We start from the raw sequence: 111,764 nt of genomic DNA, 5'->3' as shown, positions 1-111,764 counted from the left end.
CGTTTTCCAATCGCCAAAATGCGCCGTGCACCAGGACTGCATTTCGGCGAGGCGCTCTTCGCGCCATTGGAAGAGGCCGTCCGAGCCATGATCCTTCGGGCCTGTCGTCACTGGCTGGCACAGGTTCTCCTGCGTCGAATTGCCCGTCCCCGCGGATGCTGAGACGAGCGGAAGCCCTGGAAGGCCAAGATCCGGATATCCCGCGATGAGATAACCCGTCAGTTCTCTCTGTCGATCAAGCAGGGTCATATCTCACTCCGCGACGTTGGCGTCTTCGTTGCGCTGGCGGAAATACAGATCGACATCATGTCGAAGCGCCGGCTTGTTGCCGGCGAGCTCGAGCACTCCGTAAGTGTTGCGCTTGAGATCTGTTTCAGGATCAAAATGATTGTTGATGAGGACGCCCCAGCGATCGACATAGGCGCGCTTGGCCTTCGGGCCGTGGAAGCCATGTTCGATCGTGCCGGCGATATAAGAGATGCTCCGGGCGATATGCGGCATGGCGCGCGCCTGCCAAAGCCGCAGCGGCTTCTTGTAGGCGTCGCCAATGTTGCCGGGGATGCTGTCGTCGACGCGGCCGATCAGCGCCATCGCCATATGATGATCGCCGGCGCCGAGACCGGCGGTTTCGACAAGGCCGCCAACCCATTCGAGCGCCTGGCGCGTCCACGCCCAGGCATAGCCCGGATGGCCAAATTTATAAGGTCCGTTAACAGCATTCGGCCCCTGGACGATCGGCTTCTTCTCGTGAACAAGCCGGCAGAAGGACCGATGCGCCTCGATGTGCTCCCCGTTGGGCCCAAGATCATAGCAATCAGACCACGGCTGCACGACGGGATAGTGCTGCAGCGCATGCACCGTCTCCGCGGCCCAGTCCTTGCGGCGGAACGTGATGTCGGCATCGAACGTACCGATATATTTTGCCTCGGGCGGCAGGCGGGAGACGCCAATGTTGAGTAGGTTTTCCTTGTTCCACACCAAGGCGGCGGGGTTGGCGCGCACCTTTACGTGGTTGACATGCGGGTTGCTGAGTTCGAATGGCCGTTCACCATAGGCGCATTCAACGGTCGTCAGCTTCACGCCGCTGTCGAGCATATGCCGCTCGAATTCATGATAGAGGCTGATCCGGCTTTTCCAGCGAACCGGATTGGCCACAGCCGTAACCACATGCAGAAGATCCGCGCGCATGAGAGAGCCTTATCGAAAGAGAAATCAGTGAAGGTGATCGAGTCGAACGATCGCCACGCCGGCGATGCCGAGCGCCCGTGCGGCGCCCAGGGAAAGATCGATGCAGCGGCCGCGCACGAAGGGCCCGCGATCATTGATGCGAAGGATGACGCTGCGGCCATTCGCCGAGACGCGCAGGCGCGTCCCGAATGGCAATGTGCGATGAGCGGCCGAAAGGCCCATCGGGCGGAAGCGTTCGCCATTGGCGGTCTGATGACCGCTCTCCGGGCCATAGAACGACGCCCGGCACGTTTCCGCGCGGGCGATCTGAGCGGCAGCGGCCAGCCATGCGAGCACGGCCAGCGCGCCGAGAGTGGATCTAATCAAACCCGGCCAGCATCACGGCAAAGCGTTGATGATCGCCCGGTAGGCCGCAACAATGGCCTTGGCCCACACCATATAGCCGCAATCGTTCGGATGCGGGCCGCTGCTGGACAGGTCGATGTAGTTGTTGCCGGCGGTCGATCCCGTCGCATTGGCGCCGTTGCACGTGCCGTCCAGCGTCGTCTGATGACCCGTGCCGGTGAGGACTGGGCCGGGCGGCGTGGGAACGCCATAATTGGGAATAAAGCCGATGTATTGGTCCCCTGAGGCTGCTTGCGCGGTGAACGCCGCCTGAACCGCCGCCTCGCACTGGATCGCCGTGCCGCATGTGCCGAGCGAGCCGCCGCCCTGACCTACATTCTGCGAGGCGACGCCAACGATGAGCGTCCCTTTTGGGCCGCCCGGATATGCCGCCCGTAGGGTTTTGATCAGGGTCGTCGCGGCGGTTGTAATTTGCGCCGCAGTCGATCCGTAGGAGACATCATTGATGTCCGCCTCGACGAAGATCACTTTCGGCGCACCTCGGAAGGCCGCATATCTTGAAAGATCGGCCATGAAGTGGCTGATGTAGGGGGTCGACGTTCCCGGATTAAGAAGTCCAGTGCCACCGATAGCGAAATTCGCCGCGTCAGGAAGCCCGACCAATTGCCGGAAGACATTGGACCAGCTCGAATAAGTCCCCGTCGCGCCCGTTCCAGCTGTCAGGCTGGACCCAACGAAGGCGACCCCGAAATTATCGGATTGGTTCGGATATGTAATATAATCATAAGGGCCTACAGATACTTGGCGCAGCAGATTGTATGCCGTCATTTCAAGTTTAATCGTGTGCGCCGCCCTGCCGCCAATGTTCGTGAAGTCTAGTGTAATTCTGGCGTTTCCGCCACTATACACAGATACTAGCGTCGCGCCGCCAACTGTATTCGGACCCGCCCCGGATTTGATGTATTGACCATCAACCTGTATCGCGTATGTGCCCGTATTTATGGTGTTAATTTCGACTATGGCGGCTTCAGCCACGAACTCCACAGATTCATAATTGCATTGGATCTGCAAGCCGCTATATGCGGTCTGAGCGTTGCAGTTTCCCGTCACCGGAGAGATATCCGGGCCGGCCGGGAATACGCCAAACCCGGAGCTCTGGACGACCGGCCACCCGCCCTCCCAACGGAAAACGGAGCCATTGGCGGTGTTTGGCCCGTCCGGCACGAGCGAGTTATTGGAGAGGCCGCCGACCGGGTTATAGACATTCGTCAACGCCGCATTGTGCGTGTTGATCTGCGTCAGCACCGGAGAGGTTTGCAGCCCGATCATCGCCCATGTGATGGTTCCGTCAGACAGGCTTCCAGGAGTCGGCCCTGAGCCAGTCGTTGCCGGGACCCCCGGCGTCACCACCTGGAACAGATAGCCGCCGTTGGAAACGATGTCTCCCGCCGCCAGCCCATAATAGAGCCATGTTATACTTCCATCGGGATATGCCAGCGTGCGGTTTGTTCCCGTTGGAGCAGTGCTTGTACCTGTCGTCCCGCCAACAGCGGCGTAATAGATATGGCCCGCATTGGAATATAGGGTTCCCGCCGCCACCACTGCGGCGTTGCCGGGATATGCGCCGGTGAGTTGAATCCAGGGCTGCGCACCGAGCAATTGCGGCTGGTTGTAGGGATTTTTGTGAGCTGCGGCCGACGCCAATCTGCGCAGCGTGGCGCCGAGGGTTTCGGCCTGCGGCACATAGGAGGAGGTTGCGCCTGCGATGGCGAGCTGCGAGCCCAGCACAATCGCCGTGGCGAGGGCGAGGATCCTTTTGATGAGCAGCATTCCGATCAGCCCTCCCAAGCCGTGAATTGTTGAAATGCGACCTGCCCTATCGCCGTCAATGCGTTGCTCGGCACGCGATTGCCGGACCAATCGTAGCCGTTGAAGTTCGACAGCAGCGTCGACGTTCCGACTGCCCCAAAGGCTGCCGCACCTGAAAGAGAGAAGCCGATATTCTGCGCAGTGCTCTCATTGCGGATCGCGAGATATTGCCGTGATGCATTCAGCGCCGCGACCTGCGTGGAAAGCGGCGTGAAACTCGTCAGATTGACTGTCGCGCCGACGCCGGAGCCGGACGTCGCTGCGGGCGCAAGCGGATTGGTCACCGGCGCCGTATAGACGCCCGGGGTCGTAACGCCGAGAGCCAGGATCGCCATCTTGATGTTGACGGTCGCCCCTGTGAGGCCGCCGCCGGTCACCGGCTCGGCCGCCAGATTCGTCGGGTTGACGGTGTAATTGCCGGCAACACTGATGGAGCCGATCGCCGTGAGCACGCCGCCGGAGATTGTGCCGGCCAGGGTGAACTTGGTTCCGGTTCCGGTCGTGCCTGTCAGTGTGACCGCGCCGTTCGTGCCGCCCGATCCGGCGGCGGCGATGGTCGGAACAGCGGCAAGCTGCGTGCTCTGCACATTGAGCACGGCCGGCGCGCCGACGCCTGCGCCGCTCGGCATCGTCAGCGTGTCGCCGGGAGCCCAGCCCTGCGTTCCAATCGACTGGACGGCGGCGGCGGACACCGCGCCGTTGATATATCCGGAGCGATTGGTAATGGCGATCGCCGTGTCGGTCGCCTGGATCGCGGCGAGAATGGCCGCAAGGCTGGTGATCTGCGTCGCCTGATTGGCCGCCGTCGAAACCTTTGAGAAGATGCCCGACAACCATCCCCGAATGCCGATGCCGCCGGCAAGCTGGACGACGCCCGTTGCGTCGGTTCCATCGGCGGCGGCGCCAGTCGGCAGCGGCAGCACCGTGTCGGTCGCCAGCGCAACGGAGATACTGTCCGCGATCACCGCGGGCGCGTTGGGCAGCGTGTTGATCGTCGCTCCCGAGCCGGGAGTGACGTTGAGGATTGGCAAAGCCATGGGTTGATTCTCCGGAGTTTAGGCGGCGATCGCGGCGAGGAGGCCGCTGTTTGCGGATTGGCTGAAGTCCATGGCGCTGGCGCCGGATGAGACAACGAATGGCGCGAGCGGCGCCCACACCAGTTTTGCGCCAAGCGCGTCGGGCGTCGTCACATAGACGTTCGTGTTGGTCCACACGTCCTGGATGCTATCGGGCACGAAGCCCAACGCGCCGACCGGCGGCGGCGCGGAGGCGATCGCGTACCAGATCTGGCTTTGCAGCGCCTGCAGGCACAAAGGCCCCGCGCCCAAGGACGTCCAGGCGCCCGGCGTGACATCCACTTCCGTCGTCGCTGCCATGTCAGGCCGCGCCCATGGCCGTTACGTCGATCGGGATGAAGCCTGGCAGCGGATTGCCGGCGGCGAACGTAAAATCGGCGTTCAACCGCGGATCGACGTCGAAAATAGAATGTGCGTCGCGGCCGGACGCAAGCCATTGCGTTTTCGTCATGTCGGCGCTCATCCGCGAGATCGTCGCGCCGCGCATGAAAAAGAGATTATTATCAGACGGCATGTTGTAGCTGGCAAGATTCGCATAGAAGAGCATCGTCGAATCTCCGGGCGTAAAGTCGAAGATGCTTTCACTTATGCTGATCGACACCGGACCGCTCGTCGATGGCGACGCCACATATGGAAGCATCGGATAGTGCTGAACGTTTTGAATCAGCCCGGTGTAATCGCCAACGGCGATATTGTTCGTCCACTCGTGGAGCGTCCCTTTGATCTGAAACGTATTGCCGACGCCGGAAAACACCGAGTTCCGAACGATGACGCCGCGCCCGACCTGATCAACATAAACTTTGAAATTATTGTTCCCGCGCGCGATGTAGTTCGTTCCGTCATAGGTCGGCCAGGATGATGCATAGATATCCCTGACCCAGCAGTATTCGATGACGGTCTTGGTCGATTCGACGCTCGATCCTTGCTGACCGGACAAATAGAATATGCCGAAATCCTGTGCGCCGGTCGTCCCGCCCATGCCGAAATTGTAGCCAAGAATATATCCGAAATAATTGTTCGTCTGTTTGGTATCGTTTGTCAGGTAGGGCGCTCTGTCAATACCAAACGCGATGCCAAATGAGGCGGCGTTGTACATCGTTACTTTTTTGATTGAGTTGAAGCCCCCGCGCCCGAAGGCAATCGATGCCGAGTTAGTGACGTTTATACCGGTATCGTGAATAACAACATTATTGACGACGTTGTATCCGGGCAAAAAGCTGCTGATGTTTCCGTCGCTGTCATTCCAGGCTGTCGGCGTGCTTGGCGCGCTGGATCCGCCAAACCATGGGTTCATCCCTAATTCATCGGCGACTGTCGGGCCATTGGCGCCCAGATCGAAATATTGCGCGCCGCCGATGAAAGAGATCGCTTTCGAGCCGGGCCCGAACGCCGTCGCGCTTTCGCCGGTGTGACGGATCGAGCCGCCGGAGAATACGACATTGTCGGCGCCGATGCCGGCGATGGCTCCGACAGCGCCCATGAACTTGCCCTGGTCGCTCTCAAGCCTTCCGAGGCGGAGCGTGTAGGAATTCGTGTGCGCGAAATTGATGTCGCTGAAGATCCAGTTGCCGACAAGGTTTCCCGAGCCGTCGCCATCCGAGGCGGCGTTCGAGAAGCGGATGATCTCGTCGACGACAGGCGCGATGAACGTGGTGACGCCGAGAGCATCGCCCGGGCGCGGCACATAGGTCAGAACGCCGCTGATCGCGTCGAGATACATCTCCCCGGGAACCGATAGCGACAGTGCTTCCCTGGCGTTGCAGACGCGATAGGGCTGGTTGACCTGCGCATCGTCTGTGAACAGCAAATGACTGCTCAGCGTTGCGATATTATTGACCCCATCGACCGCCGCGAGGGGCACGACCGATAATTGCCGCCTCTCGAACCTGATGCGGATGCTGGCGAGATTATGCGCGGCGGGGTCGATTTCTCCGGAATTGAACCCAAACCGGTTCGTTCCCTTGTTGCCCTGGCCGTAATCGCCGAAATTCGATGCATAAAGGGTTTCGCCCCGATAGGAAGGCGGCGAACCCGTCAGCGTCCCCGTGGCCGTCTGCGCCGACGCGATATGATAATATTCGCTGGTCATGACCGGGCGGATCGTCCATTGCGACCGCGCCGTGCTCGATCCGTTCGTCACCCACATTTCGTTGAAGATGGGCTGCGTTCCAGCGGCGATGGCGGGAAGCGACGCGGTCCAAAACCCTGTCGAAGAATCGACCGCCCAGCCCGTGACCGGCAAGCCGCCGCTGATCGTCACCGCCTCTCCGGGATAGGGCGCGACGGTTACGCTGCCCGGAGCCGCCGGCGTGTCGGCGTAGGTCATCGTCAGCCCGGTCGTGACGCCATAGTAGGACTGGGTCTTGCCGATGGTCTGGAAATAGACGCCGCCGCGAAAAAGGATCAAACAGGCCGCGTTGCGGTTGGCCGCGATCCTCGCGCGCAAAAGCGTTTGAGCCTTGGCGAAGGTGGCGACAGGCGCCGCGAGCGTCCCGGCCGCCGTGTCGCTCCCGGAAAGCGAGACGACTATATCTGGCGCGGCCGAGATCGCCGGCGTCGGAAAGGCCGTCGACGAGGCCCCGGAGCCGCTGGCGTTGCCCGGCGTCGTGCGCCGTGTAATCGATGCGCCGAGATCGGCTGACGTCAGCACATAGGTCGCGGCATTAGCGCCGGCGATCGGCGTGAGATTGCGCAGCCATTGATAGGCGAAAGACGCCGGCGCGTTCGTCCATGCGCCCGCGCTGCACGACAGCGTCTGGCCGACGCAGTAGAAGCCGAGGATCGCCGGGGGCGTAATGACCGCCGGAACGGGGAGCGCCGGAGGCGTTGAGATCGTCCCCGCCCCATAGAGAAGCCGGTGTTTCAGCGCTGACGGCTGATAGAGCACGGTCGCGCCAAGCGGGCTTTGGGTCAGCGCCCAGACCTGTCCCGTCGCCTGGATCGATTTTGGCTTTCCGGCGGCGAGCGTGAATCCGCGCTCAGTGGGAGCTGGCGGGGAATCGGAAATCGCATAGCAGACTGTCCCGCGCGCGGCGCGGATCTCGAGCGGTCCCGATCCCAACGATGTCCATACATTCGGGAGGAGCGGCAGCGAGATCATTTCGCCGATGTCAGCCGTTGAGGGCTTCGAACATGCGCCCGACGATCAGGGGCGATGCGAAAGTCTCGGTCGCGCATGTTTTGATCAAAGCCGCCTCTTCCGGCGTGATCTCGACCTCGCTGGCGTCATTGAGCCGAAGCGCCAGTTGAAAACGCTTCACATTTTGTTCTCCGCTCAACGGCGTCTTCGGCGACAACAGCGAATTGATCGAAAGCACGCTGAGGCGCAATTCCTGCTTTGTTTCGTCGAGGAGCGGAGCGCCGTCGATGCCGAGAATGCTCTTGGAAAAGTCTATTTTCATTGTTTCCATATGTCCTATAATGGATACGTGCGTTGTGCTGTTTTAGAACGTCGATAACAGCGCGCGCACCCAAGTATTAGACGACACGCATACATAAATATGCGTCGCGTCCCAGGTTATTTGGCCTTGCGCGCCGATGGATGAAGATGTCGCAGGAGGAAGCGTCGCAACAATCAAGCTGCCCGGAATTTGTAGGCCTGCCGGTGTTACTTTCACCGGTTCTGAAGCTCCAAAATTAAAAATAGTTACGTCATTATCGAAGATGATCCCGCCGCCGTTCGCGGCCGTAACGCTGACTATTGAACCGCCCTGAAATCCCGTTCCCCACCAAATACCGCCGTTATTAGCTGGCAAAACAATCGCAGATTGAACCCACGGCGAAGACACACCGCTCAAATCTATGCCCGCGCGCAGCGCGACGCTAGCCGTAACGCCCCCATATAGAATTGTTCCGCCAGGAGATACTCCATATGTCGGCGCTGTTCCGGCGGCAGTTGATACTTGGAAAGCATTCATCCAACCAATCGCGCCTTGATCGCAACGCGCGTTGAACGCAGCGTCCTCAAGCGAGCCGTGAACCGCATCCCCTACTGCGGATACAACATCCCAGCCCCATTTATAAAGGCTGCTTGAGCCGGCCCGCATGATGATATCAACTTCAGAGCCCGTCACGTCTAAGAGATGAGTTGCTCCGGCATCAGCTATAGCTACAAAATTGGACGCAAATAGAGCGCCCTTCTCAGACCCAAGAGACCCGCCATCACCACTCGCCGCCTCTATGCTGGCGGAAAGGCTTACGTAGTTGCGATTAGTATTCGCGGCGTCTGTTGGCGCGACAAGAAACGCGGCAGATAGTATAGTTTGCCTGCCGCCTTTCGTTCCGGCGCCCCCAAAATGTTGTTCAACCAGTAGACCTTGGACGAAACCGCCTCCAACATCCAGTGTATCAGACGATAGCTTCAACCAATTGGCGTTGAAGGCAGGGTTCCCGGCTAGTATCCCGCTTAAAGATTGGATTGATGCAAACGCCTGAGATAGAGAATTAGCCGGCGGAGCCACAGACACGCCGATGCTGGAGATGCCCGTCGCCGCTAAGCTGCCAACTTTAGACCCGTTGACATAGAAATTATGCGCATGGCCGCCCGCGACCATATAATCCAGCGCGCTGGCCGACACGCCGAAGCCATCTCCCGCGCTGCCAAACATCGATAGTTTAGGGTTTGCTCCCGGCACGGTCGAATAGCTCGTGTCAAAATTCAACCTCGTCGGCGTGGCGCCGCCCGTCGATCCATTTCCGATCGTCAGAACCGCGCCGCCGCTCCTGTTGATCGAGACGGGCGTGAGGAAGACCGGATTGATCTTCGCTCCAGAGATCGCCGCTGTGGCGCTGATTTGCGCGTCGGTTAATCCAGCGATCTGCGCTAAAGGCACAAACCGCGAGCCATCGAGGCCTGCGATCCCGTTCGCAACGCCGACAAGGGCTACCAGCGCCGCGGACGCCGCCGCTGCGGCCGTCGCCCCGGCGGAGGCGCTGGTCGCGGCGGATGCGGCGGACGCCAGCGCCGATTCGCCGGCGGAGAGCGAATAGGCCAGCGCGGCGGCGATAGCGTCCGTCAGCGTCGGCTGAAGCACCGCGGGCGTGGCGTCTGGCGTCGTAACGACGACTGTGTCTGTCATGCTACCTCGTCACGCCGGATGAGAATGAGAGCGCGCCGCCGGTGAAGATTTTTACCATCGCGGGATTTGGGACCGGCAATTGCGCCTGCAGGTCATAGACATTGGTCGCGGCGGCGATCTGGGCCATGTCCGCATAGGGGGCGGTCGAGGTCAGAAGCTTCGAGCTCGGCTCATACGAGAGAAGCCCGCGCGCCATGTCGGCGGGGTTCGATGACCAGCGATAGATCACCAGCGTATCGCCGGCCGCCGCCCGCATCTGCATGCGGAACGTCGCCTGCGTCAGGTCATAGAGCAGCGCCCATTGGCTGAGGCTGACCGTCCAGATCCAGGACTGATTGTTGGCGAAGGCGAGATCCATCAGCTATTCGCAGGCCACGCCGCCGCGTCGATCCTGGCGAAGGTCGTGATGGTTCCGGCCGCGATCGCCGCCTGCGCGGCGCCCTCCGCCGTGAACGCCGCCTGCACGAAAATGCCGACAGCCGCGCCAAGCGCCTGCAATTGCGAAGGCGTGATCGGCGTCACGCCGTTCCAGAGGATAGGGGTCGATGGATCGGTCTGCGCAAGCTGCACGGCGCGCGAGACATATCCCTGCCACTGTTCCGCCGTCGAAGACTGAAAGCCGCCAACCGTCACCGTTCCATTGGCGATGACGGCCGCCCATTTGGCGGCGGCATAAGCCTGAAGCTCGGCCCGCGTTGGCGGCGGCGCGGGAGGAGGCGCCAGGAAGGATCCATTCGCGAATACCCAGCCGACGGCGATATCAGGAAAGGCCGAGACGTCAACCAATTCGACGTCTGGATGCAAAACCGGACGCTCCGCAAAAAGCTCGACGACCACTCCGCTTTGGATCAATGCAAACATTAGTTAACCCACCTCGGATACGAGCACGAAACCGGGTTGCCCGGCGCGGCCATTCGGATTGCCGGACGGACCACCGTCGCCACCCTGCCCGCCGCCGCCGAAGAGGCCGGCGAGATAAGGCACGCCGCCGGAGCCGATGACGACGATCGCCCCCGTCACATTGCCGTTCGAAAAGCCGGGACTTCCGGCGCCGCCCGAGAAGCCGTACCCGCCGGAGCCGCCGGCGCCGCCCGCCGTCCCGATCGCGCCAAGCGCCGTCATTAGCGACCCGAAAGACGACGCGCCCCCATTGCCGTTCGATCCGGCCGCGGCTCCCGCGCCTACGGTTACGGCAATGCCAACACCAGGCGTCACCTGGAAATAACCGTAGCGGTATTCGCCAGCGCCGCCGCCCTGCCCCGCCGTGTAGCTGCTCCCTCCGACATTGCGGCCGGCCGCGCCGCCCGCCCATTCCTGCACCATGACGAGAGAGCCGACCGGCGTAAACGTCCCACTCGACGTAAAAGGCGCGCGGCGCGAAACGCCCTTCGGCAGCGGGTTCAAAAGCCGCAAACTCACGCCATCATAAAGGAACAGCGCAGTATAGCCGCCAATGTTGCTCATTTCGCCGCCGGAAAGCGCGGCGCCGCTGTTGTTGAGGACGATATTTTTGAGGCCGAGGCCGTTGAAATTGGCCTGCGACGAGCCGGTGTTGAGATTGGCGACCGGAACCGAAAAAAGCATCCCGGGCTTATAAGAAGAGATCGCCGGCGTCACATTTGCGATGATCGTGTTGGCGGCGGCGCTTGTGTCCGCGCCGAAATGCACCAGCGCCGCTTCCGGCACGGAATCCCCGAGCTGCCATTTCCCCAACGTCACGTTCCAGCGGAAAGCCGAAAACAGCGACGGATTGAGCTCGCCGCCGCCGAGAGGCGCGCCGGTTGCCGTGGCGACCTGGTTGGTCACGCCAGCGGCGGTAAATGTCGTCGGCCCCGTGTTGGCTATCGCGGGACGCATGACGATGAGCATGCCGTCGACGAGTTCCGGCGGCACGGGCGAGAGCTGCGCGACAAGCGCGTTGACGCCGCCCGCATCCGTCGCGACATGCATCTTGCCGCGCTGGATCAGATGCAGCGCGGCGTTGAGCAGCATCAAATCGGAATTATCTTCCGGAACGACCGGCCCGCCAGAGATCTGCGGTCCATTGCCGCGCGCGAGAACGCGCAGATTAGCCAGCACGCCGTTCAGGAATTCCGCCGAAATCTCCGTGCCGTCCTGCGCCGTCGAGGAGGTGCAATCCTGCAGCCATGTGTCGATCGACGCCATGATGCGACTATCGGCCGGGCGCGTCGTCGTGACGTTGGTGGCGTTCGATCCGGGGCCGAGGATGTCTGTCATCGTTTTTCCTTAAGCCGCGATCGCCGCCAGAAGGCTGCTATTGTCGCCGCTACGAAAATCCATCGAGGAGGCGGGCACAGTGGTCGTGGAATAAACGATCAGCACATGCGCGTGGACGATGCGCTCGAGCAGGCATTCGAGCGCCGAGAGATCTGGCGGACAGGCGAGCGGCTGGCCGGCGCGCAGCCGTCCGGCGAGAGGCGGCGTCCGATAGCCGCCCGTATAGGCATGGCTCTCCGCAAGATTGACGAGCACGTGCAATTCGCCCATGCGGCGCCCTCGCCCGGCCTGCGCGCAGCCCGCCAGCGCGCGACCGGCAATCGCGCCGCAGCCCGTCTCAAGACAGGCGATCGACCATCCCGCACGGGCCGCGATCGCCTGGAAATAATCGCATTGCGTGCCGCCGAAAGCGGCGACCTTGCCGCAGAGATCGGGATAGGGATCGCAGGCGTCCGGCAATCCATATTGCCTGAGCCAGACGTCATTCGTCTCTGTCTCGCTCTGGCAGAAGAATTCAAGCCGGAGGGCGCAGAGCCGCTCTTCGATATAGGCCCAGCTCGCCGCCAGCGCGTTGAGGAACCCTCGCCGCACCGGCGCGTCCTCGTCGGTGCGCCAGGCGCGTCCTCGAGGCAGCAGTTTGATCAGCTGGTCGAGCGCCTGCGGTTGCGTCAGGCAGATATCTTCCGATACGACGCCGGGGCTGCAGGAAGAGCTGCTCATGGCTGCAGATCAACCGAGCCGAGCACCGGGATGGCGCCGGGGGCGATCGGAATGTCAGCCGAGGGCAGCGCCAGCACATGACGTTGCTCGCCGCTGGCATTGGCGATCGCCTGCCAGATCCATGACCGCGAGAAGACCTGCGGCGAGGCGAGAAACGGCATCGACGGCGTCGCCGTGTCCGAGCCCGCGACCGCGCCAAGCCGCCGCATCATGTCGAGCAGCTCGTCAACGATCGCCTGCTTGACCGATGTCGTGTAAGGCGCGACGCCAGTCGCGACGATATCGATCGGCTGCGGAGTCGGAGCCGAAACGGTCACAAACGCCGTCGCGGGCTCTTGCGCGGCGATAGCCGCGCCGACCGCCTCGATGTAAGGATCGGTCGCGACGCCGCCAGTCGTGGCGAAAAGATCGTCGAAGATCGGGAAAACCCGCACCGTGCCGGGGCCGCGATAAAGCCGCTCGACGAAAACGCGCGTGACACCGGCGACCGCCCTGCCCCAAATCACATAGTCCGACGCGGCGCCGCCATGCGGCGGATAGCGCAGCCGGAACAGGATGCGGTCGCGCCACGCTTCCAGATCCTCGATGTCGAGTCCGCCGATGACGCCGCCGGCAGCGACCGAGGCCGTCGCGGTTGCCGCGCCATTTCCGGTCGGTCCCGAGCCGATCGTCAGAATCGTGCCGGCGTCGGTATTACCGATAGCGCCCGTCGCCTGCGCGACCACGGAAACCAGCAGTGTTCCGGCCGCGGCGAGAGAGAAGTCGGCGGCGGCGGCGTATTGCACGCCATCGGCGCGCGTGAGCAGCGTACCGGCGGGGACCAGAATGTCAGCCGGCGAGACAACCCCGACGCGGCCTGTCGCCAGCGCCGCGGGCTTACGAGGCATATTATATTGCTCTGCATGCCGCGGCAGCCATATCTCATCGGCATAGAGCACGAAGGCCTGCTGGCCGACATAATCCATACGGCCGAAGATTTCGAAATCGCGGCCGGCGATAACCTTCGCGGTCGGCTGGACGTTATTGAGCGGCAGCGAGGCGTCGAGATTGGCGTAGGCGCGGAACGCGCCAATCGTGCGTTGATAGAGGTCGCCAAGCGCGGGGAGTGCGAACATCAGCCGCGCGGAGATCCAATGGCGGCCGGAGCGGCCTGGCGCCAGCTCATCTCAAACCTGCGATCATAGATTTTCGATCCGTCCTGGCCGTAAAGCGCGATGTCGAGAAAAATCCCATTGCCTTGCGGCAGAATGCTCGCTGATGCGGCGATATCAGCGGCGGCGCTGGCGTCGAGCAGCGGCTGCAGCGCCGCGAGCGCAAAGACTTCGGCGTAGCGCCGCGTCGTCTCGGTCGCGACGGAGCGTTCGAGCAGCCAGAGCAGCGAGCCCATGGCGACTTCGCCGTCTTCCAGAAGGCCGTCGCCCCACCAGCCGCGCGGGTCGCCATCGGCGTATTGTTCCAAAGGATGCCCGGGCGGGCACGCCTGATCGGTAAAGAGAGCGATCACAACGAACGTCGAGAGCGCCGCGATGTTTTGGAGACCCCCGAGATTGGATGGCGCATCCTGCGGCCCGGAGAGAGACCAATCGGCGCAACCAGTCGTCTCGTTATAGACCGAGTCCCAGCCGAACAGCCCATTATCGCTGCAGGCCGGATCGGGCCGGATGACGATATCGCTCACTTCACGAAGACTTTTTGCGCGAGATTGCTGATATCGGCGTCGCCGGCGGTGTCGATTGTGCCCTTCATCGACGCCGGCAGCGATGCGTCGGCGCCGCCGAGATAGACCATCCCGTCGAGGACGATTTTCGGCGCCGTAAGCGTGATTGTGTCTGTTCCCACAATGCGCAGGTTCTTCTTGATCAGAGAGATGGCTTGCCCGTTCGCATCATAAAGGACCGTGCCGCCCTGCTCCGTGTTTTTTGGCCGATACTGCGGATGTTCAAGTCCGAGAACATGCGCGCGATCGGAACGGCCGCCTTGCATCAGGATCACGCCCTCGCCACCCATCGGCGGCACGGTCGAAAGCCCGAAGTGCTGTGATCGCACAACGTTTTTGAACTGCTCGCCGGAGAGACCATTCAAGGTCGCGCGCTGTTGCGTGCCGGTATCGTCGATGCTTACGACCGAGACGCGGCGCAGGCTGCCCTTGATCGCCGTGTCGTGTTCGTCGGTCATTGCAATGTCGCGTCGCTGGAGTCGAAAGACCACTGCGAGCCGGAGCCAGAGGATTTACCGGCTTGGCCGCCATGCGCTTGCGGATCGACAAGCGACAGAAGAGACCACGTCCTCGACTCGGCCTGCTGGTAGCTCACATTCTCGATCAGCATATCCTGCGCGAGGCCGGCAAACGGGCTCTCCGTCCAGACCTTATTGCCGGGAGCCCAGAGAGTGCCGGTCTCGTCGCGCCAGCCGGCGGTTTGGACCGTGGCGCGGACGCCGTCGCCGGCGGCTTTGTCCCGGCGGTTTTCAGCGCGCTTTTGCAGGCGCGTCTTGTCGGTGTTGGCGTCCTGCACGTGCACCAGAGGGCGCAGCCTCGGGATCGTGCTATCTAACGCGATCGCCTCCATTTGCAGCGCATCCTTGCCGTGGCCATCATAGCTTTGGCCGCGCGCATAGATCTTGGAGTGGCGATTCGTGGCGTTGAAATCGCCGTCGATCACTTCAATGTTGACGCCCTCGATCAGCGCGCCCGACTGCCTCTGCGCCGTCTGCCCGGCTTTCGTCAGCTTGATCGATCCGTCCGCCTGCCCCGCCAGCGTCACGCCCTGGTCGCGGCAGGCGCGTTCGATCGCGCGGAATAGCGTCTCCCCCGGCTGCAACTGAAACTCGGGGATCTTGTCGAACTGCGCGTCAGACGAAAAACCGATATTGAACTGGTCGAGCGTCTTGGCGATGTCGAGCGGCGTCATGTTCTCGAAATGGCCAGTCGGATGGATGCAGGAGCAATCGACGGCGTCCTGACCCTTCGCGCGGCCTTCGATGCTGATATAGCCCTGGCGCGGGTCGAGATGCGGGCGGCGGCGATCGATGAAGCCGTTAAACACCAGCTCGCCCGTCGCATATATTTTCAGCGGCGTGAACAATTGGAAACGCGCCGCCGTAGCGTCCGCGCCAAGCTTCGCTGCGGCGAGCAGAAAGAAGTCGCGGCACGCCTCCTTGATCGAGCCTCGCACTTTGACGTTCTGCCAGGACGAGTAAAGCGCTCCGCCAGCAGCGACCGTGACGAGCTCTGTCTGCGGCATCAGCTTGCCAAAGCGGATGGCGCCAGCGCCGATATGCGCATCGGCATCCAGGCGGGGTGGCGCACGCTGTTGCGGGCGACGAGCCCCAGCGCCTGCGAGGGATCCTGATAAAGCCGCCACGCCCACCAGAGCGAAGGCATCGGCGCATTGGAGCTCGCCGTCACGAGCGGCCTCAGATCGGCGATGACGGAGGAAAGATAGGACAGCGCGGCGGCGCGCAAATTCTGCAGCGCGACGTAAAGGTCGATATTCGCAGCGCCGGCGCAATCGGCGAATTCGACGTCAAACCGCGCGACAAGCAACTGCCGCGCGGCGACGCCGTCCGGACGCGCCGCATAGGACGCCCCCGCCACGGCGGAAACATAGGCGGTCATCAAAGTCAGACGCGCCAGGCGCTGCGCTAAAGCCGCGTTGGCGGCGAGAGTCTGCGCCGACGGCGTTGCGCCCGTCGACGCCGGCAGCACCGCCAGATCATCCACAGCGGCGCCAAAAGCGGTCGCCGCCGCCGCGGGGTCCATCGCCGTTTGAAGCGCTGCCGCTGCAGCGAGGCTGTCGGTCACGACGCTCGTATCGACGCCAGTCAGCGAAGAGACGGCGCCCGGAACGGCGTTATAGATGCCGGACAGAGTGGATTGCAGGCCTGCCGAAACCGTCGGGTCGATGACAGCCGAAGCGCGCACGGTTTCGAGGACAGCGGGAATATCCTGCAGGCCTGCTATCGCGGATGAGACAACCCAGCCGGGCTGCCCGAACGCTTGCATCTGCGCCGCCGACGCGGCAATCGAAGCCCCGAGCGAATCAACCGCGTCATAGACGAGCTGCGCCAGCATCAGGACCGACGTCAGCGGGCTCATCGCGCCGGCGCGAACGAAATCCAGCGTGAAGGCGACGAGGCCCATGCGATCTTTAGCATAGGCGCGATCATAGGCGCGCAAATGCGCGCTGAGCGGCCCCTCGATCGGCAGGACAAGCACGCCAGGTCCCGGCGTATCGAGCGCCGCGCGAAAAACCGTCGCGTCGGCGTCGACGGTGTCGCTGGCGAGATAGGCGGTGACCTGAAACGTCGGCGCGGTCTTGCCGAGGTCCTCGATGAAAGGCGTCTCGGAGCCAGGGAATTCATGGATGGCGATGCGCCGGCCGCCGGGGCCGCGATCCGATTCAACCTGGAACGGAATGCCGCGGAAACTCGCCGGCCAGAGGGTCGATGGCCAGTTGCGCATCCATCCTCCCGACGCCAAGACAACAAAAAACCCGGCGCGGGAAGCGTCGGGTTTCTAGCCTTTTAAAGCCTGCACAGGATGCGCCAAACAACTGCCGCAAGTCAAGGGCTATTATCGATCTCGGCGATCTGGTCGAGGAGATAGCCGGTCGACCGGACCTTGCCGACGATTCGTGTCGCGCGCTCATCAATAAGGATGGCGATCTCGTCGCCGGTAAGACTTTCGGTGATCCGCGCCGATAAATCGAACGATAGCCAATGCATGATCATCAGATTGAAGCGGTCGATCGGGGTCTTGATATATCGCACCATTATTCCGGCTTCTTCAAACTCTCGCGCGCCTTCGCCATCTCGGATGCGCGCGGCAATTCAGCGTCCCCCGCGCGGCGGATCATGTTGCGTCCGCCGGGCTTCTCCCATGATGTTTTGACGCGGTTGCCGTAGTTGCCGGAGATCATCTCGACGCGGCCGTCCTTGACGCGACCTGTCAACAATCCGACATGGCCTCCGGTCCGGCCGGGACCGAGCCCGCGCGTCTCGACCAGCACGTCGCCGGCGGAGACGCCTTTGGCGGGATCAACCGGCACGCCCCATCTCTCATAAGACGTCGCGACATTGCCGCCCCGGCTCGCCGGGACGTCTTTGACGCCAGCCTTGCGGAGCGATGCTCCGACGAAGGACGCGCACCAGGCCGTATCGGCCGGGTTCATGCCGTGGCCGCCGGTCGCGAGATATTTGCGGATCAGCGCATTGTCGCTCCGCTCATGCGCGCCGGAGATTGATTTTGCGGCCTCGACTGCCGACGATGGCGTCGAACCGCCCGGCGATGCGGTCACCGGCGTCATCGCGCCATTGTCGCGAAGCGGGGAGTGCCGCAGATAGCGATGATGCGCGGGTGTGCCGCCACGATCGATCGGGCGAGGCGTCACGGCGCTCAGCGACGCGGGAGGCGTCGCGCCGAGCGGCGGCAAGGTCTGTCCGGGGGAAAGAGGCGCAGCCCCGGACGATTGCGACGTCCCGAGCAGCGAATCGGGCGACGGTTGCGAAAAAGAGATGCGCGTCTGCATAATCAGCATAGGATCGGCTTTCCGGGAGGAAGCACGGCATGCTGCGCCTGATAATCGCGGGGATGATCATATGCGCCGGCGGCGCCGCAGATGGGCAAAGCTGCGATGAGTGCGGCTGCAAAGGAGGCCCGGGCTACAGAGGCCCAGATAGACAATGCCTCAGTTGGAAGCGCCTCAATAGCGTCTGCGGTATCCCGCCGACGACCCATTGCACGCCGGAGCACGTGAACACTAAAGACAAGGACGAAAAGGCCAGCCCGAAATAACTAATTTCCTGATACGCCCGTGGGCGCGGCTTCCGGCATCGACGTTCCCGTATTCGCCCGCAACGCGCCATTGGCGCTGATGCTGCGCGCCGTCTCGATGGCGCTGAAAAGCTCCGGCGAGGCGTCGATTTTCACCGTCAGGGAAATATCCGCCGCACCCTTTAACTCAGCGATCGCCGGGCCTTCCTTGCCGAGCGGCGTCGGCGCGACATGGCTGCTATCCCATTTCGACATATAGCCAAGATTGGACGGCGGCTGCAGCCTTCCGCTGCTCGAAAAGCCACCCCCAGAGCCGAGCGTAAAATCATGCTCATAACCGCTTGGCGCAGAATGAAAACGGCCATCGGACCATGAGCCGTTGAAGCCTGGCCCCGACAGCGGATGATTCCACGCGTCGGAGGCGCGATCGAAAATGCTCCTGTTCATTTCCGCCTTCGGGTCATATCCAGCAGGGTACTGCGGATGCGGGAGCTTATCGAACGCCCAATCAATCCCAGCCTTTCCGCCCTCATAGATGGCGCCGGCGACAAGCCCCTTCCCAAGTAGGCTGCCGGCGCCGCCGACGACGCCAGGGACGCCTTTTCCGGTCAAAAGGCCGTATAGAGACGTAGCCACCACGCCAGCCGCGGCGGCGGTTCCTACGCCAACGCCAGCCGCTGCTCCTTTGGCAAGGTCAGGATGCTCTTTCTGCCACTTGTCGAGCGCCTGGCTCCATTCGCTGATCGACGTAGCCATTGATGAAAGGATGGACGCGGAATCCTTCATGCCTGGGCTCGTCAAGACGGCGCCGAAGTTTTGCAGCGACGTACCGAGCGCGCCCAAGGCGGCGGTCGGATCAGATTTAAGCAGATCGCCCGTCCCCTCGATGCCCTTCGATTCTTCGTACTGCGTGGCGCGGTTCTCGAATGCCTTGCGCTGATTGCGTAGATGCGCCGCGTAGTTCGATGCGCGTGAACCAGGAAACAACCGCGCGAAAATTGCATCCTGCTTGAACGGATCGGTGACGCCAGCCTTGTCGAGGGCCGGAATGACATTTTCATAAAGGAATTTATCAGGGTCTGTGACGCCCTTTTCCCATCCTTTAATATAATGGCCCGGTTTAAGGCCTTTAATGTCTCCCTGTTTATTCATCAGGACATCATCATCGGTCAGAAATCCAAGGTCCATCCATTCCTTGATCGCGGCGTGATTATGCGCCAGCGCCGAGCCGTTGATTGTATTCTCATACTGATAGACTGCGCTACCAGCCTGCATGCCGCCAAGCTCCGCCGGCAAGGACATTCCGGTTGTCATCAGGTATCGCGGGCTCAAATGCATTCCGGCTGTCTTCGACATCTTTGCGCTTTCGAGCAAATCCTCCGGGTTCAACAGTTTTCCGTTGACCTGCACTGCGCGAACATATGCGTCGAAGAACCTCTGCAGATCCTTTGGATTGTTCGCTTGTCCAAGCAACTCGCCAGCTTTAATCATGTCGCCGAACTGGCGATCATCAAGGCCGAGAGCTTTTAGCGCGGAGCGGGCTTTTACAGCGCCTTCCAGGTTCGGCAACACCTCGTCGGGATGAGAAAGCGATGCGCGCAACTCGCGAAACGTTTCTGTCGAATCAGCCAGGGTGACATTCGGATTTTTCGCCATAATACGCTTGGTCTCGGCGTCAACCGCCGCCGCTTCGGAAGCCGGAAGGCCGAGGGCCCCGAGTTTAGCCTGCTGACTTGCAAGATCTCCACCCGCTTCAAGCGCCTTCACGCCCGCGCCTGCGACGCCTGCCGCGACCAGCGGCGCCACTGATTTAGCGACTTCGCCGACACTATGGAGCGCACGCGACAGCCTGCCGACCTGCGTCGACGTTCTGGCGACGTCGCCCGCCACGCCGCCAAAGGCTGTTCCAACCGAAGAGACCGATTGGGCGAGGCGCTGCATATTGGCGGCGTTCATGCCGAATTTGGAAACGCTTCTCGACATGCGATCGAAATCAGGGGCGACCCGGGCAATGCTTCCAGAAACGCGGCCGATCTGGTCGGAAACGCCGCTGATTGCCGTGAGCTTTCGCTCGATCTCCGCGAAAATCGGCGCGGTCCGATCCTCGCCGCTGATGACAAGTTTCGCCTCCATCATCGAACCCGCCACCGGCCTACCCTTTCGCTTTCTTTTTGCGCAGAATCGCGCGGTCAAACCAGTAGACGATGCGCGTCAACGACATGGCTTCGACATCCCGCATCTGAAGGTCGAAAACGAGCGCGTCGATTATGATTCTGAGGTCTCCTGGGCGCCGACCGTAAAAAAACTCAGAAGTTCCTTTTTCACCTTTCGCGCATCGGCGAGCGAAAGCAGCCGCAAAACGTGCGAGCCACTTTCGTGCTGCACGCAGGCGTCAAGATAATTGGCTACGACAGACTTATCCTCGACCGCAAAAAACCCGCCGCTCGACTGGGTGTAAATATGAGGCTCCCCAAAATCGAGATATTGGCCGCCGGTTGGCTCTTTGATCGCGATCTCCGTGATCATCTTGCCGTGCAGCTCGACAGGCTGCGCCAATGCGATTGTTTTGATTTTCATCTTAACTGCTCGTCTTGGCGTAGGCCGTGGCGCGACCCTTGATGCCGGTGACTTCACCGGTCATGTGATCGACGCGGGGCTTGCCTTCGAATTGCGCGCCGGTCCAGGTGTGCAGCCGGCCGGTCTGCTCTTCGACGAGCGAGATATTGTACGGGCCGCCAAGCATGATCGCGGCCCAGTCGAGCGCCGTCGCCGTGCCTGTCGGCGTATCCTCGAAGGTCGGCTCGAAGATGTAGCCCATCGGCTTCATCGTGCGATAGATCGAGCCGTTCTGATTCGCGCCCCCGTCCATCTCGAGCGCGGACGGTTCGCTTTCAAATTTAGCGCGCAAGGTCAGCGGACTGCCGTTGACCGTGAAGCGCATAAAGCCGCCGAAGTCTGCCATGAAAGGCTCCTAATTTTGGGGATTTATATAGATAACTCCCTATTTTCCTTCAGGACGTTTATCCATCCCCCCTTCGGCAAGAACTGCCGCCACGTCGTCGATGTGTAGACAATCACACATGCAGGCGTAGTCGTTGGGCGGTTGGATGACGGCAATATTACCGTTGCAGTAGTCATAGCCTGGCACTGCGCTGTGCAGAACGCCGAAGGCAACTATCTTTCCGCCTTCGAGCCTCACAATCTTGTCGCCGTTCCTTGCTTCACGTCCGTTCCTGTAATGCATCTGATTTCTCCTATGAGTTCCCTTAATTGAGGTCGTTAAATATGTAAGTCCCTAATTTTACCGGTCAGAACCCGGTCGGATACTGTTGATAGAAAGTCGCGTTGACGGCCAGAATATCGAGCGGATTGACGCGCTCGATCGGCGCCAGAACGTCGCATCGCGCGGGGTTGCTCGCATTGGCCTGCACGATCAGATTGCGGGTGAACGTGTCGGCATCCTGGAAGACGCCCCGGTCAACCAGATCCGTATAGGCGTGAACGAAAGTGCCTTTGATATCGGATGGCGTCGAGATCGCCGCCAGATTGCCAGGGTTGCTCGCCGCGAAGGATTTCTGGCCCTGCTCGACGGCCAGCATGGCGCGGATGTATTGAATGCCGCCGGCGGCCTGATAGATCGCCTGAATATCGCGAAACACCGTATCCGGCTGGCCCGACGTGCCGACGCGGTAGCAGGTCACGGTCTTGTCGATCATGACATTGCCGCTGGTGTCGATCGTCGTGGTCGAAATGCCGGAATTCAAAAGCGTGTTGCGCGCCGAATAGTTCCACAGGCCTGAACGGCTGCGCGGACCGCGCACGCCCTGCACCACACGGCCAGTCTGGTTGCGCGAGACGTTGCCGGTGGTGACGTCGGAGAGCCATGTCGATTCAAGGGCGGTGCGGCCGGCGACCCATTCCCAGGACGGCGTAACCGAGCCCGGAAAGCGGCCAATGATGAGCTCATGGCGGTCATTGAGGCTGAGACCGAGCGTCGTCAGCGCCGAGAAAGCGCTGGTCGAAACGGTCCAGTAATGACCATAGCTCTGGCGGCTCCAGGACCAGCGGCCTGAAGTGTCATTGAAAGCTATGCTCGCCGCCGCGAGATTGATTGCGTCGGAGAAGGGCGAGGCGACGAAATCGGCTGGATCATCGCCGAGGGCGGCGAGCGCGGAAGACAGGGTCGGCGTTCCCGTGCCCAGCACCGGCTGCGCGACGGTCAAAACCCCCGTGGCGCCCAGAACATTGGAAGGCGCCGTCGAATTGTAGATATCGACGTCGTTCATGATGGCGCCGGCGTGACGCGCCAGGAGCGTCACGACATTGGTCGCGACCGTCGCGGTCAGCGGCAGCATGGCGTTGGTCAGCGTGTCGTAGAAGGCGTTGATGGCCGCACCGAGCGAGGCCGCGACGGTCGCGGTTGTATCCGTGGTCGAGACGGCGATCGGGATCTGGCGGCCGCAGATCTCGATGACGCCCTGTCCGGGCGCCGGAAGCGTCGCGACGGTCAGCGTCCATTGCGCGGGGGGCGTGCCGGGATCGGCGACAGCCTCAATCCAGATCGGCTGGGCCGGCGCATTCGCCGCGGCGAGGCGGAACATCTCACGCAGCATCGAGCCGGGGCCAGCGAAGGCGTCGGCGTCATTTTGCGAGGCGACGGGCGTCGGCGTATCGAGCGCCAGCGATCCGGCCGCGGTGGCGTGACCTTGCAGCACGATGCGGGTCGTCGGCTGATATTGGCCGCCGGAGTTGACTTCGAAGAACTGGCCGGGCGCGGCCAGCCCCGTGCCTGGAATGTACTGAAAGATGACGCCATTGGTCACGGGCGAGGCTCCCCAAGATGATGCGAAGAAAGAATGGGCTCAGAATCCACGTGTGAAATCAGGCGATCGGCTCGTCGTGAGCCGCTGGCGCATCAGAAAGGCGCGGGCCGAGCGCGAGCGAACCATCGTGCAGCAGCATCAGCCAGAATGAATCGAACAGATCGATGGTCTCGCCGGCGTCATCAGCGGAGAAGAACCGCTGCGTGCCGGGAATAGGCAGCTTGTGCGACGGATGGACGAGATGCGCCTGGACATGGCGTTGGGACATGATCAATCCTCAAAAGTTGACGTCTAACCAGCGAGCGCGGCGATGAGGCCGCTGTTGCCGCCGCTGCTGAAATCCATCGCGGCGGCGACGGCGTGCACGCCATCCGGATCGGTCGCGGATGCTGTGCCGTCGAGATGAGTGTAAATGTCGATGCCCTGGAGCGGCGGCGGCAGCGCAGGTGCGCCAGGAATGAGCGGAAGAAGAGATGCGCAGAGCAGCGCGCCGGATGAGCCGGGCGCCAGGCCAGCCGCGACGCTCGCGAGAGGCTCCGGCAACGCCGCGACGGGCGCCGGCCAGACTTCCGCTTTAACCTTGACGTGAAACTTGATGGTGCGTGAAGCGAGCCGCAGCGTGCGGTCGGCGGCGCGCTGCGGGTCCGAATGGATCATCCGCGTTTCCATGGCCACCTTGTTATAGAGGACGGCCGTCGGCGCGCGGTTTTTGATGGTGAGAATATAGCGGACCTGCGCCTCGAGGAGATCGAGCATCGCCTCATGCTGGCGATCTGTCACCGGCGCTTCGAGCGTTCCGATCGACTGGATGGTTCCATCAGGCAGCTCGATCTGCATGACGCCGGAACCCGCGATCATGGCCTCGATGACGAGGGTGACGACCTCCTCCGCCGCTGGATATCTGACGTCCCCATACGGCGATGTCTGCTGTTCTTCCGTGTAGACGACCAGCAGCGGGTTGTTCTCCAGCGCTGCGAGAGCCGCGGCGATGGCCTCTGGGCTTTCCGCAGCGGCGATGAGATCGACGCGGCTGTCGTCGACGCGCGCGCCGGCGACGGTCGGATAAGGCCCCGTCGCGACAGTCGCGGACGGGCAAAGCGCCTCGATCGCGGCAAGGCGCAGGGCGAGACGCGCGAGCGACATGGGTTAGCCGACGAGATTGACGAAACAGCGCAGGATCGCGGCCTTCGTCGGCGTCACATGCGTGACGCGCCAGGTCTTGCCCGAGCTTTGAGACACGATCAGATCCGGCGCCTGCACCGTAAATCCAGGCACAAGCTGGTCGGGCATGATGTCGATACGCGGCTCGCTTGCATTCGTGCCCGGGCGCTGATCCGTGCGCGCATCATAGGCGCGCATGATCGCCGGCTTCATCGGCGGATCGAGAAACACGCCGTTGAAGGTTGCCTGGGCGCGGGCCGGGTCAGGAATATCCGGCGCGTTCCTGTCCGCGCCTTTGATGCGCGGCAGCAAGGTGAAAGGCTCCGACATAACCTCGCCGACAGACGCGGCCATGTCGAGGACTTCCGCCATAAAGAGCGACGCCACGAAGCTTACGCTCCGGCGCGGGCGCTGGCGAGGGCCTGCGGCTGGACGCAGACAGGCAGCGGATAGGAATAATATTCTAGGGCCGCCCACATGTTGCGGTCACGATCCATCACAACCCAGCTGTACATGTCGCGGCCAGGCGTATTGACGAATTCGAAGGTTTCCGCAGGGGCCATCGCCCATTGGAAAATGCCCGCGCCGGTCGGGAAGATTTTCGCCTTGTCGGTCGAGATGCCGATGGCGCCGTCGTCCGTCCCGCGATAGTTGACGAAATTAATGTCGCCGTAACGGAACGCCGACCACGCGCGGCCGAGGTCATTGCGGAGATCCGCTGCCGCGGCCCAATTCTTGTAGGTGTTGAGCACCTCGGCATTGCTCGTCAGCTGATCGTAGAATTGATCCCCACAGAGCGCCACGATGTCAAAACCCATGCCGCCGAGGCCCTGCAGGTTTTTCGTCATCGTGCGGCGGATCGCGGCGCATTTCAGGCGGATGGAGCCCTCGGGAAGCGTCGCGTTCGCCAGATCGAAACCAACTTCGGCCGGGATGGTCTGGCCGAATTCGGTCGCCCAATTATAGATTGTCGAACCGTCCGCGTCGGTGACAAGGCCCTGCACCATGCCGAGCAGCCAGTTCTCCTTGGTCAGCGCGAAGTCCTGCTTGATCTTCATCGTGCGGCGGCCGATTTCGATTTGCAGCGTCTTCAGCTCCGTCTGCGAGGCGAAGGCGCGGATGCCCTGCAGTTCGGAGGCCGTGATGAGCGAGGCGCGCGCGAGGCGGCGCGTCTTGAACGGGCGCGCGTCGCGGATATCGCCGCTCTTCTGCGACGGCGCAGAACCGCGCGGAGAGGTCTGGATCAGCGCGGGCGCGTTCGCGCGCGCTTCGATGAAGATATGCTCCGTCGAAACCGGGACCGGCGTTACAAGGCCAGGAATGCTCTGGAGCGTGGTGGGAACATAACCGGCGCGATCAACAGCCATGGTCATTTCGATGGCCGAGAATGCATTTTGCGTAAAGACGTCCATCGTCAGCATGGCTGCGAAGTCCTTTCGACTGGATTTGGATCAGATTGACGGGATGGCCTGATTGCGGGTTGAGTTCCTCGCGCATTAGCGCGATGGGCCGGACCGATCAGGCCTTTCTGTTGCGTGCGTAAGACGCCCGCCATCACCTCACGGAACACCCGGCCCCGATCTGGAATTTAGCGAACGATGATGCCGAGGCGGCGCAGCTGGTTGACGCCCTCGGCGATCTGCGCCGCGGTCGCGCCGGCTGGCCAGGTGAGATCGGCCAGGCGAACCTGCGCCGTGCGGACGATCGCGGTGGCGGCCTGCGAGCCGGCGCCAAGATCCACATCGCCGAACAGGATGCCAGCGACGATCTGCAAACCGTTCACCGCGGTGAAGTTGAGAGCATCCCAGGTATCGCCTGTCCCGACCGGGCGGCTGATGGTGACAAACCAGCGATCGCCGATCGTCATCGTGCCGGCGCTCGACAGCAGGAACTTGATCTGGTTGTTGAATGTGGTTCCGACCAGACCCGCGTCGACCAAGATGCCGTTCGGATCGATCACATCGAAGGACGCGGTCGCGCCCGTGGCGCGCAGGATGACCTCGTAAACGCCATCGATGGCCGTGGCGGCGATCGGCGCAGTGGCGTCCATGACGAGAGCGCCCGTACCGACATTGCCCGTATCGGCCGCGACGGTCGCGGTCTCGGCGGCGGGAACGCCGCTTTTGCCCAGCACCGTGCCGGGGGTCTTCGCGGTCAGATTCGAAATCGTGATCTGATCGCGCGAATAAAGTCCCTCTTCCTCGCTGACGATAAATGCGCCGGCGTGGAGGTGTTCTGTCAGGACGGTCGTCATAAAAGCTCTCCGTTACGTTTTTAGCCTGGAATCACGAACGCCCGGTTCGATGCGGCGGCTTGCCGATTGAGGTCCGCGTAGATTTTGTCCCAACCCGCCGCCGCTTCGGCGCCGGCGGCGGCATCCGCATCCGGATTGACATCAGGGACGGGCACGGTCAGGCGCGGCCTGGCCGCGGTCTGTTCGGAAGCAGCGGCGGCGGACGCGACGACGGGAGCCTTGGCGAGAAGCGCGGACGCCGCTTCGGGCGCCATATCCGTCTCGAAGGCGAGATAGTTCGCCAGATCGGCGCGGCCTTGCGCTTCCGGCGCATTGAGGATCGCCTGCGCGCGCGCGCGTTCGGCCGTGCGGGCCTGCGAGGCCGCGGAAGAGGTCGCCGCGGCCAGTTCAGCGGCGGTGTTGGCAGTCGTTGATTCAGTCATGTTGGCTCCGCTCAGAATGACGTTTTTGGGAGATGAATCGTCGAAATAGGCCATGGCGGCGTCGAAATCGCCGACCCTGTCCGCAAGGCCCACGTCGACCGCGCGCTGACCCATGAACATTCCAGCCTCGGTCGCGCGCACGGCCTTTTCCGGAAGCTTGCGGCTGGAGGCGACATGCGAGACGAACAGGTCATAAAGATCATCGACGCCAGCCTGGATGCGCGCGCGGGCCTCAGGTTCGAGCGGCGTGAAGCTCGAATGATCACCCTTGTAGGCTCCGGCCGTGATCAGCGTCGGCTTGAGGCCTGCGCGGGCGATTGCTTCAGAGCGATCGACGTGCAGCCGGACGACGCCAATCGATCCGAGATTGGCGGATGGCGCCGTGACGATATGGTTCGCGCCGGCGGAGATCGCATATCCGGCGGATGCGGCGAGCCCGCTGACGTAAGCGACGACAGGCTTTTGCGCCGCCGTCTGACGCACGATCGCGCCCGTCTCCATCGCTCCAGCCGCTTCGCCTCCGGGCGAATCGACGTCGAGCAGAATGCCGCGCACGTTGGGATCGGCGGATGCCTTGCGCAGCTGCTCGGCGAGGCCTTCATAGCTCGTAAGGCCACTCGAAGCGCCGATCCATGACCCTCGATTGACGAGCTCGCCCATCACCGGGATGATGGCGACGCCATCCTGCATGCGATAGAGATTGGCCTTCGAGCCATCGTCGAGCGTTCCGGTAACGGGACGCCCTCGAAAGGCGCTGGCCTCAGCCGGCGGCTGCATCGGATCCACGCCGAAGCGATCGGCGAGGTTGGAGGCGATGGCGATGGCGGTCTCGGGCATCAGCAGCAGCGGACGGTTGAAGAGCAGTCCGGCGACGCGGGCGAGTTCTGTCACTTGTTTGGCTCCGCTGTTCCGCCAGGCCCGGCGGGACCTTCAGCCTCTTCCGAATCCGGCTTCGGGCCATTCGTGCTCTGCACAGCGGCGACGAGCGACATGCGCGTCAGGCCGCGCTCCTTGAGGTCGTCTTCCTCATTGGCGATCTGGTCGAGCGTGTCCTCGTAATCATCGCCCTGCTCGGCGCACTCTTTCTCGAGCGTCGAAAACATGCCTTCCATGCGGAGCGTTGCGCCTTCGGCTTCCTTCACCGGATCGACATAGCCGCGCCCGGGCCCGATCCATCTGGCCCGCGTGAAGGCGCCTGGCATGGCGAGGAAGGCATCGAGATCATCGAGCGGTGGTCCACCGTTGTGACCAACAAGCTTCGCGCCCTTCGGCAGCTTGAGATAGCCCTTGTCGAACGCCTCCTCGAGGAAGGCGTAATAGATCGGCGTCACCACCTGCTCGACGAAGACCGACGACATGCGCTTGACCGCCCGCCAGACCTCATTCAGCGCCGCGCGGGCGGAGGAATAATTGGTCTTGGACCAATCCATGCTGAGCTGCTCGTAAGAAATGCCGAGCGCGGCGGCGATGGACCGCAAAAAGGCTGTCTGGAAACCATCAAAGCTCGCCGTCTGACGCGGCGTCGAGTTCATCGTGACCTTTGTCCCTGGCAGCATCACCGGGATGCGCTGGCCGCCGACGATGGCCGGGTTCTGCGAGTAGTAGCAGACCATCTTGTCGGCATAATCCGAGACCGACGGCGCCATGCGCTGCTGCACCTCGCTCGTCGGCAGATCTGTCTCGACGAAGGCCGTGAACAGCGCGTTGACGGCGGCGCTGGCGAGTTCCGAGTCGGCGTGCTTGCCGATCATCCGCAACCGCTGGATCAGCGAGGCAAACGGCGAGATCGCGCGTGTCTGGCCCTCGCGATCCGGCTCGAAGCCATGAATGAAGACCGGACGGCCCCAAGACGTCTCGCGCGGGACGCGCGTCCATGTCCATGCGAGCTCCGAGGCCCACCAATCGCCGATATGGGCGTTGCGGACGTGATAGGCGATCGGAGCGCCGAAAAGGTCCATCTCGACGCCGCCGCGCAAGGTCAGCTGCTCATAGACGCCGTTTGGGTTCGACAGCCGGTCCGGATCGACCGGCAGCACGCAAGTCGAATAGCGCTGTCCCGGCGCGTCGCGCCAGCTCATCACGGCCGTCGTCTCGCCGGCGACGATCCATGTGCGCGCCAGAAGCCGGAACAGGCCATTCATCGAGACACGCCGCTGCGCATCGCAGAGATAACGCGGATCTTCCGCGAAGAGACGCCATTCGGACTGGATCGAGCGCGCGAAATCGCGCAGCACCTTCGGATCCTTGATGCCAAGCGCCAGGCCGTCCGGCTTCGCTGAAAGACGCAGGCCGGGCCCCACAACAAGATCGACGAGACGGTCGACCGCGGCGCTGGCGATCGGATCGTTGCGGATGACGTCGCGGACACGGGCGAGCGTCAGATCCCTGGCGGGCAGGATCGTGCCGTCAGCCGAGGACCGCGTTGGCCACCAGTTGGCGGTGTCCTGAGAATCGATGCCGCCGGCGTGATAGGCTTGGTTGATGTAGCCGGAGCCACCCATTGGCACGACGCCAATAGAGCCGTTTCCGCCAATCGCCTGGGCGCGGATCACGTCAATCTCGGCCGAGGAAATCGGGCGGCCGTTCTTGTCGAGGAGGCCCGGAGCTTCGCTCAACGCGACCAGATCGTGTTGATGGCGCCGATCATCGGCGCACCGGCGATCTGGGCCTGAAGGTTCGAGATATAGGCCATCAGCTGCGGGATCTGCGCGCGGTTGTATTTGACCACATAGCCGTCCGCGATGATCTCGACAGCCAGGCGCCCGGTTTGCAGGAGATGGAGCTTTTGCTGCGCATCGGCGAGCATTTCCTGCAGGGTCATGCGAAAAAACCGCCCCAGATGAGAAAAATAGCGATCGTGAGCGATGGCCCGAGGCGATAGAAGCAACCAACGGCGATCCACGCCGCGACGATGAATTGCAGCAGATGAAAGTGCATCATCGATTCCTCAGTTCCGCGCGTTCAACGAGGCGAATTTCGCGAAAATATCGTCTTTTGGAGCCTCAGCGACGGGCGCTGGCTGCGGCAGAGGCCTTTCCGGGGGCGCGGATAGCTGCGTAAACAGATTCGGCCGCCACGCATCGTCTGGGAGGCCGCGAATGCGCGCGATTTGCGCCCATTCATCGTCCGTCAGCGACGAAAGGCCGAGATATTCGGCCGTGGCGAGGTTGTAGATGCGGCAATCTAGCAAGTGATTGTCGCGCTCGGAGGCTTTGAGCTTCCAGAACTTGCGAATTTTTCCGCGAATGACGTCGTCAGCGAGATATTCCGCCGTGATCTGCCGGAAATAGGTCTCATCCAGCCAGCTTCCGAAGTGGCAATAGCCTCCCGGATCGCTTGTGCCGCCGGACCGCAGCCCTTCCTTGCGCAAATCGGCGTAAAACGCGCCTTTCAGCGGCCATGTGCCGACCGGCCAGAGCTGGCAGCCTTTTTTGACCTTGTGGCCCGCTAAATCGATGTCGACGAGGCTCGGCGTGCCGATCGGCGGCTTGCCCCAACCGTCGCGGCCGTCGACGGCGAGAACGGTATCGCGGCCGGTGATGTCGTGCAGACGCTGGTTCTTGCGCACCCAGGCATAGACGACATGGCTTCGATAGCCCGAATCGATCGCGAAAGCGTCGAGACGCCGTTTGCGGCCAAATGCGTCGGGAAACTCCCGGTCGATAGTCTGCGCCGCCAGTCTCTCGAATGCGCCGGCGTCAAAGCTCTCCGTCCCGCCGTCGATATAGAACGCGTCGACAACCCAACTTTCACGGTTCGGCGCGAAAGCCGTGATCTCGACCCAAATGCCGCGCATCTGGACGTCAGCCGCGCCGACCAGCATGAGGCCGCGCGACGGCACGTGGCCACGGGTTATGCCTTCCTCACGACGCTCCAGGAGACGTTTATGGTCCGGCGCATCGCCTTTGATCTCGTAAGGCAGCCCGAGCCAGAGATTCCAGAACGTCTTGAGCTTCTGTGGGTCGTCTCCGGCCGAGATATGCGCCTTGGCGATCTCATCCCAGGGCACAAATGGGCTCGAAAACGTGTCGAAGTGGTAGGATGGGAACGCGCCGGGTCGCGGATTGGTGGCGACCCAGCGGCCCCTCCGCACGAGCGCATTCTTTTCGTGCGCCTCGATGATGGAGCCACAGCACGGCGAAACGTAGTGCGCCCGGTGAGGGAAGGTCTGCTCGAAGCGGAAGTTCGCGCCGAACTCTAACACGAACTCCTCATCGCAATGCGAACATGGCACGTGCCAACGGCGCTGGTCGCCGGCAGCGTAGCGCGCCTCGATCTTTGAAGCGCCCTTGATCGTCGGCGTCGAGATGTCGACCTTCTTCCAGTCGCCGGACGAAAGGAACGACATCAGGCGGCCGTCCGAGATCTCGATCGGATCGCCCTGCCCGTCGAGATCGTCCGGATACTGGTCGATCTCGTCGCGCAGCAATTTCTTGATCGTCTTCGAGCGAAGGTCCGCCGCCGAAGTGGCGATGGCCAGCGTCAGCGAGCCGCCGGGATATTTCTTCGAATAGGTCGTCGAGCCTTCCGATGAGCGGGAGGTCTGCGGCGCGACCTTGCGCTTCAAAGCCTTGGTCGATTCGATGGCCGGCTGCAGCTTGTCGCGGTTGAAGTCGGACAGAGCGGCGTCGGTCGGCTGCACGATCATCATGCGGCATGGATCGCGATCGATCGAATGGCCGATGGCGGCGATGAGCAGCGTGGTGAAGCCGGTCTGTGCGGACTTCATTGCGGCGAGCTGGTTGACGCCGGAATCAGGCCCGAGCAGGTCGAGAGGCTCTTTGATGTAGGGAGTCAACGCCAGATCCCATGCCGCCCCTGCCTGCGGGCCGTCTGGAACAACGAGGTTTTCTGTCGCCCATTGCGAGGGCGGCATGGGAACGGGCGGCAACAGGACATCGGCGAATGCGTTGGCCACGACCTCGAGGGCTGAACGCTTGAATTGGAGCGTCACGCCGCGTCGGCCTCTTCGTCTGGCGCCGGCGCATTGACGCCGGTCTCCGCGAGCTTGCGCAGTTCGCGCTCGATAGCGGAGCGGAGATCGCGGGCGACAATCTTGAGGACCGCGCGGGCGCCCGGGGCTCCATCTTTGCCGACAGCCGATGCGAGCTCATCGGCGCGGCTCGGGAGCTGATCGAGGACACGCACGATGCGCTCGGCGCAAATTCCGATCGCGGCGGCGATGTCGTCGACGGGCAGCAGCTTTTTCAGACGCTCATCGAGGTCGAGCTTGGCGATGTCCGCCTGGTAGGCTGTGCGTCGCGCTTGCTCGCGGGCGAGAATCGGGTCTGAACCATTGCTGGATGGCGGAGGTTGCTGCGTCGCGCCGGCGCCGTTCATCGTGCGGATAGCGTCGCCGGTTTCGCCAACGGCGCGATCATAGGCCGCGATGTTGACGAGTTTAGTCCCGCGGGCGCCGGTGCGTGTTTCAAGAGAGCCAAGTGATTCGAGGCGCGAGATGCGGCGCGAAACTGCGGCCTTGTCGACGCCCTTTTGGCGAGCGAGATCCGACACAGAGATCCACAGGCCATCGCCAGCGTCGGCGTTGACGGCTGTTGATGTCAATGTTGACCCCGTTGACCCTAAAAAATCAAAGTCTTGCTAGAGAAATTCCGGACTGCGGCGGCGGCGCGTGCCATTCGGGAGGGGGGAAGGACCCGTGAACCACAGATCCACGCCGTATCTCACCCTACCGACTTCAGCAGATGTTTGAGCACCGCGGCAGGCACAACCCCCTGCGCCGATGCGATAAACACCTCAGCCGCTTTGTCTTTCACCAGCTCTTTCGGCAGCGATGGCCCATACAGCTTGCGGATAGGCAATCGCTTATCCGTCAGCCTTGCGCGAAACCCGTCGACGCCGCGCCCAGGCATCCCAAACGAGCGCTTGAACAGATGATCGACGCCCCATGTGCGCGCATCTATCCCATGGCCGGTGTCTTTCACCGGGAATTCCTTGATCGGAATGCCCTTGCCCTTCGCGATGATCTGATAGGCAAGCTTACCAGGCGCGGCGCGCGCATAGCCGCGTCCCGAATCCTGCATCCTCGACGTGATCGAGGCGTATTTCGTCACGCCCGTCTGCGTCTTCAGCGCGCGCTGCACCTGCGTGCGCACCTTGTCGCCGCCCTCGTTCAGCCCTCGCGCAATCGCCAGCGGGATTTTCTTCGCGAAGCCGCCGGTCTTGATCCCGACGACCTTCACGCGCAGCGCGATCATCGACGCAGGCTCATCCGCGCCGCGGCCAGACGCGCGCCGCTCACAAGCGCCCGCGCATCCTCGACCATGGTGTTGGTCACGAATCGCGCGGCCTCGGCGATGCGCGCTTTTTCCACTTCGCCATTCGCCAGAGACGACACAACACGGCCGATCGCCGCGCGTCTCTCAGCGCATCGGCACATGTCCGCCTCCCGAAGCCGAGACAACAAAAAACCCGGCGCGGGAAGCGTCGGGTTTGTGTAACCTTTTAAAGCCTGCATAAGGTGCGCCAAACAACTGCCGCAAGTCAAGCGGTTTTTTGCGGCCTCCCGCGTCCGCGCCTCTGTACGACCTTCGCGACATGGCAAGACCAGGTCAAATCCGGCAGCACGCGCGGCAAGCGCTCATCCTGTTCCCATGGCCGAATCGCCCGCGGCGACGCCAAAACCTCATGCTCGCTCAGCATCCCGCGCAAATCGTCAGTCAGCACATCCATCGCGAATCGCCAGATTTCATATTCGCCCCGAGCCACGCCGGCATCGACAGGGCACGGATCGAGATAGCGTTTCTGATACGCGCCCGCGACCGGCCTTTTCGCTGTCTGCGAATATCCGTCCGCCTCGACCTCGTAAGGCGTATCGCTGACCGAGGTCGTGATCATCTTGCGCACAAACCATTTCGGCTTGCCATGCGCCGAGACAATCCGCACCTCCGGCTTGTCGGCTTTCCACACCGGACACCCGCCCATGATCGCAAACTTGAAAATCAACCGGCTTGGCGGCGTCCGCAACCGCCGCGCGCCATCGGCGTCACGCACCGTCAGCCGGTCCACGGTCGCGGCAACCGCCGCTTCGCCAAGCACGCCCATATCGCCCAAATCCGAAAACGGGCTCCAATCCTCCGGCAAGCCCAATTCGAGACCATCCAGCGCCGCGACAGCCGCCGCGATCGCGAGCGCATCCGGATGCGGCTCGCTTTCCGCGCCTGCGATCGGCACGACGCCCCATCGGTTCAGCCCGGCCTCATCGATCACCGTCAGATAGTCGCCGAACTTCGACACGCCGCCCCATCCGGCGCGAAATCCCGGCACGATCGCGCCGCCTGGCGCCTGCTCTTTCGGCAACTCATCGCGATACGCCCAGCGCAGCAGCGCCTCAACCTCAACCCGCTTTTTCGCCATGTCGCATCCCGTTCCCGCAATGTGGAGGGTTTGGAGGGTTCAGGGAGGGTTTCAAAAAACCATCCCTAATGTTTTGTTCAATCATTTCAATGTGTTAAAATACCACTAGGGAGGGTTGGAGGGTTTATCTCGCGTATACATAAGGAATTTTTCTGTTTTTCCTTTTCCCCCGTAACCCCTTTTTTCTATATATACGCGCGCGTAAACCCTCCAACCCTCCCTAAGCACTCGATAAGATACTGTTTCAGTTGTTGTTTTTAGTGTGGAGGGTTTGCATAAACCCTCACCAAACCCTCCAAACCCTCCCTAGAAAATCGCTCGTTTCCGCCAAATTTAGAGCAAGCGCCATCGCTCGCGATCCACACGTTCCAAAAAATAGACCCCTCGACTGACTTTTGGCCGAAAGGAGGGTGAAGCGTCACGTTGGACGCGGAGGTCCTGTTGCGCGCAAGGTCTTTGCGAGAGGAAAAGGTGAGCTCATAGCGCGCCGCCAAATTCACGAAGGCGCTTGATGGCCATCATGCCAGAGACGGCAGGCTCAACATTCCAGGCGTCCCGGTTTTGGAGGAAGCCGGCATAGCGCGGGTGTTCCTCCATCTCATCCAATACCCAATCCTTTGCATTGGACCACCATCCATTTTCCGATTCGATCAACCCTCCTGGATGCAGAACGGTTGAGCTCCTCCGCGTACCAAAGGACGTCAGCGGGAAGGCATTTTCGCCTTCAATCAGCCAACCGATGATCGGGCTCATCAAGATTGACATGTCTTCGTCAATACCCATGAGCGTTAAGACAAAGAATCCAGGTTGCGCGGCAATCACCTGCGCTCTCGGCGCGACGGTTTCCAAATCGTTCATGAGGGTTTTTCCTATCCTTTATTCCCAATCGGGGTTGCGGGGCTCGGCATCGGGCCGGTATGGCACGTCATGCAGCTGGCAATTCAAATATCGTCGCACGCCTGTCTTCGTGCGCTCGAACTTCGTCTTCATCACGCGGCCGAATTTGGTCTCAAAGATCGGTTTCTTCGCATTGGCCATGGACCATGAGACATAAGCCTCATACATGGTTCGCGCGGTCAGATACTGCCCCGGCGCTTCGCTCACGCAATCCGCGATAAAATCCGAGATCGGGTCCATTTCGCTGCGATACTCGGCCGTCGCGGCCCGCACCGAATCCGGCATGTGCAGCCCGCTCTCGATAAAGCGCGTCGCGCCCTCGATCAGCCAATTCAGGATGCCCGGATATTCCGGCGCGAAATCGGCCAGCACATCTTCGAACTCGCGGCGCTTTTCTTCCGGGATCGTCACCGGCCAATGCACCACGGCCATGCGCCGCCAGATGCCATTGTCGGTTCCGTCGATGCGCGGATAGCCGTTGCCGCTCATGTGGCAGGAGAAGATCGGCGTAAACTCGAAATAGCCCTTGAACAGCGTGCGCACGGGGATCTTTTCGCCGCCGGTGAGTTTCTTCACCAAATCCTCATGCAGCGGCTTGTCGGCGGGCAGCTCCAAAACCCTCAAGGCTCTGGCGCCATAGAGCCGCGCCAGATCGGGCGAGGCGCCGCCAGCGCTGCGATCGCCCTGCCCGGTGATGCTTTCCGCCGGCAGGCCCACCGCCAGCGGCCCCAGCACGCGCATCAGCGTTTCCAGAAACACGCTCTTGCCATTGGCGCCCGAGCCATAATGAAAGACCAGCAGCTGCACGGTGCGGCCGATCAGGCCAAGGCCGGAAAAGGTCTGCACGAATTCGCGCACGGAGGCGTCTGGCAAAAACTCATCGAGGAAGGCGAGCCACCTCGGACATTCGGCCTTCGGCTTATAGGCCAGCGGCACAAATCGCGTCAGCATGTCTTCGCGCCGGTGTCCATCCCGCACGTCAAGGCGGACCTTCATGCGCTCGACGTCAGGGTCGGGACATTCCAGATCCTTTTCGCGCACAAACTCCAATGTGTGCTTGCGCGTCGAAAACAGGAATGGATTCTTGTTGAAATCATCGGGCTCGACAGCGCAAAACGGCGCGGCGCAGATCATCATCGCCTCGATTCGCGATTTATTCTTGCTTGAGACGGCGAATTTCCGCCGCGCGATTTTCCGCTTTTTCAGAGCGTCGCGCGCCGCGTCCCCTTCGTCGACCAGCCGCTTCAAAACCCGGGCGCGCGCAACATCCTCATCGCTCCACTCCGCCTTGCGCTTTTCCAGCGCGGCGAGATCATCATCGGCCTGGTCGGCCTCGGCGATGATCTTTTCCTCAAAAGGCGTCTGCGCCATCACATCGGCCTCGAGGCCGATGCGGCCGCCGAGCTTTTGCGCCACGGCATGCGCATAGAGGTTGCCGCAATCAATATCCCAATGCGTGCCGACCCAGGCGGCATAGCTCGGCGTCTTGGCGTCGCCCTGCTTCAAGACGCGCAATTCCGAGCCGAAATGCGCCAGCAGCCTTTTGCCATTATCCGTGTCGGAATGGTCGAGCTCGCAGCAGCGTATGAGCGCGCCGGCGTCAACCTGCCGCGCGTCGGAATCGGAAGGCCCCAATTCCGTGCCATCGTCGATCTCGTCGCTATGGTCGAGAGGCGGCGCCGGCGCGGCAAGGGGTTCGCGGGGCGGCGCGCCTTCAACCATGGAGGCAATAAGCGCGGCTTGTTCAGGCGTCATTCGTCACCAGACGGCGGAGCCGCAACGTATATCCGAGCGATTCCAGCCGCCAGGCAGGCCGCGCGGCAGTTTTCGCAGGCGTAGCTATGCCCTTCGAGATAAATGGCCCCGCCCCGCGCCGCGGCGCCGGCCGCCTTCAACGCCGCAATCTCGGCGTGGCTGCTCTGCCCGCACACGTCGTGGCAGAGCTCATAACCGACGCCGGTCGGCAGGTCTTTGCGAGGGCAGACGGGCTGCGGGTTGGCGCAATCATTCTCGCCAACAAACCGCGAGCCATCCACCGCCACAATCGTCGCGCGCACGATCTGTTTCGCGCAAGGTCCACGGCTCATGAATTTCTCTTATCAAGCCCGCAGGAACGCAGCGCGCGGAACAGCAGGTCATAGACGCCGCGCCGCGTGCGGTGATGGCCGGTTGCGAGAGCTGTGATCAGCTCGTCATCCTCGCCAGCCATCACCGCGTTCAACGCCGTATCATCAGAGCTGACCTTTCCCTTTTTCCATGCCGCGCGCAGCGCGCCCGCGAAAGGCGGCGTTTTTTTCAGCGCTACGGCATAGTCGGCCGTTCCATCGCCATGAATTCCAATGTTCGCAATTTCCATAATGCCGATGGTTCGGGCGCGATCAGCGTCGCCGCCCGGAAGCAGATCAAAGGTCACCCGAATCATTTTGCTTTTCCCCCAACCCGCTCCCGATCTCATCGGCGAGCGCGCGCCAGTCCCGCGCGTTGCGCTCTTCCAGCGCCGATTCAGCCGTCGAAATAACAAGGGCGCCGCCCGTCTTCAGCCCGATCTTCGTCCGGCAGTCTTCAGCGCGCGCCGCAGCCGCTTCCGCCCGCGCGCGCAAAGCCTTCGCCGCGCCCTCGCGAATCGCTAATTCCAACAGGTCCGGATTGCTCATTCCGCCGCCTCCCGCGATCTCACCGTTTGGTCACACCCAGATATTTAAGGGGCCACGTTCTCGGCTCGTCGCAGCCATCAAACATAACCCAACTAAACTCACCGTTTCGCGCGAGAAGCGTCCCACGCATAGGCGTTGTCAGACCACAGGTCCGCACCCGCGCGCCGTCGATCAGCTCTTCGTCGCGCTGGCGCATCTGCGATAATCGGTCTTCGAGTTCCGCGATTATCTCTCTGAGATGAGCATTCTCGCCCCTTAGAATTCGCGCCTCTTGAGCCGCCCCGCGCCGCAGATCGGCAATTAAAGGAGGAGGCAATTCCACCGCGCTCACGCGATCGCCTTCCGCCTCAGCGCCGCGTCAAGATGACGGACGATCGCGCAATACAGCAGGTCCGCCGCTTTCGCGGCCCCGGGCTTCTTCGCCTTGAAGAAAGCCTCTTCCATCTCCCCGGCGAGATCGATGTTTTTGAAAGCGCCCGTCAGCCGCGCGTCCTCGCGCCAGGCAGGATTATCGTAAAGCACAGCGGCGACGGCGGCGATGATCTTCGCCTGCAACGCGCCGCCCTGTTCGCTTTCCGAGGTGACAATGGTTTTCAGCGCCAGCACCGTCAGATCGCGCCCATATTGTGCGAGGCACTTGCCGACCGTGCCGGAAGCCATGGTCTCGCCCGGCTTCAGATCCTTTGACGCCATATAGCTTGCGACGATCGTGACGCCGCCCGCGCGCGATGCGGCGTCGATCGCCAGCGCCTCCGGGTCGCCGGCGGCGCGCGACGCCCGATAGATCGCCAGCCGGTTGACCTTGACCGTGCCGGCGTTGATCGCCCGAAAGCTTTCGGCCTGTTGTTTCCGGTCGGCCTGGATGATCAGGCAAGGCACGCTGTCTATGCCGATCGTCAAAGCCGCCGTCGTGCGATGCTGCCCGTCCACGATCGCATAGGCCCCGCCCTGCACCGGACAGACGACGACAGGCGCGAATTTCATCCAGGAGAAGTTCGACGCGATCGCCCGGACATTGGTCTTGCCGGGTCCGCCAATTTCGCGCTGATAGGTCTCGTCGACAACAAGCTGCGAGATCGCCAGCCAGCGCAATTCGGGGACCGGCCCAAAATGCTCCGGCGGCGTCACGCCCCCTTTCACAGGCTCAATCGGCCGCATAGACGCCTCCCTCGACAAATTGGCTGAACTCCGCGGGGTCCGGATGCGCGGCCATCCCGGCGCGCCGGCACAGCCGGTTATAGATCTGCGCCTCGCTGCGATTCAGCAGCCGAGCGATGGTCGCGGTGTCGAAACGGCAGCGCCAAAGCGCGTCAACCGCATGGTCGACATCCGCCAAGTCAGGTTGCTCGAAAATGCTCATGGCGCATCCTGCTCCTCAATCCGCGCCAAGGTTTTGAGGCGCATGTTTATTGTTGCTGGAGAGCGCAGATAGCCCGTTTCTTCCGAAAGGCGGCGGGCTATGGCCGTAGTGCCGTGACCTTGAATGCGCCAATCGGTTATCAGCTGATCCTCGCTCGCCGCAAACGGCCGAACAGTCGAGGCGCCGCGCGTGTAGGGCGTTTTAGTGTGTCTCACGCCACATCCTCCCTCTGCCGCGCCAGATCATTGTAGTCAGACCCTTCGGGCGCCATGCGCACCTCCGCCGGGCATCCCGCGCGCGACCATCTGCGCCGCGCGCATTCGAGCCGCGCCATTGTCACCAGCGGATCGCTGTCGCCATCGCCAAGAATGATCGCCTTCGCCGCGCCAGCGGGCGGCATCAGCCCCGGCGCATCCGGGTCCGGCTCCTCGCTGGGTATCCATCGGCCCGGCTTGGCCGGATGTTTGGACGAAAGCCCCAATGCCTTGCCCGAGATATTGCCGAGATCGCCGGCCGCCCAGGCGCAATAATTCGCGCCGAAGCCGCGATGCACGGCCAGATAGACCGTCTCAACCGTCTCGATCCCCTCGCCGCAGAGAAAGACTCTTTCGCCGCTGCCCTCATGCCAGTCATGCAGCCGGATCGCGCCGCCCTGCTTGCCGCCGCGCATTTTTTTCGCCGGCAGCGGCGCGCCGTCAGCGGCCAAAATCTCAGCCTTACCCGACGCCTCGCGCGGCATGTCAGCCGTCCCAAGACGCGCGTCGAGCCAGGTCCGGTGCAGCCCCAAAAACCGCCCATCCGGACCCTGAATCGCCGCCAGCATGCAGGGTCCGCGATGCACGATCGAAGGCTTCGCGCCGGCGTCTTCCGGCGCATGCCAATAGGCCTCCATCGGCGAAAACCGCAGCGCCTTTGAGCGCACGGGATCAAGCCCGCGATGCGCGAAATAGGCGTCAACCAGCGTCTCCGCCACAGGCCCGGCGTTTTGCCAGATCGCATAGGCTTTCGCGCGCTCATCCTCGGCCAGCGCCTTCGCCCGCGCGTCATGCTCGGCCGCGCGCGCCGCGCGCTCAGCCTCCATCCGCGCCGCGGCCTCGGGATCGCGCACAGCCTCAGCGCCGCACATCGAGGCGAGCGCCGCCTGAAAATCCAACCCCTCGAACTGCTCAAGGAAAGTAAAAGTGTCGCCGCCGCAGACGCTTCCGCGCGCCAGGCATCCCCACGTCGAGGTCTGCGCATTGACCCACAAGGGCCATTTGCCGCGCACCGGATTGCAGATGCACTGCCCTTCGCGGATGCCGCGCGAATTCGCGCGTTTCAGCTTCGTCCGCTGGTCGATGATGTCATCGAGCGGATTGAGCGCCTTCACCTGCGCCAGATCATCCCGCGAAAGGCGCGCCATGACGCTCATGCCCGGGGCGCGCGATTGAGGTTCAGCCCGCAATCGGCCAGGACCTCCCGCAGCATGGCGCGGGTCTTTTCCTCGCCGAGCACGCGCCGCGCCGCCTTGATATTGGCTGTGATCGCCGAGCCGCAGAACAGCCACGCCAGCTCCGGCGTCGCGCCCTCGACAATCGCCGCGATCTCGCGTTCCTGCTTGTCGTGGATCTCGAATATTTCCAGCGCCATCAGTCCCTCCCGATCCGGCCGGCGGCTGACGCGCGCGGCTTCGCATAGGCCCGCGCGGCATGCGCGGCGCAGTAAGGTCCGGCGCCAGGCCGCGGCGCGGCGCAAAAGCGGAAATCCTCGACAGCCGGTCCGCCGGATGGCCAGCGGCACTGATGCGCGGCCAGTTCCGCGAACGGAACGCCGGGTCCCTCGACCAGCTCAGGGGCAGGCGGCGGCGCTTCCGGCGCGGGACGCATGATCGGCTTTGGCGCCGGCCGCATGGCTGGCTTGGGCGCCGGCTTGGGAGCGGCTGGTTTCAGCGCGGGGACGCGTCTGGCGCATGGCGCAGGCCGCGCGCCGGCTGCGGGCGCTGACGCCGTAGCCTTTGCCTCACCCCTTCGCCCGGGTCTGCTGTTGAAATGCAACCCGCGCCGCGCCGCAAATCCAATCAGCGCGGAGCGCGAAAACCTGCCGTCAAAATGCGCGGCGGCGTCTCCCGCGCTCGCGCCCTTGGCGATCAGCCCTTCAAGCTCCGCAATGCGATCATCCGACCAATAGGCCATCACTCACTCCCTTTGGTCACGTCCGAAGCCTCGTCAACCAAAGCCTGAGCCGCGCGAACAGAATGCGCAGAATCCCCGGCCTGCGCCGCTGTGATTTCAAGTTCATGTTTCAATGCCTGAAGTTGCCTTGCTCGCTCGGCCTCATAAGCGTCACGCAACGCAAAATAGATCGACGCCAATATGTCTTTCGGGCGCCTGTATCGCAGCGCCCAAAACGCGCTGTAGGGAACGCCGCTGGCGCGCGCGGCGCGACGCATCGCATTATCGAGATCGCCCGGACCTCGGGTCTCTTTGCGGACCAGCGCATCCGCCCAGACCGAGGCGCGCTCAACATAGGGAACGTCGCTCTTTTGCGAATCTCTCAAAGGATTTTTGCACATTCTCAAAGCGTCCTCTGGCATCTCTAAAGACGCTTGAGGCCGCAGATCATTGAAGGGCAAAAGACCGGCAGACGCAGACATTTGTGAATACACCTGAAGCAACACGGCCAAAAAGCGCGCCAACGCTCAGCGGCCAGGAAACAACACACAAGGATCAACCCGAATGAACGCGGAGATCACGCGCTCCGAGGCGGAAGAAATCGAATTGTTGAAGGGGCGGATTCTGGTTCTCGAAACCGCTCTCGGAAAACTGGTGTGGCGCTGTGCGCGCCTCGCGCCGAAGCCAGCCGGATGGCTCGCGCGGCTGCGCCTCGCGCTCGGCGGCGCGCAGCAAAACTGGACGATCGCGCCGCCGCTCGGTAAAGCCGCCATGCGCGAAGCCGAAGACCGCCTCGGCGAAATTCTCCATGCGCTGCATGAAGGCGAGCTCGCCTTCTCGCCGCAAAACGCAGTCCCGCGCGAACAGCCGCGGCTGGATTTGAGCTCATGGCTGTGACGCCGCTCATCCCAAAACCTCGACCGGGCGCGTTTCCCGCATCAAGGCGAGGATTTGCGCGGCGGCGTAGACCTCGCCAAGCTCGATCGCGAGATCGATCCATTCGCCGCGCAGATCCTGTGGAACCCAGCCCGGCAGGCGATTGCGCGCGCGCATGCGGCGGGACAGATACTCCGTATCCCCACATTTGAAGCACGGCCCATGCGGCGGCGCGCCACAAGCGTCCGGCTGCGGACAATGCGCGCGGCTCATGAGCTTTGCCCCGGCGCTGTGCGTCCTATGATGTCCGCTATCAGGGCGCGCAGGTTGCGCACGAACAGGAGCTCCAGAAGATGACGATCAAGAGGGTCCGTCTGCCGCAGGGAGAAACCGGCCTGTTTCTCGCGTTCCTCGCTTTCTCGACAGCCTACGGGCGCCTGGCACAGCGGGTGCTCGGGAAAATAGAGACGCAGGAAAGCGATATCGATTTCATCGAGGACGATAGCCTCGCCGAACTTGCAAAGGCCGGGCTCGGATGTCTCGGCTTCGAAGAGGACGACAAGGCCGGGCGCGCCGCGCAGATCGCCCTCATCCATGATCTGTTCATCGAGATGCGGCGCGGGCGAAGGCTCGCTTGAGAAACGCCAGCGCTGGCCATCCCATTCGCCAAAGATCGATGCGGCGGCGATGCTCATGACTCGCCGCCTTCCGCCGCGCGTTGCTGCGCCCGGACGCGCCCGATCGCGGCGGCGATCTCATCGGCTTCATCGCCGGTCAGGGAAAGGCTCAGAGGCCCGATCTCGATAAGCACAAGACCATCCTCTCCGATCACCAGGCCGCCCGCGATATCTTCAACAACCTGCGGTTGAGCCTCAGCCAGACTTTTGGACGTCATGAGGCGTCTCCCGCCACGGAAAAAGGGGGCTGATGTTCCTGTGGAGGATGGTCATCAATGTAACTTCTAATTTTGGACGCGATGGTCAGCGTCACACTGCCTCCGGCCCGCAGCCGCGAAATCAGCTTGCCGTCGTTGACCGCCAACCGACCAAACGTCGAGGGCGCCATGCGCGACGCGATAAGATAGGTTTGAATTTCGTGGAGGAGGTCTTCGGTTTCTTTCATAATGCGATGCTAGTGGGCAAATGCCCATCGTGTCAATAGGCATTTGCACATTCGCTTATGGGCAATGAAGTGGGCAATATCCCATTATGGATGACATGGTCCGAAAGCGATTTGCAGAATTTTTGGCTCTTGCTGAGATCGATATGAAAAATGCGACCAGCAGGACCAAGCATGGCGATACCTATGCCCGAGACGTCATCAGGCGCGGGCGCGGCAAGCTCGATTCAATCGAAGAAATTGTCGCGACCATAGACCCAAACTTTGTCGATTGGGTTGCGCGAGCCAAGGGACCCGGACCCACTAAAGAGACGATCAGGCCCCGATTCGGGCCGCTCGCGGCGCTCGAGGGAATAATCGCGAAGGGCAACGCGAGAGGCGCAGGGGTGGCCGAGTCGCCGGTGCCGGAGCTGCCCGTCTTTTTCCATGCAGCAGGCGCGGCTGAAAAACCGCTGACGAATAAGCCAGACGATAATGGCGAGGTCATTATTTACGGCGGCGCGGAGGCTGTTGGGGAAGACTTTTCTTACGCTTTGCAGCGCGTCTCCGGCCGCATCCCGCGACCAAAGGGGCTGATGGGGCGACCCGGTATTTACGCCGTCAGGATCACGGATGCCTCGATGTCTCCGACATTGACCAAGGATGATCTCGTTTTCATCGACGCGAAATCCGAGGCGCGGCCAGGCGATGACGTCATGATTGAAATGCATCCCATACTTCGGGAGATTGGCCCGCGCCGTTATTTCCGGCAACTCATCGAAAAGGACGGGAAGCGCTATGTCTGTCACCGCTTCAATCCGCCAGGAGATCAGAGCTTCTCAAACACAGACATCAAGCTGATCCAGCGAATCATTCCCGCTCGCGAGGTATTTGACGAATAACGTTCGTCAGCTACGCTCGGTGGATACTGGGAAAAAATATCGCGTTGAGCAAAGCCATACGGCGCCCTTCGCTACCCGATCGTGGGCAAAGCGCGTCGAGACGAAAGCGAGTGAAACAATGCGCCTAAAATTGCTAGCCGCCGCCGCATTCCTAGCTCTTACGCCCAAGCCGGTGAGTGCAGACAGCGACAAACTGCCACTGACATTTTCGAGCATCACATCTGATTTCAAAAAGGCGTTCTCGAAAGTGGAGTCGCAGCATTATTCGCTGAATAAGGTGCGCTGCGAGGATGGTTCAGAAGATAAGCGAACCGTCTGCACTTATAAGCTCGGCAACTTTATGATTGTGATGGCAGAAACGGAAAAGGGCGGCAGCGAGATCGTCGGATTGACGATGATCTGCACAACATCGAATGATATTGACGCGGCAAAATGTATTATCTCGTACGAGGCGGCGATATTTGCCGCAGGCACAGATGAGGACATTGAACACCAGAGTGAAATTATATCTGTACTGTTTAAAGGATTAAAAGTTGGTGAAAGTATAACTATAAAGACGGCGGAGCGCAGATATATACTGCAAAAGTCAGCAGGGCTCTGGTTTCATATCTACGCTGCCGATGCCCCCGATTAAACTGCTCGCATGAAGCGCGGGCATTGAGCGCGCAACCCTTCCAGCCCGGCGCAGCGTCGGGCTTTTTTATGCACAGAATCGGATGCGACTCCCCTCCTCCAATGGGCTGTTGCCCATCGCCGCCGCAATAACGCATTTTGCCCATTGACATGATGGGCAAATGCCCACTAGGTTAGCTCCATCGAACCCGATGGAGCCGCCCATGTGCGCCCTTTCTCCCAATCTTTCCCGACGCGATCTCGCTGACGAGATCCTGATCAGCGCCATGCGCTTCGTGCTGAGCGCGCTGCCGGACGCCGATCTTGCCATTTATGACCGCCGCGCCGCGCGCTATCGCGCCGAGCTCGGCCTCGACGCATCCGCCATCCTCCGCTTCGACGCCGGCGCGCTGGAAGTCGAGCGCATCCGCCGCCGCGCCATCAGCGCCCGCGTCAGCGAGGCCGCGTGATGACGAGAAAATTGCTCTTCTCTTGGGGATTCGATGGAGTCGGCGGTCTCGCGCTCGCCATCGAGGCGGCGGATCGAGCCGTCGCCGGCGAAAAATCCATCGCGGGCCATATCACCCGGCGCGGAATTCTCAGTCTTTTCGAAAAGACGGATCTGCGCGGCGCAAAGACGCTTCAAATCATCATCGAAGATGACCGTGAGGAGGCCGCGTGATGCCCGCCTTCTACGATCCGCCGCAAAGCCCCATCGGCGCAACGCTTGGGCCGCGCCGCTTCATCACCGACCAGGTGGTCGCGGATGAGCGCATGAAGCTCGACATCCTCGAAATCTTCGCCGGCGCCGGCGTCGTCTATTTCGAGGATCTGCTGCGGCGCGGCTGGATGCGCCCGCAGCTCGACGCCTTCAAGGCGCGCCAGCTCGCGAGGACGCGCGCATGAGAGGGCGCGTCATCCTCGAAGCCCTGCGCGAGGCCTTCATGATCGCTCTGTGCGCGCTGACCACTCTGGCGCTGCTCGCTGGCTTCGCGCTCGCCCTTCTCACTTTCGCATCCGGCCGGGCGTCTTCCTCCTGCCCGTCCGCGCACTCCCCGGCCCGCAACATTCTTCCCCATGCGGGCCGGGCTTTTGTGCGTTTCGATCCCCTTTCGGAAACATGCCTTTTATCAGGAGAGACCCATGACGCTTGAGGATCTGCGCGCCAGCGCGCCGCCGGAGATTGTCGCCTATCTCGCCAAGCGCGCCAACGACTTCAGGCAACATGAGAAGGAGGACGGCGCCATCGGCGTACAGGCGCGCGTGACGCCGCTTCTGATGGAGGTGTTCACGCTCTGCTACGTGCATGAAAAGTGGCGGGCGATGGCGAAAGGATCGCCAGCGATTGAACTGGTCAAGGGCCTTGCCGGCTCAATGTCCGTTCTCCTCATCAACCTCGTCAGCAACAGCGTCGATAAAGAGGATGAGATCGTCGCCCTCGGCACGATTTGCGAGGCGATCTTCGACGCCGCGGCCAAGGGGCTGGCGGGTGAACTGGGCCGCCCCTTCGTACAGGAATCCGTCGATTACTCGCGCGGCCTCGCATGAGCGGGATCTGGATGCAAACCCTTCGCGGCCGGATGATCGATATGGTCGACCCCACGCCGGCCGAGGTCGATTTCCGCGAGCTCGCCGACACGCTTTCGACCGTCAACCGCTATTGCGGCGCGGCGTTGAAGCCGGTCTCCGTCGCCCTGCACACCATCATCGCTTTCGAGGCGGCGCGGGACGAGGTCAAACCCTTGGTGCTGCTGCACGACGCGCATGAGGCGCGCATCGGCGACATCACCACGCCGACCAAACTGGCGCTGTGCGAGATCGCCGGCATGTATCCGGGCGGCCGCGTCTTGATGCAGCAGGTCCTCTATGAGATCGCGCGTCGGCACGACCGCGCCATCCACACGGCGGCTGGCCTCCCTCTGCCGACATCCGCGCAGCATGACGAGATCAAGCGCGCCGATATCATCGCCCTGCGCACCGAGCGCCGCGATTTTCTAAGCCCCTGCGCGAAGGCCTGGGCGCCCGACATCGAAGCCGCCGCCCCCCTGCGCAAAGTCTACCGCCTGCGCGCGGCTTTCGATATCGCCGATGAGCTTTACGCGCTGTTCCGCGCCTATTTGCCGGCGCTCGCAAACGCATCGATTGGAGCCTGAGCCAATGTCATCACCTGTCATCCGCCGCTTCGTCAGCATGCTTGAACTCCTCAATCGCGGCCGCTTCATCGAGAAATGCGATGAGCATCTTGAAAAAGCGATCGAGACGCTTGAGGCGCTGCCGGACCAAAAAGGAACGGTCACCATCAACCTCGCCGTGACGGTGCATTACGACAGTGGCCGTCTCGAAATCAAACCGTCGATCAAATCGAAATTGCCGGAAGAAAAGGCTTTCTCCGGCACGCCGTTCTGGACGCATGAAGGCGCGCTTTCCGTTCAGCACCCAAGCCAGATCGACATGTTCGCCGGGCCCCGCGTCACTGAGCGCGATCGCGACGCCGGCTAATCCCTCATTAAGGAGAATACCATGGTTGAGAAAAAAGAGACTCCGGCCACGCCGATCCAACACGCCCAAGGCGAGGCGCTGTTGACGCCGTCTGCCGAGGCGGCGCTCCTCGTCTCCCGGCGGGACGTGCTGGATCGGCTGACCGAACTCGCGCGCGAGAGCCGCGAGGTCGAGCTGGTCGAATTGCCTGCGCCCGAAGGCAGCGTCGGCATCCCGTCAAAAGTCCCCGCGCTGATCAAATATGGCGAGAAGCCGGAAATCGTCCCGCTGGATAGCTTCTTCGCCGCACACCGCACGGCGCCACAGCGGCGCGCGGGAACCGCCGAGGTCACCACGCTGGCCAGCTTCTGCGATCTCGTCAATCGCCACAAGGACGAGCACTCCGCGATCTTCGCGAAAACGAGCTGGCCCGATCCCAGCCTTACCGCGCTTATCGACTATCACCAAACCGACAAGACAGCGCGTTTTGGCCGCCACCGCATCAATTACGCCTTCCCGCTCACGGATGAATTCAAGACCTGGATGAAGGGTAACGGCTTCGCGATGGAGCAAGGCATCTTCGCGCTCTTCCTCGAGGAGCACGCCGCCGAGCTCGCCGCTCCGTTGGACGCCGAGCGGACAGAATATGAGCTGCTGTTCAAAGAGCGTTTCGCCGCGCCGATCGAGGTCATCAACCTTTCGCGCAATCTCGAAATCTATGTCGGCCAGAAAATCAAGCGCACCGAGCGTCTTCAGACCGGCGAGCGGACGGTTGTGTTCGATACGCAGCACTCCGACGCCAAGGGCGAGCCCGTTGATATTCCCGGCATCTTCATGGTTTCGGTCCGCGCCTTCGTTGATGGCGATCCTGTCCGCATTCCGGCCCGGCTGCGCTACCGCAGCGGCGGCGGCGAGATCAAATGGTCCTATGCGCTCTATCGCCCGGAATATTGGCTGCGCTGCCAGGTGCAGGACGATCTTGCGACCGCCGCGGCGTTGACCGGACTCCCGACATTCGAAGGCGCGCCAGAGCAATAGAGCCTTCCGCCCGACTCTAAATCGAGGAGCCCAAAGCCATGCCGATTGCACATTTGCTGACGGCCGCAATAGCTGTCGTCATGTTCGCCGCCTTCATCTTCCCGGTCCTGTTGCGGCTCGGGATGTGGCCCGCGCCGTCGCAGGGGCCAGCGGTGCGGCGCAAGAGCGAGGCGCTCGCCATCTTCGAGTTTCTGTCTCCCGAACGGCAGCAGGAAATCCGGGATGAATGGAAGCGCGCCAGATATGAGGCCGGCGAATGGCCGCAGGATGATCCAATCCGCCAGGCCCACACTCTGCACGGGCGCATCGTGCAGATCGAGGCGCGGTTGGCGAGCGAGGAAATGTCCGACCCCCTCCGCTACCAGCTCGGCAAGGAGCGCGCGGAGCTCCTGAAGCGCCTGCGCGTGCTCGAGGAAGAGCTCGAGGAAGCCATGCCGCCGGCTCCCCTTTCCGCCAGCGCGCATCGCTGTGAGGCGTGGCGGGCGACGTAAACAAGGCGATTCTCATCGGCCATTTAGGCCGCAATCCGGACGTCCGGCACAACAAGGCCAAGGTGGAGTAAATGAAATGCCTGCTGTTTATTCTCGATTCCGGCCGAGGTTGAAAATTGTACGTCGGCCATTTTGGCAACCGCCGGAGGAAACGGCAGCCAGAGAGCTTAGAGCGGCCCGCAAGGCAGGATTAAATTATACAGCCTCAAGCGATTTCTCTCATTTGATCATGCTTTCATGTGACGAGCGCGAAAATGGGAACATTGTCACTTCAATGCGGCTTCTGTCGGCTGCGGCGGCGATCATTAGGGCGCAAAACGTTGCGCTCCATTTAAGCAGAGTTGCTTCGCTCAACAGACCAAAGCGAAAGGTAAGGCCCATGACTAAGAAATTGATCCAATGACGGGCGTCAACAAGGCGATTCTCATCGGCCATTTAGGCCGCAATCCGGACATCCGGCACAACAGGGCCGGGGATCAGATCGCCACATTCTCGCTCGCGACCAGCGAAAGCTGGCGCGACAAGGCGACGGGCGAGCGCAAGGACAGGACCGAATGGCACAATGTCGTCGTGTTCGATGAGAACATCTGCAAGGTGGTCGAGCAATATCTGAAGAAAGGCTCGCTCGTCTATCTCGAGGGCAAGATCCGCACGCGGGAATATGACGGCAAGGACGGGATCAAGCGCCGCGCGACGGAGATCGTGCTCGAACGCTTCCGTGGCGAGCTGCAGATGCTGACGAGCCAATCTAACAGGCCGCCGCCAGCCGAAGACGCGGACGCCTACGGAACCACATCGACGCGGACCGAGGCCGACAAATCGATCTCGGAAGCGATCAATGACGAAATTCCATTCTAACCGAGACCGCCATGCGCCTGACCGACAAAGCCCGCGTAGAGCTCGCCCTCCCCGCCCTTGTAATGTTCGACGTCATGACGTCCGGCGTCGATGATCCGACACGGCCGGAGGCGCGGGAAGCGATCGACCTTTTCGCGCAAGCCGCCGAGGAGCCGTTCGCCGATCTGCTGCCGGCCAAGCGCCGAAGCCTCGAGCGCCGCGCCGAACGTCTCTTCGAGGATGTGATGCGCCAGCACCGGCAGGAAGGCGCGCTGGTCGCCAAGGCCGGCCTTGTATGGTTCTACGCGCTGCAAAGGATCGTGGCGCAGGATTACCTCGTCCTGCACGCCGGCGGCGCCATGGCGCGCGGCATGGATCTGATCATGCCGGCGTTGCAGCCGGCGGCCAATGAGCCGGCGCTGAACCGCTCCGCCGAAAAGCAGGCGGTTCGCCTGCTCAAGCGCCTCAACTGGCTCGGCTATTATGAAGGCGTCAGTCTCGACGAGGCCAATCTCGCAGCGTGAAAGGAATGGCGATCATGACCGCCCGCTCAGACATCATCGACCTCGCGCTTGTGATCCATCATGAGACGAAGCCTGGAATGAAGAACGAAGGCGCCATTCTCGTCTCGGACGATGGCGACCGAGAGAAAGCCGTTTGGCTTCCAAAGGCAGCCGTCGAGTTCGAGATTACAAGCCCCGATGTCGCCACAGTCACGATGCCCGAGCGCCTCGCGATCGACAAAGGATTAGTCTGATGGGCGATAAGAGCAAGATCGAATGGACCGACGCCAGTTGGACGCCTATTCGGGCGTCTAGCCAAGACGGCGATGGATGGCATTGCGAGCATGTCAGCGAAGGCTGCCGCAATTGCTACAGCGAAAGAATGAACCTTCGTCTCGGGAGTGGCCTTGCGTTCAAGCCGGGCAATCTGAGCATAGTTGATCTGTTTCTCGACGAGCGAATATTGCTCCAACCACTGCGCTGGAAAAAGCCGCGAAGGATCTTCGTCTGCTCGATGACGGATATCTTCGCCGATTTCGTGAAAGACGAATGGATCGACCGCATCTTCGCGATTATGGCGCTTTGCCCGCAGCATACTTTTCAGGTGCTCACGAAGCGCAGCGCGCGGATGCGGGCGTATATCTCGGAAGTCCACGAGACGTGGTGCAAGCGCGGGCCGCCCGCGCCAGGCTCCGAACGGATCTACGAAGCGGCGTTGGCCATCACCGGAGCCGAATGGTTGCCGGAGACCCCAGCCGAATGGCCGATCAAGAATTGTTGGCTTGGCGTCTCCGCCGAGGATCAAAAGAACGCCAACGCGCGGATTCCAGATCTGCGCGCGACGCCAGCGGCGGTGCGGTTTGTTTCGATTGAGCCGATGCTCGGGCCGATCGATCTCGATTCGACATTAGGCGGTACATTATGGATCGGCGGCCAGCGCGGATGTGACGGGATGCACCGAGGAATCGGTACACCGGAGTGCCCGCGCCAACTGCATCACCATCATGACGAACGATGCAAGCGTGGCCTTGATTGGGTCATCTGCGGCGGCGAGAGCGGCCCGAACGCGAGGCCCATGCATCCCGATTGGGCGCGGGCGATCCGCGATCAATGCGCCGCCGCCGGCGTTCCCTTCTTTTTCAAACAATGGGGCGAGTGGGAGACGAGCCTAGATCGTGATCACGACGACCCCGATTGGCGCGCTGACTATACCTACGATTACGTAAACCATGGCAAGTCCAAATGGCTGAATCGTGATGGAGGCTGCGGCTTCCACGGCGATCGGTTTCATGTGATGCGCCGCGTCGGCAAGAGGGCCGCCAGCCGCCTCCTCGACGGCCGCGAGCACAATGAGTTTCCGGGAGCATCGCAATGACCAGCCGCAAGTTCGTCGCCATCCTGCTGGTCGGCACAGTGCTCGACGCGGCGCTTTTCCGAGGCGTCCCCGCTCTATGGCAGGCCAAGGCTGATCCAGCGCCAATCGTCCATTACGCGCCGGCCGAGAACCTCGAGCGAATCGACGTCGCGCTGATCAATGAAGCCAAAGTCTCGATCGACATGGCTGCCTATGTCCTGAGCGACGTCGCGGTCATAGAAGCGCTGACCCGCGCCGCCGATCGTGGCGTCGCCCTGCGCATCTATCTGTACGAGGATCAGATCCGTGATTACGGAAAACCCTATGAGGCGCTTCAGGATCTGAAAATCACGCCAGGCGTCGAGATCCGGGTAAAATCGGCGTCAACTCCACTGATGCATCTCAAAAGCTACACGGTCGACGGCCGCGTGCTCCGCTCGGGAGCCGCAAATTTCTCGGCCTCGGGCCTCAAACGCCAGGATAATGACCTCATCATCCTCGAAAGCGCCGAGGCCGCGGCGGCGTTCAAGCGCAATTTCGAGGTCATCTGGGCCAACGGAGGCGGCCATGGATGAATCCGCCAACGATGGCCAGCTGCTGCGGGCTAAGGATGTCGCGCGAATCCTCTGCATTTCGCCAAGGATGTTGCAAGAGCATGTCAAGGATGGCACGCTGCCCCGTATTTTAACGGGTCGCGGCAAGATGCGTAAGCATTATGCTTTCGATCCGGCCGACATTGAAGCTTTCAAGCGCGAGCGCAAGGAATTCGGAGGGCGGTCGTGTCAGTCTACAAGCCGAAAAACTCGGCGGTCTACCAATTTGACTTCCAGTTCCGACGTGTTCGATTTTCAGGCTCTACGGGCCAAACTTCGCGAAGAGAAGCGGAAGCGGTAGAAAAAGACCAAAAAGAGAAGGCGAAGGCCGCGCTCAAGGCGCAAGAGTCTGTCGCCGGCGGTCCGCTGATGATGGGCGTCGCGGCGCAGCGCTACTGGACTGAGGTCGGCCAGCACCATTCCGGCGCCGAAACGACCCTCACCAATCTCAACCGGCTTTGCAATTACTTCGGCAACGCGATGCGGCTGGACCAGATTTCGGACGACGACGTTGCAAAGCTCGTCGCCTGGCGGCGCGCTCAAACCGTGCGCGGCCGCAAGCTGGTTCGCGATCCACAGAATCCTAAAAGGCGCATCGCGCCCCCGACGATCGCCGCGGCGACAGTCAATCGCTCGACCATTGAGCCCTTGCAGAAGCTGTTCAATCGGGCGGCGCGCGTCTGGCGCATCCCCCTCAAGAACGAGCCGGATTGGCGGAAGCACTTGCTCAAAGAGCCGACCGAGCGTGTCCGCGAGGTGCGCGCGGCGGAGGAAGGTGCGGTTCGCGAAGCTGTCAGACGCGATTTCTTGCCGCTGGTCTGCTTTGCGCGGGCGGCCGGCCTCAGATTGTCGGAATGCCTTTTGAGAAAAGACAGCGTGGACCTGGCCGGCGGTCGAATCAGGACGATCGGCAAGGGCGGCAAGCTGATCGACCATCCCATCACGTTTGAGATGCGCGCGATTCTTATGTCGGAGATGGCCAATCCGACCGACTATGTCTTCACCTATGCGGCGGCGCGCGCCAAGCCGGGCAAGGAAGGCCATGCCAGGGGCGCGCGGAAACCGATCACGGCGTCGGGCTTAAAGACGATGTGGCGACGCGCAAAGAATCGGGGCGGCGGCCCGAGCATCCCCGCGGATCTTCGCTTTCACGATTTGAGGCATGATTTCGCCACCAAACTGCTGCGCGAGACCAAGAACCTCAAGCTCGTGCAAAAAGCGTTGCATCACTCGAAGATCGAGACGACGACAAAATATGCGCACGTCTTGGATGAGGAAGTCCTGGCGGGAATGGAGGCGGCGAGCAGGCGCCGGCTGGGAACGTCCGAAACATGAACAACTTCGGGACTTTCTTCGGGACTTTCTGCTCCAACCTATGCGTTTGATGCCTTTATGTTCTATTGTCGACCGCTTTTTCACGACCTCGTATAGAACTGAAATGAATTATAGATCAGGCAGATAGATGGTCGGAGTGGCGGGATTCGAACCCACGACCCCTAGTCCCCCAGACTAGTGCGCTAACCGGGCTGCGCTACACTCCGACTGCGGCCCTTATAGATAAAGGCTTCGCCGCGCGCAACGCTTGAAGCGACGGATAAATGAACTCACGAGCGCCCCCGCGCGTGGCGCAGCCGACTGGAGAGCCAAGACGTCATCCTTTTTCATCGATCGCGGTGAGATCGTCGGCGTCGGCCTTCAAAAGTGCGCGCAGCACATCTGCCGCCATCTGCCGCGTAATCCGGGATTTGCGAGCCAGCGCCTCCCGGTCCAGCGCTTCGATGAAGATGCGCGCGGCGTCGAGTGAGCGCTCGAGATGCAGGGCCGCATAATCGACGACGCGGATGTCGACGACGAGTTGCCGGTCGATGAGAAGCTTGACGAGAACAGCGCGCATCAGGGCGTCGTCCGGCGCGCCGATTTCGACGCAGGGCGCAAGACGCAGGCGCGACAGAAGATCCGCGATGCCGAGGCCCCAGGCGTCGGGCGGACGCTCCGCGGTCAGAACCAGAGCGGCGCCGCTCTCGCGTATGAGATTAATGAGATGAAAAAGCTGCGTCTGCGCGGGGCCGAGAGCCTCAAGATCCTCCAGAAGCAGAGGCCCAGAACTGGCGAGCGCCTCGATCTCGGCGTTTCCCAATGATGCAGCGGGAAGGATTCCAGCGCCGGCCTTCGCGGCCCAGATCGCGCCAAGGTGGCTTTTGCCCGAGCCTCGCGGCCCCTTGATGATAAGCACAGGGTCAGGCCAGGCGGGCCAGCGCTCGACCATCGCATAGGCGCTCTCGTTTGAGCCCGAGACAAAAAAATCTTCAGGTCCGAAGCCGGGCGCGAGCGGAAGCTCCAGCGTCAGTTGCCGGGAGCGAAGCGGGACTTTTTCTTCGGCGGTCATATCAGCCACGCTTTTCGACCGGCACGGACGAGGCCTCGATCATAATCTTCGCGGGCGCTGCATCGATTCCCTTGTAGAGCTTGCTCTCGCGGTAGCGCCTGACTGCGAAGCGCAGGATCACGCCCACGGCGGCGGCGAGGGGCACCGCGGTGATGAGCCCCGTGAAGCCGAACAGGCTGCCAAACCCCAGCAAGGCGAAAATCAGCCAGACCGGATGCAGGCCGACAGATTCGCCGACGAGCTTTGGCGAGAGAACATTGCCTTCCAGGAATTGACCGGCGAGAACGACCGCGAGCGCCATGGCCAGCAATTTCCACTCCGGCCAGCCCTGGACGAGCGCCACTACCGAGGAAAGCACCAATGCAGTCAGCGAACCTACATAGGGGATGAAGCTTAAAAGCCCCGCCGATATGCCGATGAGAAGCCCGAAATTGAGGCCGACAAGGGACAGCCCTACTCCATACCAGAGGCCGAGAAACAGACAGACGAGCGATTGGCCGCGCAGAAAGCCGGCCATGGCGGCGTCGATCTCGCGCGCCAATTCGCGTACGGTCTGGCGATGGCGCAAGGGCACGAGGCTATCGACCGTTGCGATCATCTTGTCCCAGTCGAGCAGCATGTAGAAAGTGACGACCGGCGTCAGCACCAGGAGCGATAAGAGCCCGATCAGTGCGGCGCCGCTGCTCCATATCGACTTGACGAATGTCCCGGCCCATTGCGCCGCCTGATTGACGAGATCGCTTGTCGAATTGCGCAGGTCTGTCGACGCCTGTTTGCCGAAGCCGAGCTTTTCAATCATGGTGGCGCCGTGATCCTGGGCGAGGCGCACGCTAAGATCGGTAATCAAATCCTCTAGCTTGACGACATAGGAAGGCAAGGCCTGCAAAAAGCTCGCGAGCTGGCGCCAGAACGCCGGCATGACGAGAACGAGGAAGAGGCCGAGGACGAGAAGAAACCCGGCCATAATGAGCAGCGTCGCGCCAAGGCGGCTGAGACCGAGCCGTTCAAGTCGGTCCGCCACGGGATTGAGCAGATAGCTCAGCGCCATCGCTGCGGCGAAAGGCAGCAGCACGCCGCTGAACAGCCAAAGCAGCAGGACGAGCAATAACAGCGCGCCGATCCAGAAGCCGATCTGCCATTCAAGCCGCATCATTTGTGTTCCGTTTACCTTCGCATGCGAGCAGCCGCGCGATGAGGCGCGGCGGCTCGCCCGGCCGATAGCCAAAGAATAGCAAACGCCGGGCCGCAGCGCGCTTCTACCACGAGGCTGACCTCAAGCGCTCATATGCCGGATCCACTGGCTAAGATAAGCGCCGAGCGAGGCAAGCGCGAGGGCGGCGACGGCATAGAGCGACACATCGAACCAGGCGCCTTTGTGTACGCCGAAGGCCTCGATGCTAAGAACCAGCGCGGCGAACAGGATTTGCACCAGAGTGTTGAGTTTCGAGATCAAAAGCGGCCTGACTTCGAGTCGTTTATCGAGAAGCCGCGACACGATAAAAGCGCCAACAATCATGACGTCTCGCGCGACGACGAGGATAGCGATGGTCGCGGGAATGACGTCTATGATCGCGAGGGCGACATAGATCGAGACGATCAGCGCCTTGTCGGCGAGCGGATCGAGATAGGCGCCAAGCTGCGTGCGAAGATCGAAGGTTTTCGCGATCCAGCCGTCGAGCGCGTCGGAAGCGCCGGCAATGATGAAGCAGATGAAGGCTTCTTTCCAGCGATGCGCCGCGATGAGCGAAATGATGGCCGGGACCAGAATGAGGCGGCCCAGCGAAATCAAATTGGGAAGGCTGCCGATTTTGAAAAACTTCATTCGTTATGTCAGTTCAAGGCGTCTAAAACGTTGAAAGCTCCGTCAAACTAGCATGGCCGCGGATAAATCCCAGCCTGATGCGCAACTTCGACGGATGGCTCAGCGCTTTTCCATGGCCGAATGCCGATGACTCGGCCGCGCAATCAAGGCCCTCTGCGAAGGCGCGGCGCGACCTTGCTTTGCAGCGCGGGAAACGCTAGCCCTGAACGATCGACGCAGGACGCCAGATGACCAAGAAAATCAACCTCACCTATGCAGACGCGGGCGTTGACATCGACGCCGGCAACGCCATGGTCGAGACCATCAGACCCCTCGTGCGGGCGACGCGACGCCCCGGGGCCGACGCCGAAATCGGCGGCTTCGGCGGCCTCTTCGACCTCAAGGCGGCGGGCTTCAATGATCCGATCCTCGTCGCCGCCAACGACGGCGTCGGCACCAAGGTCAGAATCGCGATCGAGACAGGCATTCACGATACGATCGGCGTCGATCTCGTCGCCATGTGCGTCAATGATCTCATCGTTCAGGGCGCCGAGCCGCTCTTCTTCCTTGATTATTACGCCAGCGGCAAGCTCGACGGCGTAGTCGCGGCCGCCGTCGTCAAGGGCATAGCGCGGGGCTGCGTCGAGGCTGGCGCCGCGCTGATCGGCGGCGAGACCGCCGAAATGCCGGGCCTTTACGCCGGCGCAGACTATGATCTCGCCGGTTTTTCGGTCGGCGCGGTCGAACGCGGAAAACTCCTGCCAAGAGGCGACGTCAAGGCTGGCGACCTGCTCATCGGCTTGCGCTCATCCGGCGCGCATTCGAACGGCTTTTCGCTGATCCGCAAGATCGTCGCAGCGAGCGGCCTTAAGTTTTCCGCGCCCGCTCCCTTTGCGCCGGAGAAAAGTCTCGGCGAAGCGCTGCTGACGCCGACCCGCATCTATGTTAAGACGATCTTGCCTGTTCTCGCGGCCCATAGCGGCGTCAAGGCTTTGGCCCACATCACCGGCGGGGGCTTTCCCGACAATATTCCACGCGTTTTACCCCCCGGCGTTTGCGCGGAAATTGATCTCGCAGCGATCCCGGTCCTACCGGTTTTTGCCTGGCTTTCGAGCGCTGGGGGCGTCAGCGAGGCGGAAATGCTGCGCACCTTCAACTGCGGCGTCGGCATGGTTCTCGTCGCCGCCGCCGCGGAGGCCGAAGCCATCGTCGCCGCGTTGCGCGCGGCCGGCGAAGAGCCGATCGCTCTTGGCCGCATCATCGAGACCTCCGGCGAGCGCGTCGCCTTCACCGGTCGGCTTGCGCTTTGACCATCCGGCGCAAGCGCACCGCGGTTTTGATCTCAGGTCGCGGCTCCAACATGCAGGCGTTGGTCAGGCGCGCGCGGGCTCCGGCTTTTCCGGCGGAGATCGCACTCGTGCTGTCGAACCGGCCTGACGCTCCGGGTCTCGCCTTCGCCAAAGCCAATGGCATCGCCTGCGCCGCCGTCGACCATAAAATCTATGCCGGGCGCGAGGAATTCGAGCGCTCGATGCAGGCTCTCCTCGAACTGCATCGCATCGAGATTATCTGCCTTGCGGGATTCATGCGCTTGCTGACCCCGTGGTTTATCGCGCAATGGCAGGGCCGGATGCTAAATATCCACCCCGCCCTGCTGCCCGCCTATCGGGGCCTCGACACGCATGAGCGCGCTCTCACCGATGGCGTCAAAATTCATGGCTGCACGACGCATTTCGTCGTTCCCGCCATGGATGAAGGCCCTATCATCGCGCAGGCGGCGGTAGCGGTGCTCGACGATGATACGCCGGAATCTTTGGCGGCGCGCGTGCTAGAGCAGGAGCACATTATCTATCCGGCCTCGCTCGAACGTCTTGCCGCCGGAATGCTTCGCGTCGAAGGCAATCGCGTGTTTTCGAATGACTGCGCAGCCGCGCCGGCCTCGCTACGCAATCCACCTGCCTGAGCGTGACGCCAATGCAGCCGTCAGTTGCGAATAACGAGTATTTTGGTTTAATTGATTGCGCACAGCAAATTCAATGGAATAGGGCGTCAAATTAAGACGCCCTATGAAGTCGTGAAGTTTCAGCCGACGATCTCGTTTCCGGAAAACCACTGCGCGATCTCGATCGCGGCGGTCTCCGGCGCGTCCGAGCCATGCGCGGAATTTTCTCCCACCGACAGCGCAAATTCCTTACGAATGGTGCCCGGCGCCGCTTTCGACGGATCGGTGGCGCCCAAAACGTCGCGGTATTTCCTGATCGCGTCCTCGCCTTCGAGCACCTGCACCACGACCGGACCGCCGATCATCGTCTCGACGAGTTCGCCAAAGAACGGACGCTCCTTGTGCACGGCGTAAAAGGTCTCGGCCTGGGCGCGCGTGATCTGCACGCGCTTCTGTGCGACGATGCGAAGGCCTGCCTTTTCGATGAGGGCGTTGATAGCGCCGGTGAGATTGCGCCGCGTTGCATCCGGCTTGAGAATAGAGAAAGTGCGTTCGATCGCCATTTGCGGTCGTCCTTTGCGCAGGGAGGGGCTAAAATCAGGCCGCTTATAGAGGCGCGCGCCGACGCCCGCAACCCGCCGCAGCGCTCACGCCGGGCGGCTGGACCATCAAGCTCTGGTTGTATTGGTTATAGAGGATTGATATTCGTGGCGGCATGAACCTGCGCGACCTCCGCTACATTATTAAAGTGGCCGATCTCAGGCATTTCGGCCGCGCCGCGATGGCGTGCCATGTGAGCCAGCCGACCCTGAGCGGACAGATTCTCAAGCTCGAGGAAGAGCTCGGCGTCGCCATTTTCGAGCGGGTCGGCAAATCATTGACGACGACCGCCGCCGGCAACCTCATTCTGTCACACGCGCGACGCGCGGTCGCCGCCGCCGACGATATCATTGCCTGCGCCAAGGCCAGCCGCGATCCGATGCTGGGGCCGCTGCGCCTCGGCGTCATTCCGACGCTCGCCCCCTATCTCATGCCGTTTGTGCTTCCGAACGCGCGCGCGCAGATGCCGAAAACGCCGCTCGCGCTCGTTGAAGATCTGACCGCGCGGCTGATCGACCCGGTTCTGCAAGGCGAACTCGACGCCGCGCTGATCGCGTCCGATCCCGAAACGGACGCGCTCGAGATTACGCCCCTGTTCGACGAACCGTTTCTCCTGGTTCTGCCGCAAGACCACCCGCTGGCCGCCGGCAACATTGTGGAGGCGAGCGCCATCGATCCGCAGCAGCTATTGCTGCTCGCCGACGGCCATTGCCTGCGCGACCAGGCTCTCGAGCTTTGCCAGCATACGCGGCGCGGCGAGGGCGATATGGCGGATATGCGCGCGACGAGTCTGCAAACTCTGCTGCATATGGCGGCGGCTGGTTACGGGATGACGCTGATGCCGGGCCTCGCCCTGCTCGATGAGCCGCGCCTGCCGGGAAATCTTGCGGCGCGCCGGCTGCGTGGACCGCACACGTCGCGGCTGATCCGCCTTATCTCGCGGCCGACGAACCCGCGCCGCCCAGCGATCGAGGCGTTGTCGCAACTCATCAAAAAGAGCATTCCGCAGGCCCTCTCAAAGCCTCCGGAATGAATGTTGTCGTGCGTGGATCGTGGGAGCCGTTAAGCCAGCACCGGCAGCCGCGCGGCTTCGATTGCCACCGCGGCCGACTGGACGATGGCGGCGAAACGAACCGCCGTCTGAATGGCCTCTTCCGTAACGCCTGCCTCGATCAACACTTTTTCGTGCGAGTCGATGCAGGCGCCGCAGCCGTTGATGGCCGAGACGGCAAGGCACCATAGTTCAAAATCGGTCTTTGGCACGCCTGGCGCGCCGATCACCGACATGCGGAGCTTGGCGGGCAACGTCCGGTACGTGGCGTTCGAGGCCAGATGAACAAACCGATAATAGACATTGTTCATCGCCATGATGGCCGCGGCTGAGCGCGCCGCGTCCCGCGCTTCGGGCTTTAGATGCGACGTCGCCTCGCGATCGAAAGCCGCCGCGACATCCGCGTTGCGCGTCGCGATGGCGCAGGCGAGAAGCAGACCATATTTGGTCTGCTCGCCGAGGCTGTCGTCGTTCGCGATCGCGCCGAGGTTCAGGCGCACATCCTTGGCGAAGTCGGGCAGCTGCGATTTCAGGCTGTCGATCGACATGCGCCTTACGCCGCCTTGAGAACGTCGCCGCCGACCTCGCGATTGCAGGGGCAGAGTTCATCCGTCTGCAAGGCGTCGAGCACGCGCAGCGTATCCTTCGGCGCGCGTCCGACATTGAGATTGGTCGCGTAGATATGCTGGATCACATTGTCGGGATCGACAATGAAGGTATAGCGATAGGCGACGCCGGCTGGAGAGCGGACGCCGAGGCCGTCGGTCAGCGAGCCATTGGTGTCGGCGAACTGCCAGATCGGCAGCTTGGCGAGGTCCTTATGGTCGCGCCGCCAGGCGAGCTTGACGAATTCATTATCCGTCGATCCGCCGAGAACGACCGCGTCGCGGTCGGAAAATTCCTCGTTCAGGCGCGCAAATTCGGCGATCTCTGTCGGGCAGACGAAGGTAAAATCCTTGGGATAAAAGAAAATGATTTTCCATTTTCCAGGGAAGCTCAGTTCGGTGAGCGTCTCGAAAGCGCTCTCGCCGTTTTCTTCGTGCTTTTCAAAGCCGGGCTTGACGCCAGTTACAGAAAAACTCGGGATTGTTTCGCCAATTCCAGCCATGTATACTCTCCTCTTGAACAGCTGATGTAGCCGTTGTGAACCTATATTAGTTGACCAAAAGCGCGTCTAATCGCTTATGTAAATCGAAAAGATAGCCTGCCCCTATCGAGCCGATTATCAGCCTTTTTCGACCGACCGAGCCGTGTCTCCGGCGGCAGCGGGCCCTGACGCGCAGGATCGCAGGGGGCAAAACGCCTCTGCTTCGCGGCTTGCGCTGAAATTGATCCTTGTCAGAGGAAGCTTCACTTAGAATTCCTCTAACACCAACGCTAAAGTAAGCCCCCGCCAGTCCGCGCTCCACGCGACATTAAGTCGCAGCTAAAGCTGGCGCTATGCCGCCCGACGCGCTTTCGCGGGTTGATAAGGCCAATTCTTCGCCGATCTCTTGCAATGCAACACAACTCGGGCGACAAGCCTTCATGCTTCATATCAACGATGTCACGCTTCGGCTGGGTCCGAGGATTCTGTTCGACAAGGCGACCGCCGCCCTGCCCGACAATGCGCGGATTGGCTTCGTCGGCCGCAATGGCGCCGGGAAGACAACTTTATTCCGTATGATTTCGGGCGAGCTTGCTCCCGAATCAGGAACAATATCCTACCCGCGCCAGATGCGGCTTGGCCGCGTCGAGCAGGAAGCGCCAGGCGGCGCGCAGACGCTGATCGATTTCGTGCTCGAGGCCGACCTCGAACGGGCCGCCTTGATGCGCGAGGCCGAGACGGCGACGGACCCCTCCCGCATCGCCGATATTCAGATGCGGCTTGTCGATATCGACGCTCATGCCGCGCCCGCCCGCGCCGCCGGCATTCTCGCCGGCCTCGGCTTTGACGAGGCGGCGCAAAATCGCTCGCTGTCGGAGTTTTCCGGCGGCTGGCGCATGCGCGTCGCTCTCGCCGCTGTGCTGTTTTCCGCCCCCGATCTGCTGCTGCTCGACGAGCCGACCAACTATCTCGATCTCGAAGGCACGCTCTGGCTGATCGACTATCTGCAGCGCTATCCAGCGACGATCCTCGTCATCAGCCACGACCGCGACCTGCTCGACGCCGTGTCCGACCATATCCTGCATCTCGATACGGCGAAGTTAACGCTCTGGCGCGGCAATTATTCGAGCTTCGAAAAGCAGCGCCGCGAACAGCAGGCAATTTTGCTGAAGCACAAGAAGAAGCAGGACGATCAGCGCAAGCACCTGCAATCATTCGTCGACCGCTTCCGGGCGAAGGCGACCAAAGCGGCGCAGGCGCAATCGCGGCTCAAAATGCTCGCGAAGATGGAGCCGATCGCGGCCATCGTCGACGGCCATATTCTGCCGTTCCACCTGCCCTCGCCGGCCAAACCTTTAAGTCCGCCGATCGTCGCGATGGATGACGCCAGCGTTGGTTACGGCGAAGTTCCGGTGCTGAAGCGGCTGTCTTTGAACATCGCCGAGGACGACCGCATCGGCCTTCTTGGGTCGAATGGCAATGGCAAATCGACCTTCGCCAAGCTCGTCGCTGGCCGGCTTACGGCGCAGGGCGGCGTCCTGCGGCGCTCGTCGAAACTCGATGTCGGATTTTTCGCGCAGCATCAGGTCGATGATCTCGATGAAAAGGCGACGCCCTATCAATGCGTCGCCGAACTCATGCGCGATTCGACCGAAGCCAAAATTCGCGGAAAATGCGCGCAGTTCGGCTTTCCGAACATCAAGGCCGACACAAAGATCGCGCAATTATCCGGCGGCGAGAAGGCGCGGCTCCTGATGGGCCTCGCAGCCTTCAACGGACCGCATCTTCTTATTCTCGATGAGCCGACCAACCATCTCGACATCGACAGCCGCGCCGCGCTGATCGAGGCGATCAATGATTTCGAGGGCGCCATCATCCTCGTCTCGCATGACCGCCATCTGCTCGAGGCCTGCGCGGACCGGCTTTGGCTCGTCGGGGACGGCACGGTCAAGGCGTTCGACGGCGACATGGACGATTACCGGAAATATGTGCTCGATCGCGCCGGCGGCGGCAACGGCAAAGCAGGCAAGAAAGAACGGGCGCTGGAGCTGGAGCGGGCGCCGCAACGGCAGAGCGCGCCAAGCCGCAAAGAGTCAGCGCCGCTGAAGAAGCGCATCTGGGCGGTCGAAGAGAGAATGCGGAAATTCCAGGACCTCATCGAGCGCGTGGACAAGGCTCTCGCCCATCCCGCGAGCTTCGCCAAAGACCCCGCGAAGGCCGCCCAGCTTTCCGCGCAGCGCAGCGAACTCGAAAAAACTCTGCTGCTCGCCGAGGAAGAATGGCTGGAGCTCACCGGCCAGTTTGAGGCGGCGCAGACCGGGTAGGCGCGCCGCGCGCCAAACTCTCAATGCCGTGTGCCAGGCCACGCGCCAGTTGACGGCGCCTGCGCGATGGTCCTCGTCAGCACGCCACCGAAGGGGGCCAGCACGAAGTTTTCCGCCATGAGCGCCCGGCCGAGAGAGCGGCTGGCGGCGAGCAGGATGCGCGCCTCGTCGATACCGACGAGTTCGGCGGCGGCGAGCAATTCCTCATGCGGATTATTCTGCTGCGACGCGCCGACGAGATTGAGAACCCAATATTCGTCCCGGCACAGGCAGCGGCAAACGTCGGGCAGCCAACCGATCGGCCTTTGCGAGCGCTGGTTCAGGACCCGCGTGAAAAGATGAAATTCGGCATAGAGCGCTTTGCCGGCGTCGAGTGAAACGTAACGCAGCAAAACGTCCCAGGCGCAATCCCAGCAGAACATGTCTCGCATTGTATAGCCCGCCATCCAATAGCGGTATTGCGCGAAGAAGAGATGTTCGGCCGGGGCGTCGGCATGAACGCCGGCGACTTCCGTTGCATGTTTTTGATTCTGAACCATTGCGCCATCCGTCTGGTCATGGATCGATTTCAAGGGTCGAGACATGTTGCTGGACTGTGCGTTCAGCCGGCCGCCTGCTTCCTTGCCGAGGGCCGATCGTCCGTCCTGGCTCGTGCGAGATGGGAAGATACAAACTCCTCGGCTTTCTTCTTCAAGCATTCTTCGACGCAAGATCCGTCGTAATAGGCCTGCAGCGCAAGAAAGCAGTGTTGCACCAGTTCATCGGTCTTTATCGACCATTCCCCAAAGCCGTCATCGATCGCCTGTTGCAAGATTTTATTTATTCTAATTCTTTCATTTAACAGGTCACACATAGCATCCTCCGCGTATGTTGCGGGTATTATATTTAAACGGATGCTTATTTGGCTGCAAGAGACATGTTTCTTATCTATTCTATTTCGATATTGGACTTTTGATGTTCGCGAAGGAGACATCAACCCGCCCCGGCTGGCTGTTTGTCCCGGCTCTTGCGAGCGCCTCGCGGCAGCACTCCCGGAACGAACCCGCTCGGCCAGGCTTTGTCGACCCCGTCTGGCTGGCTCCAGCAAAGCTCTGGTAACCGCCGCGAGGCCAATGCGGTCTTGGGCGCCATCGGCCCATCGTCTACGCTAAAGTTGATCGGCAGCTATGCAAAATCGCGGCAGTCCGATCCCTCTTCCACGGCGAAGGCATCGGGACATCTGAGCTTTTCAGATAAGGTCCGGCTTCAGCGGATGAGATCGTAGTCGATGAAGTTGATAACGTCTCCGGGGGCGACTTTGACGACGTCCTCCGGCAATTCGACAAGCCCATGCGTGCGCGTCAGCGAGGTCAAAACCGCCGCGCCTTCGACGCCATATTTCTCCGCCACCATCGCTCCCGTCGAATCCGTGAGCACGACAACACGGACATATTCGCGCCGGCCGGCTTTCTTCTTATAAGCGAAACCCGACTTCACCGGAAACCTGCGCTCCGGCTCGAATTCAGCGCCAGATAGAGCCGCGATCAGTGGACGCGCGATAAAGGCGAAGGCGATGAAAACCGCAACCGGATTGCCCGGCAGCCCGACGAAGGGGACGCCTTCGATGACGCCCATTGCGACGGGGCGCCCCGGTTTGATGGCGAGCCGCCAGAACACCAACGCGCCCTCGTCGCAAATCGCCGCCTTGACGTGATCTTCTTCGCCCATGGAGACGCCGCCCGAAGTCAGCACGAGATCATGCTCGCGCGCAGCGGCGCGGATCGCCGAGCGGATTTCCGCTGTGTCATCGGCGAGAACGCCAAGGTCGGTGACCGACACGCCCTGGCGGCGCAGCAAGCCCTGCAGCAGAAAGCGATTGGCGTCATAAACAGCGGACGGCTTCAATGGCTCGCCGGGCGAAACGATTTCATCGCCGGTGGAAAAAATCGCAACCTTCAGTCTGCGTCGGACGCCAAGGCGGTCGAGGCCGAGCGCGGCGGCAAGGCCTAGATCTTCCGGGCGCAGACGCCTGCCTGCCCGAAGCGCGGTCTCGCCGACGCTGATGTCTTCGCCACGCAGGCGACGGTTGGCGCCGCGCGAAAGGCCGGGCGGCAGGCTGACGCGCCCATCGCTGATGCGCTGGCAGTCTTCCTGCATGAAAACCGTGTCCATCCCCTCCGGCATGGCGGCGCCTGTGAAGATCCGCACCGCCTTTCCAGCGAAACCCGCAGCCGTCCGGCAATCGGTAATCGCAAGCGCATGGCCCGCCGCCGCCCTTCCGCCGAGATCGAGCACGGTCTCAACCGCTGGCGCCAAATCGTCGAAGCGCACGGCGAAGCCGTCCACGGCCGAATTGTCGAAGCCTGGCAAATCCCTCGGCGCGATGAGATCTTGCGCCAGCACCCGGCCCTCAGCTTCGATCAGAGAAACGGGTTCGACGTCCTCAATGCACGGCATGCGCGCGAATATGGCCGCCACAGCCTCGTCGACCGTCATCAGCCTGTCGTCGGCCGCAAAGCTATCCTTGCTGAGTTGAGCCATAAGGTCGAACCTTAGAAATCCAGAGCGCCGCGCTCGAGCCTTGCAATCGTTTCGCCGAGCGGCGCGGCCAAACGCTCGACGAGCGTCGCCACCGCCTCGACGTCGTTGAGATCGGCATAGGGAAGAAGCAAGCCCTCGCCGCCCGCATCGCTTACGAAGGCCTTGATGCTGGGATCATCTGGATAAAGCAGAGCTTTGCCGTTGGCCAGTCTATGCACCTCGATCTTGCCAAGGGGGTCGCGCTTGTAACCCTCGACCAAAACGAAATCGACGGGGCTCATATGCGCGAGCAAAGCGCCGAGCCGCGGCTCATCGCCGCCTCGCAGTTCATGCATCAAAGCCCAGCGATTGGCGGAGGCGACGAGAACCTCGCTCGCGCCTGCCTCGCGGTGCGCATAGGAATCCTTGCCCGGCTGATCGACATCGAAGCCATGATGCGCATGTTTCAGCGTCGAGACCGAAAAGCCGCGCGCGATCAGGCAAGGGATGAGCTTGACGATCAAGGTCGTCTTGCCCGCGCCGCTCCATCCGGCAAGGCCAATGACGCGCATCAGAGGCGCGCCAATTCTTCGCGCGAGAACGGGTCGACCACGCGCTCCTGAGCCAAGGCTCGGCCTTTGCCCGCGCCAGCTGGAGGGATCGGTTTGGTCATCTGATGCCGTGAACCTCTGCTTCGAACTATCACCAAAGAAGCGCGAAAAAGAACCAACGCCCCGGGAGCATAGCCCTCCGAGCGCGGATCGGCCAGCGGATGCGGGGCTTGGAGACAGAGGCCGCCCGCGCTGCCCCGACGCGCTCATTCCCCTGCTCCACCTGTGGCGCGTCATTTCCGCTCAACGCCTGCGCTTCCTCTGGAAAATTGCGGCGGCATCGCTTACCATCCACGCCGTCATATTCGCGCCACAGGACCTCTCATAGCTTAACGCATGACGATCCAATCGACTTCAACGGCTCTTGATCTGCGCGGACTGCGCTGTCCGCTGCCGGCGCTGCGCACGCGAAAAGCTTTGCGCGGGCTGAGCAGCGGCGATCTGCTGGTCGTCGAATGCACCGATCCGCTCGCGGCCATCGATATCCCTCACCTCTTGCGTGAGACTGGCGACCTCCTGGAGCGCCAGGAAAATATCGGCGGCGCGACGATTTTTCATATCAGGCGGACGCATTTATGAGCGGACGCGCTTCTTCAGACGTCAACACACTGGCGGCGCTGGTGTTTGAGGACAGCGAAGCGGCGAACCGCATCGTCGAGGCTTTCGCGCGCGATGTTTCCCTCGCCGGCCATCGCATCGGCGGCGTGATCCAGATCGCCGACGCCACGCAAGCCTGCGATTGCCGCGACACGCTTCTCTATGACGTCGAGACCGGCGAGCGCGTCTCGATCCTGCAGGATCTTGGCCGTCAGTCACAATCCTGCCGCGTCGACACATCGGCGATCGCACATGCCGCCCATCTGATCGCGACGGCGCTCGAAAGATCGCCGGACCTTCTATTCATTAATCGTTTCGGCAAGCTGGAAATCGAGGGCAACGGTCTCCTTTCGGAAATTGGCGCGGCGGCCGTCGCTGGAATTCCGACGCTGGTCTGCGTCCCGGCGCGCTTTCTTGAAGCCTGGCGTCGCTTCACCATGGGCTTCGACGAGGAACTGCCCTGTTCCGCCGAGGCTTTGCAGCAATGGTGGAGCACGGTGAAACAGCGCTCCGCTCCCACGCCAGTCAGCATTGATGCGTCTTCCGGATGAACTCTGACGGGGCCCGGATCGAAGACATCGAAGACATCGCTATCGAGGTGCGCGAGCGGCTCTGGCCCTTCGCCATCGACGAGAGCGAGGCGATCGACCGTCATTGGGACAAATTGCGCGCGAAGAATCCGCGTCTCTTCAATGGCCGCGTCTTTCTCAACTTTGAGCGGCGTGAAGAGACCGTGGGCGTCCGGCGCACCCTGCGAGGCGCCGCGGCCGCCGTCGACTACAAGGCGTTTCTGGCCTGGCGCGATTTCGGCTTTCCCGATTCAAATGTGCGCAATTGCTTCGCCATGGCGGCGTTGCGCTCGGCTGACGGCGCCTTCTTGCTCGGACGAATGAACGACCTGACCGCAAACAGCGGAAAAATCTATTTTCCAGCAGGGACGCCCGACCCCAGCGACGTCAGGGACGGAGCGCTCGATCTCGAAGGCAGCGTCTCGCGTGAGTTGCTGGAGGAAACCGGCCTCGGCGCCGATGAGGTTGATTTCGCGCCGGGATGGACCGTCGTCTTCGAGGGTCCGCGCATCGCCTGCATGAAGCTGACCCGCTCCCGACTGCGCGCGGCTGAAATAGAGGCGCGATTTCAGGCCTTCATCGCGCTGCAGGCGGAGCCCGAACTCGTCGCGCTGCACCCTGTTTTTTCGGTGTGCGACCTCGACGAGGAACGGATGCCCGATTTCACGCTGCGCTATTTGCGTCATGCGCTCGAACGCTATCGGGCGTCGTAACGTCGGCGGATCATCGAGCCGGTTGGACTGATCCTTGTTCAGGCGAACGGCGTTTGTTTGGCCGGGAACGGCTCCAATTCACGCGCGATAGCCATGATTCACCTTGGTCGAGCGGATAATGGCCGCCGCCTCACCCTCCCTGCCGGCCGCGCAGGCATTGGCCGCGCGCGCCAGATCCGCTTCGATTTTATCGTAGACGGACTGGTTGAGATTACCGGTGGCGACGTCCGCGGTCAGAACCTTCTGATAGTTGTTGAGGCTTTCCGTGCAGGCGGCGTTCTCCGGCAAGGCAGGCCAGTTCGGCAAGCGAGGTCCCGGCGCCGCGGCCACGGGCCCCGGAGCGCCGGAAGACTGATTGCAGCCGGCAAGCGCGACAGAAGCGCCGACAAGCGCGATCGACAATAAAATCCGGTGCATTCTGGACTCCGCAAGAGAAGGCTGCGCCCCCATCTCATTCAGAGCCTGTCTCTGTCAAGCCCGGATGCGACGATCTCGCGCGGGCGCCGCGCTCTGGCTTCTTGCATCATAAAGCCAGTCGTAGCGGGCAAGCATGCGCTCGCCGCCAAGGGCGCGAATCGCCATGTCGCGCGCGAAAGCGGCGGCTCCATCAAGGTGATAGATTTTGGCCTGGGCGCGCGATTCTCTTTGCACCCTGCTTGCCCGGTCGATCCGCGCGGCGGCATAGGCGGCAAGCGCGCGCGATACCGCGCCCTCGTCTCGTCCGGCCGTTTGTTGCAAGGCGTCGCCAAGCGCGCCTGCATCCTCGATCGCTTGCGCTGCGCCCTGCGCCAGAAACGGCAACATCGGATGGGCGGCATCGCCAAGCAGCGCGACGCGTCCGGCTGACCAGGCGGGCAGCGGATCACGATCGATGAGGCGCCATTTCCGCCAATCGGCCGCGCCGCCGATCAGGCTGCGGGCCGCGTCGTGCCAGGTTGAGAAACGCGCCTTGAGGAAATCCGAATCGCCTTGGTTCGACCAACCGGAATCGAGGGCCGAGGGACCTTCATCGTCCTCGACGATGGCGACGACATTCACCACGGAACCGCCGCGCAAGGGGTAATGCACGAGATGCGCCTTGCGTCCAAGCCAGAGGCAGGATTCTGGGCGTAGCGCCTCTGCTCCCGCGCGACCAGCCGGAACGAGAGCCCGCCAGGCCGTCCGCTTCGAAAATTGCAAAGCGTCGGGCGCGCCGCCCAGCAGTTTCGCGCGAATGAGAGAGCGCGATCCGTCCGCGCCGATCAGGCAATCGCCCGCCGCCTCAACCCGCACGACGCCCTGTCGCAACGCCGCGACGACGCCGTCCGCGCCCGCCGCGAAACCGGCGACCGCGACCCCGGTGTGAATTCTGATGGCGTCTTCCTTCGCAGCGGCGTCGAGAAGCGCCCGCTGCAGATCGGCGCGATGAGCCAGAAGATAGGGCGCCCCCCAGCGGCTTTCGGCGTCGCCGAGCTTCATCAGGGCAAGGGTTGCGCCGTCGCTGGCTCGGCGTACCCGGATCGCCTCGGGCGTCAGGCTCGATGGGGCGAGGCGCTCGATGACATCAAGCCGCCGCAGGATCGCGGTGGCGTTTGGCGACAGCTGCAAACCGGCGCCGACCTCTTCGAGCGCGGGCGCACAATCAAAGATGCTGACCTGCCACCCTGCCCGGACGAGGCAGAGGGCGGCGCTAAGGCCGCCAATGCCAGCGCCGGCGATCAATGCGTGAGGATGGCTCATCGAAAGGCGCGCGGCTCAGACCGCGGCGTTCGTTGATTCCGGATCAAAAACGCATTCCGGCGGAACGCAGCCGCCATGCAGCGTCGCATCAAAGACATAATGCGTGGAGCAATACGGGCAGATGGCTTCGTCCGCATCACCCATGTCAATGAAGATATGGGGATGATCGAAGGGCGGCAGCGCGCCGACGCACATGAATTCCTTTGCGCCGACGCGCACGCGGGGGACGCCTGGCTGATTGTGAAAATGCGGCGTGGCATGGGCGGCCATGATCTCATCCCTATTGTGAAAACCGCCGAACCATAAGCGCCTGGCCGGATTTTGGGTAGCCCCCGCAAAGGATCATTGCCGGAAAGGAGCCGGTCTTGAACGGCTGAAGTGCTCCGGCCGGCTCACGATCGCCGGGTGGATCAGCGGCGCTGTTTACAGCGCCATGCCGAAAAGTTGCAGACTCTTCGGCATCATATCAAGCATTAAAACAAAGGCTTAAAGAGGAAAATGCCATTCCGCTCAAGGCGTGCCGCCCTCAATCCCCAAATCCAGCAGACGCCGGATCGATGCGCCTGACATTGATGCTCCAAAGAAGACGTGGGGCGGCGCGAGGCGTTTTGGTTAGCATGGATTCACACGCAGGCGGCTCTCCAGCGGAGGCCCCGATCGACAGTTCCCAGTGAAAGTGCGCGGGTTGGGCCTTCGGAAAGCAAAAGGGCGCAGGTCAAGTTGGTTCGCGATCATTTCCGTACCTGTATTCTTTCCGGGCTCACGGATCACGGAAAAGCAAAATACGCGTGATCTATCGTGCTGACGAGTTCTTCGCAGGCGACCCTTTACGCTGCAGATCCGGCGCGAGATCCACCGATGAGGCGCCAACCGCTGCGGCCCGTCCTCCGTTGGTCGTGAGATATGTATTCGGCCCGATCTCGCCGCTCGAAACATTGTCAATGCCGTAGCAAAAACTGCCTAATCCACGGAATGAAGCTCTATTAGAGCTGGTGGCCCATTCCGCTGCCGTGTTGCCCACGATGTGCACGTTGTCGGCGGCCGCCACATAAACGCACATATTTCGCGTCTCTCGAAAATGGTTGTCTTTGATTGACACGTCGGCAATCTGTCCAGCGGGAGCGGTTGTTTTTCCATCTTTGCTGAATGCATAGATTGAAATCGCCCCGGGGTCGCCGCCTCTGGTGTTCACCCGTTCGAGGCTATTTCCGACGATGCTGATGTGCTTCGGCATTGGGCCCTGCGCAAAATAGGAATAGTCGCTATAGAACGTCATCGCGCCATTACTCGGAAGATCGCTAAAGCGGTTGGCCGTCACGTCGATCTTCTGCGCGTTGGCAACCACGCCTCTTCCGCGAAGCTTTTGAAATGTGGTTCCATTGACGCTGAACAGGGTCGGCGAATCAGTCTGGTCTGCAACGATCCAGGCGGACTCAGCGCCGCTCGGGGCGGGAGACGCGAGCGTGACATTTGTGGTTTTGGAGTCGAACGCCAGCGCGCCTACGACTGCTGTGCCCCTGACCGCGCCAGCAGCATCAATGAACTCAAGCATATCGCCTGCAGACCAGGCGGTGGGTTTCCCGGCGAGTGTTATGTGGGTGGAATCCGCAAGCGCCTTAATGGTGGTTTGCGTCCCATAGACATTGATTGCATCGTCCTGCGATCCTTCAAAGACGCCATCGTTAACTGTGAATACGCCTCGTTGATTAGCGATATTGACGCCATCTGCGTTGGTCGATTGGACGCGGGTCGTGTCGGGTCTGATCCGGACTCCCGAACCGCCGGTAAATCTGACGTCGGAGGAGACTTGGCCCTTGAATCCCTGACCCGCGGCCGCGAACACGCGGGTGTGGTCGAAGGTGAGGCCTTTGACGCTATACCAACTAACGGCATTCGCACCGTAGACTTGATTTTCCAGGAGGTATGAGCCGCCCACAATTAGGCTATCCAACGCCGCCTTGTCTTTTCCCCGAAGCGAAACTCGGTACGAGTCTTCGCCAAGGCTGGTTAGCGCGCGGCTGCCCGCCTCAGAATTACTCCATTCGAGGTTCGTCGTTAGCCAAGCCTTGCCGGCCGGATCGAATTGTGAAATGCGCTGCACACTCGACCATTCGATCGGAAATGCTGGGTCGACTCTAAAAACGGCTCCATCACTTCCGACTGAGGTCAAAACGGCCTGCGTAAACGGTAGTTGAGCATAGTCGAAGTCGCAGTTGCGGAGCGTTATTCCTTCGTCATATTCCATTCGAAGGATGTCTCCATAGCTCTCCTTGTCCGACCCATTCAAGACCAGTGTCGAACCCTGGCAGTCAAGGACGAAATTTCTGGCCTTCCTGATCAGCAAAGCGGCGGCCGCACCGCCGATGGAAGCTCCGGGGACCGCCTTTAGATCGTAGACGGCATTCGGCTCAAGATTGACGCCGGCCGCATTTTTCCGAATGGCGGTCGCGATGACGGCGTTCATCTGCTCCGTCGTCATGTCGGGCGTGAGCGTATAGACCGAATGCTTCTCTTCGGGCGCCGGGACCGCCGGAGCAGCGGCTTCCACGGTGCGCAAGCGGCCGGTCTCCGCGGCGTTGGCCCCGCCTGCCGAAAGGCACAAACATGCAATCCGTAATCCAAAGCCCCTTTTGATGGCGCCGCGAGCGCTTTTCGTCCTCCTCTTCAACTCAATGATCGACATCAAATGGCGCCCAGCCCTTCTCGTGTAACGGTCGCACGTTCTATAACGATGATCCGGGCGCCGGGGTCCGAAGAGTGATACGCGACTTTCCTCAAGATTTCGTGAGTCAGAGGCGATGTCTAACCGCTGCAACGGAATCCCACGCGACCTCTAACACTCTTTTTCGTGGATTGTCCCGGGAACGCATATCGCCGGCATGATTACGCCATGGCGAACAGAAGCGCAAAGCATTCGGTAATTCGGCTGTCAGCGCGGGCCTCTAACTGGCTGCCTTTCTCAAGCCGGTGACGATACCGATTCCGAAATGGTCGGGCTGTTGATGATAATCGTTGCATAATGATTATTTGAGTGACCAAGAATATGGACGCCTATTTCAATGTCGACAATCTCTGCCGCACGATCAATGGCAAACGCGATCTTTTTTGGCGTTATTGTGTCGATCAATTCTTCGACGACATTTCTTATGCTTCCATCCGTAGTCTCTACGATGGCGATCCTGAGCATGACGTCTGGGCCGTGGAGGAACTCTCGCCTCACCGTAAGGCTGACATGGCGCCGTCCCTTCAGACAAACGTCTTTAAAATGCAAAGCGAGCACGCCTTCGCCCGATGAGTTCGGGCACAGCTGAAATCCGTGTGACACGGGATAGCAAAACGCGTTGCGGTTGACTACGTAAGCTTCTTCGCTTTCACGCATGGGAAAGAACAACGCGATCTTTCCGATCTTTCCTGCTCCGCTGCTGTTCCCGAATATGTCAAAGCCAAACTTGGCCGCCGCCCCCTCGCAGATGCGAAGAAAAACCAATTTCTGCTTTTCGTCCCATTCAGTGTTTGCAACATCATTGTCATTCACGCTGTGATCCGCGGAGGTGCGCTCAACTTGAGTATTGACAGTGATCTCACGCACAAATTGCGATGCCGCATGTGGTTCATAGCCCAACTGCTCAGCCAATTCAGTTGCAATAGTTTCCGGTCTTTCGACTAAATCAGCGTGATTTATTTCATAATAACGATTGGAAACATGCTGTTTTATATCGTCCCACGCATTGAGGCAGTTAACCCAATCTAAACAGTGGTCCGAGAATTCAACATCCGGAAATTTTTTTAGTTTTGATCGGACCGTAGCGATCGGCCCTCTTTTTACGAATATGAAAAATGCATTTTTGTATACATGAGACAGCATGTCCGTGCATGCAATCATTTCAACGCCGGGAGTTTTGTCGATAAAATCTGTTCTGGCAATCCCATAAAGATCAAGTACTGCTTGAATAATGCCGGCCGTCAGTTCCTCAGAATTATGTTCAAACAATAAACATTGATGGCTGTCGTCAATTTTAGCAGCGAGCCCTGCATAATATCTTCTGGATAGGCGGCTTAACGCCAAAACGAGAGGCCAAATGTGGCCCTCCCCTAATGAACGAAATCCGGTCATTTTCTCGAGCGCTGATGAAACAATCGTGGTGCCCGAACGAGCTGCGCCCAACACAAAAATCGGACCATAATTGTTCGCCGCCGTAGTGGAATTCACTTTCTCGTCCTAGTTTGATTGCTAAAAAACAATTTAGCGTAGCGACGCCTGATGATAAACGCAAGTAATTTGGAGCCAATGCTTCCGCGCGGCGAACTACGCACGCTTGGATCCTCGATCGCTCTGAAACAACGGTCAAGTTTTCCACACACAAGAGACAGCACGCGCAGGTGCGGCTTGGTGCGGGACGCGAACTCAATCCACTCGATATTGACGCCACGCCGTGCGCAGGATGGTTTCGAGATCAGAATGCTTCGCGACGAAACCGATCCTACGCTTAGCTTCGCCAACATCGGCCAGCAAGGAAGGCGGATCGCCGACCCTGCGAGGTTGGAATTTATGCGGAACCGGGCGCCCCGTCATTGTTTCGATCCCGGCCAAAATCTGCCGGATCGAAAAGCCCTGGCCTGTTCCTAAATTTAGTCGAAGCGCGAGATCTTCTTGCGCAAGCTCCGATAGGGCCGCGACGTGTCCACGGGCAAGATCCGTGACATGAATATAATCGCGAACGCACGTTCCGTCCGGCGTCGGATAATCGTCGCCATAAATGTCGACCTTCGGAATTCGTCCGGCGACCGCCATCAGGCAGCGCGGAATGAGATGCGTCTCGGGATCGTGCTCTTCTTGCAACTCAGCATCGAGATCCGCCCCGCAGGCGTTGAAGTATCGCAGACACGCGTATCGCAGGCCATAGGCTGTCCGGTAATCGGCGAGGATCCGCTCCACCATCAGCTTGGAGGCGCCGTAGGGATTTATCGGATTTTGTAGTGTGGTTTCGACGACTGGCAGAACGTCAGGCACCCCATAAGTTGCGCAAGTGCTGGAGAAAACGATCGTGTGGACGTCAGCCCTGAGCATCTCAGATAGCAGCGTGAGCGTGCCCGTGACGTTGGTTCGATAATAGGCAGACGGCCTTTCAACCGATTCTCCGACATAGGCCAGCGCGGCAAAATGGATACAGGCCTGGGGACGGTACTTCTTGAACGCCATCGCGAGTTGTTCGTGGTCGAGAATATCTCCGACAACGAGGGGCCCCCACTTGACGTTGTGACGATGACCGTAGAGTAAATTATCGTAGACGATAGGCTCGATCCCCGCCGAAGCCAGCTCCTTGCAGGTATGGCTCCCGATATATCCCGCGCCGCCTGTAACGATCACGCGCTCGATCACAGTCATCGGCTGGCCTCCTCGCGCAAAAAGTCTTCAAAGTACTTGGCGGTGCGCGACAACCCTTCCCGCAATTCCACCGTGGGTTGCCATTGAAGCTTATCCTTAGCCAACGTAATGTCTGGCCTGCGCTGTTTGGGATCGTCCGGGGGTAATCCGCGATAAACGATTTTGGATCGAGAGCCAGTCAGTTCGATGATTTGGTGCGCAAGTTCATTCATGGTGAATTCCTTTGGATTGCCGATATTAACGGGTCCGGTGAAATCCGGTCCTGTCGCCATCAAACGCAGGAACCCTTCGACGAGATCATCAACATAACAGAAGGCGCGTGTCTGCGACCCATCTCCGTAGATGGTGATGTCATCATTTTTCAACGCCTGAACCAGGAAATTTGAGACCACTCGTCCATCGTTTGGATGCATGCGCGGCCCATAAGTATTGAATATGCGCACGACCTTGATCTGCAATCCGTGTTGGCGATGGTAGTCGAAGAACAAAGTTTCGGCGCAACGCTTCCCCTCATCGTAACAGGCTCGATAGCCGATCGGGTTGACTCGCCCCCAGTAAGCTTCAGTCTGCGGATGCACCTCAGGGTCGCCGTAGACCTCGCTTGTCGACGCCTGCAACACTTTCGCTCGCAGACGCTTCGCGAGACCGAGCACGTTGATAGCGCCATGCACGCTCGTCTTTGTCGTCTGGACGGGATCAAATTGATAATGCACTGGCGAGGCCGGGCATGCCAGATTGTAGATCTCGTCGACCTCGACGTAGAGCGGATGCGTGACGTCGTGCCGGAGCAACTCGAAGTTCGGATGTGCTGTCAGATGAGCGATGTTTCGTCGCGTTCCGGTGAAAAAATTGTCGACGCATAAGACCTCGTGTCCTTGCGCCAGGAGCCTCTCGCAAAGATGGGACCCAAGAAAGCCCGCGCCTCCCGTGACCATGATTTTTTTCATCTTGCCATAGCGCATGCGGCTTCGTTCCTCATAACAAATGCTGTTTCAAGTAGACGCTGCGCTGAAAGAGCCTACAAATAGTTTAGGCGCAATCGACACTGAAGAGCCGCTATAGCGTAATTGAAGCATCAACGGAAAACTTTATGAGATAGCATGATGAAAGTGCGTCCCATTTCGCCGGCTGCAAATGAAACGCGAGGGCGCGCCTTGAAAATGCGCCGAGGCGCTCGACGACGATCGCTGCGCTCCATATTGGACCGAGGCAGGCGTCAAAGCGCCTTGAATCCATCCTGCTTGGCATTGAAAGCGACTGTCGCGTGCAAACCTTGTTTCCAGCAAATTTTGGGCCGCCAGCCGGTTTCGTTGGCGATCAGGGAGGCGTCGAGCACATTGGCGGGGACGTCCGCCTTACGCCCTTCCTGGAAGCGAATCTCGGGCTTCGGGTCGCCAATGCACCGCGCAATATCTGAGATAACCTCAACGATGCTGCGGCCGATTCCACTTGCCACGTTCATGACTTTATGAGGCCCGCTGTAGAGAGCGGCGAGCAAAAACGCATCGACAACATCCTCGATATAGATGTAGTCCCGAACGGTTCCTCCATCACCCCAAATATCGATTGGCTTGCGATGAAGGACCCTGTGGATGACTTCGGCGACCAGCCCTTGGCGCTTAGTGGAGCGCTGAAACGGTCCATAGGGATTGGAAACGCGCAGCACCTGATAGTCGACGCCATATGCATGGGCATAAAAGTAAAGGTATTTCTCGATGAGGAGCTTGTTGACGCCGTAGGGCGAGATCGGATTGGTGGGATGATCTTCCCGGATAGGCGTGCTGTGAGGAATTCCGTAAACGGTGCCGCCGGAAGACGCAAAGACGATCTTGCCGACAGAACCCTCACGACAGACTTCGAGCAAGTTTAGAGCCGGCGAACAGTCGTTAGTCAGATCGGTCACGATCTCCCGCGTGGGCGTTCCCGGAACGGAAGCGCTCAGGAGGTAGAAAACAAAATCGGCTCCATCGACAGCATGACGTAAGACATTGCGGTCATCCAGTTCGGCGCTGGTCCAGCGTACGTTTTCCGGGAAAGCATTTGGATAATTCAGAACACGACCTATCGCGGTCACCTGCGCGCCTTGCGCGGCCAGGCTGCGGCACAGATTGACGCCAAAGAAACCTCCCGCGCCAAGCACCGTACATCGTGCGTTGCGTAACTGCGGCAGGCAGAGGCTCTCTTTTGCGGCTTCGGTCATCGCGATGGATCTAAGTCCCAGGGGCGAGCGTCAAATTGACGAATCGTACAAGGCCCCAGACTCATTCATAGCCCCTTAAAAAGGTAACTTGGGGGCGAAACGCTGGAAAGCGGGCCACGCCAGACCAGCGATTGCGGTCGAACATAGCGGCCAGACAAAAGATCGCTCCAGATCTCCTCAAAGACCGCGAGATAATGCTCGCCCATGTCGCCCGTCCGAAACCCGCCCTCGCTGACACGCTTTATCGCCGCAGCGGACATGGAGGCCAGTCGCGCTGGATTGCGCTGGAGTGCGGCGATGGACTGAGCGAAGGCGTGAACGTCGCCGATCGGCAGTCGATCTCCTACATCCATCGAGACGAGATCTGGAATTCCACTGGGTAGATCGCTCACGACGGGCGCGCATCCGCAGGCCATGGCCTCGATCAGGGAGATCGGCATGCCTTCGAAAGACGATACCAGCAGGAACACATCGCTTTCACGAAAAACCTCGTACATTTCTTCACGGGTGAGGCGGCCAACCATGCTGACGACGCCGTTCTTGATTTTCTCATTCCACGATGTCGCCAGCCACTCCCGTTCGTCGCCTTCGCCGATGACAGTCAAGCGATATGGAACGGCTTCGCGATCGAGGCTCCTCGTGATCGCCACAAGATCTCTCACACGCTTCTGGTGTTGCATGAGGCGTCCGCAAAAGACGATACGAATCGGGTGGTCCGCCGCCCGGTTTGCGATTCGCGCTACCCCGCCCTTTACTGAAACGCCATAGGGTATGACGAGGGTTCTGTCGGCCAGGGAGGGATTTATGTCCACCACTTTATCCAGAAGATGCCGATTGCTGCAGACGATCTTGTTCCAGTAACGCGCGAGCCTGTACACATGATCATAATGCTCGATGTCGTCGCTATGCACGATGCCCACGACGCCAATCCGGCTCGAAAGCGCCGGAGTTATCGCCGAGGTCAGATAATCATAGTTGGGCACTAGGATGCACGGCGCGTTTTCATTGGCAAAATCGATCAACCGCTGCCATTCATCCTCCTGCGGGCCGATAAGATTAAGAAAGCGCATCGGCAATTGCGGGAGAAACTTGCGGTTTGAATCGTTGAAGCTTGGAAAGACAAGTTCGCAATCAACGCCGCGATCGATCAGGTCATGCATCAGCGTTTCTGTGAACGAATTGACGCCGCTTATCCACCAATCGCGCCCGAAGAAAAAAACGCGGGGCTTGACGGGCACTTTGGCCCGGCTCTTGGTCTCGATCAGAGGCGCGCCTAGCGTTTCCCGAGCCAGAGAAGCGACGCTGAGGAAGTAATCTTCGAAACGGTAGCGCGTCTCGACCCTGCGTAACGCATTTGCACCGATGCGTGCACGCTCATCCGAACGCGTAAGCAGTTTTTCGATTTCAGCAGCCATCGCCGATACGTCGCCGTAAGGCACGACAATACCGCTGTCTTCCGCCAGGGCCTCGGGGGCTCCGCCGGCGTCGGCAAAGGCGACTGTGGCGAGAGAGCAAGCCATCGCCTCGTGTATGACGCACGGGAAAGGGTCTTCCCGCGACGTCATGGCAAAAACATCCGCTGCCTGATAGTAAGGAGCCGGATCGTCTTTCAATCCGGCAAAATGGAAGACGTCGCGAATATTAGAGCTGTCGACATCTTTTTTCATCCAATACGCGAAATTTTTGTCCATCGTGTCTGAACCCAGCCAGACGAAGTGCGCACGATCTCCGAGCGTCTGAAAAATACGCTGGGCGACGCTAATAAAAATATCGACGCCCTTGCGGATATTGACGGTCCCGCATCCAAGAACAAGAAGCGCGTCCGCTGAAACTCCGAGTTCACGACGAACCGACAATCGCGCTTCTTCTCGAGAACCGTCGCCAAAACGAGCATCGAGTAGGCCCTGCGGCAAAACTTTCGAGAGCCCCGGCGGAAGCGGCACTTTAGCGTCGGCCACATCACGGACAAATTGGGCAGGAAAAATGATTTGGTCCGAGAATTCGTACAGGTCCCTAATGTAGTTTTCTGGGTACAAATACAGCATTTCATGAACAAGCGAGATGACCGGAATGCCAAGTGCGTGGAACGGTCCGGAGTAGTGGTTTGTGTTGGCGGTGTTGCATAGGGCGAGAATCACAGGGCCGCCTAACCCCAGTTCGCTCACCAGGTCGCTGAGGTTCAGCTCTTTGTCATTTATCGAATGCCGTGATGAATCAAACACGTGGCTATATCTACGAAAGTCTCTCTCGAGATCCCCCGGTTGATCAGTGAATGTAATTAAGCTGTATTGGTTGAGCTGAGCAAAGAATTTTATTAGCGTCAGAATGATCAGAGGAGCCCCGGTCCGGGACATATCGTGGGTTACGAATAAGATTCTCGGCCGCGGGTCGTTGAGTTTGAAGCTTTCGCCGAGCCTTGGCTTCACCACATTATAGTATTTGAGCTTCGCCCATCCGGGTGGAAGATCAGCGTTCACCGAGCCGCCGGAAAGGGGCTTATAGCGCGTTCGTTCCTGGCGGGGCGCTCCAAACTCAAGAAAGTGAGCAAGGGGATTCGCGCCCAGACGCAGCAGGTCTGGATGCCGGCTGGTATACCAGCGGGTCTCAAACTCAGCATGGGGGTTGCGTCCTTCCGCGGCGCCGAAGGCGACATAATGATCGACCGGATCGATCCCCGAAGCCGCAACATCCGGATTCTGTAATAAATACCACGCGACATCGAAAAGCCGGTTCGGGCTATTTCCCAGCACCCTTCCCGCAGTCAAGTGGAAGCTAAAGGTCCCTTCATCCGCTTGGCTAGACTCGGGATAGGTCTCCTCGTACCATTCCGGATTAAAGAGTGGGCTAGGCGCGCGCCGCTCTTTGGCGCCGAACAAAATGTAATGCACGAGGGGATGAATTCCCGCATCCGCGACATCCGAATTGTGCTTCGAATACCACTCCTCATCGAAAAGAGAATTTGCGCTAAATTTAGGCTCTTCACCCCTAAGATATTGTTTGATCAATTCGTCCACGTCCCCGCGGACGAGAGGAGCCGTCAGATAGATCCATTCAATATCAAATAATCCACTTGACCGGATTATCTTCAATAGAGATTCGTCAATGTTGACATCGACGCTTTCTATAAATTGCCCCATGTTTAGGCGCCCCCACCTATTTCCTTATCAAGCCAAACTCAGAGAGCATTCTTAGACAGAAAAGCGAGGTTCTCAACCAGCGCGCCGTCGGTCGCGCTTATCGAGAGACATCCGCTTTTGCTCGCGACGCAGCGCTTCGAACACAACTCTGCTTTTATGGAGTTCCGGGTGGGGTCTCATCTCATTCGTCATAGAGAAATTGCGAAAGAGCCACGTCAATTTTTCCGGGAGCTCCCGGCTCCTTTGACCGTGAACGGCGAGAGTTCGATTCCTGCATAATAGGCGTGCAATCCTGGTGTGGGGGTGACAGCAATCTCCAGATCAAGATGATCACAATTACCAGTTTCAAAGTCTATGAAAGTCCGCGTGCGAGGCTCCACCGAGATGCTTTGGATTTCATCGGGCTTCCGATTGAGGTCGCGAACGCTAACCACGGCGCCGGGGTTGTCAGCCGCGCCATTGCTGGCATAGGCCGAAAACAGCAAATGCGTCCCTGATGAAGTTGGCAGTCCCTTCCAGATCACGCGGAGGGCGTCGTCGGTTTGATTTGGATGGACCTGGGAGCCGCAAGCAAACGGAAAACGGGCCGGCTTGGTATGTTGGTTGCCGTTGATGACCTCGGGAACGCATTTGGCGAAAAACATTCGGCACTGCGCCTCGCCCGGATAGTCGATCTCCGCAAAGGGCGATAGCAGGGAAACAAAGTCGTCTATGACCTCGGCGCTGTGCGCAATGTCCCAATCAGCCTGCAGCAATGTCGCGATGTCGGCGAGCGTCTGCTTAATATCGGTGAAGCGCAAAATTCCGAGATTCGGCGCGCTCGCCTCCGTCCATTTTTGACCGCGCCAAACCCGGAAAATGTCACGCGCGGCATTTTGGTGCGAATAGCCCTCGCGGAAAGGCAACAGAAGGTCGTGTAAAGCGATAACGGCTCCTTCCCTTAAGTTCGGCAGAATGCTGAGCAGGTCGATCGCAGCCCAGGGCGACGAATGAGACGCGTCGATGAAGACGAAATCCACTTGCCGGTCGCCCAGCGTCGCCTTGATGTCGAGCGCGGTCGACGACCGATGAAAATGTACATTCGGACGCTCGCCGAGGATTTCGAGAGCAGCCTGTCCGACGATCTTCGACTCGTCGAAGTAACAGACTTCCATGATGTCGAAAGTGTGCAGTTCCCATTGCTGGTCGGCCGCATCCGCGGCGGCGGCGAGCACGGCCGTCGAAACTCCAGAAGCCGTTCCGACTTCGACCAGAACACGCGGCCGCAACCGTTGAACCATGCTGGAAAGAACAGCAGCCTCTGCCGATGTTATCGTTCCTGTCGAAACCCAGGACGGAACCTTGCTATAAATACTTTTTAGCAAATCCAGCATTATTTCTCCCGGGTGCGAATATCCATCACGGGACGGCCAAGAAAACAGACTAACCGTGCGCGCCCGCCACGTCGAAAGACCATAATCACATGGGGGGCAAAGTACCCTTCTTCAACGTGCTGTCAACCAAAGCTCTCACCGGCATGGGATCGTCGGTCAAAATGGATCTGATGCGATTCGGCCTCGCTCGCCTTTCGAGCCGCCGGCTTAATTCCGGAATGATTTCCTCTTCCGCGCAGGCTTATGGTCAGGAATGCGCTTTTCTCCGGTCATCGCCGGGCAATCATTGATCGTCACCGGGACGGCGTCGGCGCCGTCAAACGATGGCGAGGGCGGCGGCATAAACCGGGTCCTGGCGCTCTGCCGCAATTCCGCTCGGAGTTCTCATTAGAGATGCGAACCATCGACGCGCAGCTGCGTCGGAGCCTTGGAGGCGATCAAACATCTACAGCGGGGTTGCGCCTCAGTCAGTCCGCAATTATCGGACACTTCGAAAAATCCGTCCTGAAAGCACAAGAAATCGGCAGGCTCCTAAATCGATGACGCGAATTGAGTTGCGGGAACGAAACATTGAGGCGCAGCCATGCAATCAAACATGACGATTAAGCCATCGCGGCCCGCCTCGTCCGCGCTTGCGGTCAATCTGGCAGTCGTCCGGGCAATTTTGTTGCGCGATATCAGCGTCCAAACCGGACCCTACGGCACAGGCTTGATTGTTCTCTTATTGATGCCCCTCGGGCATCTTCTGGCCGTAGTGATCGTCTTCAAAACTTTCGGCCGGTTACCGGCGGTAGGAACGGACCAGCTTGTCTATTACGGCGTATCCATACTTCCATTTGTGATTTATGTTTACGCTGCCAGACAGCTTGTTATGGCGCTTATCATAAACCGGCAGCTTCTTTATTTTAGTAGAGTAAAGGTTTTCGATATTCTGCTTGCAAGAGGCGCTTTGGAACTCGCAAATTCGATCGTTCTTTCAATTGTCGTGATATTGATATTGGTCTTTTTCTCAGACGGGTTTTCGCCGCGGGATCCTACGGGCTTCGTTTTTGCGATTGCCGGAACGATTTATTTTGCGTTTTCATTTGGTGTCTTGAATGGCTTAATTGCACAAGTTGTTCCAATATGGGCCCTGTTGTTTAACCTTTCGATGCCGCTTTTTTGGATCAGCTCAGGCATTATCTTCTTTCCTCCGGCGATCCCGGATCCTTATGATCACTGGGCCGCTTTGAATCCATTGCTGCAATGCGTCGAGTGGATCCGTTCGTCGTATTACGAGGATTACCCGGATAAGCTTGTTAATATTCCTTATCTCTTCGCTTTTTCGACAGCGTGTTTGGGCATCAGTCTCATGTCCGAGAAGCTTGCAAGGCGAAGGCTTCGATAAGCTCCGCATGCCTGATTTGCTGGGTACGATCCAACCCGGCTTTATTAAAGCCCATAGATACCAACGGCCCTTATGATTGACCGATGTGGGCCCATTCGCGCATGCCGATTGAGGTGATTGTTTTGGGCTGTGCGATGAGGTTTCGCCAGGCCTCACAGGCGGCGTCGATGATGGCGTCATAGCTTTCGAAGACGCGGTTCGAGGGCCAGTTCGCGCGCAGATATTGCCAGATGTTTTCGACCGGGTTCAGCTCCGGGGATCGGGAAGGCAGGAAAATCAGCGTCATGTTCTTTGGGACGTTGAGGGCGCCCGTCGTATGCCACCCGGCGCGATCGAGCAGCAGGACAGCGTGTGCGCCCTTGGCGACCATGCGTGAGATTTCGTCGAGATGAAGTTGCATGGCCTCTGTGTTGGCATAGTGCAGTGCGAGCGCCGCGCCGGTTCCGCGGGCCGGGCAGATCGCGCCGAAGAGCCAGGCGCTCTCGTAGCGCTGGTCGGCAGGCTGACGCGGCCGCGTTCCGCGTCTTGCCCATTGGCGGACGATGCCGTTCTTCTGGCCGATCCGGGCCTCGTCCTGGAACCAGATCTCGATGGGTTTGCCCTTCCTGACGCCGGCCAGATGGACGTTCAGCGCGGCCGCAAAGTTTTTTTAAACGCCTCGATCGTCCGGGCGTCCTGCCCCGGATGGCGCCGACGGGCGCTGACATGGGAGAAGCCGAGCGCCTTGAGGAGCTTGCCGACCGTACGCTCGTGATAGACGACGCCGAAGCGCTCGCCGATGACGCGTTGCAAGTCGACGCGCCGCCAGCGCACGACGCCATGCACGGCCCGGTCCGGACCGGTCTCGACAAGCTGCGCCAGTTCCGCCTGCTGCTCCGCCGAGAGGCGCGTCGGCCTGCCCTTCGACCAGTTGTCGAGAAGCCCGTCTGGGCCATGGTCGTTAAACCGATGCGCCCAGTCGCGCAGTGTCTGGCGATCCATGCCGCCGATCCGCGCCGCATCTGTCCGGTTCATGCCGTCCAGGACCGCCGCCAGCGCCAATAGACGCCGGCTCTGGTTCGCGTTCTTCGCCGCCGTCGCAAGCCGCCGAAGTTCGCCAGCTGAAAAATCCGTCCGTAATTTAACCGCTGACGCCATCGCGCGTATCCTCCCCGCGCCATGCAATCATCTCAGACGCGAAAGCGGAATCCCTCACGAGTCAAATATCGAGGCCGTTGGTATGACAAGCTCAGTAGGCGATGACCTTACCCCTTGGGCTTGACCTGCTCCCTGAAAACCCGGCCATTTTGAACTGGGATTTTCCAATTATGATCCCTGATCAAGGAGAATTCCATGAAAACGAGCAAGTTCACGGAGACGCAGATCGCCTTCGTTTTGAAGCAGGCGGAGGATGGCGTTGCCGTTGCGAGGTCTGTCGCAAGGCGGGCATTTCGGATGCGACCTTTTACAACTGGCGCAAGAAATACGCTGGCCTGATGCCGTCGGAGATGAAGCGGCTGCGCCAGCTTGAGGAAGAAAACGCCAAGCTGAAACGGATTGTCGCCGACCTGTCCTTGGACAAAGCCATGCTTCAGGACGTGCTGGCAAAAAAGCACTGACGCCTGGCCGCAAGCGGGAGCTTGTCGACAAGCTGCGATCGGATCGGAAAGTCTCGATCCGGCGCGCCTTTGCTCGGCCCTGCGGGTCGACCGGGCGCCGTACGCCTACAATTCCAAACGGGGCGGCCAGGCGGATATCAAGCAGCGGATCAAGGAGATCGCGGAGACGCGCGTGCGCTATGGCTATCGGCGCATTCACGTGCTGCTGCGGCGGGAAGGCTGGGCGGCGAACGCCAGCGGATCTATCGGCTTCACAAGGATATTGGCCTGCAATTGCGGAACAAGACCCCAAAGAGGCGGGTGAAGGCCAAACTGCGGGACGACCGATGCGCCGCCATGCAGCACAACGAAACCTGGGCGGAGCTGGTTTGAGGCTCCGGCAGGCGCAGCCTGTTGGAGAAGCCAGCGGAGGGGATGGACTTTGTGCATGACCAGTTGGCGACAGGCCGAAAGCTTCGCGTGTTGACCATAGTCGACACGTTTTCCCGCTTCTCTCCGGCTATTGATCCCCGTTTCAGCTATCGGGGCGAAGACGTGGTCTTGACGCTGGAGCGGATCTGCAAGAGCGTCGGCTATCCGAAGACGATCCGAGCTGGGAGTGTCAGAAATTTTGTGTGCGAGGCCGGTGAGCCATCATGCTTGAACGAACCTTTCGTCGAACATGATGGCGAATTGGGTCTTTGCCTCGAACCATTCGCGCGGCGGCATTTTCCACTCTCGGGCGGTCTCGCGCAAGACGAGAAACGATACATGTTTGAACGATCGTCTGCGGAAAGACGGCGTTGATCGCCTCCGGAAAGCCTTTCAAACCGTCGACGACGGCGGTCAGAACGTCATTGACGCCCCGGTTCTTCAGCTCGTTCATCACCCGCAGCCAGAATTTGGCGCCTTCGGTATTTTCGATCCAAAGACCCAAAATATCCTTCGTCCCATCCGCCTTGACGCCCAGCGCGATATAGACGGCCTTGTTGCGCACCAGGCCTTCGTCCCGGATTTTAACCCGCAACGCATCAAAGAAAACAAGCGGATAGCTCGCCTCCAAAGGGCGGTTCCGCCATTCGCCAACCGTCTCCAGAACCGCATCCGTCACCGTCGAGATCAGGTCGGACGAAACATCCAGCCCATAAATCTCAAGCAGATGTCCCTGAATCTCCCGCACCGTCATGCCGCGCGGATACATCGACACGATCTTCTCGTCGAAACCGGGAAACCGGCGCTGGTATCTGGCGATCAGCTTGGGATCGAAAGTTCCCTCACGATCGCGCGGTATGCGAATATCGAGCTTCGACGTCTCGGTGATCACCTTCTTGTTCGAATAGCCATTGCGGTGGCTTTTTCCTGCCCTCGGCCGTCTCGCCCTCAAGATGATCGTCAATCTCAGCGTTTAGCACCCGCTCGGCCAGCGCCTTCTTCAGCTCATCGAATAAGCCGTCCTTGTTGAAAACCTCTTTCGGATCGCGGCCGGCCAGAAGTTGATCCAGGGTGTCTTTCTTGATTGCCATATGAGCCCTCCATCGGCGTCATTATGGCCCAGCACACAAGATTCCTGACAGTCCCTCCGGGTGGATCAGGGCTCCGAATTCATCTCGCGGGACCTTGATCTGTGGGCCTATCAGAAGGGCGTCGTGCTCGACTTTTCACGGCCCGGCAAGCCGACCGACAACGCTTTCATCCAGTCGTTCAACGGCAAGTTTCGGGCGGAGTGCCTCAATGCCCCCTGGTTCATGAGCCTTGCGGACGCCCGGGAGAAAATGGAGGTCTGGCGTAGAGACTATAACGAGGTCAGACCCCATAGCGCGATCGGGAATAAGCCCCCGATATCGTTGGCAAACGGCTTATCGACGCTCCCCGCGTCATAAGCCAAAACAGGCGGAAATTCCAGTTTCGGCTGGCCTAAAAACCGGGAGCGGCTCAGGAGGCCTCCAATAACTCTGATTTTGGCTGAGCCCCGTCGTGCATTGATCGCTATTACGGCGTCTTTGCGCCGCTCATCGCGGAGGCCCGAGCCTCGCTCGCCAACTATCCTCGCTTCCACAATTCCCCCGATCCAATCCAGCCTTGACCTGCAGAGGTCAGATCAGGCCTATTTCAACCGGCTGCCGCAGATCGCGGCGATCCGGAACCCGGCAGAGGCGCGACTTATCAAACCGGAAAAACTATCCCAACAATCCGAGCGCGCTCTGCTAGTTTTTCGTTTACATCGTCACTTATAGAATGATGGTAGACAAATCTATGCCTGCATTGAGCATCATTTTAATAGCTCACAACATGGAACGTGAGCTGCCGAGAACCTTGAAGTCATTCTCTCCCCCGATGCAGCAGGGATTGAGTGTCGACGATTATGAGTTGATAGTGGTCGATAACGGCTCTCGACGCCCTTTTCGCCAGCAGGAGCTGGAGCCCTTTGCGCCAAACGTCAGGGTTCTCGATGCGCCCGATCCCACTCCCTCGCCTGTCGCCGCGATTCACCAAGGGTTGGTTGCGGCGAAAGGCGAACTTATCGGAGTTTGCATCGATGGAGCTCGAATGGCGTCCCCAGGCCTCCTTGTCAATGCTCTGGCCGCGTCTCAGCTCCATCCGAAGCCGGTAATCGGGACCTTGGCCTTTCATCTGGGTTTCAAGGTGCAGATGGAAAGCGTCCTTGAGGGATATTCTCAGGAGGTCGAAGATACCCTTCTCGCTCGTTGCGACTGGGAGAAGGACGGCTATCGGCTCTTCCAGATCTCTAGTTTCGCTGGTTCCTCAGCCGAGGGGTGGTTCGAATTGCCAGCAGAAGCAAACGCATTGTTCCTCAAGCGTTCGCATTGGCGAGATTTAAATGGCGGCTATGATATCCGCTTCAGGACGCCCGGCGGAGGTCTGGCGAATTTAGACCTGTGGCATCGGCTGGCCGAAGATGCAACATCGGGTTTGATCATGTTGCTAGGCGAGGCGACGTTTCACCAGGTCCACGGCGGCGTGGCGACGAATGCGCTTGAGTCACCTTGGGCAGAATTCAGCCGCGAGTACCGAGCCATCCGGGGCGTCGAATATAAGCGTCCCGTGCGCAGGCCGCTACTGTATGGCGCCTTCAATGCCGAGAGCGCCAGCCATATTGAACGTTTTTCAAGCAGCGCCTCGTCGAGGTAAAATTACGGCGCGGCAACGGTCCGGACCGCGAAGGCTTCCCGTCGCTTCGTCACAGGAGGCTGGCGTCTTATTAAACACGACATTACTCCTACCTCTTAGCGAAGTGGGAGTGCCTGTCGGGAGACTTTCGGGGCTATTTCAGCCAGAGCTTTGACGGGTTCCCTATCATATCTCCGTAAGTACACAGAAGGCTTTTCGTTGGATACAAAGAGTCCGAATGAAGCAATTGATCCTGGGAAAAAATCCTAGACCGAACCGCGCGGCTGCGCAGAAAATATTTCATCCGCCAGTTTTCTGTATCTAACATAATCGTCCGACGCATATACTTCATTCAGATCGCAGCGACGCGTGGAAGGCGTCAATTGCAAAAGTTTTGGTTCATTGGCGCGTCCGAGCGCGATCAGGAGATTATGGTTTGACGCTTCAAACCGCTGACGCAGTTTTTCATGTTCGGCCCCGCCGAGAATGCTCCGAACTCCTGACGCGAGACGCTTTGACGCCTGCTCGCCCGCCGCTCGGCGCCGGACGAAGTCCGCGTGGGAGAACGGTCGTTCCAGAGCCAAAAGATAGGCGAGATCATGGATGTTGAGCGAAACCTGAGCGGGGGGAACCTCAATGAGGTCGGGCACGATGGGCAGGCCGGCCGCGCTTAAGAATGCGGAGAACAGATCGGATCGGGCTTCGTCGTAAAAGACGATGTTGCAAGCGCCGAAAGCATGCCGCCATGCCTCGTAATGAGCATTCCAATCAGGACGACAAAAGCGCTCACCTTGCGTGTCGCAGAGCCGCGTAACGAAGCTCGAGAGATCCTCGGCTACATCTGCTGTTTTAGTCAACTGATTGAAGTAGGATTCTATCCATTGGTCTTGTCGGCGCACGAACAGAACAATGACGCAGGCCCTGCACGTCGGGAGAAGCTCGCGAAGTGCTCCCGCGTGCTCCGGGCGGAAATTTTCAGCTGAAAGAACAATAGCTTCCTCATCCGACCGCCAATCGCGAAGCAACTCGGAAACAATCGCGGTCGGCCTCAGCCTGGTTACGTCGATGTTTGGAAATATCCGCTCGAAGCTTAAAGAAGCACGCTTGCTCAGGACAGTCGCGAGCAGTTTAGCGTTGCCGGCCATCTGCGCGACCGAGGGTAGGACGGGTACGTAAATCCCGTTTCTCCGCAAGTGCGCCGGATCCGCGCGCAGTCGCTTTTGGAGGTAAGTCGAACCGGTTTTCGGCGCGCCAACATGGATAATGATGCGGGGAATGTTGTTCATAGCTCAATCACAACGGCACCTTTACGGCCTTCACAAGAGCGCCGTTCTCATAGCGGTGCAGATATCCTGGTGAAAGATTTTGCGCTTCCGCAGGTAACGGACTGTAAGAATGCCAAATCCGGATAGAGCCGCTGATCAATTCTCCAAATGCGCGATGATTGAAGCTCGGAGATAGCGTGTACGGATTGAAACCCAGCATCTCCATTGCAAGACTTATGTATGGTTGATCGCCCCAGGGCGCAATTTCGTCCTTGTTTGCAGTGGCGCGCGCCAGACTGAAGATGTCTCGCACTTCCGGTCGGTTCGCGGCAAAGAAGATAACTCCGGAATTGTAGATCATCTGGCCGCAAGGCGAAACTCCCTCTCGGACCATGACGCTGCGGAACGAGCGAAAATCCTCGAGCGAATAGTGAGGCGCAGCCGCCATCGCTACCCCATGACGCTCTGCTTTCTCGAACCCTAAGGAAATGTCCCCTATCACGCGAGTGTCGACATCGAGGAAGAGAACCGTTTCAAGGTCATCGGGCACAGCCGACAACAGCTCGAGCTTTGCCAGTTTGCCGGGAAACATCAAATCTCGTCTCAGGACCGCTACATGGGAGGGCAAACAGGCGACATCCGTCTCATTGTCGGTGATAAGAAGAATCGGATAATCTGGAAGGCGACTTTCCGCAATGCATCGTCCAACATTATTGATGAAGGCGTCACCCCAGGCCAGAAACACGATCGTGCGGCGATTCATCTAATTTCACTTTCAGTCAAATGAGCGCCGCAAGGCCTGATCCGAGCGTCGATGGTGATTGATGCAATTGTTAAGGGAAGTAGACGACGGTGTCTTGCTCCCAAAGCAACGCTTGGCATATATTTGACTTCCTCTTCAAGTTCAGCCGATATCTTAGAATTTGGAGGGGGGAGCTAGTGGGTTGGGAAGACCACGGTACATATAGCAACATTTCGCGAACCGGCTTTTGGGACGGAATCGAGCGCGTCGTCGCTATCGTAGGGTGTCAGCGAAGCGGGACTACGCTGACGGGCCAGATCGTCGGCGCTCATCCACAGGCTTTTCTTGTAGATGAGTTTGATGGCCTTTATCCCTGGTTCCATGCGGAGACCGACAGGCACCATAATGCTGCGGCGCTTGCTGAGGCAATGGTAAAAAGCGCCGAGGCGAAATATCGGCAAATGGATAAGCCGCGCCGTCTCGGCGGCGCTGTGACTGCAGGCGACATAGGCGCGAAGATCCTCGTTCTTAAGGCTCCAAACTTGACCTACGACGTCGGCCGGCTTTCATCTCTGCGAGCGCCTGTATCTGTCGTCTACCCCGTGCGAGACCCCAGAGCCGTCGTCGCTTCGATGGCCCGGCTTAGCCACATCGACTTCGTCGGAAACCAGCTTCGTTTGCTCAATAATCGACCAGAGCTAATCGAGCGGTTCGCGGCGGAGTACCGGCTCATCGCAGATGAAGCTCAGCCTCCGTGGATAAGGCGGGCCGCGATCTGGAACATTAAATCAAGTATGGCGCCAACATTCCGCCAGGCGGGCATTTGCGTGACGCAGTTTAGATATGAGGATCTGGTCTGCGAGCCGGACCGGATGATTTCACGGATACTGGACGAATGCCATTTGCCAGATTCCGCTGAAGCGCTCCGCTCGCACGCCTTGTATCGAGGGGAAGGTCCGGGCGGAACTGACCGGACGCGCCCAATCGATGCTACATCATTGTTCGTTTGGCGGAGCGACCTCGATGAGGCGCAGCAAGCCGATGTTATTCATATAGCCGGCGCGTCGGCGAGGAGCTTTGGATATGGCGGACCCGACAATGCAACGCAGCCGTAGCGACGTTGCACAGGATCCGCTTGAACCGATTATCTTGCTTGGACGTGGCGGAAGCGGGACGCGATTGCTGTCGGCATTTGCCGCCTCAAACGGGATTTTTTTGGGTAATATGCTGAACGCCACCGCAGACTCGGTGGAATGGGTCCAAGATATCTATGATTTGGCGATCGAGTCGACGACAGTGGGCGTCGATGCCGGATCGACCCGCGATGCTTACTGGCGTGAGCGGCTGCGCGGGACAGCGGGGCGGATTCTCTCCGCGGCCGGCTTGCCGTCAGATGTTGCTTGGGGATGGAAGCTTCCAGAAACGATGCTGGCGCTTCCGCAAGTGTTGCGGGCCTTTCCGCGCGCGCGGGTCGTTCACCTCGTCCGTCATCCGGTTACCAGTTCATTGCGTCGCACACATATGACCTCGCGTTTGAGCAACCCTGTTGGTCAAGTCGTGCTGCCCGCCGCCTACGTAGCTTGCGGGCTCAATCCCAAAAACATCGAATTCGACGAACCTTATTTGCACAATGCCGTGACGTGGACTTACCAGGTCGGAAATGTCTGCCGCGCGCTTTCCAAAACCCTCGCCGACGAGCGGCATTTACAGCTGCGCTATGAGGACATTTGCGCGAATCCGGTCGAAACACATTGTGAACTTGGCAAATTTCTCGGGAAGAACGTTGTTCCGATGAATGAAATTCCGGACATCGATTGGGCCCGCGTCAGCAACTTTGATATCAACGATGAAAGGCCTGAGCAAATTTGGTCTATATGCGGCGAAGTCGCTATTGCTCTCGGATACGCCAAGGACGGCCTGGCAGTCAGGCCCATCAACGCGCCACATCCGATTTGACAAAGCCTTAAGCCGCTTTCGGGCCGCTCTTGTCACGCTGCATCGTTACAAGCCTGAGAGCCCGCGAGGAGATCCGAGCCCAGTGCAGAAATCCCATAGTTTCGCAGCATTAGTGGAAACGGTAAAAAAACCAGCATAGGGGCCGCACACACCGAGGTTGACGTTAAAGAAACTCGCAGTCCCAAGATGCGCATACAGTTTTTGATGCTCGATGTCGGAATTCGCCGCGAACCCCCCAGCGCTGTTCACCATCGCAGCAATGGCTGGAGAGCCCACGCTGGTCCCCCCAACAATGTACCACCCACCCTGATCCGAAGCGCCGCAACTTGTTCCGCAGTAAACCCAGACGCCGGTGTTTGGATTCCCGTCAAATGAAATATCAGGCACTCCCCGCGCATCTCCAACGCGGCCGCTTATCCCATCCTGATAGGGTGGTCGCGGGACATAAGCGCTCGCCCCCCCGCCCCCGTCCGCCCAGGTGGTCTCCTGTCTGAATTTTCCAGTTTCGACGTTGCGCGAAACGCTCGTGCCGCCGACCGCGATCACCGACGGCAATGTCGATGGAAAGGACACGCCCGGCGCGTCGCCAGTGGACGCGAAAAAGACGACATTGGTTTTCCCATTGAAATGAGATGCATAAGAGAGCTCGCCAGAGAATTCAGCTCCGCCCCAGCTATTCGAAACCTCCCCTCCCCCTGCCGCCGTAACCATTGAGCTTGCGATATCTTCAGCCTGCATAAGATCGGGATACGAATTCGATGCAGCTTCGACCAGGATAATTTTTGCGCCGGGAGCGAGTGCATGAACCACTTCGACGTCAAGCGCTTCTTCCAGCGCCCAGCCATTGTCGAGCGCCGGACGCGCGCCGGCGGCGAAGACGACCTGAAAATTTGTTGCGGTCGGACTGGGCAGGCCAAATTGTGCGGAAAATCGCTGTAGGTCGGTCAGGATCGATGGATTGTCATAAGCATCGACAATAGCCACGACCTTGCTGCCCCCAAGGGCGTTAGCGGTGACCGCATTGGGGTTGCAGCCGGCGATGGGAGTGACCAAGGCGTATAGGCACGCGAGAGAGGCCGGAGTTTCGATGTAGAAGCCCGAAAACGGCGGTCCGACGGCCGCCTTTGGCGCAGCGATCCCCGCCTCTTGCGATTCCTCTGCTTTGGCTGGAACAAACAGGCGAACGTTGGTATGCGCGCGGCGGCCTGAATCGCCAGGCTTGGCGGTGCTTGCTTCTGGTATGATTGTTTGACCCTTCAGTCGCGAGTCACCGTCTCGGACCGCAAAATCAGAGATAGCAAGCCCTGGAGGCGCGGCCGGCGTGATGTTGCGAGGCGCCTGCGTCTGCGCCTGCACCACGCTACTCGAAATCGCCAAAACCGTAAGTCCAAGCCTCGTGATTTCAATCGGGTTCATTACACAGGTCTCGCTCTGCCAATCACTACGTTGCGAGCATCTCTGATATCTCTCCTCGCGCTGTAGGGTCTGCTGATCCTTTGTGAAAGCACCAGTACGAACATCCGCGCCGATGTGCCGGAGCGCGGCCACGCTGGCGTTGACTGCCTCAATCGGTGACTGCCTCAATCAAAGCGATCCTAACAGCGTTCCGGTGGAATGCCCAGTTTGGCATCCCCTCACCCGGATGGGAAGCCGCGCGGCGCGTGATATCGTGCCGCCTCGCCGGAACGGGTGTTTTTAACCGCGAAAACGGCCTGCGGAAACTTCCTATGGCGGCGTCATTTGCGCCTGAAGTCTTATCTCATGCGGCCGAATCCGAGAGGATTCGCAAATGGCTGCGCTTCTGATTAAAGCCCCGCGCTGACGAAGGAGACTGGCGTGCAGGGGTCGAGGCTCTCTACATTCGATCCGCGCCGTCACGTGGCGGACCCCATTGAATGATGGTCTTCAGCGCCGCCAGGCGGCGGAGCGATTTGGAATGAACGCGGCGAGCGCCCGCCGCTGGCTCGCTCGTCTGACGAAACAAAGCGTCGTCGCGCCCTTGAGCTTCAAGGAAAGCGCAGACGGCGCACCGATCGGCTGGGGGGCCTGGTAGGACGCTCCAGCGGTTCAGCGCGCCGAGAATTTACTGCGTGCACGCCTGCAGGGGGCTATTGAAGCAGGCCTCCGACAAAGACCAAATAAAGTCACGACGAATCCAAGCATCGGAGGGCAGCGCCGGTGGCGCTCCAACAGGATTAGAGGTCAACAAAGTAATGCCATCTGTACCATCGCTTTTGATCGAGGAGACGCTGTGGCACGTAATACATGAAGCCTGCGTCAACGGAACTCCGGCGTTTTCCCCTTCAATGATTGAATTTCCCAACAGCTGTGGTTTGAAATATCCGATTTGAACGCCATCCAACCGGTAGTTAAAGAATTCAGGGGCCAAATTAGCCGCCGTCATCAACGCGGTCAGCCCCGGCGTCAAACTCGTATCCGCTCCGTGCGTCACCGTTGGTGTTGATCCAAAATCGTCTGTGCAACCCAAAACTTGGCAGCGGTACGGATTCGTGATCGGGCTCTGCGGCTCAAAGGTCGCCCATATCCACTTGTTTTGAAGCTTCGACATCAGGTGCATGCCAGCCAACGCAAAGCAGTTGCCGTTGATCGTTTCTACGTGGATTTTTTGGAAGAATTTGGCTGGCAGGGTGCTGCAATCGAGCCCAATGCTTGATAGCTGAATCCAGTCCGCCTTGATTTCGACAGATGGTGGCGAAAACTGGATGTCTGTTCCATTTGCCGCGGCTTTGGTTTGGCCGCCACGCTTCCAAAGCTTCGTTCCAGCGATATAATCCTCGACCGCTCCGTTCAGCCGCACCTCCTCGCAAATGACGAGATTAGGCTGCCCGGGCGGCGGCGTGCTCGCCTTGTTGCAGCTCTGGTCCGCTCCGCCGAGCAGCCCAGGCACCAGCTTGATGGTACTAGGCTTCTTCAACGTTGCGAGCGGGCTGCCGTGCAACAGATGTGTTGCGTTTGGCCCAGCGGCCTTCGCGTTTGGGACCTCGAGACCGGCAGCCGGATTCGCCGGATACATCTGCGCCTGCTCGATCCAGTCCTCCCAGACCACGAATGGATATTGGCGGGTGTTAACGGGACAAGTGGCCGCCACCCAAAGTTGCCACGCAGTCTCCGCGGCATCGGTCGGGTTGATCGCATTTGGGGCTGCGCAAGGATTAAGCGGCGAAACGGTCTGTGCCTTTGCGCTAGAAATGCCGAGCGCTGCCTCGCGCTGGTTTGGCTCTATTGACATGAACGCCATTACGAAGGCGAAGAACAATACAGATGCGAACGTCAAACGCGTCATAGCTACCCCCCGGTGAGGCCCGACTGCTATTACCTGCCTATATCGCAAATTGCGCAGATTTATCCCGCAGCCGAGCTTCGTCCGACTAGCATTATTCACGAAAATCAGCAATCAACATTTGTCATTAAAAGCGCGAGCTTTCCCCGAAGAGCATCTCCTGGCCTTCTCATGTCCGCCCGGCCGAGTATCTTCGTTACATTCGTCACCCACGGCGGCAGCCCGCGCAAACCTGCCGGTGATTCCTCAGGCGCCTTTATTACAAGGCGCCGTCGAGCCTCATGTTTAATCTTGCCGGCGTCATGAGCAAAACGGGCATGTCCTTGGCTTGCATCGAAGGCCGCACTCCAACCAAGACGCGTCCGCGGAACAAATCAGACGACTGCGGCGCTGGACGGCGAAGCAATCAATCGCAAATGCCGGTCGCCGAGAACACTTCGCATATTGCCGCTATCGCCGCACGCGGCTTGAGAATGTCCGGCCCGCCGTTCAGTGCTCCGGTGTTGTAGTTCACCACAGGATACTTGTTTTGGCCTCCGCCTCCCGGGCAATTGAAGTTTGTCGCAGGACAACGATTGGGGTTGACCTGCGCAGACGTGAGGCCGAACCATTCCTCGTCGCCCCAGCCGCCCGGAAATACGTTGTTAGCACCGCCGGTATTCGCGCAGGCCATTTGGCCACAACCTTGTCCCGGTTGACAGGAGATTGTTCCCGAGGCGCTGTGGAAATAGGGAAAAGTCTCATTGCCTTTCCACCATTCGTCGCGAAATTCGAAGACGTATCCGCCGGACGCATAGAGGAATTTTGTGTCGCGATCGGGACCATTGCTGGCGAGGTGTGGCGCCACGGCCTGCTTCCAGAACTTGGTAATCCAGGTGGCTTGAAGCGCGGCGGCGAGAGGATCCCCGGCCATGACGCCGCTGTTAGGGAAGAACGGGACGAGTTTCGTCGGCATCGTGAATTTTGCCAGAGTCGGGTCCGCTGGCAGTTCTTGCGCTACCGTGCTGTGGGCGGCGTGTTCGGCCTCGGGTCCATCGCTGCCGGATCCTGGCGGCGGTCCGAGATTGCCCACAGACAAGCATTGCGGAGCCGGCGGCGAAGGCGACCAAATGAAGTTCGGGGCGATCCATGTGGTCGGATAAGCCTTCGTCGCGTCGGCGAGCGCGACATGCGTATCAGCCGGCGTGCCGAACTCGGTCAGGAGCATCGGTTTGATGCAAGGCTGGTTCGCCGTTGTTGTGCAGTTGGTCGCGAAGCCGTCATGGAACCGCTGGTACTGGTTGCCCGGCAACGCCGGATCATTGTACGGATTGTCTCCCAGCACATCGAGTTGATAGACCTGCGGCCCGGTCTTCCCGGCGAACTGACCATGGGTGATGGTTGAAAACGCGTTCGGCCCATCGTGAAACACGGCCATGGTCAATTTTGTCGGTGCGCTCGCTTTGACTAGCGCATTGAAATCATTTAGCGTATTCCAGAAATTAGAAGTCGTGGTGTTCACCCCATTATCGACTTCATTGCTGATAACGAAGCCAATCACCGCCGGGTGATTGCCATATTTCTGCGCCAGCCAGCGCGCCGTATATTTATAGAACTGGCGCAGGTTTTCCTTCCGCGTCTTATCGAAATTTGCGTCGAACAATTCGACGGGGAGCGCAATGCCGATCCACACATAGATCGGGTTGACTCCGTTATTCCACATCTTGTTGAGGAAGTGGGTGTGGTCTGGATGCGGGTATGTCAGCGCGCCATTGCCGGGATCGCAGAAAGGCGTGTCGTCCTGCGTTTGGACAGAGAAATCAACTTGCCGCCAGAAGGTGGCGACGCCGTCGGCCCCGGTGCTCGCGCTTAAAAAGCCAGGCTCCCACTTCCACACGCCATAAGTGCGAATGCTGTTGACGTGCAGGGCCTGCAACAGAGGAATATCGCGCTGCCACAGCGGCAGCCACGTTTTGGAGCTATTGGTATAGAAAAAATCGTTTGACGGGCTGACGCCCGCGCCGCCGCCAATCTGGGTCGGCTCGTAATTGACGCCGTGAGCAATGAACGTCTGCGGCCCGCCGTCGCCGGTTGTCAACTTGATGGCCACGCCCTTGTCCGCCCAGGATGTCGACGTCTGTGTCCAGCCGGACGGCGCCGTCCAAGGCAGTGCTGGCAGAGATGGATAAACGCCGTTTACCGCATCGAGTGGCAGATTGGAGACCGGCGCGATACATGCCGCGAACCCTGTTTGCGGCGCGACGGCCAGCAGCCATGCTACGAAGTATAAAGCCTTGCGAAGCGACAACTCAATCTCCCTTTGAAAAGCTATTTCTTGCAATATATTGATAATCAGCGACGATATGCCATATGTGGCGCGCGCGGGCCAAGCAGCTTGTATATAAACGAAGCTGCTTTGCAAGGGCCAACTGCGGGAATGACACAATTTTCGAGTTGCGCAAGGACGTGAAGCTCGGCGCATTTTTTGGGTCAAAGGGAATGCCGCCCCCGGCGCAGCCACATAGGCCGGACCGCACGGCAAGTCCATCGGTTTGTGCTGATCTAGCCCTTCAATGTATCGGCTATTGTGGCTTCGCGATATTCTTATGCCAAAAGATTTGTTTGCTTATCAGCCTGACCCTTTCTCATTTTCAGCAAAGCCGGCATTCGCACCGCACTTTTGGCGGGAAGTGCAGAATACCGTTCGACAAACCAGCTGTTTGAAAATAACGGATGCGGATCGCGGCCTTCGGCAGCGCCGTGGAAATAAAAATGAACGAGCGGATTTATGCCGCTGCTTTTGACGTCCGAGTTCTGTTGTAAATACCAATCGGTATCAAAATAGGGATTAGGGTCGCGCCCTTCGAGGGCGCCATGCCTCAGGTAGTGATCGTAAGGATCGATTTCGCCTTCCTTCACATCTGAATATCGTTGCAGATACCAACGGCGGTTGAACAATGGATTGGCCTTCTTGCCGCGCAACAGCCGTCGGATGCATGACAATTGCCTCTTGAACGCCCTCCAGGGCGCGCTGAGCCGCCACGACGTGCTATTCAACAGAGCATCGATTTCACGCTCATGACGCACCAATATTATTCTCTGGTTTATCTCAGCCTGACGCGCGGTCTCCAGATCTTGGGCCAGAGCCGACGAACGAACTTGTTCTTCGGCGAGTTTGACTTCGGTCGCGGCCAGATGGGTGGTTAAGCTTTCAAGCTGTAAGCGATCTTGCGTTGAACTCCCAGCCGCGGCCGCGGCTTGATTTGTCAAGGCAGATATGTGCTCCTGCTCGACCGCTAGCTTATCTTGAAGGGCCGCAAGCATATCGCTTGTTTCTGCCGCCCGCTGACGTTCCCTTGAGAGGACCAGATGGAGGTCCGCGTTTTGCTGCTTCCCTGCCTGACTCGCTCTTTCAGTCAGATCCAGCGCTCGCTCCAGCGCTCCTTCCCTTGCGTCGCTTTCAGCTTGCCGCTCCTTCATTTCGATGAGCGTGGCCTCCAGATCGGCGGAGACCTGTATGACCTCTCCCAATAAGGCGTCGGTCTCATCAATCTGGCCGGTTAACGAGAAAACCCGCTGGCGCATTTGCGCGAGTTGATTTTCAATCTCGATTACATGGTTCCTGGCGTCACCGGACGACTTGGCTTCTGAACGCGTTTTCTTTGATTTGCGCTCGTTTTCACGCGGGTGACGGGGCAGCTTTTCGCCGCCTGACGCGTCCTCGTTGGGACTCTTGGTCTCTCCGCGGCAGTCACCGGTCTTGTTCCCACGCGATTTCATCGGCCGTCCAGTTGAGCTTGGATTATCTGCATAGGATCAATGTGCCTGGCCTGGAGACGCAGAACCGACGGCAGAACCGACGATCGAGGCGCCGCGCGATTCACTGCTCTTTCAACTCCCGGCGGAGACGCCGGCTAGCGTAGCCCTAATGGAAAGAAGCGTTTGCCGCGCCCGTTCACGGTTCAACTCGGGGTCAATGGAGGGCCCAACCCGCATGCTATGAGATTCATTGCGTCGCTGTTTTGCGCGATGCACGAGCGCGTGGGTGAGGTTTTCATATCTGCGGGTCAATTCGTCTCGCTCCCTGCAAATGGCGGCGGCTTCGGTCTCAGCCTGCGCGGCTCTTTTCTCGACCTCGGCGAAAGCTGGACCCATGAAGGCGCATGCCAATTCGAACGTTGAGTTCACTTCATCCAGCGCACTGAGCGCCAGAGATGATTGCGGGCGATCGCGCAAAGTCAGCATCGCCTCATAGGCTTTTATCGTCCATGCAAAAACGGGAGGCAGCGAGTCCGCCGCGGCGTTTTGATGTCTGAGGTCGGGCGAGAGAAAAGCGTCTATGGCCGCGGCGCTCGCTTCGTCAAAAGCCGGCCATTTGATCCCCAGCAGACCGCCAATTTTGGTAATCGCGCCCCGCCAGTCCTCGAAAAGATCATCCATCGACACGACGGCGCGCGGAAAATGGCGGCTTTCGCGTTCGGCATCAAGGACATGCCTTAACCATAGAAGCAATCCTGTTTCCAGGCTGAATCCGTCCCGTTTCGCAAGAGATTGAGCGACTTCAAGCGGCGAGCGGATGGGAATGACGACCAGAGGAGCGATTTGCATTTCCTCGAACGCCGCCACCCAAAAAGGTATGATTCGACACAGGCGCGGGTCCTTGAAGGCAAAAAGCTCCGCTTCTCCAAATTCTTCGCCGAAAAGCAATTTGGCGCGGGTCCTAAAAGCGTTCCCGCACACTGAATGATGCCATGTTCTGTCAAAAGCACGCCAGTCGCGCCAGCTGCTTCCGGCTGCCGCGAGCAACTCGTCATGAAGAACAGAAATTCTAAGCGATTCCCAATAACCTCTCTCGTTCTCGTTGTTGGAGGGCATGAGAGTCAACGGCGCGCCAAGGCCAAGCTGCACCATCGTTCCAGTTATCGCGGACGTACCGCTACGATGCATTCCGACAACAAGGATGACCTTCCTCATGAGGTTTCGATCCAAGAGTTATGCGCGAAAGCGGCGAGGCGCAGGAAAAAAACAGCGCATCATCGGATGCTGAAACGTTAATTGAGCAGCATAGCGCCGACCTAGTCAAGGTTTGCGGACATCAGATCATTCGAAAGGCAGCTTACGCGGTCTCCCGGCCGAAAATGCTGGTGACCTGCCACCGCGCATTTCCTCCACGTAGAGTTAGAGTCCGACCTGACGTGAGCCGCTCCCGGTTTTTAGGCCAGCCGAAACTGGAATTTCCGCCTGTTTTGGCTTATGACGCGGGGAGCGTCGATAAGCCGTTTGCCAACGATATCGGGGGCTGATACCAACGGCCCTTATGATTGACCGATGTGGGCCCATTCGCGCATGCCGATTGAGGTGATTGTGTTGGGCTGTGCGATGAGGTTTCGCCAGGCCTCACAGGCGGCGTCGATGATGGCGTCATAGCTTTCGAAGACGCGGTTCGAGGGCCAGTTCGCGCGCAGATATTGCCAGATGTTTTCGACCGGGTTCAGCTCCGGGGATCGGGAAGGCAGGAAAATCAGCGTCATGTTCTTTGGGACGTTGAGGGCGCCCGTCGTATGCCACCCGGCGCGATCGAGCAGCAGGACAGCGTGTGCGCCCTTGGCGACCATGCGTGAGATTTCGTCGAGATGAAGTTGCATGGCCTCTGTGTTGGCATAGTGCAGTGCGAGCGCCGCGCCGGTTCCGCGGGCCGGGCAGATCGCGCCGAAGAGCCAGGCGCTCTCGTAGCGCTGGTCGGCAGGCTGACGCGGCCGCGTTCCGCGTCTTGCCCATTGGCGGACGATGCCGTTCTTCTGGCCGATCCGGGCCTCGTCCTGGAACCAGATCTCGATGGGTTTGCCCTTCCTGACGCCGGCCAGATGGACGTTCAGCGCGGCCGCAAAGTTTTTTTAAACGCCTCGATCGTCCGGGCGTCCTGCCCCGGATGGCGCCGACGGGCGCTGACATGGGAGAAGCCGAGCGCCTTGAGGAGCTTGCCGACCGTACGCTCGTGATAGACGACGCCGAAGCGCTCGCCGATGACGCGTTGCAAGTCGACGCGCCGCCAGCGCACGACGCCATGCACGGCCCGGTCCGGACCGGTCTCGACAAGCTGCGCCAGTTCCGCCTGCTGCTCCGCCGAGAGGCGCGTCGGCCTGCCCTTCGACCAGTTGTCGAGAAGCCCGTCTGGGCCATGGTCGTTAAACCGATGCGCCCAGTCGCGCAGTGTCTGGCGATCCATGCCGCCGATCCGCGCCGCATCTGTCCGGTTCATGCCGTCCAGGACCGCCGCCAGCGCCAATAGACGCCGGCTCTGGTTCGCGTTCTTCGCCGCCGTCGCAAGCCGCCGAAGTTCGCCAGCTGAAAAATCCGTCCGTAATTTAACCGCTGACGCCATCGCGCGTATCCTCCCCGCGCCATGCAATCATCTCAGACGCGAAAGCGGAATCCCTCACGAGTCAAATATCGAGGCCGTTGGTATGAGAGCTGGCTCCGGTTATTTGAACAGCGCCCGGCGGAAGTTGAGTGGATTCCTGCCGGGTTGTTCTGAATGCGGGGCCTTCTGATTTTGATGCGGCGTCGGGAGGGCGTAGCCCGACCAGAGCTGCATCAAAATCGTCGTGACGGTTATGTCGCCGCCGCGATTGTCCGGGCACCGAAGTAGGCCTCGTCCGGCGTGCGCCGGTCAAGGGCCGAATGCGGTCGCCGTTCATTATAGAACGCCAGATAGCGGGCGATCGAGGTGCGCGCCTCGGACACGCTGTCGTAGGCTTTCAGATAAACCTCCTCATATTTGACGCTGCGCCATTAGCCGCTCGACGAGCACATTGTCGCGCCAGGCGCCCTTGCCGTCCATGCTGATGGCGACGGCGTGTTTGAGCAGCACACCCGTGAAATCGTTGCTGGTGAACTGGCTGCCCTGGTCGGTGTTGAATATCTCCGGCTTGCCGTGCTTCGCCAGGGCCTCCTCCAGCGCCTCGACGCAGAAGTCTGCCTCCATTGTGATTGACACGCGATGTGACAGAACGCGCCGGGTCGCCCAGTCGACCACCGCCGCCAGATAGACGAAGCCGCGCGCCATCGGAATGTAGGTGATGTTCATCGACCACACATGATCAGGTCTTTCGATCTTCGTCCCCGCAGCAAATAGGGGTAGACCTTGTGCCCCGGCGTCGGCTTGCTGGTGTTCGGCCGGCGGTAGATCGCTTCGATCCCCATGTGCTTCATCAGCGTCGCGACATGGCGGCACCCAATCGAAACGCCCTCGCGCCTGAGCATGTCGCGCAGCATCCGACTGCCCGCGAACGGATAATTGAGATGCAGTTCGTCGAGCCGTCGCACGATCGTCAGATCCTCAGCCGACACAGGCCGAGGCTTGGAGTAGACGGCGCCCCGGCTGACGCCGAGCGCCTTCGCCTGCCGGGTGATCGGAAGGCCGTGCGTGCGGTCGATCATCGCTTTGCGCTCAGCAAACCCGCTTTGGTGAGCGCGCCTTCCAAAAAATCATTCTCCAGCGTCAGTTCGCCGATCTTGGCGTGCAGCGCCTTCAGATCGACGATGGCCTCTTTCGCTTCGTTCTTCTCCTGGCCAAACACCCCGGCCGCGCCTTCGCGAAGCTGACCTTTCCACGTCGTGATCTGGTTCGGGTGAACGTCGAACTGCTGAGCCAGCTCGGTCAGCGTCCTGTCCCCCTTCACGGCGGCCAAAGCCACCTTCGCCTTGAAGGCCGCCGTATGATTGCGGCGCGGTCTCTTCGTCATCTTCACTCCTGATTCGCGGCGAGAATCCTCGCCGCCGTCAGGCAGAAAATCCACTTATCTCACTGTTCAAATTTGCGGGGTCAGCTCTCTAATTGCTTTCTAACAATTGATATTCGAAGCAAACTCCTTTACTTCAGCCTACAACCTGACACGCGCCGCCAATTGATGAGAAAAAGAAGCGCGCGTCAATTGTTAGAGAAAAACCAAGGCTAGGGGACATCAAAAATGGTGGAAAGCAAGTTCGAGCGACGCTTCCCCGTTGATCAAAATGCTATCGATCTTTTTCACGGTCACTGGGCAAGCAAAATCGAGGAGGTTCATCCCGGTCTTACCTCGGGAGCATTGCCTATGTTCAGTGCGGATCGTCGCCCGTCCATCGCCGCCCAATATCTCGGGTTAGTCCCAGGCTCACTGCATGGCATGAACATACTTGAACTTGGGCCGCTCGAAGGTGCCCACACGTATCAATTGGCAAAACTCGGGGCCGATCGAATTCTTTCAATCGAAGCAAACTCGGAGGCCTTCTTGAAATGCCTTATTGTCAAAGAGATTCTACGCACACCGCGTTGCCGATTTCTGCTGGGCGATTGCTTGAAATTCCTTCAGATCAATCGTGATCAGTTTGATATGATTTTCTGCTCCGGCATTCTTTACCATATGGAGAATCCCTTCGAGCTCATCAAAGCGATTGCTCAGCATACAGATCGCGTATTTTTATGGACGCATTATTACGATCCCGACGTGCCTACCGGCGCAGGGCGTAAACCGAAGGTAGTCAATTGCGACGGGCTTGAGCTCACCTTATACGAACACATTTACGGTGAAACTACCAATTCTGGCCAATTCTGGGGCGGCACAATGCCCAGCGCATCGTGGCTCGAGAAAGCGGGGATTCAACGATGCTTCGAACACTTCGGATATCAATTTTCGGTCCATGAGGATAATCCGACCCAAGAGGCTGGTCCTTGGATTACGGCGACAGCATTGCGCCAGCCAACCGGTGCCCACGGCTAAACTCGACCTATTTTTCCTGCCTGCCCGTAAGCTATGCTCAACTAATCCAAACCATAGCCTAATCCAGGATCCCACTTATGACGCAGCCCTCTAAGAACCCCAGGCGCGACGGTAGATTTCACCATCATAGATCACATTTCTTATATCATGTTGATCCCTTAACCACTCATGGTCTCGAAATCGGCGCGTTTGATTTGCCTCTCGTGGAGCCGATGGAAGGGAGATGCGATTTTGCTGATTGGAATACCGCCCAATATCTAAGGGATATAGCTAAGCCTGATACTGGCCATAATCCCGATTTCGTTGTGCCAATCAACTATAACCTTCTCGAAGGATATGATCAAGTCCCTGACGGCTACGATTGGGTCGCTGCGGCTCATGTCATAGAACACGTACCGGACATTATTGGATGGCTCAAGCAAATAGCTACGAAGTTGAAGCCAGGAGGCATCCTGTTCCTAATAATTCCAGATAAACGATATATCTTCGATATTTATAGACAGGAGAGTACTTTCACAGACGCTCTCGTGGCCCACAAATCCGCGTTCAAACATCCTTCGTTCGCGCAAGTGTTCGATCATTTTTACTATCACGCTCCGGGCCTTGTCGCCCGCGACGTCTGGATCGGTAATTCGTTGCCGGGCCCTATGCTAAACTTTGCAAACGCTTTTTCCATCGCTGAAAAGGCTGAACTTGCATATGAGGTGGATGCTCATTGCTGGGTGCTAACCCCCGACAGTTTCTCGGCGCTAACGCAGTCGCTTAGCAATAGCCAGATGATCAACCTGCGGCCCCTCGATCTTCATCCAACTGTATTTGGCGGTCTCGATTTCTCAGTCGTTTTACAAAAGCCTGCAACGTAAAAAATGGTCAATGTCAAACCTGTCAAACCTTGTTTATAATGCTAGGGTTCGTCATGGATCGACCGTCGGCGGCGTCGCGCGTTTTTAAAGGAAAACACAGATGATTCCTTCGATTCTTAGCGCGCATCTATCTAAAATAATTTCCCGACAAAAAGATAGAAACGAATATAGACTCATAAAACGGGAATTTGACAGAAGTTTTTATATTTCCCAATACCCCGATACAATCGGGAGCGAACTTGACCCAATCGAGCACTATCGCACGCGAGGCTGGCGCATTGGCCTAAATCCTCATGCGGGCTTCGATACCTTGTACTATAGGGGATCAAATCCGGATGTCGAACGGGCAAATCGAAATCCATTCGTGCATTTCATACGTCACGGGCGCAAAGAAGGTCGGGTGCCTAAAGCTCCAAACTCCCGAGATCGAAATTTCGCGCTGGACTATTTGATCATCGCACCTGAGTTTGACGTAAATTACTATCTTTCACGGTATCCCGACGTAAGGAGTTCAAATATAGACCCGGTTAAGCACTATATTTTCTATGGCTGGAAAGAAGGACGTAACCCGCGGTCAGATTTCAACACAGGTTATTACTGCTTTTGCAATAACGATTTGTCATTTAATGAGCTAAATCCATTCCGCCATTATATAGAAATAGGACGTGCTGAAGGACGCCAATCGTGCGCCGATGAAGATCGAGAACCGCATTTACGCTTCATGTACACGTCAAATTTAACAACAGACTTAAACGCGGTACCGAGCCTTCGTCCTTGCAATGAAAATGATTATTGTTTAGCGGTTCCGTTTGACTTTATTATGACTTCCGGTACAGTAACCCGCGTTGCGGCAGTAATTCATGTGTATTATACGGAGCTTCTTCCTGCCATTATTGGTTACATAACGAATGTGCCGGTACCAACTGATTTGTTCATATCTACGGATACGATTGATAAAAAAGCTATTATAACTAATTATTTGCGAGAATATTTACATGGCAAAGTAGAAGTCCGCGTATTTGAAAATAGAGGTCGGGATATTGCGCCATTCATAGTTGGCTTTTCGGATGTATTTGAACGCTACGAATATTTTATACACCTGCATACAAAGAGATCTCCACATGGAGGGGGGCCGCTAGAGGGATGGTTGGAGTATATTCTTTTAAACTTACTTGGGAGTGAGCGTATAGTTAAAAGTGTATTCGATTTATTTGAAAATGAAAACGTCGGAATTGTTTTCCCTCAGCATCTTTTTGCGCTACGTGGGATTCTTAATTGGGGCTACGACTTCGAGATGGCGGCCGACCTTCTACGGCGAGCCGGTTTTCACCTTGATAAGCTTCATCTTCTAGAATTTCCATCGGGGTCGATGTTTTGGGGCCGATCTGCTGCACTTCGTCCATTGTTGGACTTAAACATAGAGTTTGCTGCGTTTCCGGATGAAGCGGGGCAGGTAGATGGAACTTTGGCACATGCTATTGAGCGTTCATTTCTGTTTTTCGCAGAAATCGCGGGTTTTCGATGGGCAAAGATTATTTCAAAGCAGATCGCTTATCCCATAAAGAATACTTTGCTTGAAAGTAACACACGAGAAGATGTTTCCTCCAATCTTACACTGACTTATCGGCCACTACTATTAAGGCAACTGTCTGGTATTACAGCTACGGAAAAGGCCATCAAAGAGGTTCGCAGGATCATCTATTTCCCTTCTTCAAATAAGAAAACGCGATTGAACTTGTTGGTTCCTACGATAAACCCGCACCAAACCTTTGGGGGCGTTTCAACAGCGCTCAAAATGTTCGATGATCTTGAGAGGTGCTATAATACTGTTGCAGATTTTCGCATCATCGTTACTGACGCCGCAGTTGTCAGCGAGGCTGGGGTGCGCTTCAAAAAATACTCTTTTAGAGGACTATCTCCACATGACACGAACAGCGGGCATGTAATTGTCGAGGCAGTGGAACGGAGGTTCGAACCGCTGACCGTGCGGTCGTCGGATATTTTCGTGGCAACGGCATGGTGGACGGCTGACCTTGCATTTGAGGCAATCGATGTTCAGAAGAAAATGTTTAAAAAGTCTAATAAACTTATCTATTTAATTCAAGATTTCGAACCTAACTTCTATGGATGGAGTTCGAATTGGATTTTGGCGGACAATACATTAAGAAGAGGCGATGAAACTGTAGCTGTAATTAATTCGTATGAGCTATGTCAGTTCCTTTTGAAAGAATATCTGTTTGATACAATTTACTATATTAGATACAAAAGAAATGGATTGATTAGGATTGACGGTATTGAAGAGAGGCAAAAAATAATCATCTTCTACGGCCGTCCACATGTAACGAGGAACTTGTTTGAAATCTTGGTCGATGGGATTAGTCTGTGGCAACAGCGAAATCCCACAATTGCGAGAGAATGGAGAATAGTCTCATTAGGGGAAGAATATTCTCCAGAGGCGCTCGCACATGTTTGTAATGTCGAAATTGGAGGCAAGCTCTCCTTAGAAGACTACAGTACCTATTTGCGCACAGCGTCTGTTGGCATTTCTCTGATGCTGTCGCCACATCCTAGTTACCCTCCATTAGAAATGGCCGAGGCAGGCGTCGTCACGATTACGAATTCCTGTTTCGGCAAAAATCTAAGTCAATGGGCCGACAATATTATTGCCCTGGACAAGGTAACGGATGATACGATTTCAGAGGCCATTAGCAATGCAATCATACGCGTGAAGGCAAACGCGTTCCCGCTTCAGCAGACGATGAAAGATCCAAATACGTCTACTAATAGACACCCCAACGTTACTGAGTATAGTGCTAAGAGTCTCGGCCGGCTGCTTAAGTTGGAATGAGATCCTTCAAATTCTCATCCCCAATAGGCGCGTGGAGCCAAGTGCCGGCGCGCCGCTACGCCATCTTCGGCAGATTCCCCGCCAAGTCGCCTCGAATCCCGAACGGCTGGCGCATGACGTGCTGGCCGTGGTTGACCTACTCCCTTAATTTGTCCAATCTGAACTAAAATTTTCGAATTACTCAGCCGCTCCCGGTTTTTATGCCAGCCGAAACTGGAATTTCCGCCTGTTTTGGCTTATGACGCGGGGAGCGTCGATAAGCCCCCCGCCCTCGATTGCGCTCTCATACCAACGGCCTCGATATTTGACTCGTGAGGGATTCCGCTTTCGCGTCTGAGATGATTGCATGGCGCGGGGAGGATTCGCGCGATGGCGTCAGCGGTTAAATTACGGACGGATTTTTCAGCTGGCGAACTTCGGCGGCTTGCGACGGCGGCGAAGAACGCGAACCAGAGCCGGCGTCTATTGGCGCTGGCGGCGGTCCTGGACGGCATGAACCGGACAGATGCGGCGCGGATCGGCGGCATGGATCGCCAGACGCTGCGCGACTGGGCGCATCGGTTTAACGACCATGGCCCAGACGGGCTTCTCGACAACTGGTCGAAGGGCAGGCCGACGCGCCTCTCGGCGGAGCAGCAGGCGGAACTGGCGCAGCTTGTCGAGACCGGGCCGTGCATGGCGTCGTGCGCTGGCGGCGCGTCGACTTGCAACGCGTCATCGGCGAGCGCTTCGGCGTCGTCTATCACGAGCGTACGGTCGGCAAGCTCCTCAAGGCGCTCGGCTTCTCCCATGTCAGCGCCCGTCGGCGCCACCCGGGGCAGGACGCCCGGACGATCGAGGCGTTTAAAAAAACTTCGCGGCCGCGCTGAACGTCCATCTGGCCGGCGTCAGGAAGGGCAAACCCATCGAGATCTGGTTCCAGGACGAGGCCCGGATCGGCCAGAAGAACGGCATCGTCCGCCAATGGGCAAGACGCGGAACGCGGCCGCGTCAGCCTGCCGACCAGCGCTACGAGAGCGCCTGGCTCTTCGGCGCGATCTGCCCGGCCCGCGGAACCGGCGCGGCGCCCGCACTGCCCTATGCCAACACAGAGGCCATGCAACTTCATCTCGACGAAATCTCACGCATGGTCGCCAAGGGCGCACACGCTGTCCTGCTGCTCGATCGCGCCGGGTGGCATACGACGGGCGCCCTCAACGTCCCAAAGAACATGACGCTGATTTTCCTGCCTTCCCGATCCCCGGAGCTGAACCCGGTCGAGAACATCTGGCAATATCTGCGCGCGAACTGGCTCTCGAACCGCGTCTTCGAAAGCTATGACGCCATCATCGACGCCGCCTGTGAGGCCTGGCGAAACCTCATCGCACAGCCCAACACAATCACCTCAATCGGCATGCGCGACTGGGCCCATATCGGTCAATCATAAGGGCCGTTGGTATCAGCTGGCGGTTCGCCTTTTCGACTTCCGCGCCCGCCGGCTGCCTTTCTAGTGCACTGATGCTGACATAGGATTCACATCCTGCGCCGGGTATGCGAATCTGGTGGCATGGCTCAAACCGTCAATGTCATAGTCTCAGCCGAAGATCGCGAACGTCTGCTCAGCATCATCGGTGATCGAAACCGGCCGCTCAAGCATGTCCAGCGGGCGAAGATCGTTGTCTTTTCCGCCGAGCGCTTGCCGGTCCTGGAAGTGGCGCGCCGCGCCGGCGTCAGCCGCCCCGCCGTTTGGCGCTGGCAACGGCGATATGGCGAACAAGGCGTCGACGGCCTTTTGCGCGACAAAACACGCAAGCCCGGCAGGGCGCCGCTCTCGGCCAAAATTATCGCCAAGGTATTGGAGCTGACCTGCTCCGAACCGCCGGGGGAAGCCCCCTCCACGATCGCTCATCGCGATCGCTCCGCCCATTGGACCGGCCGCGCCATGGCCAAGGCCGTTGGCGTTTCGCTTCGCGCCGTCCAGCGCCTGTGGGAGGCGCATCGCCTCCAACCGCATCGCATCCGCACATTCAAGCGCTCCAGCGATCCTAAATTCGCCGAGAAGGTCGAGGACGTCGTCGGCCTCTACATGGATCCGCCGGCTCACGCCGTCGTCGTCTCGATCGACGAAAAAAGCCAGATTCAGGCGCTCGACCGGACCCAGCCGGGGTTGCCTCTGAAGCCTGGCAAATGCGGGACCTTGACGCATGATTACAAACGCAACGGCACGACAACGCTCTTTGCCGCACTCAACATCCTTGACGGAACCGTCATCGGGCGCTGCATGAAACAGCATCGGCATCAGGAGTTCATTCGCTTCCTTAACGCCGTAGAGCGCGCCGTGCCGGTCGGAAAGGTCATTCACGCCATCCTCGACAACTACGGCGCACACAAGCATCCCAATGTCGTGAAATGGCTCGCCGACCATCCACGATGGACTTTCCACTTCACGCCGACTTCGGCGTCGTGGCTCAACGCGGTCGAAGGATTTTTCTCGACGATCACGCGCCGAAAAATCCGACGCGGCGTGTTCAAATCAGTCGCCGATCTCGAAGACGCCATCAACCGCTACATCAAGGCGCACAATAAAACATCCAAGCCCTTCGAATGGACCGCCTCAGCTCCCGCCATCTTCAAAAAGCTCGATCAAGTCCCTGAACCTTCCGAATGAGTCAGTGCACTCGCAGGCTGCTGAGAACGCTACGCCTTCGTCGATTTTATGGTCTGGGGAGTGATTCTTGCTCGGCGTCGGGCGCCCCGCGCCGTGCGGTTGAGGCGCCGCGCGGCGGCCCGGCTGGGCTTGGCGCCCCATCACGCGGTTTCCCCCATCAATTTCGGCAATGCCGATTCAGGGTACGGCTCCAGCGGGCCTTTCCGTCAGGCTCTGAGCGAGCGCGGTCTCAAGTGGGCGGTCGGGCTGTCGCGACGCCAGAACGTCTATCCCGCCGAGGTTGCTCTGATTTTTCCCGTAGTGAAAGCCGGAAAGCCCCGCAAATACCACATCCCTGATCAGCCCCCGGTCTCCGCTGAAGCGGTGTTGGCCGGAGCGAAATGGCAAAAGGTCAGCTGGCGGCGGGGCGCCAAAGGTCGGCTGAAATGTCTCTTCGCGGCCCGCCGTGTCCGCGTTGCGGACGGTCATAAGCGTCGCATGCTCGATAATCGTATGCAGTGCATGCCGGGCGACGAGGTCTGGCTCGTCGGCGAACGCCGGTCGACGGGCGAGCAAAAATACTATGTGTCGAACTTACCAGCCGATGCGAGCCTCAAGATGCTCGCCGCCACGATCAAAGCAAGATGGGTCTGTGAGCAGGCGCATCAGCAGCTCAAGGAGGAACTCGGCCTCGACCATTTTGAAGGTAGATCCTGGACCGGGTTACACCGACACGCCTTGATGACAATGATCGCCTACGCCTTCCTCCAGTCCCGCCGCCTCAAAGCAGCGGGACGAAAAAAAAGAGTCGGGGGACCGCCGCCACAACCGAGCATGCCGGCCATCAGGCAAGCCATTCTCGACCTCTTCGCACGACCTCCACCCCGACGATGCCCTCACTGTGACATGCTCATTGCAGATATCGCGAAGCCTAAAGTGCCAAAGTAAGTGCTAGGACCAGCCAAAATCTCAGCGTTATCGACCTCTGTCACGATTCTATCGTGATTGAGCTTCTTTGGAGACGCGAGGACTTTCGCGCTCTCCCTCTCGGCTGACAAATTGAACGGATCGCAGTCGTCGGGATACTTGCGGGCCGGCCGCCCCCAAGCTTTATCAATCTCGGCCAGCAGCTCCGGCCATCCCATACCAGGATGCGCCTGCTTCGCCATC

The 111,764-nt window shown here is 59.7% G+C and carries 119 protein-coding genes, 1 tRNA gene and 6 pseudogenes (2 of these 126 running past the window's edge); 38 read left to right on the top strand and 88 right to left on the bottom strand.

Annotated elements, in window-relative coordinates; genetic code table 11:
- The 51 genes from SIN04_RS06825 to SIN04_RS06575 form a co-directional block, all read right to left on the bottom strand.
- Positions 1-249 carry the 5' end (the start) of a phage tail tip lysozyme gene (locus tag SIN04_RS06825; RefSeq protein ID WP_134487670.1) on the bottom strand. Its footprint begins 606 nt before the window's first position, so the window shows 249 of its 855 coding nt (coding positions 1-249); it begins with the start codon at positions 247-249; the stop codon falls past the left edge of the window.
- Positions 250-252: 3 nt separating this feature from the next.
- Positions 253-1,188, bottom strand: coding sequence for a hypothetical protein (locus SIN04_RS06820; RefSeq protein WP_134487667.1), 936 nt, complete (start codon positions 1,186-1,188; stop codon positions 253-255).
- Positions 1,189-1,212: 24 nt separating this feature from the next.
- Positions 1,213-1,554, bottom strand: coding sequence for a septal ring lytic transglycosylase RlpA family protein (locus tag SIN04_RS06815; RefSeq protein WP_134487664.1), 342 nt, complete (start codon positions 1,552-1,554; stop codon positions 1,213-1,215).
- Between the two features lie 12 nt (positions 1,555-1,566).
- Entirely contained in the window at positions 1,567-3,363 is a 1,797-nt protein-coding gene (locus tag SIN04_RS06810) for an SGNH/GDSL hydrolase family protein (protein WP_341264314.1), read from the bottom strand.
- Between the two features lie 5 nt (positions 3,364-3,368).
- On the bottom strand, positions 3,369-4,439 hold the full coding sequence (locus SIN04_RS06805) for a hypothetical protein (protein ID WP_134487659.1): 1,071 nt from the start codon (positions 4,437-4,439) through the stop codon (positions 3,369-3,371).
- 18 nt (positions 4,440-4,457) lie between these two features.
- Positions 4,458-4,778: a hypothetical protein gene (locus SIN04_RS06800; RefSeq protein WP_134487656.1), complete on the bottom strand. Its 321-nt coding sequence runs from the start codon at positions 4,776-4,778 to the stop codon at positions 4,458-4,460.
- 1 nt (position 4,779) lies between these two features.
- Positions 4,780-7,539 (bottom strand): hypothetical protein, encoded by a 2,760-nt coding sequence (locus tag SIN04_RS06795; protein ID WP_341264313.1) that lies wholly within the window; start codon positions 7,537-7,539, stop codon positions 4,780-4,782.
- Between the two features lie 49 nt (positions 7,540-7,588).
- A complete protein-coding gene (locus tag SIN04_RS06790; protein ID WP_134487647.1) occupies positions 7,589-7,879 on the bottom strand; it encodes a hypothetical protein in 291 nt (96 codons plus the stop codon).
- Positions 7,880-7,921: 42 nt separating this feature from the next.
- Complete coding sequence (locus SIN04_RS06785) at positions 7,922-9,556, bottom strand: hypothetical protein (protein ID WP_134487644.1); 1,635 nt, start codon at positions 9,554-9,556, stop codon at positions 7,922-7,924.
- Between the two features lies 1 nt (position 9,557).
- The gene (locus tag SIN04_RS06780; RefSeq protein ID WP_134487641.1) at positions 9,558-9,914 is read right to left on the bottom strand and encodes a hypothetical protein; all 357 of its coding nucleotides are present in this window, start codon (positions 9,912-9,914) and stop codon (positions 9,558-9,560) included.
- On the bottom strand, positions 9,914-10,417 hold the full coding sequence (locus SIN04_RS06775; RefSeq protein ID WP_134487639.1) for a hypothetical protein: 504 nt from the start codon (positions 10,415-10,417) through the stop codon (positions 9,914-9,916). The genes SIN04_RS06780 and SIN04_RS06775 overlap by 1 nt, the downstream gene beginning before the upstream one ends.
- Before the next feature lie 3 nt (positions 10,418-10,420).
- On the bottom strand, positions 10,421-11,794 hold the full coding sequence (locus SIN04_RS06770) for a hypothetical protein (RefSeq protein WP_341264312.1): 1,374 nt from the start codon (positions 11,792-11,794) through the stop codon (positions 10,421-10,423).
- Positions 11,795-11,803: 9 nt separating this feature from the next.
- Positions 11,804-12,514: a DUF2313 domain-containing protein gene (locus SIN04_RS06765; RefSeq protein ID WP_134487633.1), complete on the bottom strand. Its 711-nt coding sequence runs from the start codon at positions 12,512-12,514 to the stop codon at positions 11,804-11,806.
- Positions 12,511-13,629, bottom strand: coding sequence for a baseplate J/gp47 family protein (locus SIN04_RS06760; protein WP_134487630.1), 1,119 nt, complete (start codon positions 13,627-13,629; stop codon positions 12,511-12,513). The genes SIN04_RS06765 and SIN04_RS06760 overlap by 4 nt, the downstream gene beginning before the upstream one ends.
- The gene (locus SIN04_RS06755) at positions 13,629-14,192 is read right to left on the bottom strand and encodes a phage GP46 family protein (RefSeq protein ID WP_166795865.1); all 564 of its coding nucleotides are present in this window, start codon (positions 14,190-14,192) and stop codon (positions 13,629-13,631) included. Before SIN04_RS06755 ends, SIN04_RS06760 begins: the two co-directional genes overlap by 1 nt.
- On the bottom strand, positions 14,189-14,689 hold the full coding sequence (locus tag SIN04_RS06750) for a phage baseplate assembly protein V (RefSeq protein ID WP_134487624.1): 501 nt from the start codon (positions 14,687-14,689) through the stop codon (positions 14,189-14,191). Before SIN04_RS06750 ends, SIN04_RS06755 begins: the two co-directional genes overlap by 4 nt.
- On the bottom strand, positions 14,686-15,756 hold the full coding sequence (locus SIN04_RS06745; protein WP_134487622.1) for a phage baseplate assembly protein: 1,071 nt from the start codon (positions 15,754-15,756) through the stop codon (positions 14,686-14,688). Before SIN04_RS06745 ends, SIN04_RS06750 begins: the two co-directional genes overlap by 4 nt.
- Complete coding sequence (locus SIN04_RS06740) at positions 15,756-16,976, bottom strand: DNA circularization protein (RefSeq protein ID WP_134487619.1); 1,221 nt, start codon at positions 16,974-16,976, stop codon at positions 15,756-15,758. Before SIN04_RS06740 ends, SIN04_RS06745 begins: the two co-directional genes overlap by 1 nt.
- Positions 16,977-17,077: 101 nt before the next feature.
- The gene (locus tag SIN04_RS06735; RefSeq protein ID WP_134487616.1) at positions 17,078-17,287 is read right to left on the bottom strand and encodes a hypothetical protein; all 210 of its coding nucleotides are present in this window, start codon (positions 17,285-17,287) and stop codon (positions 17,078-17,080) included.
- Positions 17,287-18,051 carry a hypothetical protein gene (locus SIN04_RS06730; protein ID WP_134487614.1) on the bottom strand — a complete coding sequence of 255 codons (765 nt, stop codon included), beginning with the start codon at positions 18,049-18,051 and terminating at the stop codon, positions 17,287-17,289. The genes SIN04_RS06735 and SIN04_RS06730 overlap by 1 nt, the downstream gene beginning before the upstream one ends.
- Before the next feature lie 257 nt (positions 18,052-18,308).
- The gene (locus tag SIN04_RS06725; RefSeq protein ID WP_341264311.1) at positions 18,309-20,423 is read right to left on the bottom strand and encodes a hypothetical protein; all 2,115 of its coding nucleotides are present in this window, start codon (positions 20,421-20,423) and stop codon (positions 18,309-18,311) included.
- Between the two features lie 129 nt (positions 20,424-20,552).
- A complete protein-coding gene (locus tag SIN04_RS06720) occupies positions 20,553-20,864 on the bottom strand; it encodes a hypothetical protein (protein WP_134487608.1) in 312 nt (103 codons plus the stop codon).
- Between the two features lies 1 nt (position 20,865).
- Positions 20,866-21,249, bottom strand: a complete 384-nt coding sequence (locus SIN04_RS06715; RefSeq protein WP_134487605.1) for a hypothetical protein — start codon at positions 21,247-21,249, stop codon at positions 20,866-20,868.
- Positions 21,250-21,288: 39 nt separating this feature from the next.
- Positions 21,289-21,531, bottom strand: a complete 243-nt coding sequence (locus SIN04_RS06710; protein WP_134487602.1) for a hypothetical protein — start codon at positions 21,529-21,531, stop codon at positions 21,289-21,291.
- Positions 21,532-21,595: 64 nt separating this feature from the next.
- On the bottom strand, positions 21,596-23,110 hold the full coding sequence (locus SIN04_RS06705; protein WP_134487599.1) for a phage tail sheath subtilisin-like domain-containing protein: 1,515 nt from the start codon (positions 23,108-23,110) through the stop codon (positions 21,596-21,598).
- Positions 23,111-23,168: 58 nt separating this feature from the next.
- Positions 23,169-23,378 (bottom strand): hypothetical protein, encoded by a 210-nt coding sequence (locus SIN04_RS06700; RefSeq protein ID WP_134487597.1) that lies wholly within the window; start codon positions 23,376-23,378, stop codon positions 23,169-23,171.
- 23 nt (positions 23,379-23,401) lie between these two features.
- Complete coding sequence (locus SIN04_RS06695; protein WP_134487595.1) at positions 23,402-24,253, bottom strand: hypothetical protein; 852 nt, start codon at positions 24,251-24,253, stop codon at positions 23,402-23,404.
- A 3-nt stretch (positions 24,254-24,256) separates the two neighbouring features.
- Positions 24,257-24,658, bottom strand: coding sequence for a hypothetical protein (locus tag SIN04_RS06690; RefSeq protein WP_134487593.1), 402 nt, complete (start codon positions 24,656-24,658; stop codon positions 24,257-24,259).
- A gap of 5 nt (positions 24,659-24,663) precedes the next feature.
- Positions 24,664-25,692 carry a major capsid protein gene (locus SIN04_RS06685; protein WP_341264310.1) on the bottom strand — a complete coding sequence of 343 codons (1,029 nt, stop codon included), beginning with the start codon at positions 25,690-25,692 and terminating at the stop codon, positions 24,664-24,666.
- 167 nt (positions 25,693-25,859) lie between these two features.
- Entirely contained in the window at positions 25,860-26,525 is a 666-nt protein-coding gene (locus tag SIN04_RS06680; protein ID WP_134487590.1) for a head decoration protein, read from the bottom strand.
- Between the two features lie 20 nt (positions 26,526-26,545).
- Positions 26,546-27,838, bottom strand: coding sequence for a S49 family peptidase (locus SIN04_RS06675; protein ID WP_134487588.1), 1,293 nt, complete (start codon positions 27,836-27,838; stop codon positions 26,546-26,548).
- Positions 27,835-29,562, bottom strand: a complete 1,728-nt coding sequence (locus tag SIN04_RS06670) for a phage portal protein (RefSeq protein ID WP_134487586.1) — start codon at positions 29,560-29,562, stop codon at positions 27,835-27,837. Before SIN04_RS06670 ends, SIN04_RS06675 begins: the two co-directional genes overlap by 4 nt.
- Positions 29,559-29,768, bottom strand: a complete 210-nt coding sequence (gpW, locus tag SIN04_RS06665) for a gpW family head-tail joining protein (RefSeq protein WP_134487584.1) — start codon at positions 29,766-29,768, stop codon at positions 29,559-29,561. Before gpW ends, SIN04_RS06670 begins: the two co-directional genes overlap by 4 nt.
- Entirely contained in the window at positions 29,765-29,887 is a 123-nt protein-coding gene (locus SIN04_RS06660) for a hypothetical protein (RefSeq protein ID WP_341264309.1), read from the bottom strand. The genes gpW and SIN04_RS06660 overlap by 4 nt, the downstream gene beginning before the upstream one ends.
- Before the next feature lie 7 nt (positions 29,888-29,894).
- A complete protein-coding gene (locus SIN04_RS06655) occupies positions 29,895-31,901 on the bottom strand; it encodes a phage terminase large subunit family protein (protein ID WP_244605700.1) in 2,007 nt (668 codons plus the stop codon).
- The gene (locus tag SIN04_RS06650) at positions 31,898-32,512 is read right to left on the bottom strand and encodes a MarR family transcriptional regulator (RefSeq protein ID WP_134487582.1); all 615 of its coding nucleotides are present in this window, start codon (positions 32,510-32,512) and stop codon (positions 31,898-31,900) included. The genes SIN04_RS06655 and SIN04_RS06650 overlap by 4 nt, the downstream gene beginning before the upstream one ends.
- Before the next feature lie 119 nt (positions 32,513-32,631).
- Complete coding sequence (locus SIN04_RS06645) at positions 32,632-33,165, bottom strand: hypothetical protein (protein WP_134487580.1); 534 nt, start codon at positions 33,163-33,165, stop codon at positions 32,632-32,634.
- The gene (locus SIN04_RS06640; protein WP_134487577.1) at positions 33,162-33,347 is read right to left on the bottom strand and encodes a hypothetical protein; all 186 of its coding nucleotides are present in this window, start codon (positions 33,345-33,347) and stop codon (positions 33,162-33,164) included. Before SIN04_RS06640 ends, SIN04_RS06645 begins: the two co-directional genes overlap by 4 nt.
- A gap of 104 nt (positions 33,348-33,451) precedes the next feature.
- Entirely contained in the window at positions 33,452-34,324 is an 873-nt protein-coding gene (locus SIN04_RS06635) for a hypothetical protein (RefSeq protein WP_134487574.1), read from the bottom strand.
- Positions 34,325-34,801: 477 nt separating this feature from the next.
- Positions 34,802-35,182, bottom strand: a complete 381-nt coding sequence (locus SIN04_RS06630) for a hypothetical protein (RefSeq protein WP_341264308.1) — start codon at positions 35,180-35,182, stop codon at positions 34,802-34,804.
- A gap of 18 nt (positions 35,183-35,200) precedes the next feature.
- The gene (locus SIN04_RS06625; protein WP_341264307.1) at positions 35,201-36,976 is read right to left on the bottom strand and encodes a phage/plasmid primase, P4 family; all 1,776 of its coding nucleotides are present in this window, start codon (positions 36,974-36,976) and stop codon (positions 35,201-35,203) included.
- Entirely contained in the window at positions 36,973-37,308 is a 336-nt protein-coding gene (locus SIN04_RS06620; protein ID WP_341264306.1) for a hypothetical protein, read from the bottom strand. Before SIN04_RS06620 ends, SIN04_RS06625 begins: the two co-directional genes overlap by 4 nt.
- The gene (locus SIN04_RS06615; RefSeq protein WP_134487563.1) at positions 37,305-37,643 is read right to left on the bottom strand and encodes a hypothetical protein; all 339 of its coding nucleotides are present in this window, start codon (positions 37,641-37,643) and stop codon (positions 37,305-37,307) included. Before SIN04_RS06615 ends, SIN04_RS06620 begins: the two co-directional genes overlap by 4 nt.
- A complete protein-coding gene (locus SIN04_RS06610; protein ID WP_134487561.1) occupies positions 37,624-37,875 on the bottom strand; it encodes a hypothetical protein in 252 nt (83 codons plus the stop codon). Before SIN04_RS06610 ends, SIN04_RS06615 begins: the two co-directional genes overlap by 20 nt.
- Positions 37,876-37,894: 19 nt before the next feature.
- Positions 37,895-38,206 (bottom strand): hypothetical protein, encoded by a 312-nt coding sequence (locus SIN04_RS06605; protein ID WP_134487558.1) that lies wholly within the window; start codon positions 38,204-38,206, stop codon positions 37,895-37,897.
- Complete coding sequence (locus tag SIN04_RS06600; protein ID WP_134487555.1) at positions 38,203-39,033, bottom strand: ParB/RepB/Spo0J family partition protein; 831 nt, start codon at positions 39,031-39,033, stop codon at positions 38,203-38,205. The genes SIN04_RS06605 and SIN04_RS06600 overlap by 4 nt, the downstream gene beginning before the upstream one ends.
- On the bottom strand, positions 39,020-39,235 hold the full coding sequence (locus SIN04_RS06595; protein WP_134487552.1) for a hypothetical protein: 216 nt from the start codon (positions 39,233-39,235) through the stop codon (positions 39,020-39,022). Before SIN04_RS06595 ends, SIN04_RS06600 begins: the two co-directional genes overlap by 14 nt.
- A 211-nt stretch (positions 39,236-39,446) precedes the next feature.
- Positions 39,447-40,637 carry a DUF7146 domain-containing protein gene (locus SIN04_RS06590; protein ID WP_134487549.1) on the bottom strand — a complete coding sequence of 397 codons (1,191 nt, stop codon included), beginning with the start codon at positions 40,635-40,637 and terminating at the stop codon, positions 39,447-39,449.
- A 5-nt stretch (positions 40,638-40,642) separates the two neighbouring features.
- On the bottom strand, positions 40,643-40,864 hold the full coding sequence (locus tag SIN04_RS06585; RefSeq protein WP_134487546.1) for a hypothetical protein: 222 nt from the start codon (positions 40,862-40,864) through the stop codon (positions 40,643-40,645).
- Complete coding sequence (locus SIN04_RS06580) at positions 40,864-41,406, bottom strand: GcrA family cell cycle regulator (RefSeq protein ID WP_134487543.1); 543 nt, start codon at positions 41,404-41,406, stop codon at positions 40,864-40,866. Before SIN04_RS06580 ends, SIN04_RS06585 begins: the two co-directional genes overlap by 1 nt.
- Entirely contained in the window at positions 41,406-41,786 is a 381-nt protein-coding gene (locus SIN04_RS06575; RefSeq protein WP_134487540.1) for a hypothetical protein, read from the bottom strand. Before SIN04_RS06575 ends, SIN04_RS06580 begins: the two co-directional genes overlap by 1 nt.
- A gap of 163 nt (positions 41,787-41,949) precedes the next feature.
- On the opposite strand from SIN04_RS06575, the gene SIN04_RS06570 reads away from it, so the two are divergent.
- Entirely contained in the window at positions 41,950-42,282 is a 333-nt protein-coding gene (locus tag SIN04_RS06570) for a hypothetical protein (protein ID WP_134487537.1), read from the top strand.
- Between the two features lie 6 nt (positions 42,283-42,288).
- On the opposite strand, the gene SIN04_RS06565 is transcribed toward SIN04_RS06570, so the two are convergent.
- Genes SIN04_RS06565 through SIN04_RS06550 form a run of 4 tightly spaced genes read right to left on the bottom strand, consistent with a single transcriptional unit; the run spans position 42,289 to position 43,383 of the window.
- The gene (locus tag SIN04_RS06565) at positions 42,289-42,534 is read right to left on the bottom strand and encodes a hypothetical protein (protein ID WP_134487534.1); all 246 of its coding nucleotides are present in this window, start codon (positions 42,532-42,534) and stop codon (positions 42,289-42,291) included.
- The gene (locus tag SIN04_RS06560) at positions 42,531-42,956 is read right to left on the bottom strand and encodes a hypothetical protein (protein ID WP_134487531.1); all 426 of its coding nucleotides are present in this window, start codon (positions 42,954-42,956) and stop codon (positions 42,531-42,533) included. The genes SIN04_RS06565 and SIN04_RS06560 overlap by 4 nt, the downstream gene beginning before the upstream one ends.
- Positions 42,953-43,156, bottom strand: coding sequence for a hypothetical protein (locus SIN04_RS06555; protein WP_134487528.1), 204 nt, complete (start codon positions 43,154-43,156; stop codon positions 42,953-42,955). Before SIN04_RS06555 ends, SIN04_RS06560 begins: the two co-directional genes overlap by 4 nt.
- Complete coding sequence (locus tag SIN04_RS06550; RefSeq protein WP_134487526.1) at positions 43,153-43,383, bottom strand: hypothetical protein; 231 nt, start codon at positions 43,381-43,383, stop codon at positions 43,153-43,155. Before SIN04_RS06550 ends, SIN04_RS06555 begins: the two co-directional genes overlap by 4 nt.
- Before the next feature lie 143 nt (positions 43,384-43,526).
- On the opposite strand from SIN04_RS06550, the gene SIN04_RS06545 reads away from it, so the two are divergent.
- The 18 genes from SIN04_RS06545 to SIN04_RS06460 all read left to right on the top strand — a co-directional run bounded on the left by SIN04_RS06545 (position 43,527) and on the right by SIN04_RS06460 (position 53,502).
- A complete protein-coding gene (locus SIN04_RS06545; protein ID WP_166795863.1) occupies positions 43,527-44,261 on the top strand; it encodes a helix-turn-helix transcriptional regulator in 735 nt (244 codons plus the stop codon).
- The gene (locus tag SIN04_RS06540; protein WP_134487519.1) at positions 44,251-44,895 is read left to right on the top strand and encodes a hypothetical protein; all 645 of its coding nucleotides are present in this window, start codon (positions 44,251-44,253) and stop codon (positions 44,893-44,895) included. The genes SIN04_RS06545 and SIN04_RS06540 overlap by 11 nt, the downstream gene beginning before the upstream one ends.
- Before the next feature lie 202 nt (positions 44,896-45,097).
- Entirely contained in the window at positions 45,098-45,343 is a 246-nt protein-coding gene (locus tag SIN04_RS06535) for a hypothetical protein (protein WP_134487516.1), read from the top strand.
- Entirely contained in the window at positions 45,343-45,555 is a 213-nt protein-coding gene (locus SIN04_RS06530) for a hypothetical protein (RefSeq protein WP_134487513.1), read from the top strand. The genes SIN04_RS06535 and SIN04_RS06530 overlap by 1 nt, the downstream gene beginning before the upstream one ends.
- On the top strand, positions 45,555-45,779 hold the full coding sequence (locus SIN04_RS06525) for a hypothetical protein (RefSeq protein ID WP_134487510.1): 225 nt from the start codon (positions 45,555-45,557) through the stop codon (positions 45,777-45,779). Before SIN04_RS06530 ends, SIN04_RS06525 begins: the two co-directional genes overlap by 1 nt.
- Positions 45,776-46,027, top strand: coding sequence for a hypothetical protein (locus SIN04_RS06520; RefSeq protein WP_134487507.1), 252 nt, complete (start codon positions 45,776-45,778; stop codon positions 46,025-46,027). Before SIN04_RS06525 ends, SIN04_RS06520 begins: the two co-directional genes overlap by 4 nt.
- On the top strand, positions 46,017-46,421 hold the full coding sequence (locus tag SIN04_RS06515; RefSeq protein WP_134487504.1) for a hypothetical protein: 405 nt from the start codon (positions 46,017-46,019) through the stop codon (positions 46,419-46,421). Before SIN04_RS06520 ends, SIN04_RS06515 begins: the two co-directional genes overlap by 11 nt.
- Positions 46,418-47,026: a hypothetical protein gene (locus tag SIN04_RS06510; protein WP_134487501.1), complete on the top strand. Its 609-nt coding sequence runs from the start codon at positions 46,418-46,420 to the stop codon at positions 47,024-47,026. The genes SIN04_RS06515 and SIN04_RS06510 overlap by 4 nt, the downstream gene beginning before the upstream one ends.
- Positions 47,027-47,030: 4 nt before the next feature.
- Positions 47,031-47,372: a hypothetical protein gene (locus tag SIN04_RS06505; RefSeq protein WP_134487498.1), complete on the top strand. Its 342-nt coding sequence runs from the start codon at positions 47,031-47,033 to the stop codon at positions 47,370-47,372.
- 21 nt (positions 47,373-47,393) lie between these two features.
- Positions 47,394-48,389, top strand: a complete 996-nt coding sequence (locus SIN04_RS06500) for a DUF2303 family protein (protein ID WP_134487495.1) — start codon at positions 47,394-47,396, stop codon at positions 48,387-48,389.
- Positions 48,390-48,427: 38 nt separating this feature from the next.
- Complete coding sequence (locus SIN04_RS06495) at positions 48,428-48,880, top strand: hypothetical protein (RefSeq protein WP_134487493.1); 453 nt, start codon at positions 48,428-48,430, stop codon at positions 48,878-48,880.
- Between the two features lie 399 nt (positions 48,881-49,279).
- Positions 49,280-49,738: a single-stranded DNA-binding protein gene (gene ssb, locus SIN04_RS06490; RefSeq protein WP_134487490.1), complete on the top strand. Its 459-nt coding sequence runs from the start codon at positions 49,280-49,282 to the stop codon at positions 49,736-49,738.
- A gap of 11 nt (positions 49,739-49,749) precedes the next feature.
- A complete protein-coding gene (locus SIN04_RS06485; RefSeq protein ID WP_134487487.1) occupies positions 49,750-50,241 on the top strand; it encodes a hypothetical protein in 492 nt (163 codons plus the stop codon).
- A 14-nt stretch (positions 50,242-50,255) separates the two neighbouring features.
- A complete protein-coding gene (locus SIN04_RS06480; protein ID WP_134487484.1) occupies positions 50,256-50,474 on the top strand; it encodes a hypothetical protein in 219 nt (72 codons plus the stop codon).
- On the top strand, positions 50,474-51,595 hold the full coding sequence (locus tag SIN04_RS06475; RefSeq protein ID WP_134487481.1) for a DUF5131 family protein: 1,122 nt from the start codon (positions 50,474-50,476) through the stop codon (positions 51,593-51,595). The genes SIN04_RS06480 and SIN04_RS06475 overlap by 1 nt, the downstream gene beginning before the upstream one ends.
- Entirely contained in the window at positions 51,592-52,149 is a 558-nt protein-coding gene (locus SIN04_RS06470; RefSeq protein WP_134487478.1) for a phospholipase D-like domain-containing protein, read from the top strand. Before SIN04_RS06475 ends, SIN04_RS06470 begins: the two co-directional genes overlap by 4 nt.
- The gene (locus SIN04_RS06465; RefSeq protein ID WP_166795862.1) at positions 52,142-52,468 is read left to right on the top strand and encodes a helix-turn-helix transcriptional regulator; all 327 of its coding nucleotides are present in this window, start codon (positions 52,142-52,144) and stop codon (positions 52,466-52,468) included. Before SIN04_RS06470 ends, SIN04_RS06465 begins: the two co-directional genes overlap by 8 nt.
- A gap of 68 nt (positions 52,469-52,536) precedes the next feature.
- A complete protein-coding gene (locus SIN04_RS06460) occupies positions 52,537-53,502 on the top strand; it encodes a tyrosine-type recombinase/integrase (protein WP_244605699.1) in 966 nt (321 codons plus the stop codon).
- Positions 53,503-53,630: 128 nt separating this feature from the next.
- Here SIN04_RS06460 and SIN04_RS06455 read toward each other — a convergent pair.
- The 4 genes from SIN04_RS06455 to SIN04_RS06440 form a co-directional block, all read right to left on the bottom strand.
- Positions 53,631-53,708, bottom strand: a tRNA-Pro gene (locus SIN04_RS06455).
- Between the two features lie 110 nt (positions 53,709-53,818).
- Positions 53,819-54,553, bottom strand: coding sequence for a DnaA ATPase domain-containing protein (locus SIN04_RS06450; RefSeq protein WP_341264305.1), 735 nt, complete (start codon positions 54,551-54,553; stop codon positions 53,819-53,821).
- 1 nt (position 54,554) lies between these two features.
- Positions 54,555-55,703 (bottom strand): AI-2E family transporter, encoded by a 1,149-nt coding sequence (locus SIN04_RS06445; protein WP_423136015.1) that lies wholly within the window; start codon positions 55,701-55,703, stop codon positions 54,555-54,557.
- Positions 55,704-55,826: 123 nt separating this feature from the next.
- Entirely contained in the window at positions 55,827-56,375 is a 549-nt protein-coding gene (locus tag SIN04_RS06440) for a CDP-alcohol phosphatidyltransferase family protein (protein WP_134487466.1), read from the bottom strand.
- Positions 56,376-56,602: 227 nt separating this feature from the next.
- On the opposite strand from SIN04_RS06440, the gene purM reads away from it, so the two are divergent.
- Together purM and purN are read left to right on the top strand one after the other, a co-directional pair.
- The gene (gene purM / locus SIN04_RS06435; protein WP_134487464.1) at positions 56,603-57,664 is read left to right on the top strand and encodes a phosphoribosylformylglycinamidine cyclo-ligase; all 1,062 of its coding nucleotides are present in this window, start codon (positions 56,603-56,605) and stop codon (positions 57,662-57,664) included.
- A gap of 50 nt (positions 57,665-57,714) precedes the next feature.
- Positions 57,715-58,317, top strand: a complete 603-nt coding sequence (gene purN, locus SIN04_RS06430; RefSeq protein WP_244605698.1) for a phosphoribosylglycinamide formyltransferase — start codon at positions 57,715-57,717, stop codon at positions 58,315-58,317.
- Between the two features lie 119 nt (positions 58,318-58,436).
- On the opposite strand, the gene ndk is transcribed toward purN, so the two are convergent.
- Positions 58,437-58,859: a nucleoside-diphosphate kinase gene (gene ndk / locus SIN04_RS06425; protein WP_174511821.1), complete on the bottom strand. Its 423-nt coding sequence runs from the start codon at positions 58,857-58,859 to the stop codon at positions 58,437-58,439.
- A gap of 152 nt (positions 58,860-59,011) precedes the next feature.
- Here ndk and SIN04_RS06420 point away from each other — a divergent pair, with 152 nt between their 5' ends.
- Positions 59,012-59,929 carry a LysR substrate-binding domain-containing protein gene (locus SIN04_RS06420; RefSeq protein ID WP_134487458.1) on the top strand — a complete coding sequence of 306 codons (918 nt, stop codon included), beginning with the start codon at positions 59,012-59,014 and terminating at the stop codon, positions 59,927-59,929.
- A 29-nt stretch (positions 59,930-59,958) separates the two neighbouring features.
- On the opposite strand, the gene SIN04_RS06415 is transcribed toward SIN04_RS06420, so the two are convergent.
- Positions 59,959-60,495, bottom strand: a complete 537-nt coding sequence (locus SIN04_RS06415; protein ID WP_134487456.1) for a carboxymuconolactone decarboxylase family protein — start codon at positions 60,493-60,495, stop codon at positions 59,959-59,961.
- Between the two features lie 5 nt (positions 60,496-60,500).
- Positions 60,501-61,055, bottom strand: coding sequence for a peroxiredoxin (locus tag SIN04_RS06410; protein ID WP_134487453.1), 555 nt, complete (start codon positions 61,053-61,055; stop codon positions 60,501-60,503).
- Between the two features lie 419 nt (positions 61,056-61,474).
- Here SIN04_RS06410 and SIN04_RS06405 point away from each other — a divergent pair, with 419 nt between their 5' ends.
- On the top strand, positions 61,475-63,358 hold the full coding sequence (locus SIN04_RS06405; protein WP_134487450.1) for an ABC-F family ATP-binding cassette domain-containing protein: 1,884 nt from the start codon (positions 61,475-61,477) through the stop codon (positions 63,356-63,358).
- Between the two features lie 20 nt (positions 63,359-63,378).
- Here the strand turns inward: SIN04_RS06405 and SIN04_RS06400 are convergent, their stop codons facing one another.
- The 4 genes from SIN04_RS06400 to mobB all read right to left on the bottom strand — a co-directional run bounded on the left by SIN04_RS06400 (position 63,379) and on the right by mobB (position 66,429).
- Complete coding sequence (locus tag SIN04_RS06400) at positions 63,379-63,897, bottom strand: hypothetical protein (RefSeq protein WP_341264303.1); 519 nt, start codon at positions 63,895-63,897, stop codon at positions 63,379-63,381.
- Between the two features lie 62 nt (positions 63,898-63,959).
- Positions 63,960-64,169 carry a hypothetical protein gene (locus tag SIN04_RS06395; protein ID WP_134487445.1) on the bottom strand — a complete coding sequence of 70 codons (210 nt, stop codon included), beginning with the start codon at positions 64,167-64,169 and terminating at the stop codon, positions 63,960-63,962.
- Between the two features lie 434 nt (positions 64,170-64,603).
- Positions 64,604-65,878 (bottom strand): gephyrin-like molybdotransferase Glp, encoded by a 1,275-nt coding sequence (glp, locus tag SIN04_RS06390; protein ID WP_134487442.1) that lies wholly within the window; start codon positions 65,876-65,878, stop codon positions 64,604-64,606.
- Between the two features lie 11 nt (positions 65,879-65,889).
- A complete protein-coding gene (gene mobB, locus SIN04_RS06385; RefSeq protein WP_134487439.1) occupies positions 65,890-66,429 on the bottom strand; it encodes a molybdopterin-guanine dinucleotide biosynthesis protein B in 540 nt (179 codons plus the stop codon).
- Positions 66,430-66,804: 375 nt separating this feature from the next.
- Between mobB and SIN04_RS06380 the strand changes: the two genes are divergently transcribed.
- The 3 genes from SIN04_RS06380 to SIN04_RS06370 are packed head-to-tail and all read left to right on the top strand — an operon-like array spanning position 66,805 to position 68,347.
- A complete protein-coding gene (locus SIN04_RS06380; protein WP_134487436.1) occupies positions 66,805-67,047 on the top strand; it encodes a sulfurtransferase TusA family protein in 243 nt (80 codons plus the stop codon).
- On the top strand, positions 67,044-67,616 hold the full coding sequence (locus tag SIN04_RS06375; RefSeq protein ID WP_134487433.1) for a DUF2478 domain-containing protein: 573 nt from the start codon (positions 67,044-67,046) through the stop codon (positions 67,614-67,616). Before SIN04_RS06380 ends, SIN04_RS06375 begins: the two co-directional genes overlap by 4 nt.
- A complete protein-coding gene (locus tag SIN04_RS06370; protein WP_134487430.1) occupies positions 67,613-68,347 on the top strand; it encodes an NUDIX hydrolase in 735 nt (244 codons plus the stop codon). The genes SIN04_RS06375 and SIN04_RS06370 overlap by 4 nt, the downstream gene beginning before the upstream one ends.
- 78 nt (positions 68,348-68,425) lie before the next feature.
- Here the strand turns inward: SIN04_RS06370 and SIN04_RS06365 are convergent, their stop codons facing one another.
- The 10 genes from SIN04_RS06365 to SIN04_RS06320 form a co-directional block, all read right to left on the bottom strand.
- Positions 68,426-68,764 (bottom strand): hypothetical protein, encoded by a 339-nt coding sequence (locus tag SIN04_RS06365; protein ID WP_134487427.1) that lies wholly within the window; start codon positions 68,762-68,764, stop codon positions 68,426-68,428.
- A 54-nt stretch (positions 68,765-68,818) separates the two neighbouring features.
- Entirely contained in the window at positions 68,819-70,066 is a 1,248-nt protein-coding gene (locus SIN04_RS06360) for an FAD-dependent monooxygenase (protein WP_134487424.1), read from the bottom strand.
- Positions 70,067-70,081: 15 nt separating this feature from the next.
- Positions 70,082-70,336 (bottom strand): zinc-finger domain-containing protein, encoded by a 255-nt coding sequence (locus tag SIN04_RS06355; protein WP_134487421.1) that lies wholly within the window; start codon positions 70,334-70,336, stop codon positions 70,082-70,084.
- A gap of 523 nt (positions 70,337-70,859) precedes the next feature.
- On the bottom strand, positions 70,860-72,749 hold the full coding sequence (locus SIN04_RS06350) for a hypothetical protein (RefSeq protein ID WP_134487418.1): 1,890 nt from the start codon (positions 72,747-72,749) through the stop codon (positions 70,860-70,862).
- 276 nt (positions 72,750-73,025) lie between these two features.
- Complete coding sequence (locus SIN04_RS06345; RefSeq protein WP_134487415.1) at positions 73,026-74,276, bottom strand: sulfotransferase; 1,251 nt, start codon at positions 74,274-74,276, stop codon at positions 73,026-73,028.
- A gap of 195 nt (positions 74,277-74,471) precedes the next feature.
- Entirely contained in the window at positions 74,472-75,452 is a 981-nt protein-coding gene (galE, locus tag SIN04_RS06340) for a UDP-glucose 4-epimerase GalE (RefSeq protein WP_134487412.1), read from the bottom strand.
- On the bottom strand, positions 75,449-76,414 hold the full coding sequence (locus SIN04_RS06335; RefSeq protein ID WP_134487409.1) for a UDP-glucuronic acid decarboxylase family protein: 966 nt from the start codon (positions 76,412-76,414) through the stop codon (positions 75,449-75,451). The genes galE and SIN04_RS06335 overlap by 4 nt, the downstream gene beginning before the upstream one ends.
- Positions 76,415-76,668: 254 nt before the next feature.
- Positions 76,669-77,652: an NAD-dependent epimerase/dehydratase family protein gene (locus tag SIN04_RS06330; protein ID WP_134487406.1), complete on the bottom strand. Its 984-nt coding sequence runs from the start codon at positions 77,650-77,652 to the stop codon at positions 76,669-76,671.
- A 65-nt stretch (positions 77,653-77,717) separates the two neighbouring features.
- Complete coding sequence (locus tag SIN04_RS06325; RefSeq protein ID WP_134487403.1) at positions 77,718-80,789, bottom strand: glycosyltransferase family 4 protein; 3,072 nt, start codon at positions 80,787-80,789, stop codon at positions 77,718-77,720.
- Between the two features lie 215 nt (positions 80,790-81,004).
- Positions 81,005-82,162, bottom strand: a complete 1,158-nt coding sequence (locus tag SIN04_RS06320) for a class I SAM-dependent methyltransferase (protein WP_134487400.1) — start codon at positions 82,160-82,162, stop codon at positions 81,005-81,007.
- Between the two features lie 583 nt (positions 82,163-82,745).
- On the opposite strand from SIN04_RS06320, the gene SIN04_RS06315 reads away from it, so the two are divergent.
- Positions 82,746-83,549, top strand: a complete 804-nt coding sequence (locus SIN04_RS06315) for an ABC transporter permease (RefSeq protein ID WP_134487397.1) — start codon at positions 82,746-82,748, stop codon at positions 83,547-83,549.
- A 70-nt stretch (positions 83,550-83,619) separates the two neighbouring features.
- On the opposite strand, the gene SIN04_RS06310 is transcribed toward SIN04_RS06315, so the two are convergent.
- A protein-coding gene (locus SIN04_RS06310; RefSeq protein ID WP_341264302.1) for an IS630 family transposase occupies positions 83,620-84,686 on the bottom strand; the annotation gives its coding sequence in 2 pieces (ribosomal slippage) (positions 83,620-84,200 and positions 84,200-84,686; 1,068 coding nt in all).
- A gap of 195 nt (positions 84,687-84,881) precedes the next feature.
- Here SIN04_RS06310 and SIN04_RS06305 point away from each other — a divergent pair.
- Positions 84,882-85,762 (top strand): annotated as a pseudogene (locus SIN04_RS06305) (transposase); the annotation flags it as partial.
- Positions 85,763-85,823: 61 nt separating this feature from the next.
- Here the strand turns inward: SIN04_RS06305 and SIN04_RS06300 are convergent.
- A pseudogene (locus tag SIN04_RS06300) lies at positions 85,824-86,649 on the bottom strand (IS256 family transposase); the annotation flags it as partial.
- A 48-nt stretch (positions 86,650-86,697) separates the two neighbouring features.
- Here SIN04_RS06300 and SIN04_RS06295 point away from each other — a divergent pair.
- Both SIN04_RS06295 and SIN04_RS06290 read left to right on the top strand, forming a co-directional pair.
- Positions 86,698-87,006: pseudogene (locus tag SIN04_RS06295) on the top strand (integrase core domain-containing protein); the annotation flags it as partial.
- A gap of 409 nt (positions 87,007-87,415) precedes the next feature.
- Positions 87,416-88,276 (top strand): glycosyltransferase family A protein, encoded by an 861-nt coding sequence (locus tag SIN04_RS06290; RefSeq protein WP_166795861.1) that lies wholly within the window; start codon positions 87,416-87,418, stop codon positions 88,274-88,276.
- A 245-nt stretch (positions 88,277-88,521) separates the two neighbouring features.
- On the opposite strand, the gene SIN04_RS06285 is transcribed toward SIN04_RS06290, so the two are convergent.
- Complete coding sequence (locus SIN04_RS06285) at positions 88,522-89,541, bottom strand: hypothetical protein (protein WP_134487391.1); 1,020 nt, start codon at positions 89,539-89,541, stop codon at positions 88,522-88,524.
- Positions 89,542-89,548: 7 nt separating this feature from the next.
- Entirely contained in the window at positions 89,549-90,283 is a 735-nt protein-coding gene (locus SIN04_RS06280; RefSeq protein ID WP_134487388.1) for a hypothetical protein, read from the bottom strand.
- 176 nt (positions 90,284-90,459) lie between these two features.
- Here SIN04_RS06280 and SIN04_RS06275 point away from each other — a divergent pair, with 176 nt between their 5' ends.
- Both SIN04_RS06275 and SIN04_RS06270 read left to right on the top strand, forming a co-directional pair.
- Complete coding sequence (locus SIN04_RS06275) at positions 90,460-91,377, top strand: sulfotransferase family protein (protein WP_166795860.1); 918 nt, start codon at positions 90,460-90,462, stop codon at positions 91,375-91,377.
- Entirely contained in the window at positions 91,346-92,218 is an 873-nt protein-coding gene (locus SIN04_RS06270; RefSeq protein ID WP_134487382.1) for a sulfotransferase, read from the top strand. The genes SIN04_RS06275 and SIN04_RS06270 overlap by 32 nt, the downstream gene beginning before the upstream one ends.
- A gap of 45 nt (positions 92,219-92,263) precedes the next feature.
- Here SIN04_RS06270 and SIN04_RS06265 read toward each other — a convergent pair whose 3' ends face one another.
- From SIN04_RS06265 to SIN04_RS06235, 7 genes and pseudogenes are all read right to left on the bottom strand, one after another.
- Entirely contained in the window at positions 92,264-93,634 is a 1,371-nt protein-coding gene (locus tag SIN04_RS06265; RefSeq protein ID WP_341264301.1) for a S53 family peptidase, read from the bottom strand.
- Positions 93,635-94,301: 667 nt separating this feature from the next.
- Positions 94,302-95,522 carry a hypothetical protein gene (locus SIN04_RS06260; RefSeq protein WP_134487378.1) on the bottom strand — a complete coding sequence of 407 codons (1,221 nt, stop codon included), beginning with the start codon at positions 95,520-95,522 and terminating at the stop codon, positions 94,302-94,304.
- A 403-nt stretch (positions 95,523-95,925) separates the two neighbouring features.
- A complete protein-coding gene (locus SIN04_RS06255) occupies positions 95,926-97,806 on the bottom strand; it encodes a hypothetical protein (protein ID WP_134487376.1) in 1,881 nt (626 codons plus the stop codon).
- A gap of 296 nt (positions 97,807-98,102) precedes the next feature.
- Positions 98,103-99,278, bottom strand: coding sequence for a hypothetical protein (locus SIN04_RS06250; protein WP_134487373.1), 1,176 nt, complete (start codon positions 99,276-99,278; stop codon positions 98,103-98,105).
- Positions 99,279-99,389: 111 nt separating this feature from the next.
- Entirely contained in the window at positions 99,390-100,106 is a 717-nt protein-coding gene (locus SIN04_RS06245; RefSeq protein ID WP_341264300.1) for a hypothetical protein, read from the bottom strand.
- 707 nt (positions 100,107-100,813) lie between these two features.
- A protein-coding gene (locus SIN04_RS06240; RefSeq protein WP_341264299.1) for an IS630 family transposase occupies positions 100,814-101,880 on the bottom strand; the annotation gives its coding sequence in 2 pieces (ribosomal slippage) (positions 100,814-101,394 and positions 101,394-101,880; 1,068 coding nt in all).
- A 230-nt stretch (positions 101,881-102,110) separates the two neighbouring features.
- Positions 102,111-103,243, bottom strand: a pseudogene (locus SIN04_RS06235) (IS3 family transposase).
- Positions 103,244-103,468: 225 nt separating this feature from the next.
- Here SIN04_RS06235 and SIN04_RS06230 point away from each other — a divergent pair.
- The 6 genes and pseudogenes from SIN04_RS06230 to SIN04_RS06205 all read left to right on the top strand — a co-directional run.
- Positions 103,469-104,257, top strand: a complete 789-nt coding sequence (locus SIN04_RS06230; RefSeq protein WP_134487362.1) for a class I SAM-dependent methyltransferase — start codon at positions 103,469-103,471, stop codon at positions 104,255-104,257.
- Positions 104,258-104,334: 77 nt separating this feature from the next.
- Positions 104,335-105,120: a methyltransferase domain-containing protein gene (locus SIN04_RS06225; RefSeq protein ID WP_134487359.1), complete on the top strand. Its 786-nt coding sequence runs from the start codon at positions 104,335-104,337 to the stop codon at positions 105,118-105,120.
- 100 nt (positions 105,121-105,220) lie between these two features.
- Complete coding sequence (locus tag SIN04_RS06220; protein WP_134487356.1) at positions 105,221-107,968, top strand: rhamnan synthesis F family protein; 2,748 nt, start codon at positions 105,221-105,223, stop codon at positions 107,966-107,968.
- Between the two features lie 369 nt (positions 107,969-108,337).
- Positions 108,338-109,394 (top strand): annotated as a pseudogene (locus tag SIN04_RS06215) (IS630 family transposase).
- A gap of 120 nt (positions 109,395-109,514) precedes the next feature.
- A complete protein-coding gene (locus tag SIN04_RS06210; protein WP_134487353.1) occupies positions 109,515-110,615 on the top strand; it encodes an IS630 family transposase in 1,101 nt (366 codons plus the stop codon).
- Positions 110,616-110,786: 171 nt separating this feature from the next.
- Positions 110,787-111,499, top strand: a pseudogene (locus SIN04_RS06205) (IS701 family transposase); the annotation flags it as partial.
- Here the strand turns inward: SIN04_RS06205 and SIN04_RS06200 are convergent.
- Positions 111,491-111,764: the 3' portion of a hypothetical protein gene (locus SIN04_RS06200; RefSeq protein ID WP_134487350.1), read on the bottom strand. 59 nt of this gene lie beyond the right edge of the window; only the last 274 of its 333 coding nucleotides appear in the window; the start codon falls outside the window, past its right edge; the stop codon is at positions 111,491-111,493. The pseudogene SIN04_RS06205 and the gene SIN04_RS06200 overlap by 9 nt on opposite strands.

The organism is Methylocella tundrae (assembly GCF_038024855.1).
Lineage (GTDB): Bacteria > Pseudomonadota > Alphaproteobacteria > Rhizobiales > Beijerinckiaceae > Methylocapsa > Methylocapsa tundrae.
The sequence above is the reverse complement of the archived record's forward strand: the minus strand, read 5'-3'. Positions and strand labels throughout refer to the sequence as shown.

Coding starts and splice junctions, on each gene's coding strand:
- SIN04_RS06405 (WP_134487450.1), top strand. CDS start 61,475: ATGCTTCATATCAACGATGTCACGCTTCGGCTGGGTCCGAGGATTCTG.
- SIN04_RS06330 (WP_134487406.1), bottom strand. CDS start 77,652: ATGACCGAAGCCGCAAAAGAGAGCCTCTGCCTGCCGCAGTTACGCAAC.
- SIN04_RS06370 (WP_134487430.1), top strand. CDS start 67,613: ATGAACTCTGACGGGGCCCGGATCGAAGACATCGAAGACATCGCTATC.
- SIN04_RS06645 (WP_134487580.1), bottom strand. CDS start 33,165: ATGATCGCGCTGCGCGTGAAGGTCGTCGGGATCAAGACCGGCGGCTTC.
- SIN04_RS06220 (WP_134487356.1), top strand. CDS start 105,221: ATGATTCCTTCGATTCTTAGCGCGCATCTATCTAAAATAATTTCCCGA.
- SIN04_RS06520 (WP_134487507.1), top strand. CDS start 45,776: ATGAGAGGGCGCGTCATCCTCGAAGCCCTGCGCGAGGCCTTCATGATC.
- SIN04_RS06510 (WP_134487501.1), top strand. CDS start 46,418: ATGAGCGGGATCTGGATGCAAACCCTTCGCGGCCGGATGATCGATATG.
- SIN04_RS06615 (WP_134487563.1), bottom strand. CDS start 37,643: ATGATTCGGGTGACCTTTGATCTGCTTCCGGGCGGCGACGCTGATCGC.
- SIN04_RS06460 (WP_244605699.1), top strand. CDS start 52,537: ATGATGGGCGTCGCGGCGCAGCGCTACTGGACTGAGGTCGGCCAGCAC.
- SIN04_RS06440 (WP_134487466.1), bottom strand. CDS start 56,375: ATGAAGTTTTTCAAAATCGGCAGCCTTCCCAATTTGATTTCGCTGGGC.
- SIN04_RS06210 (WP_134487353.1), top strand. CDS start 109,515: ATGGCTCAAACCGTCAATGTCATAGTCTCAGCCGAAGATCGCGAACGT.
- SIN04_RS06685 (WP_341264310.1), bottom strand. CDS start 25,692: ATGCTGACGATGGACGTCTTTACGCAAAATGCATTCTCGGCCATCGAA.
- SIN04_RS06620 (WP_341264306.1), bottom strand. CDS start 37,308: ATGAGCCGTGGACCTTGCGCGAAACAGATCGTGCGCGCGACGATTGTG.
- SIN04_RS06500 (WP_134487495.1), top strand. CDS start 47,394: ATGGTTGAGAAAAAAGAGACTCCGGCCACGCCGATCCAACACGCCCAA.
- SIN04_RS06765 (WP_134487633.1), bottom strand. CDS start 12,514: ATGAGCAGCTCTTCCTGCAGCCCCGGCGTCGTATCGGAAGATATCTGC.
- SIN04_RS06770 (WP_341264312.1), bottom strand. CDS start 11,794: ATGACAGACATCCTCGGCCCCGGATCGAACGCCACCAACGTCACGACG.
- SIN04_RS06350 (WP_134487418.1), bottom strand. CDS start 72,749: ATGTCGATCATTGAGTTGAAGAGGAGGACGAAAAGCGCTCGCGGCGCC.
- SIN04_RS06560 (WP_134487531.1), bottom strand. CDS start 42,956: ATGAGCATCGCCGCCGCATCGATCTTTGGCGAATGGGATGGCCAGCGC.
- SIN04_RS06495 (WP_134487493.1), top strand. CDS start 48,428: ATGCCGATTGCACATTTGCTGACGGCCGCAATAGCTGTCGTCATGTTC.
- SIN04_RS06335 (WP_134487409.1), bottom strand. CDS start 76,414: ATGCGCTATGGCAAGATGAAAAAAATCATGGTCACGGGAGGCGCGGGC.
- SIN04_RS06470 (WP_134487478.1), top strand. CDS start 51,592: ATGACCAGCCGCAAGTTCGTCGCCATCCTGCTGGTCGGCACAGTGCTC.
- SIN04_RS06420 (WP_134487458.1), top strand. CDS start 59,012: ATGAACCTGCGCGACCTCCGCTACATTATTAAAGTGGCCGATCTCAGG.
- SIN04_RS06730 (WP_134487614.1), bottom strand. CDS start 18,051: ATGCTGATTATGCAGACGCGCATCTCTTTTTCGCAACCGTCGCCCGAT.
- SIN04_RS06790 (WP_134487647.1), bottom strand. CDS start 7,879: ATGAAAATAGACTTTTCCAAGAGCATTCTCGGCATCGACGGCGCTCCG.
- SIN04_RS06805 (WP_134487659.1), bottom strand. CDS start 4,439: ATGGCTTTGCCAATCCTCAACGTCACTCCCGGCTCGGGAGCGACGATC.
- ssb (WP_134487490.1), top strand. CDS start 49,280: ATGACGGGCGTCAACAAGGCGATTCTCATCGGCCATTTAGGCCGCAAT.
- SIN04_RS06680 (WP_134487590.1), bottom strand. CDS start 26,525: ATGACGACCGTCCTGACAGAACACCTCCACGCCGGCGCATTTATCGTC.
- SIN04_RS06270 (WP_134487382.1), top strand. CDS start 91,346: ATGGCGGACCCGACAATGCAACGCAGCCGTAGCGACGTTGCACAGGAT.
- SIN04_RS06740 (WP_134487619.1), bottom strand. CDS start 16,976: ATGCGCAACTGGCCATCGACCCTCTGGCCGGCGAGTTTCCGCGGCATT.
- SIN04_RS06600 (WP_134487555.1), bottom strand. CDS start 39,033: ATGCGGCCGATTGAGCCTGTGAAAGGGGGCGTGACGCCGCCGGAGCAT.
- SIN04_RS06585 (WP_134487546.1), bottom strand. CDS start 40,864: ATGGCGCTGGAAATATTCGAGATCCACGACAAGCAGGAACGCGAGATC.
- SIN04_RS06695 (WP_134487595.1), bottom strand. CDS start 24,253: ATGTCGCTCGCGCGTCTCGCCCTGCGCCTTGCCGCGATCGAGGCGCTT.
- SIN04_RS06565 (WP_134487534.1), bottom strand. CDS start 42,534: ATGAGCCGCGCGCATTGTCCGCAGCCGGACGCTTGTGGCGCGCCGCCG.
- SIN04_RS06535 (WP_134487516.1), top strand. CDS start 45,098: ATGTGCGCCCTTTCTCCCAATCTTTCCCGACGCGATCTCGCTGACGAG.
- SIN04_RS06380 (WP_134487436.1), top strand. CDS start 66,805: ATGACGATCCAATCGACTTCAACGGCTCTTGATCTGCGCGGACTGCGC.
- SIN04_RS06265 (WP_341264301.1), bottom strand. CDS start 93,634: ATGAACCCGATTGAAATCACGAGGCTTGGACTTACGGTTTTGGCGATT.
- SIN04_RS06710 (WP_134487602.1), bottom strand. CDS start 21,531: ATGCATTACAGGAACGGACGTGAAGCAAGGAACGGCGACAAGATTGTG.
- SIN04_RS06320 (WP_134487400.1), bottom strand. CDS start 82,162: ATGCTGGATTTGCTAAAAAGTATTTATAGCAAGGTTCCGTCCTGGGTT.
- glp (WP_134487442.1), bottom strand. CDS start 65,878: ATGGCTCAACTCAGCAAGGATAGCTTTGCGGCCGACGACAGGCTGATG.
- SIN04_RS06745 (WP_134487622.1), bottom strand. CDS start 15,756: ATGCCGCAGACAGAGCTCGTCACGGTCGCTGCTGGCGGAGCGCTTTAC.
- SIN04_RS06590 (WP_134487549.1), bottom strand. CDS start 40,637: ATGGCGCGCCTTTCGCGGGATGATCTGGCGCAGGTGAAGGCGCTCAAT.
- SIN04_RS06735 (WP_134487616.1), bottom strand. CDS start 17,287: ATGGTGCGATATATCAAGACCCCGATCGACCGCTTCAATCTGATGATC.
- SIN04_RS06260 (WP_134487378.1), bottom strand. CDS start 95,522: ATGACGCGTTTGACGTTCGCATCTGTATTGTTCTTCGCCTTCGTAATG.
- purM (WP_134487464.1), top strand. CDS start 56,603: ATGACCAAGAAAATCAACCTCACCTATGCAGACGCGGGCGTTGACATC.
- SIN04_RS06575 (WP_134487540.1), bottom strand. CDS start 41,786: ATGTGCAAAAATCCTTTGAGAGATTCGCAAAAGAGCGACGTTCCCTAT.
- SIN04_RS06285 (WP_134487391.1), bottom strand. CDS start 89,541: ATGAACAACATTCCCCGCATCATTATCCATGTTGGCGCGCCGAAAACC.
- mobB (WP_134487439.1), bottom strand. CDS start 66,429: ATGCGCGTCATTGGCCTTGCCGGATGGAGCGGCGCGGGCAAGACGACC.
- SIN04_RS06365 (WP_134487427.1), bottom strand. CDS start 68,764: ATGCACCGGATTTTATTGTCGATCGCGCTTGTCGGCGCTTCTGTCGCG.
- SIN04_RS06445 (WP_423136015.1), bottom strand. CDS start 55,703: ATGCGGCTTGAATGGCAGATCGGCTTCTGGATCGGCGCGCTGTTATTG.
- SIN04_RS06595 (WP_134487552.1), bottom strand. CDS start 39,235: ATGAGCATTTTCGAGCAACCTGACTTGGCGGATGTCGACCATGCGGTT.
- SIN04_RS06475 (WP_134487481.1), top strand. CDS start 50,474: ATGGGCGATAAGAGCAAGATCGAATGGACCGACGCCAGTTGGACGCCT.
- SIN04_RS06315 (WP_134487397.1), top strand. CDS start 82,746: ATGCAATCAAACATGACGATTAAGCCATCGCGGCCCGCCTCGTCCGCG.
- SIN04_RS06515 (WP_134487504.1), top strand. CDS start 46,017: ATGACGCTTGAGGATCTGCGCGCCAGCGCGCCGCCGGAGATTGTCGCC.
- SIN04_RS06555 (WP_134487528.1), bottom strand. CDS start 43,156: ATGACGTCCAAAAGTCTGGCTGAGGCTCAACCGCAGGTTGTTGAAGAT.
- purN (WP_244605698.1), top strand. CDS start 57,715: ATGCAGGCGTTGGTCAGGCGCGCGCGGGCTCCGGCTTTTCCGGCGGAG.
- SIN04_RS06580 (WP_134487543.1), bottom strand. CDS start 41,406: ATGGCCTATTGGTCGGATGATCGCATTGCGGAGCTTGAAGGGCTGATC.
- SIN04_RS06360 (WP_134487424.1), bottom strand. CDS start 70,066: ATGAGCCATCCTCACGCATTGATCGCCGGCGCTGGCATTGGCGGCCTT.
- SIN04_RS06480 (WP_134487484.1), top strand. CDS start 50,256: ATGACCGCCCGCTCAGACATCATCGACCTCGCGCTTGTGATCCATCAT.
- SIN04_RS06485 (WP_134487487.1), top strand. CDS start 49,750: ATGCGCCTGACCGACAAAGCCCGCGTAGAGCTCGCCCTCCCCGCCCTT.
- SIN04_RS06625 (WP_341264307.1), bottom strand. CDS start 36,976: ATGACGCCTGAACAAGCCGCGCTTATTGCCTCCATGGTTGAAGGCGCG.
- SIN04_RS06230 (WP_134487362.1), top strand. CDS start 103,469: ATGGTGGAAAGCAAGTTCGAGCGACGCTTCCCCGTTGATCAAAATGCT.
- SIN04_RS06525 (WP_134487510.1), top strand. CDS start 45,555: ATGCCCGCCTTCTACGATCCGCCGCAAAGCCCCATCGGCGCAACGCTT.
- SIN04_RS06820 (WP_134487667.1), bottom strand. CDS start 1,188: ATGCGCGCGGATCTTCTGCATGTGGTTACGGCTGTGGCCAATCCGGTT.
- SIN04_RS06630 (WP_341264308.1), bottom strand. CDS start 35,182: ATGAACGATTTGGAAACCGTCGCGCCGAGAGCGCAGGTGATTGCCGCG.
- SIN04_RS06465 (WP_166795862.1), top strand. CDS start 52,142: ATGGATGAATCCGCCAACGATGGCCAGCTGCTGCGGGCTAAGGATGTC.
- SIN04_RS06660 (WP_341264309.1), bottom strand. CDS start 29,887: ATGATGCACTTTCATCTGCTGCAATTCATCGTCGCGGCGTGGATCGCC.
- SIN04_RS06355 (WP_134487421.1), bottom strand. CDS start 70,336: ATGGCCGCCCATGCCACGCCGCATTTTCACAATCAGCCAGGCGTCCCC.
- SIN04_RS06635 (WP_134487574.1), bottom strand. CDS start 34,324: ATGGCGAAAAAGCGGGTTGAGGTTGAGGCGCTGCTGCGCTGGGCGTAT.
- SIN04_RS06780 (WP_134487641.1), bottom strand. CDS start 9,914: ATGGATCTCGCCTTCGCCAACAATCAGTCCTGGATCTGGACGGTCAGC.
- SIN04_RS06290 (WP_166795861.1), top strand. CDS start 87,416: ATGGAACGTGAGCTGCCGAGAACCTTGAAGTCATTCTCTCCCCCGATG.
- galE (WP_134487412.1), bottom strand. CDS start 75,452: ATGACTGTGATCGAGCGCGTGATCGTTACAGGCGGCGCGGGATATATC.
- SIN04_RS06610 (WP_134487561.1), bottom strand. CDS start 37,875: ATGAGCAATCCGGACCTGTTGGAATTAGCGATTCGCGAGGGCGCGGCG.
- SIN04_RS06450 (WP_341264305.1), bottom strand. CDS start 54,553: ATGACCGCCGAAGAAAAAGTCCCGCTTCGCTCCCGGCAACTGACGCTG.
- SIN04_RS06750 (WP_134487624.1), bottom strand. CDS start 14,689: ATGACCGACGAACACGACACGGCGATCAAGGGCAGCCTGCGCCGCGTC.
- SIN04_RS06410 (WP_134487453.1), bottom strand. CDS start 61,055: ATGGCTGGAATTGGCGAAACAATCCCGAGTTTTTCTGTAACTGGCGTC.
- SIN04_RS06760 (WP_134487630.1), bottom strand. CDS start 13,629: ATGTTCGCACTCCCCGCGCTTGGCGACCTCTATCAACGCACGATTGGC.
- SIN04_RS06245 (WP_341264300.1), bottom strand. CDS start 100,106: ATGCAAATCGCTCCTCTGGTCGTCATTCCCATCCGCTCGCCGCTTGAA.
- SIN04_RS06785 (WP_134487644.1), bottom strand. CDS start 9,556: ATGACAGACACAGTCGTCGTTACGACGCCAGACGCCACGCCCGCGGTG.
- SIN04_RS06545 (WP_166795863.1), top strand. CDS start 43,527: ATGAAAAATGCGACCAGCAGGACCAAGCATGGCGATACCTATGCCCGA.
- SIN04_RS06810 (WP_341264314.1), bottom strand. CDS start 3,363: ATGCTGCTCATCAAAAGGATCCTCGCCCTCGCCACGGCGATTGTGCTG.
- ndk (WP_174511821.1), bottom strand. CDS start 58,859: ATGGCGATCGAACGCACTTTCTCTATTCTCAAGCCGGATGCAACGCGG.
- SIN04_RS06715 (WP_134487605.1), bottom strand. CDS start 21,249: ATGGCAGACTTCGGCGGCTTTATGCGCTTCACGGTCAACGGCAGTCCG.
- SIN04_RS06550 (WP_134487526.1), bottom strand. CDS start 43,383: ATGAAAGAAACCGAAGACCTCCTCCACGAAATTCAAACCTATCTTATC.
- SIN04_RS06415 (WP_134487456.1), bottom strand. CDS start 60,495: ATGTCGATCGACAGCCTGAAATCGCAGCTGCCCGACTTCGCCAAGGAT.
- SIN04_RS06530 (WP_134487513.1), top strand. CDS start 45,343: ATGACGAGAAAATTGCTCTTCTCTTGGGGATTCGATGGAGTCGGCGGT.
- SIN04_RS06775 (WP_134487639.1), bottom strand. CDS start 10,417: ATGTTTGCATTGATCCAAAGCGGAGTGGTCGTCGAGCTTTTTGCGGAG.
- SIN04_RS06280 (WP_134487388.1), bottom strand. CDS start 90,283: ATGAATCGCCGCACGATCGTGTTTCTGGCCTGGGGTGACGCCTTCATC.
- SIN04_RS06325 (WP_134487403.1), bottom strand. CDS start 80,789: ATGGGGCAATTTATAGAAAGCGTCGATGTCAACATTGACGAATCTCTA.
- SIN04_RS06570 (WP_134487537.1), top strand. CDS start 41,950: ATGAACGCGGAGATCACGCGCTCCGAGGCGGAAGAAATCGAATTGTTG.
- SIN04_RS06250 (WP_134487373.1), bottom strand. CDS start 99,278: ATGAAATCGCGTGGGAACAAGACCGGTGACTGCCGCGGAGAGACCAAG.
- SIN04_RS06720 (WP_134487608.1), bottom strand. CDS start 20,864: ATGAAAATCAAAACAATCGCATTGGCGCAGCCTGTCGAGCTGCACGGC.
- SIN04_RS06725 (WP_341264311.1), bottom strand. CDS start 20,423: ATGATGGAGGCGAAACTTGTCATCAGCGGCGAGGATCGGACCGCGCCG.
- SIN04_RS06800 (WP_134487656.1), bottom strand. CDS start 4,778: ATGGCAGCGACGACGGAAGTGGATGTCACGCCGGGCGCCTGGACGTCC.
- SIN04_RS06700 (WP_134487597.1), bottom strand. CDS start 23,378: ATGTCCCAACGCCATGTCCAGGCGCATCTCGTCCATCCGTCGCACAAG.
- gpW (WP_134487584.1), bottom strand. CDS start 29,768: ATGACCCTGCAGGAAATGCTCGCCGATGCGCAGCAAAAGCTCCATCTC.
- SIN04_RS06640 (WP_134487577.1), bottom strand. CDS start 33,347: ATGTGCCGATGCGCTGAGAGACGCGCGGCGATCGGCCGTGTTGTGTCG.
- SIN04_RS06400 (WP_341264303.1), bottom strand. CDS start 63,897: ATGGTTCAGAATCAAAAACATGCAACGGAAGTCGCCGGCGTTCATGCC.
- SIN04_RS06225 (WP_134487359.1), top strand. CDS start 104,335: ATGACGCAGCCCTCTAAGAACCCCAGGCGCGACGGTAGATTTCACCAT.
- SIN04_RS06505 (WP_134487498.1), top strand. CDS start 47,031: ATGTCATCACCTGTCATCCGCCGCTTCGTCAGCATGCTTGAACTCCTC.
- SIN04_RS06375 (WP_134487433.1), top strand. CDS start 67,044: ATGAGCGGACGCGCTTCTTCAGACGTCAACACACTGGCGGCGCTGGTG.